The organism is Flavobacterium sp. DW-iso2, from assembly GCF_058725285.1.
This window is the reverse complement of the sequence record NZ_JBZXDY010000007.1, coordinates 1-115,343: the sequence shown is the minus strand read 5'-3', so window position 1 is coordinate 115,343 and position 115,343 is coordinate 1. Positions and strand designations below refer to the sequence as shown.

At 34.6% G+C, this 115,343-nt stretch carries 104 protein-coding genes and 2 pseudogenes (1 of these 106 running past the window's edge); 29 read left to right on the top strand and 77 right to left on the bottom strand.

The window, feature by feature from the left end; translation table 11 throughout:
• Both lgt and AC4PRO_RS06985 read right to left on the bottom strand, forming a co-directional pair.
• A protein-coding gene (gene lgt, locus AC4PRO_RS06990) for a prolipoprotein diacylglyceryl transferase (RefSeq protein WP_492116835.1) crosses the window boundary here: on the bottom strand, positions 1–629 show its 5' portion. 208 nt of this gene lie to the left of the window's left edge; 629 of the gene's 837 nt are visible here — the first part of the coding sequence; the start codon lies at positions 627–629; the stop codon falls past the left edge of the window.
• A 52-nt stretch (positions 630–681) separates the two neighbouring features.
• The gene (locus tag AC4PRO_RS06985; protein ID WP_492116834.1) at positions 682–2,343 is read right to left on the bottom strand and encodes an OstA-like protein; all 1,662 of its coding nucleotides are present in this window, start codon (positions 2,341–2,343) and stop codon (positions 682–684) included.
• Between the two features lie 289 nt (positions 2,344–2,632).
• On the opposite strand from AC4PRO_RS06985, the gene AC4PRO_RS06980 reads away from it, so the two are divergent.
• Positions 2,633–4,501 (top strand): alpha-amylase family protein, encoded by a 1,869-nt coding sequence (locus AC4PRO_RS06980; RefSeq protein ID WP_492116833.1) that lies wholly within the window; start codon positions 2,633–2,635, stop codon positions 4,499–4,501.
• A 106-nt stretch (positions 4,502–4,607) separates the two neighbouring features.
• Here AC4PRO_RS06980 and AC4PRO_RS06975 read toward each other — a convergent pair whose 3' ends face one another.
• From AC4PRO_RS06975 to rsfS, 7 genes are all read right to left on the bottom strand, one after another.
• The gene (locus AC4PRO_RS06975) at positions 4,608–5,384 is read right to left on the bottom strand and encodes a superoxide dismutase (RefSeq protein WP_074722874.1); all 777 of its coding nucleotides are present in this window, start codon (positions 5,382–5,384) and stop codon (positions 4,608–4,610) included.
• Positions 5,385–5,392: 8 nt separating this feature from the next.
• Entirely contained in the window at positions 5,393–5,662 is a 270-nt protein-coding gene (locus AC4PRO_RS06970; RefSeq protein WP_074722873.1) for an acyl-CoA-binding protein, read from the bottom strand.
• Entirely contained in the window at positions 5,662–6,315 is a 654-nt protein-coding gene (locus AC4PRO_RS06965; protein WP_492116832.1) for a phosphatidylserine decarboxylase family protein, read from the bottom strand. Before AC4PRO_RS06965 ends, AC4PRO_RS06970 begins: the two co-directional genes overlap by 1 nt.
• The gene (locus AC4PRO_RS06960; RefSeq protein WP_492116831.1) at positions 6,305–7,150 is read right to left on the bottom strand and encodes a phosphatidate cytidylyltransferase; all 846 of its coding nucleotides are present in this window, start codon (positions 7,148–7,150) and stop codon (positions 6,305–6,307) included. The genes AC4PRO_RS06965 and AC4PRO_RS06960 overlap by 11 nt, the downstream gene beginning before the upstream one ends.
• Before the next feature lies 1 nt (position 7,151).
• Positions 7,152–7,757 (bottom strand): lactate utilization protein B/C, encoded by a 606-nt coding sequence (locus AC4PRO_RS06955; protein WP_074722870.1) that lies wholly within the window; start codon positions 7,755–7,757, stop codon positions 7,152–7,154.
• Between the two features lie 113 nt (positions 7,758–7,870).
• Positions 7,871–9,796: an ATP-dependent zinc metalloprotease FtsH gene (ftsH, locus tag AC4PRO_RS06950; RefSeq protein ID WP_074722869.1), complete on the bottom strand. Its 1,926-nt coding sequence runs from the start codon at positions 9,794–9,796 to the stop codon at positions 7,871–7,873.
• A gap of 18 nt (positions 9,797–9,814) precedes the next feature.
• Complete coding sequence (gene rsfS / locus AC4PRO_RS06945; RefSeq protein WP_074722868.1) at positions 9,815–10,186, bottom strand: ribosome silencing factor; 372 nt, start codon at positions 10,184–10,186, stop codon at positions 9,815–9,817.
• A 96-nt stretch (positions 10,187–10,282) separates the two neighbouring features.
• On the opposite strand from rsfS, the gene AC4PRO_RS06940 reads away from it, so the two are divergent.
• The gene (locus AC4PRO_RS06940; protein ID WP_074722867.1) at positions 10,283–11,011 is read left to right on the top strand and encodes a biotin--[acetyl-CoA-carboxylase] ligase; all 729 of its coding nucleotides are present in this window, start codon (positions 10,283–10,285) and stop codon (positions 11,009–11,011) included.
• A 42-nt stretch (positions 11,012–11,053) separates the two neighbouring features.
• On the opposite strand, the gene AC4PRO_RS06935 is transcribed toward AC4PRO_RS06940, so the two are convergent.
• The 4 genes from AC4PRO_RS06935 to pyrE all read right to left on the bottom strand — a co-directional run bounded on the left by AC4PRO_RS06935 (position 11,054) and on the right by pyrE (position 12,959).
• Positions 11,054–11,227 carry a hypothetical protein gene (locus AC4PRO_RS06935; protein ID WP_492116830.1) on the bottom strand — a complete coding sequence of 58 codons (174 nt, stop codon included), beginning with the start codon at positions 11,225–11,227 and terminating at the stop codon, positions 11,054–11,056.
• A gap of 51 nt (positions 11,228–11,278) precedes the next feature.
• Complete coding sequence (locus AC4PRO_RS06930; protein ID WP_492116829.1) at positions 11,279–11,608, bottom strand: hypothetical protein; 330 nt, start codon at positions 11,606–11,608, stop codon at positions 11,279–11,281.
• A 295-nt stretch (positions 11,609–11,903) separates the two neighbouring features.
• The gene (locus AC4PRO_RS06925; protein WP_492116828.1) at positions 11,904–12,296 is read right to left on the bottom strand and encodes an SRPBCC family protein; all 393 of its coding nucleotides are present in this window, start codon (positions 12,294–12,296) and stop codon (positions 11,904–11,906) included.
• Between the two features lie 12 nt (positions 12,297–12,308).
• Positions 12,309–12,959, bottom strand: coding sequence for an orotate phosphoribosyltransferase (pyrE, locus tag AC4PRO_RS06920; RefSeq protein WP_074722865.1), 651 nt, complete (start codon positions 12,957–12,959; stop codon positions 12,309–12,311).
• A gap of 7 nt (positions 12,960–12,966) precedes the next feature.
• Between pyrE and AC4PRO_RS06915 the strand changes: the two genes are divergently transcribed.
• A complete protein-coding gene (locus tag AC4PRO_RS06915; RefSeq protein ID WP_492116827.1) occupies positions 12,967–13,569 on the top strand; it encodes an NUDIX hydrolase in 603 nt (200 codons plus the stop codon).
• Between the two features lie 8 nt (positions 13,570–13,577).
• Here the strand turns inward: AC4PRO_RS06915 and AC4PRO_RS06910 are convergent, their stop codons facing one another.
• On the bottom strand, positions 13,578–15,305 hold the full coding sequence (locus tag AC4PRO_RS06910; RefSeq protein WP_492116826.1) for a M14 family metallopeptidase: 1,728 nt from the start codon (positions 15,303–15,305) through the stop codon (positions 13,578–13,580).
• A 137-nt stretch (positions 15,306–15,442) separates the two neighbouring features.
• Here AC4PRO_RS06910 and AC4PRO_RS06905 point away from each other — a divergent pair, with 137 nt between their 5' ends.
• A complete protein-coding gene (locus tag AC4PRO_RS06905) occupies positions 15,443–16,792 on the top strand; it encodes a DEAD/DEAH box helicase (RefSeq protein ID WP_074722862.1) in 1,350 nt (449 codons plus the stop codon).
• A 253-nt stretch (positions 16,793–17,045) separates the two neighbouring features.
• On the opposite strand, the gene AC4PRO_RS06900 is transcribed toward AC4PRO_RS06905, so the two are convergent.
• The 3 genes from AC4PRO_RS06900 to AC4PRO_RS06890 all read right to left on the bottom strand — a co-directional run bounded on the left by AC4PRO_RS06900 (position 17,046) and on the right by AC4PRO_RS06890 (position 19,365).
• Complete coding sequence (locus tag AC4PRO_RS06900; RefSeq protein ID WP_492116825.1) at positions 17,046–17,624, bottom strand: PhnA domain-containing protein; 579 nt, start codon at positions 17,622–17,624, stop codon at positions 17,046–17,048.
• A 192-nt stretch (positions 17,625–17,816) separates the two neighbouring features.
• The gene (coaD, locus tag AC4PRO_RS06895; RefSeq protein ID WP_492116824.1) at positions 17,817–18,272 is read right to left on the bottom strand and encodes a pantetheine-phosphate adenylyltransferase; all 456 of its coding nucleotides are present in this window, start codon (positions 18,270–18,272) and stop codon (positions 17,817–17,819) included.
• A gap of 121 nt (positions 18,273–18,393) precedes the next feature.
• The gene (locus AC4PRO_RS06890; RefSeq protein WP_492116823.1) at positions 18,394–19,365 is read right to left on the bottom strand and encodes a D-alanine--D-alanine ligase; all 972 of its coding nucleotides are present in this window, start codon (positions 19,363–19,365) and stop codon (positions 18,394–18,396) included.
• 366 nt (positions 19,366–19,731) lie between these two features.
• Here AC4PRO_RS06890 and AC4PRO_RS06885 point away from each other — a divergent pair, with 366 nt between their 5' ends.
• Together AC4PRO_RS06885 and AC4PRO_RS06880 are read left to right on the top strand one after the other, a co-directional pair.
• Complete coding sequence (locus AC4PRO_RS06885; protein WP_492116822.1) at positions 19,732–20,346, top strand: PASTA domain-containing protein; 615 nt, start codon at positions 19,732–19,734, stop codon at positions 20,344–20,346.
• Positions 20,339–21,379: an RluA family pseudouridine synthase gene (locus AC4PRO_RS06880; protein WP_074722856.1), complete on the top strand. Its 1,041-nt coding sequence runs from the start codon at positions 20,339–20,341 to the stop codon at positions 21,377–21,379. Before AC4PRO_RS06885 ends, AC4PRO_RS06880 begins: the two co-directional genes overlap by 8 nt.
• Before the next feature lie 116 nt (positions 21,380–21,495).
• Here AC4PRO_RS06880 and AC4PRO_RS06875 read toward each other — a convergent pair whose 3' ends face one another.
• The 4 genes and pseudogenes from AC4PRO_RS06875 to AC4PRO_RS06860 form a co-directional block, all read right to left on the bottom strand.
• Complete coding sequence (locus tag AC4PRO_RS06875; RefSeq protein WP_492116821.1) at positions 21,496–22,374, bottom strand: CPBP family intramembrane glutamic endopeptidase; 879 nt, start codon at positions 22,372–22,374, stop codon at positions 21,496–21,498.
• Positions 22,375–22,463: 89 nt separating this feature from the next.
• On the bottom strand, positions 22,464–22,724 hold the full coding sequence (locus AC4PRO_RS06870; RefSeq protein WP_074722854.1) for a hypothetical protein: 261 nt from the start codon (positions 22,722–22,724) through the stop codon (positions 22,464–22,466).
• A 175-nt stretch (positions 22,725–22,899) separates the two neighbouring features.
• On the bottom strand, positions 22,900–23,511 hold the full coding sequence (locus AC4PRO_RS06865) for an alpha-ketoglutarate-dependent dioxygenase AlkB family protein (protein WP_492116820.1): 612 nt from the start codon (positions 23,509–23,511) through the stop codon (positions 22,900–22,902).
• A pseudogene (locus AC4PRO_RS06860) lies at positions 23,487–23,663 on the bottom strand (Ada metal-binding domain-containing protein); the annotation flags it as partial. The gene AC4PRO_RS06865 and the pseudogene AC4PRO_RS06860, both read right to left, overlap by 25 nt.
• Positions 23,664–23,938: 275 nt before the next feature.
• Here AC4PRO_RS06860 and AC4PRO_RS06855 point away from each other — a divergent pair.
• Positions 23,939–26,419 carry a zinc-dependent metalloprotease gene (locus tag AC4PRO_RS06855; RefSeq protein ID WP_492116819.1) on the top strand — a complete coding sequence of 827 codons (2,481 nt, stop codon included), beginning with the start codon at positions 23,939–23,941 and terminating at the stop codon, positions 26,417–26,419.
• 45 nt (positions 26,420–26,464) lie between these two features.
• On the opposite strand, the gene AC4PRO_RS06850 is transcribed toward AC4PRO_RS06855, so the two are convergent.
• The 4 genes from AC4PRO_RS06850 to AC4PRO_RS06835 all read right to left on the bottom strand — a co-directional run bounded on the left by AC4PRO_RS06850 (position 26,465) and on the right by AC4PRO_RS06835 (position 31,364).
• A complete protein-coding gene (locus AC4PRO_RS06850; RefSeq protein ID WP_492116818.1) occupies positions 26,465–27,130 on the bottom strand; it encodes a hypothetical protein in 666 nt (221 codons plus the stop codon).
• 565 nt (positions 27,131–27,695) lie between these two features.
• Positions 27,696–29,048 (bottom strand): TIGR00341 family protein, encoded by a 1,353-nt coding sequence (locus AC4PRO_RS06845; RefSeq protein ID WP_074722850.1) that lies wholly within the window; start codon positions 29,046–29,048, stop codon positions 27,696–27,698.
• Complete coding sequence (gene nhaA, locus AC4PRO_RS06840; RefSeq protein ID WP_074722849.1) at positions 29,029–30,219, bottom strand: Na+/H+ antiporter NhaA; 1,191 nt, start codon at positions 30,217–30,219, stop codon at positions 29,029–29,031. The genes AC4PRO_RS06845 and nhaA overlap by 20 nt, the downstream gene beginning before the upstream one ends.
• Before the next feature lie 620 nt (positions 30,220–30,839).
• On the bottom strand, positions 30,840–31,364 hold the full coding sequence (locus tag AC4PRO_RS06835) for a GNAT family N-acetyltransferase (RefSeq protein WP_492116817.1): 525 nt from the start codon (positions 31,362–31,364) through the stop codon (positions 30,840–30,842).
• Positions 31,365–31,544: 180 nt separating this feature from the next.
• Here AC4PRO_RS06835 and yaaA point away from each other — a divergent pair, with 180 nt between their 5' ends.
• Positions 31,545–32,303: a peroxide stress protein YaaA gene (gene yaaA / locus AC4PRO_RS06830; RefSeq protein ID WP_074722847.1), complete on the top strand. Its 759-nt coding sequence runs from the start codon at positions 31,545–31,547 to the stop codon at positions 32,301–32,303.
• Between the two features lie 59 nt (positions 32,304–32,362).
• Here yaaA and AC4PRO_RS06825 read toward each other — a convergent pair whose 3' ends face one another.
• Genes AC4PRO_RS06825 through AC4PRO_RS06810 form a run of 4 tightly spaced genes read right to left on the bottom strand, consistent with a single transcriptional unit; the run spans position 32,363 to position 36,990 of the window.
• Positions 32,363–33,949: an MDR family MFS transporter gene (locus AC4PRO_RS06825; RefSeq protein ID WP_074722846.1), complete on the bottom strand. Its 1,587-nt coding sequence runs from the start codon at positions 33,947–33,949 to the stop codon at positions 32,363–32,365.
• Between the two features lies 1 nt (position 33,950).
• On the bottom strand, positions 33,951–35,030 hold the full coding sequence (locus AC4PRO_RS06820; protein ID WP_074722845.1) for an HlyD family secretion protein: 1,080 nt from the start codon (positions 35,028–35,030) through the stop codon (positions 33,951–33,953).
• 12 nt (positions 35,031–35,042) lie between these two features.
• Positions 35,043–36,368 carry a TolC family protein gene (locus AC4PRO_RS06815; protein ID WP_492116816.1) on the bottom strand — a complete coding sequence of 442 codons (1,326 nt, stop codon included), beginning with the start codon at positions 36,366–36,368 and terminating at the stop codon, positions 35,043–35,045.
• Positions 36,358–36,990 carry a TetR/AcrR family transcriptional regulator gene (locus AC4PRO_RS06810; RefSeq protein ID WP_074722843.1) on the bottom strand — a complete coding sequence of 211 codons (633 nt, stop codon included), beginning with the start codon at positions 36,988–36,990 and terminating at the stop codon, positions 36,358–36,360. The genes AC4PRO_RS06815 and AC4PRO_RS06810 overlap by 11 nt, the downstream gene beginning before the upstream one ends.
• Positions 36,991–37,339: 349 nt before the next feature.
• Between AC4PRO_RS06810 and AC4PRO_RS06805 the strand changes: the two genes are divergently transcribed.
• Together AC4PRO_RS06805 and AC4PRO_RS06800 are read left to right on the top strand one after the other, a co-directional pair.
• Positions 37,340–37,909: a C40 family peptidase gene (locus AC4PRO_RS06805; protein WP_492116815.1), complete on the top strand. Its 570-nt coding sequence runs from the start codon at positions 37,340–37,342 to the stop codon at positions 37,907–37,909.
• A gap of 174 nt (positions 37,910–38,083) precedes the next feature.
• Positions 38,084–38,635: a DUF4494 domain-containing protein gene (locus tag AC4PRO_RS06800; protein WP_074722842.1), complete on the top strand. Its 552-nt coding sequence runs from the start codon at positions 38,084–38,086 to the stop codon at positions 38,633–38,635.
• Positions 38,636–38,789: 154 nt separating this feature from the next.
• Here AC4PRO_RS06800 and AC4PRO_RS06795 read toward each other — a convergent pair whose 3' ends face one another.
• The 23 genes from AC4PRO_RS06795 to AC4PRO_RS06685 form a co-directional block, all read right to left on the bottom strand.
• Positions 38,790–39,686 (bottom strand): metalloprotease, encoded by an 897-nt coding sequence (locus AC4PRO_RS06795; protein WP_074723026.1) that lies wholly within the window; start codon positions 39,684–39,686, stop codon positions 38,790–38,792.
• Positions 39,687–40,206: 520 nt separating this feature from the next.
• Positions 40,207–40,356 carry a hypothetical protein gene (locus AC4PRO_RS06790; RefSeq protein ID WP_492116814.1) on the bottom strand — a complete coding sequence of 50 codons (150 nt, stop codon included), beginning with the start codon at positions 40,354–40,356 and terminating at the stop codon, positions 40,207–40,209.
• A 420-nt stretch (positions 40,357–40,776) separates the two neighbouring features.
• Complete coding sequence (trpA, locus tag AC4PRO_RS06785; RefSeq protein ID WP_492116813.1) at positions 40,777–41,538, bottom strand: tryptophan synthase subunit alpha; 762 nt, start codon at positions 41,536–41,538, stop codon at positions 40,777–40,779.
• Between the two features lie 53 nt (positions 41,539–41,591).
• On the bottom strand, positions 41,592–41,912 hold the full coding sequence (locus AC4PRO_RS06780; RefSeq protein WP_492116812.1) for a gamma-glutamylcyclotransferase family protein: 321 nt from the start codon (positions 41,910–41,912) through the stop codon (positions 41,592–41,594).
• Positions 41,913–42,119: 207 nt separating this feature from the next.
• Complete coding sequence (trpB, locus tag AC4PRO_RS06775; protein ID WP_492116811.1) at positions 42,120–43,301, bottom strand: tryptophan synthase subunit beta; 1,182 nt, start codon at positions 43,299–43,301, stop codon at positions 42,120–42,122.
• A 12-nt stretch (positions 43,302–43,313) separates the two neighbouring features.
• Positions 43,314–43,937, bottom strand: a complete 624-nt coding sequence (locus tag AC4PRO_RS06770) for a phosphoribosylanthranilate isomerase (RefSeq protein WP_449403943.1) — start codon at positions 43,935–43,937, stop codon at positions 43,314–43,316.
• 159 nt (positions 43,938–44,096) lie between these two features.
• Positions 44,097–44,882, bottom strand: coding sequence for an indole-3-glycerol phosphate synthase TrpC (trpC, locus tag AC4PRO_RS06765; protein WP_492116810.1), 786 nt, complete (start codon positions 44,880–44,882; stop codon positions 44,097–44,099).
• A 133-nt stretch (positions 44,883–45,015) separates the two neighbouring features.
• A complete protein-coding gene (trpD, locus tag AC4PRO_RS06760) occupies positions 45,016–46,008 on the bottom strand; it encodes an anthranilate phosphoribosyltransferase (RefSeq protein ID WP_492116809.1) in 993 nt (330 codons plus the stop codon).
• 74 nt (positions 46,009–46,082) lie between these two features.
• Positions 46,083–46,679 carry an anthranilate synthase component II gene (locus AC4PRO_RS06755; RefSeq protein ID WP_492116808.1) on the bottom strand — a complete coding sequence of 199 codons (597 nt, stop codon included), beginning with the start codon at positions 46,677–46,679 and terminating at the stop codon, positions 46,083–46,085.
• An 86-nt stretch (positions 46,680–46,765) separates the two neighbouring features.
• Entirely contained in the window at positions 46,766–48,166 is a 1,401-nt protein-coding gene (locus AC4PRO_RS06750) for an anthranilate synthase component I family protein (protein WP_492116807.1), read from the bottom strand.
• Between the two features lie 409 nt (positions 48,167–48,575).
• Entirely contained in the window at positions 48,576–49,856 is a 1,281-nt protein-coding gene (locus AC4PRO_RS06745; protein WP_492116806.1) for a beta-helix domain-containing protein, read from the bottom strand.
• A 288-nt stretch (positions 49,857–50,144) separates the two neighbouring features.
• Positions 50,145–50,711, bottom strand: a complete 567-nt coding sequence (locus tag AC4PRO_RS06740; RefSeq protein ID WP_074722825.1) for a YceI family protein — start codon at positions 50,709–50,711, stop codon at positions 50,145–50,147.
• Between the two features lie 26 nt (positions 50,712–50,737).
• On the bottom strand, positions 50,738–51,370 hold the full coding sequence (locus tag AC4PRO_RS06735; protein ID WP_074722823.1) for an NAD(P)H-dependent oxidoreductase: 633 nt from the start codon (positions 51,368–51,370) through the stop codon (positions 50,738–50,740).
• Between the two features lie 10 nt (positions 51,371–51,380).
• A complete protein-coding gene (locus tag AC4PRO_RS06730; RefSeq protein ID WP_492116805.1) occupies positions 51,381–51,836 on the bottom strand; it encodes a MarR family winged helix-turn-helix transcriptional regulator in 456 nt (151 codons plus the stop codon).
• A 415-nt stretch (positions 51,837–52,251) separates the two neighbouring features.
• Complete coding sequence (locus AC4PRO_RS06725; protein WP_492116804.1) at positions 52,252–52,791, bottom strand: GNAT family N-acetyltransferase; 540 nt, start codon at positions 52,789–52,791, stop codon at positions 52,252–52,254.
• 251 nt (positions 52,792–53,042) lie between these two features.
• Positions 53,043–53,675 carry an NAD(P)H-dependent oxidoreductase gene (locus tag AC4PRO_RS06720; RefSeq protein ID WP_492116803.1) on the bottom strand — a complete coding sequence of 211 codons (633 nt, stop codon included), beginning with the start codon at positions 53,673–53,675 and terminating at the stop codon, positions 53,043–53,045.
• Positions 53,676–53,698: 23 nt separating this feature from the next.
• On the bottom strand, positions 53,699–54,157 hold the full coding sequence (locus AC4PRO_RS06715) for a MarR family winged helix-turn-helix transcriptional regulator (RefSeq protein ID WP_492116802.1): 459 nt from the start codon (positions 54,155–54,157) through the stop codon (positions 53,699–53,701).
• A gap of 1 nt (position 54,158) precedes the next feature.
• Positions 54,159–54,590, bottom strand: coding sequence for a DoxX family protein (locus tag AC4PRO_RS06710; protein ID WP_492116801.1), 432 nt, complete (start codon positions 54,588–54,590; stop codon positions 54,159–54,161).
• A 389-nt stretch (positions 54,591–54,979) separates the two neighbouring features.
• Positions 54,980–55,165: a YgaP family membrane protein gene (locus tag AC4PRO_RS06705; protein WP_074722811.1), complete on the bottom strand. Its 186-nt coding sequence runs from the start codon at positions 55,163–55,165 to the stop codon at positions 54,980–54,982.
• Positions 55,166–55,179: 14 nt separating this feature from the next.
• Positions 55,180–55,485, bottom strand: a complete 306-nt coding sequence (locus AC4PRO_RS06700) for a hypothetical protein (RefSeq protein WP_492116800.1) — start codon at positions 55,483–55,485, stop codon at positions 55,180–55,182.
• A gap of 60 nt (positions 55,486–55,545) precedes the next feature.
• Complete coding sequence (locus AC4PRO_RS06695; RefSeq protein WP_492116799.1) at positions 55,546–58,791, bottom strand: efflux RND transporter permease subunit; 3,246 nt, start codon at positions 58,789–58,791, stop codon at positions 55,546–55,548.
• 214 nt (positions 58,792–59,005) lie between these two features.
• Positions 59,006–60,094: an efflux RND transporter periplasmic adaptor subunit gene (locus AC4PRO_RS06690; protein ID WP_492116798.1), complete on the bottom strand. Its 1,089-nt coding sequence runs from the start codon at positions 60,092–60,094 to the stop codon at positions 59,006–59,008.
• Positions 60,095–60,148: 54 nt separating this feature from the next.
• The gene (locus AC4PRO_RS06685) at positions 60,149–61,462 is read right to left on the bottom strand and encodes a TolC family protein (RefSeq protein ID WP_492116797.1); all 1,314 of its coding nucleotides are present in this window, start codon (positions 61,460–61,462) and stop codon (positions 60,149–60,151) included.
• Positions 61,463–61,647: 185 nt separating this feature from the next.
• On the opposite strand from AC4PRO_RS06685, the gene AC4PRO_RS06680 reads away from it, so the two are divergent.
• From AC4PRO_RS06680 to AC4PRO_RS06665, 4 genes are all read left to right on the top strand, one after another.
• Positions 61,648–67,986, top strand: coding sequence for a PAS domain S-box protein (locus AC4PRO_RS06680; RefSeq protein ID WP_492116796.1), 6,339 nt, complete (start codon positions 61,648–61,650; stop codon positions 67,984–67,986).
• A 118-nt stretch (positions 67,987–68,104) separates the two neighbouring features.
• Positions 68,105–69,838, top strand: a complete 1,734-nt coding sequence (locus AC4PRO_RS06675; RefSeq protein WP_492116795.1) for a response regulator — start codon at positions 68,105–68,107, stop codon at positions 69,836–69,838.
• Positions 69,839–70,213: 375 nt separating this feature from the next.
• Positions 70,214–73,549 carry a chemotaxis protein CheB gene (locus AC4PRO_RS06670; RefSeq protein WP_492116794.1) on the top strand — a complete coding sequence of 1,112 codons (3,336 nt, stop codon included), beginning with the start codon at positions 70,214–70,216 and terminating at the stop codon, positions 73,547–73,549.
• A 142-nt stretch (positions 73,550–73,691) separates the two neighbouring features.
• Complete coding sequence (locus AC4PRO_RS06665) at positions 73,692–75,779, top strand: response regulator (protein WP_492116793.1); 2,088 nt, start codon at positions 73,692–73,694, stop codon at positions 75,777–75,779.
• A 28-nt stretch (positions 75,780–75,807) separates the two neighbouring features.
• Here the strand turns inward: AC4PRO_RS06665 and AC4PRO_RS06660 are convergent, their stop codons facing one another.
• From AC4PRO_RS06660 to AC4PRO_RS06585, 16 genes are all read right to left on the bottom strand, one after another.
• Positions 75,808–76,932, bottom strand: a complete 1,125-nt coding sequence (locus AC4PRO_RS06660; protein WP_492116792.1) for an ABC transporter permease — start codon at positions 76,930–76,932, stop codon at positions 75,808–75,810.
• Between the two features lie 121 nt (positions 76,933–77,053).
• On the bottom strand, positions 77,054–78,160 hold the full coding sequence (locus AC4PRO_RS06655; protein ID WP_492116791.1) for an ABC transporter permease: 1,107 nt from the start codon (positions 78,158–78,160) through the stop codon (positions 77,054–77,056).
• A gap of 91 nt (positions 78,161–78,251) precedes the next feature.
• Positions 78,252–78,986: an ABC transporter ATP-binding protein gene (locus AC4PRO_RS06650; protein ID WP_492116790.1), complete on the bottom strand. Its 735-nt coding sequence runs from the start codon at positions 78,984–78,986 to the stop codon at positions 78,252–78,254.
• 3 nt (positions 78,987–78,989) lie between these two features.
• Positions 78,990–79,901, bottom strand: coding sequence for an ABC transporter ATP-binding protein (locus AC4PRO_RS06645; RefSeq protein WP_492116789.1), 912 nt, complete (start codon positions 79,899–79,901; stop codon positions 78,990–78,992).
• Positions 79,901–80,188, bottom strand: a complete 288-nt coding sequence (locus AC4PRO_RS06640) for a cupin domain-containing protein (protein ID WP_492116788.1) — start codon at positions 80,186–80,188, stop codon at positions 79,901–79,903. Before AC4PRO_RS06640 ends, AC4PRO_RS06645 begins: the two co-directional genes overlap by 1 nt.
• On the bottom strand, positions 80,188–80,688 hold the full coding sequence (locus tag AC4PRO_RS06635; RefSeq protein ID WP_492116787.1) for a c-type cytochrome: 501 nt from the start codon (positions 80,686–80,688) through the stop codon (positions 80,188–80,190). Before AC4PRO_RS06635 ends, AC4PRO_RS06640 begins: the two co-directional genes overlap by 1 nt.
• A gap of 5 nt (positions 80,689–80,693) precedes the next feature.
• On the bottom strand, positions 80,694–81,299 hold the full coding sequence (locus tag AC4PRO_RS06630; protein ID WP_492116786.1) for a DUF2202 domain-containing protein: 606 nt from the start codon (positions 81,297–81,299) through the stop codon (positions 80,694–80,696).
• An 86-nt stretch (positions 81,300–81,385) separates the two neighbouring features.
• Positions 81,386–82,261: an HlyD family secretion protein gene (locus AC4PRO_RS06625; protein WP_492116785.1), complete on the bottom strand. Its 876-nt coding sequence runs from the start codon at positions 82,259–82,261 to the stop codon at positions 81,386–81,388.
• A gap of 43 nt (positions 82,262–82,304) precedes the next feature.
• A complete protein-coding gene (locus AC4PRO_RS06620; RefSeq protein WP_492116784.1) occupies positions 82,305–83,561 on the bottom strand; it encodes a TolC family protein in 1,257 nt (418 codons plus the stop codon).
• Positions 83,558–84,151 carry a TetR/AcrR family transcriptional regulator gene (locus AC4PRO_RS06615; RefSeq protein WP_492116783.1) on the bottom strand — a complete coding sequence of 198 codons (594 nt, stop codon included), beginning with the start codon at positions 84,149–84,151 and terminating at the stop codon, positions 83,558–83,560. The genes AC4PRO_RS06620 and AC4PRO_RS06615 overlap by 4 nt, the downstream gene beginning before the upstream one ends.
• 63 nt (positions 84,152–84,214) lie before the next feature.
• Positions 84,215–84,409 carry a DUF6132 family protein gene (locus tag AC4PRO_RS06610; RefSeq protein ID WP_492116782.1) on the bottom strand — a complete coding sequence of 65 codons (195 nt, stop codon included), beginning with the start codon at positions 84,407–84,409 and terminating at the stop codon, positions 84,215–84,217.
• A complete protein-coding gene (gene trxA / locus AC4PRO_RS06605; RefSeq protein ID WP_074722772.1) occupies positions 84,406–84,711 on the bottom strand; it encodes a thioredoxin in 306 nt (101 codons plus the stop codon). The genes AC4PRO_RS06610 and trxA overlap by 4 nt, the downstream gene beginning before the upstream one ends.
• A gap of 195 nt (positions 84,712–84,906) precedes the next feature.
• Positions 84,907–85,764, bottom strand: coding sequence for a methyltransferase domain-containing protein (locus tag AC4PRO_RS06600; protein ID WP_492116781.1), 858 nt, complete (start codon positions 85,762–85,764; stop codon positions 84,907–84,909).
• On the bottom strand, positions 85,721–86,020 hold the full coding sequence (locus AC4PRO_RS06595) for a DUF202 domain-containing protein (RefSeq protein ID WP_492116780.1): 300 nt from the start codon (positions 86,018–86,020) through the stop codon (positions 85,721–85,723). Before AC4PRO_RS06595 ends, AC4PRO_RS06600 begins: the two co-directional genes overlap by 44 nt.
• A gap of 8 nt (positions 86,021–86,028) precedes the next feature.
• Positions 86,029–86,244: a YgaP family membrane protein gene (locus tag AC4PRO_RS06590; RefSeq protein ID WP_074722764.1), complete on the bottom strand. Its 216-nt coding sequence runs from the start codon at positions 86,242–86,244 to the stop codon at positions 86,029–86,031.
• Positions 86,245–86,349: 105 nt separating this feature from the next.
• Positions 86,350–87,768, bottom strand: a complete 1,419-nt coding sequence (locus tag AC4PRO_RS06585) for an MBL fold metallo-hydrolase (RefSeq protein ID WP_492116779.1) — start codon at positions 87,766–87,768, stop codon at positions 86,350–86,352.
• 227 nt (positions 87,769–87,995) lie between these two features.
• Here AC4PRO_RS06585 and AC4PRO_RS06580 point away from each other — a divergent pair, with 227 nt between their 5' ends.
• Together AC4PRO_RS06580 and cydB are read left to right on the top strand one after the other, a co-directional pair.
• A complete protein-coding gene (locus AC4PRO_RS06580; protein WP_492116778.1) occupies positions 87,996–89,327 on the top strand; it encodes a cytochrome ubiquinol oxidase subunit I in 1,332 nt (443 codons plus the stop codon).
• Positions 89,328–89,333: 6 nt separating this feature from the next.
• Positions 89,334–90,410 (top strand): cytochrome d ubiquinol oxidase subunit II, encoded by a 1,077-nt coding sequence (gene cydB, locus AC4PRO_RS06575; RefSeq protein ID WP_492116777.1) that lies wholly within the window; start codon positions 89,334–89,336, stop codon positions 90,408–90,410.
• A gap of 77 nt (positions 90,411–90,487) precedes the next feature.
• Here the strand turns inward: cydB and AC4PRO_RS06570 are convergent, their stop codons facing one another.
• The 3 genes from AC4PRO_RS06570 to AC4PRO_RS06560 all read right to left on the bottom strand — a co-directional run bounded on the left by AC4PRO_RS06570 (position 90,488) and on the right by AC4PRO_RS06560 (position 93,327).
• Positions 90,488–91,762, bottom strand: coding sequence for an NAD(P)/FAD-dependent oxidoreductase (locus AC4PRO_RS06570; RefSeq protein ID WP_492116776.1), 1,275 nt, complete (start codon positions 91,760–91,762; stop codon positions 90,488–90,490).
• Between the two features lie 75 nt (positions 91,763–91,837).
• A complete protein-coding gene (locus AC4PRO_RS06565) occupies positions 91,838–92,626 on the bottom strand; it encodes a sulfite exporter TauE/SafE family protein (RefSeq protein ID WP_492116775.1) in 789 nt (262 codons plus the stop codon).
• A 74-nt stretch (positions 92,627–92,700) separates the two neighbouring features.
• Positions 92,701–93,327 (bottom strand): Crp/Fnr family transcriptional regulator, encoded by a 627-nt coding sequence (locus AC4PRO_RS06560; RefSeq protein WP_492116774.1) that lies wholly within the window; start codon positions 93,325–93,327, stop codon positions 92,701–92,703.
• Positions 93,328–93,625: 298 nt separating this feature from the next.
• Between AC4PRO_RS06560 and AC4PRO_RS06555 the strand changes: the two genes are divergently transcribed.
• The 4 genes from AC4PRO_RS06555 to AC4PRO_RS06540 all read left to right on the top strand — a co-directional run bounded on the left by AC4PRO_RS06555 (position 93,626) and on the right by AC4PRO_RS06540 (position 98,574).
• Positions 93,626–93,937 carry a rhodanese-like domain-containing protein gene (locus tag AC4PRO_RS06555; RefSeq protein WP_492116773.1) on the top strand — a complete coding sequence of 104 codons (312 nt, stop codon included), beginning with the start codon at positions 93,626–93,628 and terminating at the stop codon, positions 93,935–93,937.
• A 63-nt stretch (positions 93,938–94,000) separates the two neighbouring features.
• A complete protein-coding gene (locus AC4PRO_RS06550) occupies positions 94,001–95,581 on the top strand; it encodes an NADP-dependent glyceraldehyde-3-phosphate dehydrogenase (RefSeq protein WP_492116772.1) in 1,581 nt (526 codons plus the stop codon).
• A gap of 175 nt (positions 95,582–95,756) precedes the next feature.
• On the top strand, positions 95,757–97,640 hold the full coding sequence (locus AC4PRO_RS06545) for a M1 family metallopeptidase (RefSeq protein WP_492116771.1): 1,884 nt from the start codon (positions 95,757–95,759) through the stop codon (positions 97,638–97,640).
• Between the two features lie 217 nt (positions 97,641–97,857).
• Positions 97,858–98,574, top strand: a complete 717-nt coding sequence (locus AC4PRO_RS06540; RefSeq protein ID WP_492116770.1) for a hypothetical protein — start codon at positions 97,858–97,860, stop codon at positions 98,572–98,574.
• A gap of 104 nt (positions 98,575–98,678) precedes the next feature.
• Here the strand turns inward: AC4PRO_RS06540 and AC4PRO_RS06535 are convergent, their stop codons facing one another.
• The 3 genes from AC4PRO_RS06535 to AC4PRO_RS06525 form a co-directional block, all read right to left on the bottom strand.
• Positions 98,679–99,083, bottom strand: a complete 405-nt coding sequence (locus AC4PRO_RS06535) for a response regulator (protein ID WP_492116769.1) — start codon at positions 99,081–99,083, stop codon at positions 98,679–98,681.
• A gap of 9 nt (positions 99,084–99,092) precedes the next feature.
• On the bottom strand, positions 99,093–100,187 hold the full coding sequence (locus AC4PRO_RS06530) for a sensor histidine kinase (protein ID WP_492116768.1): 1,095 nt from the start codon (positions 100,185–100,187) through the stop codon (positions 99,093–99,095).
• A gap of 1,230 nt (positions 100,188–101,417) precedes the next feature.
• Positions 101,418–102,323: a DUF6268 family outer membrane beta-barrel protein gene (locus AC4PRO_RS06525; protein WP_492116767.1), complete on the bottom strand. Its 906-nt coding sequence runs from the start codon at positions 102,321–102,323 to the stop codon at positions 101,418–101,420.
• Positions 102,324–103,264: 941 nt separating this feature from the next.
• Between AC4PRO_RS06525 and AC4PRO_RS06520 the strand changes: the two genes are divergently transcribed.
• The 4 genes from AC4PRO_RS06520 to AC4PRO_RS06505 all read left to right on the top strand — a co-directional run bounded on the left by AC4PRO_RS06520 (position 103,265) and on the right by AC4PRO_RS06505 (position 106,919).
• Positions 103,265–104,983, top strand: coding sequence for a tetratricopeptide repeat-containing sensor histidine kinase (locus AC4PRO_RS06520; RefSeq protein WP_492116766.1), 1,719 nt, complete (start codon positions 103,265–103,267; stop codon positions 104,981–104,983).
• A 292-nt stretch (positions 104,984–105,275) separates the two neighbouring features.
• On the top strand, positions 105,276–106,166 hold the full coding sequence (locus AC4PRO_RS06515) for an NmrA family NAD(P)-binding protein (protein WP_492116765.1): 891 nt from the start codon (positions 105,276–105,278) through the stop codon (positions 106,164–106,166).
• Positions 106,167–106,377: 211 nt separating this feature from the next.
• Entirely contained in the window at positions 106,378–106,623 is a 246-nt protein-coding gene (locus tag AC4PRO_RS06510) for a hypothetical protein (RefSeq protein WP_074722732.1), read from the top strand.
• A complete protein-coding gene (locus AC4PRO_RS06505) occupies positions 106,623–106,919 on the top strand; it encodes a type II toxin-antitoxin system RelE/ParE family toxin (protein ID WP_083380385.1) in 297 nt (98 codons plus the stop codon). Before AC4PRO_RS06510 ends, AC4PRO_RS06505 begins: the two co-directional genes overlap by 1 nt.
• A 208-nt stretch (positions 106,920–107,127) precedes the next feature.
• Here AC4PRO_RS06505 and AC4PRO_RS06500 read toward each other — a convergent pair whose 3' ends face one another.
• Positions 107,128–110,175, bottom strand: a complete 3,048-nt coding sequence (locus AC4PRO_RS06500; protein ID WP_492116764.1) for a DNA polymerase III subunit alpha — start codon at positions 110,173–110,175, stop codon at positions 107,128–107,130.
• Positions 110,175–111,332 (bottom strand): DNA polymerase IV, encoded by a 1,158-nt coding sequence (dinB, locus tag AC4PRO_RS06495; protein ID WP_492116763.1) that lies wholly within the window; start codon positions 111,330–111,332, stop codon positions 110,175–110,177. Before dinB ends, AC4PRO_RS06500 begins: the two co-directional genes overlap by 1 nt.
• Before the next feature lie 134 nt (positions 111,333–111,466).
• On the opposite strand from dinB, the gene AC4PRO_RS06490 reads away from it, so the two are divergent.
• Positions 111,467–112,234: an XRE family transcriptional regulator gene (locus AC4PRO_RS06490; RefSeq protein WP_492116762.1), complete on the top strand. Its 768-nt coding sequence runs from the start codon at positions 111,467–111,469 to the stop codon at positions 112,232–112,234.
• Positions 112,235–112,287: 53 nt separating this feature from the next.
• On the opposite strand, the gene AC4PRO_RS06485 is transcribed toward AC4PRO_RS06490, so the two are convergent.
• The gene (locus AC4PRO_RS06485) at positions 112,288–113,139 is read right to left on the bottom strand and encodes an EamA family transporter (protein WP_074722722.1); all 852 of its coding nucleotides are present in this window, start codon (positions 113,137–113,139) and stop codon (positions 112,288–112,290) included.
• 120 nt (positions 113,140–113,259) lie between these two features.
• On the opposite strand from AC4PRO_RS06485, the gene AC4PRO_RS06480 reads away from it, so the two are divergent.
• From AC4PRO_RS06480 to AC4PRO_RS06465, 4 genes and pseudogenes are all read left to right on the top strand, one after another.
• Complete coding sequence (locus AC4PRO_RS06480) at positions 113,260–113,730, top strand: OsmC family protein (RefSeq protein WP_492116761.1); 471 nt, start codon at positions 113,260–113,262, stop codon at positions 113,728–113,730.
• A gap of 111 nt (positions 113,731–113,841) precedes the next feature.
• Entirely contained in the window at positions 113,842–113,979 is a 138-nt protein-coding gene (locus tag AC4PRO_RS06475; RefSeq protein WP_394333761.1) for a hypothetical protein, read from the top strand.
• 230 nt (positions 113,980–114,209) lie between these two features.
• Positions 114,210–114,483 (top strand): annotated as a pseudogene (locus AC4PRO_RS06470) (hypothetical protein); the annotation flags it as partial.
• Between the two features lie 115 nt (positions 114,484–114,598).
• Entirely contained in the window at positions 114,599–115,072 is a 474-nt protein-coding gene (locus AC4PRO_RS06465; RefSeq protein WP_492116760.1) for a hypothetical protein, read from the top strand.
• Positions 115,073–115,343 lie beyond the last annotated feature (271 nt).

Here is a 115,343-nt window from a genome sequence, read left to right as displayed (position 1 = left end):
TTTGTATAATTTGATTTATATAAAAATTGCAAGAGTATGAAAATTAAAAAATAAGCGAAAGCTTCATACAATTGTGTGGGGTGTCTGGGTATCAAATCATCTTTTTGAAAAACAATTCCCCAATTCCCGTTGGTTGGTTTTCCATAAATCTCCGAATTCATAAAATTACCTAACCTGATAAAAGTTGCGGCAACTGGAGCTGCGATTGCAATACGATCGAGAAGCCAAAATAGATTTATGTTGTTTTTTCTGTAAAACAATAAAATTGAGATCAACACTCCAATAATTCCACCGTGACTTGCTAAACCTTGGAAGCCAATAAATTTATATACCCCTGCAATTTTTTTTATGGGCAATATAATTTCCATTGGATGTTGAAAAAAATAAGTGGGTTCATAAAAGAAACAATGTCCTAATCTTGCTCCCAAAATTGTTCCGACAATAATATATACCAAAAGGCTAGCTAATATTTCTACTGAAACCTTTTCTTTAATAAATATTTTTTTAACGATACTATAGGCAAGTAAAATCCCGATGGCAAACAATATTCCATAATACTTTAGGGGAAAACTATCTGTTATCCAGAAAATTGTAGAGTCAGTATTCCAGTAAATAATTTTATCAGTCATATTTATAATCTATTTATCGTAGCGCTTTGATTATCAATTCTTATTCTGAAAACTACTTCTTGTCTTTCTTTTCTCCTTTGGGAGCTTGGGAACTTTTCTTTTTATCATAGTTCAAAGTTTCCTTTCGGATTTTCATCGGAACATTTTCTTTTGAATCCTCCTTTTCACCTTCTTTTATCATTTTATTGTTGAGTTCATTATCTTCATCCGAAAATATATCTTCCTTTGATTTAATCCTTTCATCACCCCGCCACACAAGCCCCTTCAGTTTTCTTGCGTTTTCTGGTAGCTCTTTTTCGGGATAGATTTCTCCGTCAATTTGCTTGAAAAAAGTAATCGTTTCGACAGCATTATCTTCTAAAATAAGATTGATTTTGCTACTCACATTTTTATTGATACCAATGAGTTCTTGTGCTTCATTACGCATATAGTAGATTACCTCTGCATTTTTTACGATATCGACATCATGTAGTTTGCCTTCTATAAACTTTCCGTAGAGATTTTGCCCTTTTACCTGATTGTATCCAGTTCCCAAGGTGTCTTTAGAGACTAGAAAGGTGTTATTGAGTACTTTGAGCGAATCGAGCTCTTGAGTAGCATTGTTTCCTATAAGATGCATCACATCGCCTGTAATCTGGTTGTCTCCATTCCATAGTACTGGGTTTCCTATCAGTTTTGTTAAAGCTGTTTTTGAACTTGAATGTATCGAGTCGCATTTTCCGCTCATGTCTGTTTTAAAAAAACGCACATTAGTATAGGCTCGAATAATTTGGTCGCCCTCTTTACCAGTCACCATTAATTTCTTACCGTGAATATAAACGGAGTCATTTTCGACAAAATTCACAGCTACCGCTCTTTTAGTGACAAACATAGAATCTTGTTTTTTATATATTTCGGCATAATGTCCCTTTACAATTCCGCGATTGATAGAATCTGTGATTTTTACATTACGGGTTGCCGAAGCGAATTCTTTATTTCGATCATAATACAAACTATCTCCTTCAATGAGTCGGTCTTCATATTTTATATAAGACTTTCTAAGGAAATGGCCCAGATTTCTTTTGGTATCATAAAACCCTTTTTCGGTATAAATATAATTTTTCTTACTAGTAATAGTGGATGGCCCAAAAAGATAGGAGTGCCCTGAATTTGTAAAATAATCCACATGATTGGATTTAATTACATAGGTAGGATTAGTGATGGTAACAGCCGTTAAGAACTGGAATTTTTTTTGATTCACATAATATTTCCCGGATTTACTTACTAATGTGTTGTCTTTATTGATAATTGTTCCTTTTGTATTGTAATATACTTCCTGGGAATTTCGATCAAAGTTTATCGTGTCCGTTGCTAAAGTAGCATCTGGAGAACTCATGAAAGCCTCGCCGGTTGCAAAAGCTTTTTTTGCATTTCCACTGTACTCCGCATATTTACTATTGAGAAATAAAGTATCTCCCTGTACTAATTGCACATTTCCAAAAGCTTTAATGTAATTTTCTTTTTGAAAATAATAGGCTTTATTGCACGTTAGGACAATACCATCGTGATTAACGCGCACGTTTCCAGTAAGTAAAAAGGCATCGGGCATTTCTGCTTGATTTACATCTGCAAAATCAGAATGTTCAACAATAATTTTTTTTGGTGCTTGTGCCAAAACTGATTTTGAACTTAGTATTGCTAAACAACAACAGATGAAAAATAGGTACTTCTTCAATGGATTTATTTTTTTTCAAATTTAAGAAAAAGGAAACAATCCTAATCTATATTAGCATTTATTTATAAATTCAAAATCATTAGGGACCAGAGGTGTTTTAATTCGTTTGTTAAGTTATGAACAAATAGATAAACTCTCTCGTTGTAGTACTTGTTTTATATGCTTTATTCGCCCGGATTAATAGAGATAAACTGGAAATTTTAAAAAAATAGATTAAATTTAAAAACTAAACGTCTAAGTCTTTATTTTTGTAAAAATGAAATCGCACAGGCAGTAAAACTAATCATAAATGATAAAAAAAACAATACTTATTGCGTCGATAATTTTAGTTCTTGTCACCGTAGCTTGTAAGACTGCAGCTTTACCAATGAATACAGAAAAAGAAAATACCACCAGAGAAAAAAAAATAGTTGTCTATCAGGTTTTTACTCGTTTGTTCGGAAATAAAAATAGAAATAACAAACCTTGGGGAACCATTGAAGAAAATGGAGTAGGGAAGTTTAATGATTTCACGGATGAAGCGCTCGATGAAATCAAGGATTTGGGAGTTAGTTATATTTGGTACACCGGAGTGCCACACCATGCTTTAGTTAGGGATTATACGGCAGTTGGCATCTCAAATGATGACCCAGATGTTGTAAAAGGGAGAGCAGGTTCTCCTTATGCCGTAAAAGATTATTACAATGTAAATCCTGATTTAGCCGTTAGTCCGGCACATCGTTTAGAAGAATTTGAAGCACTTATAGCGAGAACTCATAAGGCAGGGTTGAAGTTGATAATTGATATTGTACCCAATCATATTGCACGAAAATATGAAGGAAAAAACAATCCTGAAGGCGTTAGAGACTTTGGGGCAGATGACGATGTGTCTGTAGTCTATAAGAGGGATAATAACTTCTATTATATCCCAAACTCCCATTTTGAAGTGCCGGATACGGCTGCGCCATTAAATGGAGAAGTAAACCCAATGAGCGATGGTAAATTCACTGAAGTTCCTGCTAAGTGGACTGGGAATGGCTCTAGCATGGCAAAACCGGATAAGAACGACTGGTATGAAACGGTAAAGGTAAATTACGGTATCCGTCCAGACGGCACTAAAGATTTTCCGGAGCTTCCTGCAGGCTATGATGCAAAATCAGTGGCAGAACATTTTGACTTTTGGAACGGCAAAGAGGTACCTGATTCCTGGAAAAAATTCAAAGATATCGCATTGTTTTGGATGGCAAAGGGCGTAGATGGATTTCGATATGATATGGCCGAAATGGTTCCTTATGAGTTTTGGAGTTATATGAATTCAGCAATTAAGATGCAAAATGCAGATGCTTTTTTATTGGCAGAAGTATACAATCCTAGAGAATACCGAAATTACATTCGCTTAGGAAAAATGGATTATCTGTATGACAAGGTGGAGACCTACGATAAATTAAAAGAAGTGATTCAAGGAAAGGTGTTGCCTGACGAACTTTCAGACATTCAGCGCGGAATGAAAGATATTGAACATCATATGTTGCACTTTTTGGATAATCATGACGAGCAACGTTTGGCTAGTCCAGAATTTGCAGGTACTCCAGAAAAAGGAAAGCCTTTGATGGTTGTTTCTACAACAATTAGTTCAGCGCCTACCATGATTTATTTTGGGCAGGAAGTGGGCGAGGCTGGTAATGAAAATGGGGGTTTCGGGACACATTCCAGAACTTCAATTTTTGATTATGTCGGAGTGCCAAGTCATCAGCGTTGGATGAATAATGGCAAGTTTGACGGAGGACAACTTACAGATAAGGAAAAGTCGCTTAGAGATTTTTATAAACGATTACTTAATTTTTCTGTTAGAAGTTCTGCATTAATGGGCGAATTTCAAGAAATTCAAACCTTGAACAGGCAATTAACAATGGGTTTTGATCCAGGTATTTATGCATTCACGCGTTGGTCTGATACTCAAAAACTAATTGTGGTCACTAATTTTTCTTGGACTACCACCAGTAATTTCGAACTTAAAATTCCTTCAGATGTTATAGCAATATGGAATTTAATGGATGGTGATTACACTATTACAGACCAGATTTATAATAATAGCACAATCCTGCTGCATGTAGTCAATGGAGAAGGAAAAGCGAAGATTACAATTGCACCTTCAGAGTCCTTTATTTACCAACTATAAGGTCTTTTTAATAGATTAGTTCTACAGAATTAAAGGGTTAAACTAAAAATGCTGATGCCTACTACTTTGGTAGCTCATCAGCATTTTTTTTGCTTAGTATTGATTTTTAGTATTTTCGCCTTAGAGCGGCCTCGTAATTTTCTCCAACCTTAGCCCAGTTAATCACATTGAAAAAAGAGTCAATATAATTTCTTCTTCGGTATTGATATCCCAGGTAGTAAGCATGCTCCCATAAATCCAAAGCTAATATTGGAGTTCCAGGAACAAGAGCGTTTTTCATTAGGGGATTGTCTTGATTTTGAGTGCTTGTTATTTTTAGCTTTCCAGATTTGTCAATGACCAACCAAACCCAAGCAGAACCAAATTGATTAGTTGCCTCAGTTTTAAAAGCCGTAACAAAATTTTCATACGAGCCAAAATCTCGTGATATTATGCTTGCCAATGTATCTTTAGGTGCTCCTCCTGTATTTGGAGCCATTGATTTCCAATACAGGGTATGGTTGTAATATCCTCCAGCATTGTTTCTTAAATCAGCATTGTTTAGGTCTAACTTTGCTAAGATGTTTTCGATAGGTTGATTTTGATATTCAGTCCCAGCAATGGCATTATTAAGATTATTGGTATAGGTTAAATAATGTTTTGAATAATGCATCTCTAGCGTCAAAGGCGATATTGTGGGTGCCAGAGCATCATAACCATAAGGCAGTTTTTCCAATTGAAATGAACCGCTATTTGCTTTTACATCTTCAGGAAACCCAATAGTTACTTTTTCCTGCGCAGTAGGCAATGGTACTTCAACTACTTCCGTTAGTTTTTTGTTGTTACAAGAAACTAAAAAGCTAATTAGAAGAAAGGAATATATTAAAAGAGATATTTTTTTCATTGATAGTATTATTTTTCCGAAAGGGAATTGATTATTTCAATGTACTGCTCTTTTGCTTCATCAGCCGATAAATGGCTGATTTGCATCCAAGCATTAGTTTTAAAAGCATCCCTCAAATGATACGTTGATGTTTGCCTTGGTTCTAAAGTGCCAAAAGTGGCCTGTTTGTAGCAGGCATAGAGACGTAGCTGTACATCCTGTGGTAAAGATGCCTGAGTCATTCCAGAAGCGATAGTAACTGCTGCTTGAAATCTAGTATCTAATTCTTTTTTAATCATTATTCTTTTGTTGCAATAATAGTTTTTCCTCCAACTGCTTTTTGATTAAGCACAACATTGATTGGAGTTCCAATAGGTAAAAACAAATCGACTCTGGAACCAAATTTAATGAAGCCAGCATCAGTCCCTTGAACAACCTGCATACCTTCTTCAGCATAATTCACGATTCTACGCGCTAAGGCTCCAGCAATTTGACGGTATAAAACAGCACCAAATGTATTGTTTTCAACTACAATGGTAGTTCGTTCGTTTTCCTCACTCGCTTTTGGATGCCATGCAACAAGAAATTTCCCAGGATGGTATTTGCTAAATTTTACAATTCCACTCATTGGATAACGAGTTACATGTACGTTAATAGGTGACATGAATATAGAGACTTGCAAACGCTTGTCCTTAAAATATTCTCCTTCATAAACTTCTTCAATTACAACTACTTTTCCATCAACTGGAGCTAGTAATTGGTTTTCATTTATTATAACAGACCTTTTCGGGTTTCTGAAAAATTGTAAGATGATGACTAATATCAAGAAAGCGCCAATTTGAATTAGCTTTCTAAGCCAAATGGTGTCAATAAAATTGTCAGATAGTAATAATACAGTTGCTGTAAAAATTATACCCAGTAAAATAGTCTTGGTTCCTTCTTTATGAAACATAGTTTAAAATTTGATAAAATAAAAATACAATTGGTGCTACAAATATAACACTATCTAGTCGATCTAGCACGCCACCATGGCCCGGCATTATTTTTCCGCTGTCTTTTACCCCAGCAATCCGTTTAAATTTAGATTGAATTAAATCACCGATGGTTCCAAAGACGCCTACTATTAAGGCAATGATAATCCAAATGAATATTTTTCCTTCAGCGATCTGAATGTAATATTTTGATATTAAATAACTGGCGATAACGCAAAACACAACTCCTCCCATAAATCCTTCAATCGTTTTCTTAGGGGATATGCGTTCGAACAATTTTGTTTTTCCAATAGACTTTCCTACTATATAGGCAAAACTATCATTTGTCCATATTAATATAAAGATACTGATAAGGATTTTGGGGTTGTATCCGTTAATTCCAAATGGAATTTTTGTCATGATAACAAAGGGGAATATGATGTAACCTACTAAGTAAATGTATTTTGAAAAAGAATCAATTTGGAATATTTTAGTATCAAAAAGAAAATGAATGCATTTTAGAAAAACTAGCAATGTGAAAGAGAGCACAATCAAGTCAAATGTTTTGTTAAATTTTAACTGATAAAGTGTACCGCTTGTTGCAATTGTTATTTTATAAAAAAGGATATAAGTTGTAGCGGCAATTATAAAAGGAATAATTTTATTAATTTTAACTAAATTGCAAAATTCTACAGTAGCAATGAGGAGAAATACTCCAAACAGAATAAAGAAACTTTCTGGTGAATTTAGGATGGAGGCAATTAGTAAAATAACATAAACAGCTCCTGAAATAGATCTCTTGAGGGTTTCATTCATTTTAAAGATCTTCTAAAAGCAGCAAATAAAGATTTTTAGCGGCACTACCATATTGGGTAAAGTCTTCTTCTTTTGCTTTTTCAAAATATTTTATAGCGGTAATATTCGTTGGTATATCTCTATCGTACTTCTTTTTTATAGCAGTTAGTCCATCACTTTTTATTGCAACAATTTGTGATGTTTTTGCTACAATAACAATATTAATAGGCAATTCATTCGGTTTGTGCTGTTTTATTTGTTTTGAACAAAACAATATAGAGCCTTCTTCGGCTATTAGACTTTCGCAATTAGATAAAAGGAATTTATTTTCAACACCCTTTTCATAACTGAGTTTGTTTTCTTGGAGTAAAGTAAAAAGTTTCGGTTCAAAACATAGTACGTTACTTTCGTACCAATCATTTTCTTGAAGAATATTTTCGAATTGTTCTTTAACGTCCTCTAAATTTTCACAATATAGAAATTTACCTCCGTTTTTTTTGAAATTATAGATAAATTGTTCGTCTATCGGCATGTTGATTTTGTCCGGAAGAAAACTACTGTTTCCTTGCTCTTTTTCCTCATCTGAAGCTGAAATACTAGAACCAAAGATTTTTCTGAAAAGACTCATATTTTGTTAAGGTGCTTTATATATTAAGTTGAAACCGTCCAAAGATAAAAAAATCTTAATTCAAAAGGGGATTTTGAATTAAGATTTTAAAAATAATTAAATTAGTATCTTATTTAAGATACTTTTTCTTCAAGATTTTTATCAAAGGTTCTTTTTCCGAAAATAGCTTCTAAATCATCTTTAAAGATTACTTCTTTTTCAATTAGTATATCGGCTAGCTGATTCAGCTTGTCTTTATTCTCTTCTAAGATATCAATGGCTCTTTGGTACTGTCCTTCAATAAGTAATGAAATTTCAGTATCAATGATTTTTGCCGTTTCTTCAGAATAAGGCTTAGCAAAATTATATTCGCTTTGTCCTGTTGAATCATAATAGGTTACATTCCCTATTTTATCATTCAATCCGTAAACAGTTACCATAGCACGAGCTTGTTTGGTTACTTTTTCTAAATCGCTTAAAGCACCTGTTGAAATTCTACCAAAAGTAACTTTTTCAGCTGCTCTTCCTCCCATTGTAGCACACATTTCGTCAAGCATTTGGTCTGCACGAACAATTAAACGCTCCTCAGGTAAATACCACGCTGCTCCAAGACTTTGCCCTCTAGGAACAATAGTTACTTTGATCAGTGGTGCTGCATGTTCTAACATCCAACTTACGGTTGCGTGTCCTGCTTCATGGATAGCAATTGCTTTCTTTTCGCCAGGAGTTACAATTTTGTTTTTCTTTTCTAAACCACCAACAATCCTATCAACAGCATCTAAGAAATCTTGTTTATCAACAGCAGTTTTGTTGTATCTAGCAGCAATTAAAGCCGCTTCATTACAAACATTAGCGATATCAGCTCCTGAGAAACCAGGTGTTTGTTTAGCTAAAAATTCAGTATCAAGACCTTCCACTTTTTTTAGTGGTGCAAGATGTACTTTGAATATTTCAGCACGCTCCCGAATGTCTGGTAAGTCTACAAAGATTTGTCTGTCAAAACGACCGGCACGCATCAATGCTTTATCGAGAACATCTGCTCTGTTTGTTGCTGCTAATACAATTACATTTGAGTTGGTACCAAAACCGTCCATTTCAGTAAGTAATTGATTTAAAGTATTTTCTCTTTCGTCATTTCCACCTGACATATTGCTTTTTCCTCTTGCTCTACCTACAGCATCAATCTCATCAATAAAAATGATCGCTGGAGATTTTTCTTTCGCTTGTTTGAATAGGTCACGTACACGTGATGCTCCTACACCTACAAACATTTCAACAAAATCAGAACCTGAAAGAGAGAAAAACGGTACTTGTGCTTCTCCTGCAACTGCTTTTGCTAATAAAGTTTTTCCTGTTCCAGGAGGCCCCACAAGTAAAGCTCCTTTTGGAATTTTACCACCAAGATTAGTGTACTTCTCAGGATTTTTCAAGAATTCTACAATTTCTTGTATCTCTTCTTTTGCTCCTTCGAGTCCTGCAACATCTTTAAATGTGGTTTTTACATCTGTTTTTTCGTCAAAAAGTTTTGCTTTTGATTTTCCAATATTGAAAATTTGTCCACCGCCGCCACCGCCGCCGCCTGACATTTTTCTCATTATAAAAATCCAAACACCAATGATAATAATGATTGGAAGTAAACTGATGAAGATATCAGACCAATTGCTTTTTGATAAGAAATTAAAATCTTTTAATTTACCTTCGCTAACTGCCTTTTCTAACTTTGTTTGTAATATTTCATCATTACCAATTACAAAAGTATAGTGCGGTCCTTTGTTAGGACTGTCAAATATATCCTTTGCTACTTTTTTGTGTTCACTTAATTTTAGTGCGCTAGCAGTTAGGAAAACTTCGGCGTCCGCTTTATTATAAACGATTACTTTTTCAATTTCGCCTTTATCTAAAAGTGCATTAAATTTAGAGGATGTTAATTGTGCTGGTTCTTGCAAACTTGAGCTACCAGTTACGAAACTAATAAATAGGAAAATAAGTAGGATGGCTGTATAAACTAGCCAAGGGCTTACTTTAAATTTATTAGGAGTTGGATTATTATCTTTAGCCATTCTTCTGTTTTTCTATCTTTAGTATTTGTTTTCTATTGTAGTTATTTTTGCGTCTCCCCACAAACTTTCGATATTGTAATATTCACGTATTTGTTTTTGGAAAACATGAACTACTATATTAACATAATCCATAAGTACCCATTCTGCGTTGTCAGATCCTTCGACGTGCCATGGTTTATCTTTTAATTCTTTTGAAACAGTTTTTTGAATGGAGTTAACAATTGCGTTAACCTGTGTGTTTGAGTTTCCGTTGCATACAACAAAATAGTCGCAAACTGCGGTGTCAATATCTCTTAGGTCGAGAATATCTATGTCATTTCCTTTTACTTCTTCGATTCCCTTAATAATGTTTGCCAGAAGGTCATCATTATTTATAGTCTTTTTTGCCATGAATTATTTTTATATAAGTTTGTAAAGTTACCATTTTTTGTGATTATTTTTGGCTCTTAACATAATATTAAATTCTGTTGCATAAATAATTACAAAATGAAACTAATCAAACTCGATGCCATAGATTCAACAAATGAATTTCTTAAGGGATTATCAAATAAGCAGGAACTAGATAACTTCACCGTGGTAATTGCTGAAAAACAAACTAAAGGGAAAGGACAGATGGGGTCTGTATGGGACTCTGAGGAGGGTAAGAATCTAATATTGAGTGTTTTTATTAAGGATCCGCTGTTAAACGTAAACCAGATTTACAACCTCAATATCGCCATTGCATTAGCCGTTGTTACCGCTTTAGAAAGCTTTAATATTCCTGAATTAAGTATTAAATGGCCAAACGACATTATGTCATATAATTTTAAAATTGGTGGTATTCTGATTGAAAACAGCCTTAAAAGTGACGGAACCGTATCTTCTGTCGTGGGTTTAGGACTAAATATTAATCAAACAAATTTTGAAAATTTACCTAAAGCATCTTCATTAGCTGTAATTTGTAAAACGCAATTTGATAAAGAGCAGGTGCTTTTTAATATTATCGAAAAAATAAAACAAAATGTGGATTTAGTACAGCGCGAGCCGCAGTATTTATGGTTACAGTACACCGAGAGACTTTTTAAAAAAGGTGTTCCTATGCCTTTCAAAAATAAGTTTGATAAAAATTTTATGGGAATTATTCAGGGCGTTTCACCGATGGGAAAATTGCAGGTTTTACTAGAAGACGATTCGGTTTCACAATTTGGAATTAAAGAAATCCAAATGCTGTATTGAATAGCAAAGGGATCAATTGTTACTTTTTATTTAAGAATCAGATTAATTTTTTATCTGAATTTTGATTGTTTTTAGGAACTTTGGGTTCTGTTTTTTATTCCAATAAATGATATAGATTGTTCCTGAAATACTAGGTGTTATCCAAGCGATTAAATTTTCATATCCTAGTCCAGCTAAAATAAAAGCTGTTATTGAAGCGATCAAAGCTCCTATCATTTTTCCGATATGTTTTGATAGCCAGTTTTTATTGGTCGCTGAAATGCTTGCTTAAAAAGCAAAATCTTTGATGGTCATAAAAAGCCCAAATCCGCCAAAGAATGTAAATAGTATTCCATTTTCTAGACTGTTCAATTGGAAATATATTCTTAAAGTAACGATTACAACTGAAAAGAATAGCATAATTCCTGAAATTAATTGATCTATTAAATCGGCTTTCATTTTACGTTTAAATGTCAAAGCTCTATTTCCAGAAAGAACAAGATAGATGGTAAACAATCCAATCAAGAACAGAAATATATTTTGATGTTTTGGCATCCAGCAAATAGGTAGTGAGATAATCGAGCTTTTTATCATTCCAATCGAGAATAGTTTGCCCATTTTTTTATGTAATGACTTTCCTTTTGGAACAATAATAGTTCCAATTCCTGCAATTAAGCCAACTCAGCCAAAGAATGCATGGATGTAAATTAAAATCGTAATCGCTTGCTCCATTTTGATATTTTTTAGTTTAATGGCTCAAACTTCGGATAATGATTTACTTTTTTATAAAGTTTATTACTGAACTGTATTTTTTCAATTATGATTTGTTGTTTAACGTTTTAGTTTAGAGATAAAATAAAAAAAGCCCGATTAGAATTTCTAATCGGACTTTTAAATTGTATTAAATGTGAAACTATAGTTTAGTCATGTTTGCGGCTAAAGCTTCGATAAATTTACCAATAGGGCCTTTTATCATCATCGCCATCATCGGGTTAAAATCGCCTTCGAAATCAAGCTTAACAGCACTAGAACTATCTGAAACAGTATCAATATTTGCTATTAAAGTAAAAGGTAATTTATCGCTTGCAGCACCAAGTACCACTTTACTTGGGGCTACTTTTTCTTTCATCTTTAATTTGATTTCCGGCATCCCTTTTAATCCAAAAATAAAAGCATCTTCTCCGATTACCTCAAATTTAGCTATGTTATCTGGCATTAATTTTTCAAAGCTTTTTACATCAGTCAATAAATCAAATAATTCTTGAGCTGATTTTTGAACAGTAACTTTTGGACTTTCTAAGTTCATATTGTGTTAATTTTATTTATTTTCGACATCCCAAGTAGATGGAGTGACACTCCATTCTCTCAAGGTTTTTTCTTCTTTTTCAGTGATATAACTTTTGGCAACAGCCAGATTCAACAAATTTTGATAATTACTCAAAGTGTATAAATCAAGGTTAGCATCTTTGAAGTTTTGTTCAGCTACATCAAAACCGTAGGTAAAGATGGCTGCCATCCCTTTGATATTTGCACCAGCTGCACGCAAGGCTTCCACGGCATTCAAGCTGCTATTGCCTGTGCTAATCAAATCTTCTACAACAACTACATTCTGTCCTTTTTGTAAGAAACCTTCCACTTGGTTTTGACGCCCGTGTTTTTTAGCTTCTGGTCGAACATATACGAATGGAAGTCCCATGCTCTCGGCAACAAGTATTCCAATTCCTATTGCTCCAGTAGCAACACCGGCAATAACATCTGGTTTTCCAAATTGTTTTTCAATGTGTTTAGAAAATTCATCTCTAACATAATTTCTTATTGCTGGAAATGAGAGGATTAGGCGATTATCACAATAAATAGGTGATTTCCATCCAGAAGCCCATGTAAAAGGATTTCCTGGATTCAATTTAATTGCATTTATTTGTAAAAGCAATTCGGCTGTTTTTTCGGCAGTATCTTTATTAAAAATCATAATACAAATGTATAAAGTTTTTGTTAACGACAAACCACTTTTTTTGACAAATAAAATTTCAAAAGAAACAGATTTTCAATTGTTCTTACTGGAAAGTATAGACATTGAGCAACTTATCATAAAAATATTTCAAAATAAAATTCAAAAAGCCTATCTCTATCATCCCGATGAGAAGGAAATTATGAAGACTTTGAAAGCTAAAATTCCAGTTTGTAAAGCGGGAGGAGGCTTTGTCTATAATAGAAATGGGGAGGTTTTATTCATTTTTAGGAACGGAAAGTGGGATTTACCGAAGGGTGGAATCGAAAAAGGAGAGGAAATTGAAGATACCGCGATGCGTGAAGTCGAAGAAGAGACAGGAGTAAATCAATTGCGGGTTACAAAAAAACTCCAAAAAACGTATCATATTTTCAAACGCAACGGGAAATACAAGCTTAAAATTACCCATTGGTTTGAAATGCAATCTGATTTTGAGGGCGTACCACAAGGTCAATTAGATGAAGGTATTGAAAAAGTAGCCTGGTTGAAGCCAGAGGAAATTCCAATGGCTTTAAAAAATTCATACGAAAACATCAAATTATTATTTGAAGAAGAAGCGCTTGTTGAATAGCACTTTTTTTATAAGACAAGGTAGATTGGGTACTGTAAATGTGCTTTTTCATAATAGACGGAGTGTTTGTATACCCAGTCTAATTGGGCTTCGGAACTTTTAGCAAAAATGAGATCATCATTTTTTTTCTGTTCCAATTTCGCTTTCAGTTGCGGATTATCTTTTAAGATTTGGGCTGCAGTATCCTCAAAAACATAGTCGGAGTAGCCTTCCTTTGGCTGTAACATAGTATCGAAGAAATTCCAATTGAAAAAAGAATCAATTCCTTCGGGTTCTAATGTTTCTAATAAATATTTTACTCCTTTTTGTTGGGTCGAGACAACGAAATCACCTTTGGCGAAAGCTTTAGTTTCCTTTTTAGCGACTAATTTAGTGTCTCTATGGATGTAATGCCCTTCGTAAGCGGCACCCGAAGTTTTATAATCGGCAATTTTATAACTTTCTACTTCGATTAGACTGTCCTTTTTTAACTGGTGAAACGCAATGTTATTGCTTTTTAATAAATCAATGATATTCCAAAACGCTTTCGGGATTATATAGGCGCTAGGAATGGTTATTTCTTTTACAGATTTATATTCTTTTAGATAGCGGATGTCTTTCTTGAACGGTTTGCTTCTATCATAGAACAATCGATTTCCATTAGTAACTTCACTTTTTTTATGTCCGGCTTCGAAACCTAAAAATGAAAATTTGGAGACTTTTGTAGTGTCAATTTCCCATTTGATAGCGTAGGATTTTTTAGGCGTATACTGTTCTTCGTTTTTCAAGCGCATTTGTTTGATTTTATGGTAATTAGTATCCATAAAATCAATTGTGGAGCGCATATAATCGTAGGTTGCTTTTACTCTATCATCATATTTTTTTAGCATGTGAGTTTCTACCACAAATCCTATTGTATTAAATAACGAAGTGTAGCCTGTTGAATATCTGGGGCTGTCAAAAAACTGCATAAAACCATTGTCTGGTGTTTCGCTGAACGCATTGACATAAGGAGTAGTGGGAACATTTTTTTTCTGTAGATCAAGAACTATTGATGGCATCATTTCTTTATCCAAATAGTTGCCTAAAACAGTTCCTAACTGGTTCTGTTGTGTCATGATATATGTCAGTTTGTATTGATAGTCGGCGCCGTTGCTTACATGGTTGTCTATAAAAACATCGGGGTTTAGTTTGTGAAAGAGTTCTGCAAAACTTTTAGTATTTCTAGTGTCTGATTTAATGAAATCCCGATTCAAATCATAATTTCGACCATTGCCTCTAAAACCATAGATTTCTGGTCCGTCCTGATTCGCTCTTGTGGTCGAATTTCTATTTAAGGCGCCTCCGATATTATAAACTGGAATAGTGGATACAATCGTATTCTTTGGAATTTTAATTTTTCCTAAAGCCAAATCACGGAATAATTGCATCGTTGCATCAATTCCATCAGGTTCTCCAGCATGAATGCCGTTATTTATCAGTAGAATTGCTTTGTTCTTTTGGATTTCGTTAAGATTAAAAGACTTTTCAGGATTAAAAATTACGAGATGTAAGGGTTCACCACTGTCTGTTGTGCCCATTTCAATCATTTTTATGGTGGGGAAATCAGTTGCTAGTAGTGTATAATAATCGATAGTTTCTTTATAGGTTGCCGATTGATTTCCGTTTCCTTTTTCGAAAAAAGTACTGTATTTAGCATCTTTTTGAGCAAAATTTGACAAAGAAAACAGTAAGAATGCAACAGCGTAGAATCTCATATCTAGTTTTTTTATAGTGTAAGCCAAAAGTAATATTTTTTTAAGCGTAATTTAAAAGATAGAATTCATAAAAATGAAAATGATGTCTGAATACTAAAAACTGACGACTGACCACTTTTTTTAATTACTTTTGCAAAATGAATCAGAGACACCATTCCAACAATATACTTTTGAATTTAGGCATCGAAAGCCTAAATGAAATGCAGGAAGCAGCACAAGAAACAATCTTAAATGATAACAATGTTTTGTTGCTTTCACCTACAGGTTCAGGGAAAACCCTAGCTTTTTTATTACCTATATTAGAAATGTTACAACCCGAAATTATTTCGGTTCAATGTTTAATTCTAGTTCCTTCAAGAGAATTAGGATTGCAAATTGAGCAAGTTTGGAAAAAAATGGGGACTGAGTATAAAGTAAATGTTTGCTATGGTGGCCACTCTATCGACACAGAAATCAAGAATTTAAGTAATCCTCCAGCTGTTTTAATAGGAACTCCGGGACGTATTGCAGATCATATTGATAGAGGTACTTTTAGAACTGATAAAATACAAACCTTAATTTTAGATGAATTTGACAAATCATTGCAATTGGGTTTCCATGAGCAAATGTCATTTATCATTGGTAAATTAACCAAACTGAACAAACGCGTTTTAGTTTCGGCTACTTCAGATATCGAGATTCCAAAATATACACGAGTAGTTAATCCGACGATTTTAGACTTTATACCAGAAAACGAGCAAGAAACTAATCTTTCTACAAAATTGGTTGTTTCTAAGGAAAGAGATAAGATAGGAAGTCTGTTTAATTTGATTTGTTCATTAAAATCAGAATCGGCTATTGTTTTTTGTAATCATAGAGATGCTGCAGAGCGTATCAGCGACACTTTAAACGAAAAAGGCATCTATTCTACTTATTATCATGGCGGAATGGATCAAGATGAGAGAGAACGCGCTTTAATTCAATTTAGAAATGGAAGTGTGAGTTATTTAATCACTACTGATTTAGCAGCTCGTGGTCTGGATATTCCAGAAATGAATCATGTTATCCATTATCATTTACCTTCAAAAGAGGATGAGTTTACGCATAGAAACGGTAGAACGGCGCGTATGCTTGCTACGGGAACAGCCTATGTTATTGCTCATGAGAGTGAGAAAAAAGCAGATTATATCAACTACGGAATGGAAGTTTTTAACTTGGAAGAGACGGTTTCATTGCCAAAACCTCCTCATTATCAAACGATCTATATCAGTGGTGGAAAGAAAAACAAACTAAATAAAATCGATATTGTGGGTTTCTTTTCTCAGAAAGGAAAGCTGGAAAAAGGGGATTTAGGATTAATTGAAGTAAAAGATTTTATTTCTTTTGCGGCAGTAAAATTTAATAAAGTAAAAGACTTGCTTCATAACATTCAAGATGAAAAAATGAAAGGCAAGAAATTCAAAATTGAAGTAGCTAGGAAAGTGATTAAGAAAGAAGAGGAGTCTTAGCGCAGTGTTCATCTCAGTTAGCAGTATTCAGTTTTAAGAAAGTGTTCGGTGTTCAGTTTTTTAGTATTCAGATATTGAATGCGTTGAAGTGAAAACACTCACTTTAATTGATCGAAAAAGTATAAAAAAAACGTTAACAGAAAATGTACTGTTAACGTTTTTTTTTGTTTTAAATATGTGACTAATCACTATTTTTAGTGACCACTGATTACTATGAATTCTTCACTGACCACTAAAAACTGATTACTGAATACTATATTTTCTTCACGTATTGTGTAATAATTACGATCGTTTGTCCGTCTACTTTACCTTCAATGTATTCAGCATTTTCATGATCTAGTCTGATATTACGCACTGCAGTTCCCTGTTTTGCAACCATACTTGAACCTTTAACTTTTAAATCCTTAATCAAAACTACTGAATCACCAACTTCTAGAATAACTCCGTTGCTGTCTCTGTGAATGACTTTATTTTCATCTTCTTCGCCTTCGCCAGTCGATTGAGCCCAGGCTAAAGTATCTTCGTCTAAATACATTTGGTCGATTAATTCCTGAGGCCAACCTGCAGAACGCAAACGGCTCAACATTCTCCAAGATACCACTTGTACTGAAGTATGCTCGCTCCACATACTGTCGTTAAGACATCTCCAATGGTTTAGATCTTCATTACCCGGAGTTTCGATTTGTTCAATACAGGTAGCGCAAGCCATGATATTTTCGTCCAATCCCCCTTTTCTAGTAGGTAGTACTTCGTATACTTTTAGGTTTTCAGTTGCTGCACAAAGTTCACATTTCGATCCACTTCTTTTGCTTAATTCTCTTTCTATACTCATTATTGAAATTTGTTATGATTTGGCGAAAATACGGTTATTAAGTACTTTCTACAAGTTTATGATTATTAGTATTTGTTTTAATATTCAAAAAGTAGGAATTATTTTTTTAAAACACATATGTTCATAGATGTGAAAAAGGAATTCCATTTTGTCTAGAAAACATAGGTTTAGCTGCTTACTACAAGTTAAGCACTATTTAACTCTCACCGCCTGTGGTACCAGCATTTGGTATTCACCGCCATTACGAATTACGTCTCTTACAATACTTGAACTGATGTATGAAGTACGCGCTGCGGTCAGGAGAAATACCGTTTCTATTTTTGACAGATGTCTGTTTGTGTGTGCGATGGCTTTTTCGAATTCAAAATCGGCAGGGTTACGCAAACCACGCAGAATGAAATCCGCTTTGATTCTATGGCATAAATCAATTGTCAAACCTTCATAAGTAATCACCGTAACTTTTGGTTCGTCTTTGAATGTTTCCTCGATAAAACGCTTTCGCTCTTCTAGGGAAAACATGTACTTTTTTTCGGCATTGACCCCAATTGCAATCACTATTTCGTCAAAAAGTGAAACTCCTCTTTTTATAATGTCTTCGTGTCCTAATGTTATAGGATCAAAGGATCCGGGAAATATGGCTTTTCTCATTTTACTTTTTTCTATTTTGTCATTTCGACGAAGGAGAAATCTCTTTGTGTGGGTTTTCTCCTTCATCGAAATGACAAGTTTGTGTTAGAATTTTGTGAGGGCATTGCCCCTCATTTGTTGCTTATTGTAACGCCAATTCTATTGCATTTGCAAACAAATCTTCCAATGAAATTCCTGCAGCCAAGGCTTGTTGCGGTAGTAAACTTTCATTGGTCATTCCAGGAACAGTATTCATTTCTAGCATAAAGGGTTCGTCGTTTACAATGATAAACTCGCTTCTAGAGAATCCTTTCATTTTTAGTAATTCGTATGCACGTTTTGCAATAGTACCGACTTTTTCCGTCATTTCATCAGAAATTCTCGCTGGAGTAATTTCCTGTGATTTACCAAGATATTTAGCTTCATAGTCGAAGAAATCATTCTCAGAAACAATTTCTGTGATGGGCAAAACGGTTATAATTCCTTTATAGTTGATAACTCCCACCGAAACTTCAGTACCGTCAAGAAAGCTTTCTATGATGATTTCATTGTCTTCCTGATAGGCAACTTCTATTGCGATAGGCAACTCGGCTTCGGTTTTTACTTTTGAGATTCCAAAACTAGAACCTGCTTTATTGGGTTTTACGAAACAAGGTAATCCCACTTTTTTTACAATTTCGTCCGTATAGATTTTGTCTCCTTTATTTAAGTAATAAGAAACTGCGCTTTTTATACCGTAGGGTTTTAACACTGATAGCGTATCTCTTTTATTGAAGGTAAGTGCTGCTTGGTAATAATCACACGAGGTTTGAGGAATTTGTAACAATTCAAGATAGGCTTGCATGAGTCCGTCTTCACCTGGAGTTCCGTGTATTGCGTTGAAAACACAATCGAAATTAATTTTAGTACCGTTAACAGTGACCGAAAAATCATTTTTGTCGATGTGAAATTCGGTTTCAGTATCGTCTACATAAACCCATTTTTCTTTGAATATGTGGATGCAAAATCCGTTGTACTTTGTTTTATCTAGGTATTGACGTACGAGATTCCCGCTAATTAATGATATTTTATATTCGCTGGAATAGCCGCCCATGATAATGGCAATGTTTTTCATTCTTTTTTGTTTAAGGTTTTGAGTATAATATTTAAACTCAAATTTATGTTTTGAAAACGAATTGAACTAGCCCTGATAGTAGCGGCATCCTTTTCCTGTTTTCGTTTTTTAACGAGGACAGGAAAAGATATAGCGGATAGCAGGAAATAGCTCCTAATTAAGGTCTGACTTATCAAGGTACACTTTTCGTTGAACCAGTACCACATTTATAAAAATGAGGTTTGATACTCTCAATTTAGTAATGGTTCAAAAGTAGAAATGTTTTTTTGCTTTCTCTAAAGTCAGACGTTAAATAGTATTAAACAAAATTATCATTTTTTTTGAAACGAATAAGGTATATCTTTGCCGTATTATAAAAATAAATTTATGAGTTTACGTAAATATCTTACTAGCCGTGTGTTTCTTATCCAAGTATTTCTAGCCGTTTTGATAATTGCTGTATTGGGATATCTGTTTATGCACTGGTTGACTTTTACGACGGATCACGGAAATGAAATTACAGTTCCTAATTTGAGTAAATTAACGGAGGAGCAAGTCGAGGAGAAACTGGACGCGTTAGATCTTGATTATGTATTGCTGGATAGTGTCAATTATATGAGTGATTATCCTAAGTTTTCTGTGGTACAGCAAGATCCTTTGCCGGGTGAAAAAGTAAAAATAGGAAGAAAAGTCTATATTAAAATTAATAGTTCTGGATTTTCATCAGTAAAAATTCCGGATTTAATCAATAAAACATATCGCGAAGCAATTCCGACTTTAAAAGCATTGGGACTAGAGGAAGGAACAATTACCTATGTGCCAAACCTTGGAAAAGACATGGTGTTGGAAATGCGTTTCCAAGGACGAAACATAAAACCGGGGGACAAAGTCTTGAAGTCTTCTAAAATCGATTTGGTTTTAGGTGATGGGAAAGCGAGTTATGAAGAAGATATAAGAACGGATAGTATTGCTAATCCAACACAAGAAATGCCAAATGAATAATAATGTAGAGTCAGTTGACTTAGAAGAAGAATTATACGAACACTTTAAATTTGAAGTTCCTAAAGGGCAAGCACCTTTGCGAATAGACAAATACTTGATGAGTTTGATTCAAAATGCAACCCGTAACAAAATTCAAATTGCAGCTACGGAAGGGAATATTTTTGTAAACGATACTACAGTAAAGTCAAATTACAAAGTAAAAGCTTTTGATGTAGTGCGTGTGATGTTGACGCATCCACCTTATGAAAATCATATTGTGCCGGAGAATATCCCATTGGATATTGTTTATGAAGACGACACCTTGTTGTTGATTAACAAAAAGCCAGGAATGGTGGTTCATCCGGGACACGGAAATTATACTGGAACTTTAGTGCATGCGTTGGCCTATCATTTTGATAATTTACCAATGAATAGCAGCGAAAGACCGGGACTAGTGCACCGAATTGACAAAGACACATCGGGATTATTGGTGATTGCCAAAACAGAAGCTGCGATGTCACATTTGGCCAAACAATTTGAAGCTAAAACATCTGAAAGGGAGTATGTAGCTCTTGTATGGGGGAATGTAGTTGCTGATGAAGGGACTATTGAAGGAAATGTGGCACGTCACGTAAAAGACCGCATGCAAATGGCTGTTTTTGCCGATCCTGAAATAGGGAAACCAGCGGTTACGCATTACAAGGTTCTGGAACGTTTTGGTTATGTTACTTTGATTTCATGCCAGCTTGAAACGGGAAGAACGCATCAAATTCGTGTTCATTTAAAGCACATAGGTCATACTTTGTTTAATGACGAGCGTTATGGCGGTCATTTGATTTTGAAAGGAACGACGTTTACTAAATACAAACAGTTTATTGACAATTGTTTTAAAATATTACCAAGACAGGCTTTGCATGCAAAAACGCTAGGATTTGTTCATCCTACAACGGGTGAGATGATGCGTTTTGATACAGAACTACCTCAAGATTTCCAGGACTGTATTGAGAAATGGAGAGGATATTCTAAAACTAATTTATCCGAAGAAGGGGAGTAAGAATCTCACTAAACTATAAAATAGTCTGCGATATTGACATAAATGAAAATCCCTCTTGATTGTAATCGAGAGGGATTTTTTATGGTTTTATATCATAAGGTAGCTTTCTTTTATTTTTATGTTGAAATACTGACCTGGTTTGATTTGATATTTTTCTTTTTGTAATATTCTAAAATCAGGTAGATAGCTATTATTTGAAATAGTAGGGATAGAAGAGAACCTTCAAAACCAAAACCTCCGCCATTCCAAAGGGTAGGGCTTGGGTAGCTGATATTTATTAAAGAATAATCGTCATTGCCACTTACGTTAAAGCCAAAAATAGTTCCTTGAAAAAAATTCCAGCTAAAATGCAAGGCTATAGGAAACCATAATCTCTTGGTATTTATGTAGGTAATCCCCAAAAGAATTCCCGCAATAAAAAGATCAAATAGATTTAGTACTGATATAAAATGATTACCAAGGTGTAACAAACTAAAAAAGAGTGAGGAAACAATCAAGGCTACATATTTATTATAGGATTTCATGAGGTTGTTTAAAATGAATCCTCGGCACAGTACTTCTTCACCAATGGCAACGAAAATAAATATGCCAATATTTAGTAAAAGTTCCGTGAGGTCAAAATTAATGGATTGAATACTTATTTCATTTGTAAAAAGTAACGATAAAAATCCTGTTAACATAATGATAAAGCCTAATACTATTCCTAGGAGCAGGTTTTTCTTTACGGCTATATTTTGAAAACCGATGTTGATAAAAAACTTTTGGCCTAATTTTTTCTTAAAAAGCAATACTGTTACAAAAGTTGCCAGTAAGGTGGCTAGGGTTGTAATGAATGTTTGAAGTGAGGTTTTTGGAGTTCTAGCAGAGTTTAAATAGTCATAACCGGAAAGATAGTAAGATACTAACTGAAATACCCCTACAATAACAAGGTACGGCAAAATTATATTTAATGAATTGTATAAACCACGGTGATTGTCAAAAGAAGGAATCTTCATTTTTTATTATGATTTGAAAAAGAATAAGATTGAAAATCTAAAACAGAATTGCTTTTATATGTAGCAATTGTTTTATAGCGCTAATAAGTTTATTTGGTTTGTTGTAATTCTATTTTTTTGTTGTCAATAAATAGTCTGCAACTTGTGGTGGCAAATCCCGAGATATTGGCTTTAATATTGAGTTGTTTTCCATCTTTAGTGGTTAAGGTACCAGTCATTTGGCTTGGAGTAATGAAATTTAACTGCTCGTCCTGCAATTCATTGTTTACAAATAATTTTTCGCCAGTAAACCAGCCATTTGTTACTTTTATTTCAGAACCTTCATAGGTTGCAATCCATTCACTTTTCATAGTTAATTTGTTTTTAGGTTTAATTTTTTTTGGTCTAACTGAAGCTTTATTTTAATTTTAAAGCGGTATCAATTTTGGGTATTTATATCTCGTGGTAAAGACACAAATTAAAATAGAACTTTACAATACCCACTTATAGTGATATTTTGTGTTTTTTCTTGTAATAGAAAGCAGCTTACAGTATTTCAATCGTTCTAAAAGTAAGATTTACTCGTGGTGTAGAAACTCGTGTAGTGGGTGGTAAGCGATGCAACCAGTGCGTCTGGGTCTCATTTTTCATTAATAGTAAGCTTCCGTGTGCTAAGATTTGAGATACGGTTTCTTTGCTATCTTTGTGTTTGAAGGTGAATTTACGTTCTGCACCAAAGCTGATGGAGGCAATCGCACCGTTTTTCTTTAAGTCTTTCTCGGCATCACTGTGCCAGCCCATGCCCTCGTTGCCATTGTGGTATAAATTGAGTAGGCAGGAATTGTAGGTTTCGCCCGTTTTTTCTTCCACGAGTGTTTTTAATTTAAGTAACTCCGGAGTCCAGATTAAAGCTTGCTTGGTGTTATTGGAATAGGTATAGTTAAAATTTGTGTCGCCGTACCACGCCACTTTTCTTTTGGTAATTATAAGTTTGCCAAAGATAATGGCTTGGTCGTTTTTCCAGGCAATGGTTTCTAGTAAATTTTGCAGATAAAAGTTGGCTTCTTTCACCGGCATAATAGGGCCATAATAGAGTACGGTTCCGTCTTTGGGAAGCAAGTTTTGGTTTTCGTCTAATTCGGTGCTGAATAAATCCATTGTTTGTATGCTGTTTTCATGCAATGACCACAAGGTCGGAAATTGTTTTGAATTGCATCCGTCTCAGAGTTAAAAAATACCCGATTTTCTTTTTTCATTCGCTTCCCTGATTTGCAGTGCAGGGTTCCGTAAATTTTGAGTTTAGTATTTCCTGTTGCTTTGTTTTGGGTTTTAGTTCCCCCTCTTTTATTTGTGCGTCATCATTGCTTTTGTTTTGCGTGAGGGGTTGTAGTGGAAATCCTCTCTTGTCTTATCTCGTTTTTAAAACGAGATAAGACAAGAGAGATTGTAGCGGAAGACCCGACCCGTAGGGACACGCCCAAGTTCTTTTGTCATTGTTAATTATAAGTTAAATATACTTATAAAGTCGATTAAGGCGAGGCTTAAAATTATTTTTGATACAGATTAATCATTAAACAACCATTAAATGAAGAAATTATTCATTTTGAGCACTCTGGCAGCTTTTGTACTTGCGCCTAGTGTAGTATTAGCCCAAAAACAGTGGCATATAGATAAGAAAAAGAATAAAAAAACAGAAGTAGTTGCTACTCCAGAAAAAAAACCTGAAGTTACCATTAAAGACTATGATAAGGTAATTACCAAAGACGCTATCTCTGATGATGGTTTATTTTGGGTACATAAAGTAGATAAAAAATATTATTTTGAAATTCCTAATAAATTGTTAGACAAGGACATGCTTTTAGTGAGCAGACTCTCAAAACTGCCTTCTAATTTAGGTGGTGGTTATGTCAATGCGGGTTCAGAGACAAATGAGCAATTAGTCGTTTGGCAACGTTTTCAAGATAAAATTTTAATCAAACTAAAGTCTTATAGTGCGGTGGCCAATGATAGCTTGCCTATTAGTATTTCTGTAAAAAACAATAATTACGAGCCTACTTTGTATGCTTTTGATATTGCTGCTTTCAGTAAAGATTCAGCCAATACAGTAATTGATGTAACCAAGTTTTATGGAAGTGATGTCAAGGCCATAAGCGGATTATCATCTAGTATGAGAGAGACTTATAAGGTAAAGGGCATGGATGATTCTCGCAGTTTTATCACGACGATGAAAAGTTTTCCGATGAATATTGAGGTGATTCAGGACTTTACTTACAATGCGAGTAAACCTCCCGTCCTTGAAGATACGGAAACGATTAGTATTCAAATGAACCAATCGATGATTTTGCTTCCTGAAATAATGATGCAACCGCGACTGGCCGATCCAAGGGTGGGTTGGTTTACGATGAGTCAATATGATTATGGCAGCGAGGAGTTAAAATCAGATAGTAAAACATACATCCGCAGATGGAGATTAGAGCCTAAAGATCCTGTGGCTTACGCCAAAGGGGAGCTGGTAGAGCCCATTAAACCCATCGTGTATTATATTGATCCTGCCACACCGGAAAAACTGCGTAAATACATTAAGCAAGGGATTGAAGAATGGCAAAAACCATTTGAAACAGCAGGTTTTAAAAATGCTATTATTGCCAAAGATCCTCCAACAAAGGAAGAAGATCCTGATTTTAGCCCGGAGGATATGCGTTATTCTGTAATACGTTATGTAGCTAGTACGACCCGTAACGCAGTTGGTCCTAGTGTTTCTGATCCCCGAACTGGAGAAATTATCGAAAGCGATGTTATCTGGTACCACAATCACTTGCGTTCGTACCGTAATCGCTATTTATTAGAAACAGGTGCTGCAAATCCATCTGCACGAACACTAAATACAAGTGATGAGGAAATGGGGGAGATGATGCGTTTTGTTATTGCTCATGAAGTGGGACATGCTTTAGGTTTTCCACACAATATGGGAGCAAGTTGTGCCTACGATACGGAGAGTTATAGAAATGCCGATTTCACACAAAAAAATGGAATAGCAGCGAGTTTAATGGATTATGCTCGTTTTAATTATATAGCCCAACCCGGAGATAAAGGAGTGCGTTTTATTCGCCAGATGGGGCCGTACGATCATTATGCAGTGAATTGGGGATATAGAGTAATTCCAAACTCCGTTTCTCCCGAAGCAGAAGTACCTACTTTAGACAAATGGATTATGGAAAAAGCGGGAGATCCCATGTATAAGTTTGGTAAGCAAAGTAGTAGTTTTGACCCAAGTTCACAAACGGAAGACATAGGAAATAATTCTATGAAAGCGAGTAGCTATGGACTTAAAAACTTAGAATATGTTGCGGCACATTTATCAGAATGGACGAGTGATGTGACTAATAATTATGAAGATTTAGAGGAGTTGTATAAAGAAATGTTAGATGTTTGGAGTAGGTATGTCGGCCATGTTGTGACCAATGTGGGTGGTGTGCATGAGGATATTAAAAAGCCCAATCAACAAGGAGTTATTTACACAGTCGTTCCAAAACTGCAACAGCAAGAAGCCATGCAGTGGTTACAAACGAATGCTTTTGCCTCTCCTACCTGGCTGGTAAATGTGAAGACTTTAAAAAATACAGATTACTCTGGTTATACAGAACGTTTTAGAAATTTACAGGCAAGACATTTGAATAGTGTGCTGAGTTTTGACCGAATTGGTCGATTGATGGATGCAGAAATTTTAGGTAGTGCTAACTATACTGCTTTGGACTTATTACGCGATATGAGAAAAGGAATATGGAAAGAAGCCAATACTCCAGCTGCAGTTTCTATTTATCGCAGAAACTTGCAACGTGCCTACATTGAAAGAATGGAATATCTTATGAAAGAAGAAATCAAACCGAGTCGTTCTGGAGAGTATTACAATGTAGCACAATCTGATGTAAGAGCTTTGGTTAGAGGCGAGTTAACGACTTTGAAATCAATACTAGGAATAGCAAAAAGTAATGCCGTGAATACAGAGACTAAATACCATTATGCCGATTGTATTCAACGGATTGCTTTAATTTTAGACCCTAAATAAATAAAAGTACTAAGCATTAAAAAGTCCGCTACTGAGCGGACTTTTTTATATCGCTTCGACTGGATGTCTTTTATGAATCTTTGTAAGTACAGGTTTATCTATTGGATGTTTTATTTTACATTCCTTTTTTTTTGGAAATTCAAAAATATAACTTTTACCTGTGAGGTAAACGAGACCGTGAATTAATGTTTCTGGCAAAAAACTGAGTTTGTCTAAAAAATAATCATAGGTTTTAGTACAATAATTAGTGATCAGAAAAGGAAATGAGTTAGGTATAAGATAGAGGTCTTCTATGTACTGTTTGTCAACAATAGTTTTTTTATTGAATTTAAAATAATGGATTTCTTTGTTTTCTTTCTTTAATTTAATTAGTTCAAAAACAGATAAAGGTATTTTAGAGTTGGTATGGTAAAAAAATATTGATTTGGAAACATCAATTAGAACCCACTTCTGAAATTCTCTAGAGTATACTTCGTTAAAGGAATGACCACCGAGGATTGTTCGGTTAGCTGTCATAATTTTTAAGCCCCACTCTTTTACTTTTATATCGTTGATGACACAAAAATTATTATAAACCTGCGAAAGATCGCTGCAAATTCCCCCTTCACCTCTTATCATTTTTCGTAGTGCGCTGTTAGAGGATTTTCCAAGTCCAGGTCCCCCTTTGATATGATTTCTAAGCCACTTCGCTATTTTTTTTGCTTTTTCCATATCGCTCAGGTCTGCCTTTGGTTTCGTCAAAATCATTTTGTTCAATTGAAAATAAAGAGGAGGAATGTCACATTTTGGATTTATAGCGTTGTAGCAAAAATTTTCAATACGACTTACCGATGATTTCCTAGAAACCATTCTAAATTTTATTTTGTACAAAAGAGATTGTCTCCTAAAATACCAAAGTAAGGGTTTGCTCATAATTCATTTTATTCGACGATTACAGAATCTAAATATAAAGAATTAAAACGCTAAATAAATTAATTAATCGTTGAAAATCAGATATATACGATTAATCGAAAATATTTTAGAGCATTAGCATAATAGGGGATTAGGAAGAGTATATCCATCACCACATAAAAAACTCCCAATCTTACTGCTTTAAGATTGGGAGTTTTTTTTTAATTTAAACACGTGAATAGTAATTGAATAGTTTTATTCCTAAATAATTGGAGTTAATCAATGCTGCAAATACAAAAACTAAATACCATTATGGAGATTCCGTTCAACGAATCATTTTGATTTTAGAATCTAAATAAAGCTATATTATAGTCCTACAAAAACGCTATTTTTTTGTGGATTCTTTTTCCTCTGTTTTTTTAGCAGCGATAGTGGGTTGCTTGTACACTTCAATATCTTTCTTGATTAATCGTTGCTGCAGCCAGAGAACTAATTTTTGTACTGAGTTTTCTGTAAGGTCTTCTTTACTTTTATAGATCAAGACAGGTATTGTTTTGATACTATCGGTACCTTCATTAAAAGTATGATTGGATATCGAAATATTATCTACCTCAGGAAACAAAATTTTTATTTCAGCTAATAAGGCTTTATTATCATACTTATTTGCGACGATTTGTTTTTTTAGACTTAAAATTGAAACGTCTTTTTGGCTTAATTGTGATTTGTTAAAATTAATTTCGTTTAGAATATCGCTTTTAAGGTCTGTTGTATCCTGTATTACAGATAGGGTAGTGTTATTAATATCATACGCTTTAAGTCTTTGATTTAGTTTTTTAATTTCAGCAGCGCTATATCTTTTGGAAAGAAAACCGAGTTCTAGTTTTTTGGGGTTTTGATTGAATTTGGTTTTCTTATATAAAATGGCAATTCCTTTATTTGAAAACTCATTTTCTGTAAAAAGATCAATTTGGTGCTGGTATTTCTTTTCTTCAATTAATTGGTAGGCAAAATAGATACTAGGTAGGATTAATACTGTGATTAAGCCTGTAATAATATACTTCACTTGTTTTTGCGCCTTATCATCTAGTTGCTTTTTGGTAGGGTACTTTAAATATTTTACGATGAAAAAAGTAGAAATGCAAATGAAAACGCAGTTGATAGAATACAAATACATGGCGCCAAAAAAGAATTTAAAACTCCCTAATGCTAGGCCGTATCCTGCAGTACATAGAGGTGGCATAAGGGCCGTTGCGATGGCTACACCGGGTATTGGATTGCCTTTTTCTACTCTTGTTATGGCAATTGCACCAACTAATCCACCAAAAAAAGCAATAAGGATATCATAGATATTCGGGGAAGTTCTAGACAATAATTCGGGTTGCGCTTCTTTGAACGGGCTAATGTAAAAATAAAGTGTAGAAACAAATAAACCAACAAGCGTGGCAATTAGCAGATTTTTTAAGGATTTTTTCAGTAAATTGAAATCATAAACACCTAGCCCAAAACCGGCTCCTATAATGGGACCCATTAGCGGTGATATTAGCATCGCACCTATTATCACCGCCGTAGAATTCACATTTAACCCTATAGATGCCACAACAATAGCACATGCTAGAATCCATAAATTAGATCCTCTAAAGGAAATGTTGGACTTTACGAAATCCAATACTTTGTTCTTTTCTTCTTCCCCCTTGCTTAGGTTGATATAAGCAAAAAGACTATTTACTATTGTTTTCATCAATGCCTTCTTTTAAAGTGTTTTTCAAAAAGATAAACCCTATTAATCCTGCTATTAAAGAAGAAAGAAGAATGATAAATTTAGCATTGCTAATTATAGTTTGGTCATCGAATGCAAGTAACGTGATGAAAATGGACATTGTAAACCCAATACCTCCCAAAAATCCGACGCCAATAATTGTTTTCCAATTCAAATCAGAGGGAAGTTTACAAATTCCCAAAGAAACGGCAGTAAGTGAAAAGAGATAGATTCCCAATGGTTTTCCTACTATTAATCCTAAAGCGATTCCAATACTGTAATGCTGAGCGATAGTTTCTCCTATGTTTGAACTGATAACGATTGCTGTGTTGGCTAACGCAAAGAGCGGAAGTATTAAAAAACCAACCGGTTTATGTAGGAAACGCTGTAAAATGGATGAGGTAGATGCTTTATCTCCATTTCCAAACGGAATAACAAAAGCTAATAATACTCCTGTAACAGTAGCGTGAATTCCTGAATGAAGCATAAACCACCACATAATGACACCACCAATAAGGTAAGGAACTAAATTTCTAACTTTCATACGGTTAAGTACAAACAACACTAACATTGTAGCTAAAGCATATATTAAGTTAGCCCAAAGAATAGTTTTTGTGTAAAAAATTGCAATAACCAGAATAGCTCCTAAGTCGTCTATAACTGCTAATGCGGTTAAGAATATTTTTAAAGACAATGGTACCCGATTGCCTAATAAAGACAGAATTCCCAATGCAAAAGCGATGTCAGTTGCCATAGGAATACCTGCGCCAGAATGTGCAACAGTCCCGTAGTTGAGCAGTAAATATAGTCCTGCAGGAACAAGCATTCCTCCCAAGGCTGCAAATATGGGTAGTAGAGCATCTTTTATGTTTGACAATTCACCTTCATAGATTTCTCTTTCTAATTCTAAACCAATTAATAAAAAGAAGATGGTCATTAAACCATCATTAATCCAATATTCCAGACTTTCGCCTCCCAGTTTCATATGCCAGGTATGCAGGTATTGTGAACCAAAGATTGAATTTGCCATAAACAAAGAAAATATGGTGCACGCTATAAGTATAAGCCCAGTTGATTTTTCGCTTTCAAAAAACTCATTAAATAAATCTGAATTGTAAATGCGCTTTATTGTTTTTTTCATTTTTGTCTTCATGGATTCTTTTTACCCTAAAATCGGAAGGATTTCCGTTTTTGTTACTAATTTAAAGGACTAATTCTAAGAATTACAAAAATAGCTAAATAGTTACGAATCTCCTCCTAGAAATTGATAATATTATCAGACCTTACCGTATTAACTATCCTAAAACAGGAATTTAAGTTTTGTTTTTTTGATAATTTGACAACAATAAAAAACGGTTTTCATGCTATTTTGTTAGTAGATTTCTTCAAATTACACGACAGTTGTTGTTTAAACACTTTACAACTAAAAGAGGATTTGCTATAAATAGTAGCAATAATAGAGGTTAGTTTTTGGATACAGTACTATTTTTGATGTAATCTAAATATGCACGAAAGGTTTCTTTCAATTTCCAAAGTACTACGACAGTCATAATTGCTGCTACAGCACCCACGATCATTCCTACATTTAATATTCTACTTTATTCTAAATTGTGTTTCCTAATACTTTAAGACCGTCTCATCTGAGAGAACGATATTTAATAACAACAAATCTCAACTATGGACAAAATACCCAAGTGCGGCCACAATAACTGCAGCATTAAGAATTGAGGTCGATTTTTTTGGTTCGATGGAAGGAATAGTATTTGCGATGATTTATTTTTTTATTTGAAGCTTTAATAATAGGTCGGTTTGTATGTCGTCGCCTAAGGTAAAAACATGTTTGTCAAATTCGATAAATCCATTTTTAGCATAAAATCCAAGCGCTCTGTAATTTTCTTCCCAAACACCCAACCAAATATATTCAACTTGCCTTTGGTGTGCGATTTCCAGTACTTGATCAACAAATAACTGTCCCACTTTTTTACCGTGGTATTCCTGTAAAACATAAATGCGATGAATTTCCATCGCGTGCTCATTCATTAACTCAGTTTGTGCGCTACCAAAATTTATTTTTAAATAACCAATAATTTTAGCGTCAAAAATGGCTAGGTAAAAGGAAGATTCCGGATTAGTAAGTTCCTTGGTTACTTGTTGTGCATTAAAACTTTGCGCGATATAATTAGAAAGGTTTTTAGCGGTATTTACTGCGGCAAAAGTTTCGGTGAAGGTTTGCTTGCCGATTAATTGTAGCGATTCTAAATCGGATAGTGCTGCTATTCTAATTTCAATTTTGCTCATGATAAAAAAATAGTGGGTTTGTGTTATAAAATTCAGAATCAAAAATAACATATTTAAAATTTGCTGCAATTTTTATTTTCTATTTCATCATTAAACAAATCGATTTGTATATGTGTGTTTATTGTTTTTCAATTTGTACTTTTGAGTTTGTATTAAAAAGAACCTCCAACAGGATTAATTATGAAAATTGTCATATCACCAGCCAAATCTTTAAACTTCGAAAAGGAATTACCTACTTCACAATATACCGAACCTGCTTTCTTGAAAGAATCAAGGGAAATTCAAAAAGTATTGAAGCAGCAATCCCCAAAAGACCTTTCTGAATTAATGGATATTTCAGCTAAATTAGCGGACTTGAACTGGCAACGGAATAAAGATTGGAAAACGCCTTTTACGCCTGAAAATGCCCGCCCCGCTATCTATGCTTTTGATGGAGATGTTTATACTGGTTTAGATGGGTATTCGATTCCAATAGAAAAAATAGAAAATTTACAAGATAGTTTACGAATACTTTCGGGTTTGTATGGAGTGCTGAAACCATTAGATTTAATTCAGGCATACCGATTAGAAATGGGTACAAAACTGTCTATTGGAGACGATAAAAACTTATATGAATTTTGGAAAACTAAAGTAACAAAATCGCTAAACAAAGAATTAGAGAAAGGGGAGTTGTTTGTCAACCTAGCAAGTAATGAATATTTTTCGGCGGTAGATACTAAAGCCTTGAAAGTTCCGGTAATCACTCCTGACTTTAAGGATTATAAAGATGGGAAATTGAAGATAATCAGTTTTTTTGCAAAGAAAGCCAGAGGAATGATGGTACGTTATATTATAGATACTGAAGCAAAAACAATAGAAGATTTAAAAGGCTTCAATTATGATGGCTATCAATTTGATGCTACAATTTCAAAAGGCGATCATTTAGTCTTTACCCGATAGTCCTTTTCAAAATAATTCATAAAAAAACTCCGACTTAGATCGGAGTTTTTTTATGAATATTAATGCATGGCATCGGCCGGATTGATTTTGTTTTTTCCTCTTTTGATGAAGAATATAATTGGAATACAACAGAGGAACATAATACCCAGATACATAAAAATATCCATATACGATAATACAGTACTTTGCTTTAATACCGAATAATCAATTGCCTGATAGGCTTTTTTCATAGATTCATTGGCAGTGAATCCTTTTGACATAAATCCTTTTTGCAAAAGCTGTAATCGTTGTTGTACTTCAAATTTACTGCTATCTAAGTGTGCTATCAGATTGACGCGATGTTCCTGACTGAATCGTGTAATAAAAGTAGTTATGATGGCAATACCAAATGAACCTCCCAATTGTCTCATCATACCTGTAAACGCAGCTCCTTCACCAATGTTTTTACCTGATAAAGTAGATAGCGATAAAGTAGTAATAGGCACGAAAAGCAATCCTAAACCAACTCCTCTTAAAATTAAAGCCCAATACATATGTTCTTCGCCGGTATCGGGTGTCATGCTATTGTGCATCATTAAGGTAAATAAAAAGAAAACTAAGAACCCAACACCAATCATGTACCCTTGAGGAACTCCTTTTTGAATCAATTTACCAATAATTGGCATCATAAAAGCAGTAGTTATAGAACCGGGAATCAATAATAAACCAGCATCAGTGGCAGTCCATCCTAAAATGGATTGTGTGTATATTGGAATTATTAATGTGGAACCATACAATCCAAAACCAAGAATGAAAGCCATAAGCGTACCAATTCTCAAATTCCCGTCCTTCAGAACACTTAAATTTACGATTGGATATTTATAGGTTAATTCCCTCCAGATGAAGAGGATTAAGCCAAATAATGAAACTACACTTAATAAAATAATCAATTTGTTGTTAAACCAGTCATCTTGTTGCCCATGTTCCAGTACGAATTGTAATGAACCAATAAAGGATGCCAAAAGAATGATTCCTATCCAATCGACTTGATTCGACTTCAATTTTTCTCCGTATTTTGGGCTTTTAACAAAACTTAAAGTCAAAAGAGTCGCGATAATACCCAGTGGAATATTGATGTAAAAAATGTAAGGCCATGAAAAATGATCTACAAGATACCCACCTAAAGGAGGGCCCAACGTAGGACCTACAATTACACCCATTCCATAGATAGCTTGCGCCATTCCTCTTTTTGCAATAGGATAGCTCTCTGTAATAATCGTTTGTGCCGTTACCAATAAGGCACCACCTCCAAGACCTTGAATAAATCGGAAGGCCACTAATTCCCATATATTAGTAGCGTTACCACATAAAAAAGAAGCAACGGTAAAAATAATTATCGAAACAGCAAAGTAATTTCTTCGTCCAAATTGTTGTGAAAGCCAACTGGTCATTGGGATTACAATCACATTTGCAATTGCATAGGCAGTAATAACCCAAGCAACGTCTGTTAAGGTCGCACCCAAACTTCCTCTCATGTTCGTTAGCGCTACATTTACAATAGTGGTATCTACAATTTCCAGCAAAGCACATAGTACTGCCGTTATTGTGATGATAACCCGTCTAAAGCCGTATTCGACTAAATCGTCGTCTCCTTGTCCTATTACCATTTTATTTTATATGTACGTCTACATCCACATTCATTCCCGGACGTAATAATTTTATTTTTTCAATATCGTTGTTTGCATCAATGCTAATTTTTACGGGTAAACGTTGAATCGTTTTTACAAAATTACCAGTTGCATTATCTGGAGGTAAAATAGAAAAACGCGCTCCAGTTGCAGGAGAAAAAGAAGTAACCGTTCCATTAAAAGCATAATCAGGATAGGCATCTACTTTGATAGTCACTTTTTGCCCAATCACCATTTTATTCAATTGCGTTTCTTTAAAATTAGCTACAACCCATGCTTCATTGTTGTTGATAATATAAAAAAGAGATTGTCCTGGTTGAACTAACTGTCCTGGTTGAATATCTATTTTAGAAACCTGTCCGTCAATTGCTGCAGTGATAGCGGTATAACTTAAATTCAAAACTGCAGAGGCAAGTAATGCTTTAGCTCTTTTGATATTGGCATCAGCCACATCCGTTTGTTTGTCAGTTGCTTTTGATTTTGCCACAACAACTGATTTTTGAAAAGCACTTGCTTTTTCTTGCTGTTGCAAAATACGTACTTGATTCTCAGCCTCTAATTTAGCCGCTAAAGCCTGTTCGTATTGTTGTTTTGTGATCGTATGGCTTTTATATAAATTGTTATATCGGTTGTAATCACTACTTACGCGATCTAATTTTATTTTAGCACTTTCAATGTTTCCGCCGGCTGACTTCACATTAGCTTCCGACACAGAAATACTAGCCAGAATACTACCGATGTCTGCTTTTGTAATTTCTAAATTTCCTTCGGCTGCAGCCAGATTTGCTGTTGCTTCGTCTATTTTTAATTGGTAATCTTTCTTGTCAATTGTAAATAAAGTATCTCCTTTTTTTACGAAATCGTTGTCTTTTATAAACACCTTGCTTACGTATCCTGATACTCTTGGGATAATTGGGTTCATGTTTTTCTCAATTTGTGCATCATCAGTTCCTTCGTGAGAAAGGGAATGAATATACTTATAGGTTCCATAAATAACACCTAATAATACTAATGAAGTAATTATAATGATAAACTTGGTATTGGTCTTTTTCTTAGTCATTTTAAGTGTCGATTATATTTTTGAAAGATTGAAAGTTTGGTTTAATTGCCCGCTTACAGAAAGCAATTCATAGTATTTTTGGATAACATTAGCCCTTGTTAGTGTTTTATTGATATTAGAACCCAGTTGCTCTACATCAGCCTCAAGAAGATCGTTGGTGTCAGATAAACCGTTATCATATTTATCTCTGATTATTCTGTAATTTTCTGATGCTTGTTCCACCGCCTGATTGTAAACTAGATCTTGTTTTAAAGCTAAATCATAATCTTCAATGGCTTTTTGTACTTGTATTTTGATATAGTCAGTAAGCATCATTTCTGAATTTTGTACTTCAAGTGCTTTGCTTTCTGCTATTTTAACATTGGTACCATTTTTTAGAATACCGCTTAAATCATAGGATACGCCAACACCAATGTTCATGGCGTTTTGCACTGTGAGAACATTTTTTAAATCTAATGCAGTATAACCACTAATGATTGAAATAGAAGGGTAATAACCGCTTTTAGCCATTTGAATAGTAGCTAAACTAGCTTTTTCTTGTAATCGAATGGATTCTAAATCTTTACGGTTTCCCAATGCTAGCTCGTCATTAGTTGGAATGTTAGTCATTTGGAAGTCGGCAAAATCACTTTCTTTGATTTCTAATTTTGTTTTTGAATCCATTTTTAACAGACTGACAAGCTCAAAATTCACTGTATTTAATTCACTGATAGCTTGGTCTAAAGACAGCTGTACTTTTGAAACTTGAAGTTGTGATTTTAACAGATCATTTCTTGGAATAATACCGTTTTTTTCCAATTCAAGAAAATCAGTAGCCCGTTGTTGAGCACTTTTTTGATTTTCTTTTAAAAGTTGAACCGTTTTTTGTGCTTTATACAAACTGGCATAGTAGTTAACGACCATCATCGCCACTTCTTCTTTCGTTTGCATTGCAGCGGCCGTTTCAGCCTGATACATGTTATCGTAGGCTTTAATGGTGTTTTGAATTTTAAAACCAGAAAATATGGGAAGACTAGCGCTTACTTGTCCTATCATTAATTGATCTACAACAGGAAGCGGCCCAGAATCACTACTTTTATTTATTTTGAAATCAATGGATGCTTTCGTTAATCGTTGGTATTGTCCTGAAATTTTCAAATCAGGATAGCGGCTGTTTTTAACTGACTGTAGTTCTAATTTTTTAGTTGTGACTTTTGTGTTTGCCAATGAAACTTCATTGCTTTTGGCCCAAGCCAAATGAATGGCTTCATCGAGTGTTAAACTCGTTTTTTCTTGCGCTTCTATTGATGAAATTCCGATGAAGAATATCCCAAAGAGCATGAGTTGACTAACTTTCATATATCAGAAGTGCTTTTATGGTTTGTTGAATGTGTTTTGTCAGGTTGACATTTATATAATTATTGTACAAATCTTCAGTGTTTAGCTGTAATAAATTCATGAAATACTCTTTATTCATATGAAAGTGAAAAAAAGTACCTAGAATCGTGGGAGTGATTAGCGGAATCGAAATGTCTTTTCTAAAAACACCTTTATCCTGGCCTTCATTAATGATAGCTTCTAGAGATTTTAAATTGCTTTTTCGCAACTCATAAAAGGATTTTATATTTAATTCCTTTTTTTTGGTCGCTACTTCAAAGTGAAGGATTCTAAAAATTCCCTTATTGCAATTGATCTTATTGATGTAAATTTCAATCAGTTTATTAATTTTTGCAATAGGATCTAGATTTTCAACCAACAAATTTTCAATCTGTATCTTTAAATCTTTAGTTCTATAAAATATTAGGGATTCCAGTAAACGTTCCTTTGAACCAAAATAATAAGAAACCATAGCGATATTAATCTTGGCTTCTTTTGCTATATTTCGAATGGAAGTTCCGTCAAAACCTTTCTCAGCAAATAAGATTTCTGCTACTTGTAGGATTTGAATTTGTTTGTCGTTAAAATCTGTTTTGAATGCCATTGATTTTAAATATGTTTCAAAATTAAACAAGTGTTTAAATTAAACACTTGTTTAATTTAATTTTAACATTTATTTAACAAGTAAGTGCTATAGAAGTTAAACGGAGAATAGAATTAAAAAAGAATATTCCTATTGAGATCGTTTTAGACTTTATAACTTACTGTTTTTCGTAGGGACTGAAAATGGGCGTTAGTTGCTTTTTTTGAGAATTTCTGTTCATTTTTTCTAAATTTAGTTAGATTTGTAAAGTAGGTTAGAGTGTCTTAGGTAACATTTACTTATTGAATTATGCAAGGCGCGCTACATCTACAGCCATTTATAAATTTATACTTTTTCTAATTTTGTTTTTATGACATCTAATAATATAAATCGCCTAAAGTCATTGACAACCATTAGTTTAGTACTGATTGTTTTGATCAGTTTCGCCTACAGATCATTGAGGGCAGATAAGGGGATAGTAGGTAAGAGGTTGCCAGAAAAGAAGGAAATGCTCGTCAAGGACGCACCAATAAATGGAAGTCAAATTAATGTTCCCTTGCGGGACAGTATCGTTAGTTTTGGGATGGATTTAGTGGGTACACCTTATGTTGAAGCTGGGTGCAGCAGGGATGGGTTTGACTGTTCAGGATTTGTATACTTTGTTTTTCAGCATTTTAAAATTCAGGTTCCAAGAAGCTCTTCACAATTTGATAATTTTGGGAAAGAAATCGCCATTGAAAGCGTGAAAAAGGGAGATGTTTTGTTGTTTTTAAGTCCGACCAGAAATGTTATTGGGCATTTGGGTATCGTTTCTAATCCAAAAGGAATGGAAAGTGATTTTATTCACGCAACTTCAGGTCGGGATATGAAAGTGATTATTTCAAGTCTAAAACAGCGAGGATATACAAGAAGATTTGTCAAAGCAATACGAGTCTTATAGATTCGGAGACAGTAATTGTGCAATGGGTATTATGAATTTTGTTGAGGTAAAGTAAAAAATGCAATTAGAAAAAAACGAACAGTAACATATATTCAAAATTGTGAATATCTATTTCAATAATAACCGATTTTTTTTCCTTTAAAATCTATCTTTGACATCCTAAAAAATAAATAGATGAGCACAACTTGGTACGAATGCAAAGTTAAATATAGAAAAACAGATGAAACTGGAGGTCAAAAGATTACGACAGAACCTTATTTGGTAGATGCTTTATCGTATACCGAAGCCGAAAGTAGAATTAATGAAGAAATGTCAGCTTATATCAGTGAAGAGTTTAAAATCACGAATATAAAAGTGGCTAATTATGCTGAGATTCATCCTTTTGAAAATTGTGATCGCTGGTTTAAATCAAAAATTTCTTTATTAGCTTATGATGAAGAAAGTGGTAAAGAACGCAAAACTAATATGTATTTTTTAGTACAGGCTAATGATGTAAAAGAAGCTTTTGATAATACAATGGGAATCATGCAAAGCACCATGGGTGAATATAATATTCCAGCTGTTTCAGAATCTCCTATTATGGATGTTTTCCCGTATTTCTCAGGAGAAGAAGAAGATTTGGAAAAAATAGAAAAGTTTAACGCACTAAAGGCTGCTAGACCTGAAGTTGTAGTAGAAGCAGAAGATACTATGGAATTTGCTGTCGAAGAAGAAACGGCTTCCTAGTTATTATAATTAAAATAATTACCCCAAATTATGGAGTGCATTATACCTTTAGTCTCGAGTCACAAATTATAAATCTGATTCAGGATGGGACAATTTAGTATATAAAAAAGAGGACGCCAAAGTCCTCTTTTTTAAAATTACTGGTGGTGTTATTTTAGTCTTTAAGTTTTGTAAATTCTTCAGCAGAAATTTCACCAGATCTAATTTTTTGTAACTCACTCATTTTAGATTTGATGAAAGCATCAATTTTCGGATCGATTCGTTCAGGAGTAGTTGTACGATATGTTCCTGATAATACACCATCATAATAATAGAAAAAATTATAATCAAAATCACTAGCGGATAAAGCATAATCTCCTAAATACCATCCTAAACGTGCTGCAGAACGTCTTTGTGGAGGCGTGCCATGATGACCAGCGCTCGTTGTGTTGTAATCACCAATAGCATAAGCAAATTCAAAACCAGGCCCAGCAGCTGTCCAACTTGCATTGTATCCTGTAGGTCTTTTCATGTAATACCCTGCAAAACCATCCGCTTCTAATTCATTAGGTCTTGCTGTATTTTCTGGTTTCGATGGCAAATTGTAGGTGTATTGCAATTGATGACCAAATTCATGAGCCAAAATCATTGCTGGAACAATTTGGCCTTTGTTAAGTGCAGCGATGTATATTGCCTCCCCAAAATAAATTTTCTTAGGATTAGAATACGAAATCGCATTGTAAGTAGAGTTGGGGTTACTGTTATCGTGTACCATTTTAAGGGTTACTGCACTTTGGCCAAAAACATTGGCGATTTTTGTGTTTTGTGCATAAATAAAATTAGTTTGCGTAGTGTTGATCATTGTAGTGTTCAAGTAGGCTGTTGAGCTCCAGTTACCATCAACATAACTACATTGTGCATTTAATAGGTCGGGTTGTAGATCAACTTTTTCTAAAGCTGTCGCAGATAGTGGGGCTTCAACTTCTTCATTATTTGAACATGCTACTAAAAGCGATAAAGATACCGCTGTGCAGAAAATGGTGTTAATTCTGCTAAATTTATTTTTTTTCATTATGAATAATTTGGGGTTAATTAATGTTGTAAACATAGTGAAAATTATCATTTTGTTATGAAAATCTTAAAATTTTAGAGAATTGTTTTGTGTATTGCCTATAACATAGATGTATTTTATTTTTTTAATAATTACTGAAAGTCTAGGGACAATACGGGTTAAGCAGAATTTATTTACAAAATAAAAGAGTTAATAAATAAATAAATAAAAAGTACTTCTTACCCTTATTTTTAAATAAAAAACTCCCTTTTTTTAATTAAAAAGAAATATTTTACTTGTTAAAATAAATTTATCATTCCTTTAATCGGGTTTTTTTGTAGTTTGTTGATAAATTAATTTCAAAAAGATGGTTTTGAAATCAAAAAAAGAATTAATTGAGAATTTTTATTATTGCAGTAATTTTTCTAAGTTTTAGAGTAACAAAAACTTGTATCGATAGTCCAAAAATGAGTTTCTAGAAAGTTAAAGTTGATATTGAAAAATCCTATAGTAATTGTGTGATACCATTGCATTATTAAGATTATTTATTCAAATTTCGTTTTCTAAAAGGAATCCATTTGAAGATAAAACCGATACCAAGAGCACACAAAATAAATAAAGGGTCACCTATTATAGGATTTTCAACTACAAATGAAGTGACTATTCCAAAAACGCCAAGTACTACTACCATTGTCTGCGTTCCATTCCGTTTTGTCGTGTTTTTAGCGATTGAGTGATTTTGTTTAATATTTAATTCTTTTTTTTTGAAGAGTTAGAAACATTGCTAAAAATCACAAAGAACTTGATATGATTCTTAATCAAAATCCAGTGTCAAATTTTTCGACCGTAATAATATTTGTTACTATTAAAACGAAACTCATAAAAATAGATATTAGTGCTATGTTTTTTTTTATTATTAATTCAGTTTTGCGGAGTGGATGGTAACTCATGGCTTTCTGTGATAATAGCATTTTTTATATAATTGCTAATATAGAAATAGATACTTACAAATAGTCGTATTTTTTTATACACTGCACAATAAAAAAAGCGTCGTTTAATCTCGTTTTAAAACGAGATTAAACGACGTCTAGCCTTTATCTAAAAAAGAAGTTTATCGAATTGCTTTTACAAAATCTTCAATTTTCCCTGTTCCGTTTTCCGTTAGGTACTGGATAAATGCGCTTCCAATGATGGCACCTTTGGTAAATTGTGTAGCCTGATTAAAGGTTTCTTTGTTGTTTATTCCAAAACCGATGACTTGAGGGTTGCGTAAGTTCATGTCAGCGATGCGTTTGAAATACGCTTCTTGTGTACTTCCAAAACCAGATTGTGATCCCGTTACACTTGCGGAGCTTACCATATAGATAAATCCATTTGAGACACTATCGATAAATCCAATGCGTTCGTCAGAAGTTTGCGGTGTAATTAAGAGTACATTAATTAGGTCGTATTTCTCAAAAGTAGCTTTGTACTCATCGGCATAGACATCAACTGGAAGGTCAGGAATGATTAGGCCATCAATACCGATTTCAGCACATTTCTTACAGAAATTTTCCACGCCATATTGTAACATTGGGTTGAAATATCCCATGATTATTAAAGGAATAGAAACTGATTTCCGAATGTCTTTTAGTTGGTCAAACAAAACTTGGGTGGTCATTCCGTTATGTAAGGCCTGAGTGGAGCTGGCTTGTATGGTTGGACCATCAGCCAATGGATCAGAAAACGGTAATCCGATTTCGATCATGTCTACGCCACTTTTTTCCAAATCCTGAATGATTTGTACGGTATCGTTTAAGTTAGGATATCCAGCAGAGAAGTAGATGGAGAGTATCTTTTTGTCTGCTTGTAATTTTTGATTTATTCTGTTCATTTTTACTATTTTATCAGATTGTGAATCTGTTTTGCAGTCTGTTTTTGATTGGTTTATACTTTGGCGCTATAAGCCCAGACTAATTGTTTTGATTCTAAAGGGACTTGGATGCGGGTATAAGAGTTTCCTTCGTAGGTATCAGAAAGTTGAAGTTCGTCTAAGGTTAGTTCATACACTATTCCATGAATTGCATCTTTATTATCTTCGGTGGGAGTGATAATCGGATAGGTTTCTATTCCAAATTCTTCTTCAATTTCAATTTGTTTTACCGCATATCCCGATAATTTTTCTGGAATCCCTTTTAGGATTCGTCCAAAGACAGTTTTTTGTACATCTTCTTCTCTTAAAGAACCGTAGGCAAATAAATTTTCCATTTTTTTCTATTTATAATTTATTTTTAAATCTGATCTTCTTGTGTGGATTGCGTTAGTGATGGAAGCGGCATCTCCCGATTTAGAAAAACAAGGCGATTGCCGTAGTTTTTGTTAATCGGGAATATAGCAAACAGCCCGCCCGCTTGCCCTGAAACTTTTTTCAGGGTACGCGGGAACGCCCTGAAAATGATTCAGGATCAACCCTTTTTACAATTTAAAGTAGTCAATATACGTATTTAAATCTTTGTCGCCACGTCCGGACAGATTAATCACCACAATATCCTCTGGTTTGAATTTCATTTCGTCGAGAACAGCAAAAGCATGAGCACTTTCAATCGCCGGAATAAGTCCTTCCATTTTAGAAAGTTTTAATCCCCATTGCATCGCTTGTTCATCAGTAATCGAGATAAACTGCGCTCTTCCCGTTGCATAAAGATTAGCGTGCATAGGACCAACGCCCGGGTAATCCAATCCTGCCGAAATGGAATACGGTTCGGTAATTTGGCCATCTGTAGATTGCATCAATAAGGTCTTGCTACCATGAATCACACCTACTTTTCCTAATACGGAGGTAGCTGCACTTTCTCCAGAATCTACTCCTAGACCTGCCGCTTCGACAGCGATGATCTTTACGTCTTCATCATCGATAAAATGGTAATATGTACCGGCAGCATTGCTTCCGCCACCAACGCAGGCAATAACATAATCAGGTTTTTCTGTTCCTTCTTTTTCCAGTAATTGTGTTTTTATCTCTTGAGAGATGACACTTTGAAAACGAGCCACCATATCAGGATATGGATGTGGTCCTACCACAGAACCGATGATGTAATAGGTGTCTACTGGATTGTTGATCCAGTCGCGGATAGCTTCGTTTGTCGCGTCTTTTAAGGTTTTGGATCCTGAAAGTGCCGGACGCACTTCGGCACCTAGCATCTTCATACGCGCTACATTGGGCGCCTGGCGCTTGATGTCAACTTCGCCCATATAGACGATGCACTGCAATCCCATTAAAGCACAGACAGTTGCTGTCGCAACACCATGTTGGCCTGCACCAGTTTCGGCAATAATACGGGTTTTACCCAAACGTTTGGCAAGTAAAATTTGGCCAATGGTATTGTTGATTTTATGTGCTCCAGTGTGACATAAATCTTCTCTTTTAAGGTATACTTTTGTATTGTATTCTTCAGATAAGCGTTCTGCAAAATATAGAGGAGTAGGACGTCCTACATAATCTTTTAAAAGTGCATCAAACTCTGCTTGAAAGCTTGGTTCTGCAGTGATTTTTAAATATTGTTGGCGTAATTCTTCAACATTTGGATATAACATTTCAGGAATGTAGGCTCCTCCAAATTCACCGTAATAGCCTTTTTCGTTTACGTGGTAGCTCATTTTTTTTTCTTTTTATTGTAGGTGCAATTCGCAAATTGTCCGTACAAGGTTTATGTTTTTTAATCCCGGCGCTGTTTCAAATTTACTGTTTACATCAATAGCATAAACGGGTAGATTCATTTTTAATATTTGTTTAACTGCTTCTAATTCTTCGAGTCCTATTCCGCCACTAAGGAAAAAGGGTTTGGTCGAAGGATAATTTTCTAATACTTTCCAATTGAAAGTCGTTCCGTTTCCTCCAGGTAATTTCCCTTTAGTATCAAAAAGGAAATAATCGCAGACCGCTTCGAACGGTTCCAAAACGTTAAAGTCAAATTCATCTTGGATAGAAAACACCTTGATGATTTCGATGTTGTTTGGCAATTGGTTGCGTAATGTTTCGCAAAAATCGACTGATTCTTTTCCATGCAACTGAACAGCCTGTAAATCATGTTTTTTGACTTTTTCAGAAATATTGTCCATTATCTCATTGACAAAAACGCCAACTTTTTTTATGGATTTTGGCAGAGTAGGAATGATGCCGTCAAAATAGCGAGCCGATTTTTCCCAAAAGATAAAACCCATATAATCGGGTAGGAGTGATCCCACTTCGAGTATGTTATCGGGGTATTTCATGCCGCAGATTTTTATTCCCACCCCAGCCCTCCCCGAAAGGAAGGGAGACGTTATGTTATGTTTGTCTAAATTTTTCATGATCATTTATTTAGCTTTAATAACTTCTCGCGAAGTTTTTAAAGCTTTGCTTGACTTTCTCTTGACTTTTTTTTCCACAAAAATGGAGTTCCTCTTCGGGGGTTAAGGGGCTAGTTGCTTTATGAATTCCTTCGCCGATTTTCCAGCATTTTCTGTTTTCATGAAGTTTTCACCTATTAGAAAACCTTTGTAGCCAAAGGGTTTTAATTCGTTTATCGCTTCAACAGATGAAATACCACTTTCGGAAATTTTTACAAATTCGTCTGGTATTTGTGCCGCTAATTGTTTGCTGAAATCTAGACTTACTTCAAAAGTTTTCAAGTTTCTATTGTTGACACCAATCATATCCAATGTTGGCATAATTGATTTCTCCAACTCTTCTTGATTGTGTACTTCCAATAATACTTCCAGTCCTAAACTCTTTGCAAATTGAGATAAGGATTTGATTTCTTCTCTGGTTAATACCGCCGCTATGAGCAAAATTAAATCGGCTCCATAGGCTTTCGCTTCCAGGATTTGGTATTCATCTACAATAAATTCTTTTCGCAGTAAAGGGATGTTTACTGAGGCTCTCGCCAAAAGTAAATCATCTAAAGAACCACCAAAATATTTCCCATCCGTCAATACCGAAATTCCACAGGCACCGGCACTCTCGTATCCTTTTACGACTTCTTCCACCGTGAAACTATAATTTATCTCCGCTTTTGATGGAGAACGTCGTTTGTGTTCTGCGATAATTCCAGAAGTGCTATTTCTTAAATTTTTACTTAATGAAATGGTCTTTTTTGAAAAAAAAACGGAAGCTTCCAATTGAGAAACCGGAATGATTGATTTTTTGAGAATAACTTCTCTTCTTTTATCAACTATTATTTTATCTAGGATATTCATCGTTTAATTTGTTTAAAGTTTTAGTCAATATTAAATCACTTATGATTAACTAAAATCAAATACGAATTTCGTTAATTTACACAAATTAATTAGTGGGAATTTGTGAAATTCGTGTATGGTTTTGTATTTTTTTTTACCTACTCAATTCCTGTAAAGTAGTCAATGCTTTTAATCCTTTTCCAGACAGCAAACTTTCTTTAGCTAATTCAAATCCTTCGAGCGGGGTACATTTTGTTACCGTTGCAATTGCCATTCCAGCATTGGCACAAACCACATTGTTTTGGGCTTCTGTTCCTTTTCCGGAAATGATGTCGGTAAACATTTGGGCTGATGCTTCGATTGTTTTTCCTCCTTCGATTTCGCTTTGTGCTAAGAGGCTAACGCCAAAATCTTCTGGGTTTAGGACTCCTTCCATCGAACTCGTGATAATCTTTGTAGGACCAGTCAATGAAACTTCGTCATAGCCATCTAATGAATGTAGAATGGTAACATTCACATCGGTATTTTGATATAAATAAGAGTAGATTCTAGCCAGTTCTAAATTAAAAACCCCTACCAATTGATTCTTTGGGAATGATGGGTTTACCATCGGCCCTAGCATATTAAAAAAGGTTTTTACCGCCAGTTCTTTTCGGATGGGGCCTACGTTTTTCATCGCAGGGTGAAATAAAGGAGCATGCAAAACGCAAATCCCCGCTTTGTCAATACTTCGCTCTAAGAAAGCGGCATCATTACTGAATTTGATTCCCAGTTTTTCCATCACATTACTAGAACCAGAAATAGACGAAACTCCGTAGTTACCGTGTTTGGCAACTTTTATTCCTGCTCCCGAAGCTATAAAAGAGGCTAGCGTAGAAATGTTAAAAGTGTCTTTTCCGTCACCGCCCGTTCCGCATAAATCAATCGTATTGTAATCTGATAAGTCAACGCGGATACATAAGTCTAATAAGGCTTCTCTAAAACCAGAAAGTTCTTCGATGCTAATGCTACGCATCATAAAGACCGTAAGAAATGCGGAGATTTGACTTGCATTATAACTTCCTAGGGATATATTGACCAAGACCTCTTTTGCTTCTGCTGCGGTGAGCATTTCGTGATTGATTAATCTGTTTAATATATTTTTCATTAGCCTACCCCAACCCCTCCGAAGGAGGGGAGTACCTATTGGGGTAAATAGGGTTTTTATAATTTAAATTCGTTTTAATTATTTGTTCCTCCTTTGGGGGATAGGGGGCTTATTACCCAATTCTCCAATATTTTTTTCCCGTTTGGAGTCAACACACTTTCTGGGTGAAATTGTACCCCACGAACATCAAATGTTCTGTGACGCAAGGACATTACTTGACCATTTTCATCAAAAGAAGTCGCTTCTAGCATTTCAGGCAATGTCGCATCGACAACCCAAGAATGATAGCGTCCCACTTCAAAATCTTTTTCTAAACCATCAAATAAATGTTCGTCATTTACAGATTGTGTTACCATTGTTGCAACACCATGATATACCTTGTCTAGATTTGATAACGTTCCTCCAAAGACTTCTCCAATTGCTTGCTGCCCAAGGCAAACGCCCAGAATGCTTTTGCTAGCGCCGTATTTCCGAATCACAGCTTTCAACAATCCGGCTTCTTCAGGAACTCCAGGGCCAGGGGAAAGCAGTATTTTATCAAATCCTGCAATCTCATCGATCTCAAATTCATCGTTTCTGTATACCGTCACTTCGCACTCTAAATCTTCCAGATAATGGACAAGATTGTAAGTGAAACTATCGTAATTATCTATAACTAATATTTTTTTCATTTTGTCTTTTTTGTTTAAAGTTTAAAGTTTAAAGTTTCAGGTTCTGCCAACTGATACTAAATCACTAAAAACTGACCACTTATTTTCTATATTGTCTCTGCTAAATCCAGCGCTTTATTCAACGCAAGGAGTTTATTGTACACTTCTTGCATTTCACTTTCTTCATCTGAACTGGCAACAATTCCGGCTCCCGCTTGAGAATGTAACTGATGATTTTTGCTCAGGAATGTTCGAATCATAATGGCATGATTGAAGTTTCCTTCAAAATCCATAAATCCTATAGCACCGCCATAAAAATTACGATTTGTTTTTTCATATTCTTCGATGAGTTGCATTGCTCTGTGTTTTGGCGCTCCGCTTAATGTACCAGCTGGAAAAGTGTCGGCGACTACTTGCATAGTCGTTGCTTTTTCATGTAAATGACCAGTTACTTTGGAAACCAAATGAATCACATGCGAGAAAAACTGTACTTCTCTGTATTTTTCCACGTTGACCTTGTGACCATTTCTACTTAAATCGTTACGGGCTAAATCGACCAACATCACATGTTCGCTATTTTCTTTTTTATCTTCGGATAATTGCTTCGCCAGTATTGCGTCTTTTTCGTCATCACCTGTTCGCTTGAAAGTTCCGGCAATAGGGTGTATTTCAGCCTTACGGTCTTTGACAATAATTTGTGCTTCGGGCGAAGACCCAAAAATTTTGAAATCTCCGTAATCAAAAAAGAACAAATAAGGAGAAGGATTGATGCTTCGCAACGCTCTGTACACATTGAATTCATCACCTTTGAAACCTTGGGTAAACCTACGAGATAACACCAATTGGAAAACATCTCCTCGGAAACAGTGCTTTTTGGCCAAAGCCACATTATGTTTGAACGCTTCGTCTGTTAAATTTGAAAAGCCTTCGCCTTCTTTCGAAAATTTATAAGAAGCAATATTTCGGGATTGCAATAATTGTTCAATTTCAGAAATGTTGTTTTTTCCGTCCAAACTATGGCAGAAGATATACGCTTCATTTTTAAAATGATTGATTGCAATGATATTTTGGTACACTGCATAATATACATCTGGGATTGAAATGCTATTGTCTTTTTTGGCGATTTTTACTTTCTCAAAATAGCGTACGGCATCATAGGAAATATACCCAAACAAACCATTATTGATAAATTTAAAGTCGTTTTTCTCCGATTTGAACTGCCCTGAAAACTCTTGGATTACTTCGGGAATATTTGTGTTGGCATCGATTGCTATTTTTTCCGAAGTACCGTCTGGGAAGGTTTTGTAAATCGTTTCGTTTTCTATTTTTATAGAAGCAATTGGATTGCAACAGATGTAAGAGAAACTATTATCGCTCCCATGATAATCGCTACTTTCTAATAAAAGACTGTTTGGAAATTTATCGCGTATCTTGAAATACACACTAACAGGAGTTATGGTGTCTGCAAGTATTTGTTTGTATTTTGTATTAAATATAAAAGGTTTCAATTTGTTTAAAGTTTAAGGTTTAAAGTCTTAAGTGATGTTGAAAATAAAGGAACATAAAAAAAAGGCTTGTCGTGATGACAAGCCTTTTATATTTATAGTGGATAATACCATAGGAGCTTAGTTCACGACTTTTGACGTAAATTGTTCCACCACCAAGTATTGTTTGTATTTGTGTTCATGTTACAAATATATAAATGTAATTTGGTTATTCAATTCGATTAGAATAAAAAAAACTAAATTCTTAGTCTTTTTTTGTTATATTTTCTTGTGACATACCATTTTTGAATTATTCCTTTTTCTTAAGAAGTAAATCTTAAGGAAAATTTTGAAGTTTGTCGAACCTTTTTTCGAAATATTGAGAATGGGTTTGTACTATAAGAATTAAATTCCCGCTTTTTTGTAATACTTCTTAGTTATTTATGACCAATACACTTTTTACTTTAATTCTGAAATCAGGATTGTTGTTTTTGATACTTGTTTCGGTAAATAAATCTGGAATAGTGAGGTTAGTGTATTCTAAAGAAAAGGAGTCGTTGCTGTACCATTTTTGTATTTCGGGGTCCAATGAAGAGATCTCGCTTACAACGGAACCTGTACAATTATTAATCTTGACTTCATGAATGTTTACTTTGACTAAATTGGCTGCGCCAGATCCTATTTTTCCTTCTAATAAAATAAAGGGACTGAAGCCAGAAACAATACTGTTATTTAAGTTAAGCGAACTGTTTTCTTTGATATATACAGATTCACGGATTAGACCTTGGTTGTTTTTTTCTAAATTGACTAAGGTGATATTATTGGCATTTATTTTGGTAAATTTTTTAGTCATATCAGCATTTTCAATTTTATCATAGGAATCTATTTCAAAACATCTGGAGCCAGATATATCAGAAGAAAAAGGATGGCGAATGGCGATACTGTTGTTAATATTACATTGCGCGCCCTGCGTAAAATCAAAATCATCGTCAGTAGCGCGGTATGAGATTAGATTATTGAGATTTACGTCACCACCATAACATTCAAAAGAATCATCATTAGAATAACTAATCTGAATGAAATCAAATTTTGTTTTTCGCCCCACACCGGCCATCGATAGACCATTCAGTTCTTTCAGTGCATTTATCTTTCTACCTGAATATTCAATTCGAACATATTTTAAAATACCAGAGTTATCGTCTTGGTTCTTTCCTCCATAATGGCTCATCATTGGGTCTAAATTGAAATCTAAGTAACTGATGCCTCCTATTTTATTGATTGGAGCCTCTCCTAAAATTATTATACCTCCCCAATTTCCCGGTCTTCTGGCGGCAACATTTTTCGAAGATGTAAAGACAATTGGATCCGTTTCTGTGCCTTCGGCTATGATTTTGGCACCAATTGTTATGACAAGCGTACCGCATGTTTCCTCATCGCCTCTAATGACAGTTCCAGGCTCTATAGTTAAAACTGCATTATTAGTTACATAAACCACACCAGTTAACTGGTAGGTATTTCTTTTGTATAGTTTAGTGTCTTTGTCGATTATACCCGCTAGTATATTTGTAGCCTCGCTGTAATCCGTTGTTGCCGGCTTAAAGTTAGTCCAGTTTGTCATCCAATTGGAGTCACCAGTAATTCCCTTAGGTTGTTGTGCAAAAGTTATAAGACCACAGATAAAACCGACAATTGTAAAACATAATTTTCTTTTCATAACGATACTTTTTAAAGTTTTCTATTTCCTCAATTGAGAAGGAAAATGGTATTGGTGATTGTTTTTATTTGGCTCACGCAGCGTTTTTTTATTTAAAAAATGCTTTATTAATGTTAGTGTTTTAACAATTCCAAAATTAGAAGTAGTATGTTATCCTAAGAATTTGTGGGTATTATGAATGTGTTATTATAAATTTCGAATGTTAATTTATGTAAGGAATTACTCTTTAAAAAAAAATACCCCAACAAAATAATTGTTGGGGTAAATTAAATACTTAAATGCTTTGTTTTACATTTTCAATGAAATCGCCAATTCAAATTCATTAGAAATTGCTTTGTCTCCTAAGTTGTCAAAGAAACTTCCTGAACCATATTTAATATCATATTTAGTTCTGTCAACGTTGAAAGCTGTTGTAGCAGTATTTCCGTTTACAGTAATATCGAATGTTACTGGACTTGTTTTATCCTTGATAGTCAAGTCTGCAGTTACAGTATATACAGTTTTAGATTTTGCTGCAATAGTTTTGAATACTAAAGTAGAAGTTGGGAATTTTTCAGTTCCAAAGAAATCTTCTGATTTCAAGTGACCGTTTAATTTTCCTTGGTACTCACCAGAAAGATCAGTAGAAGTTAATGAAGTCATATCAACAGTGAAACTTCCGCCAGCTAATTTATCTCCTTTAAAGATTAAAGTTCCCGCTTTTAGATTTACAGTACCACTATGTTGTCCTGTTACTTTTTTTCCAACCCAGTTAATGGTGCTTGCTGCCGCATCTACTTTTTTTGTTTGTGCTGCTACTGATAAAGTAGAGAATACTACCGTTAGTGCTAATGCAATCGCTTTTAAATTTTTCATGTGTTTAGTTTGATTAGTGTTAATAATTATAGTGTAATAAATAATTCCTCTTGTGATTTTCTAACTTTTTTGTAATGTTGAGTAGCATCTTCATCATGTCTGTAACCTAAAGTCGCTATTAAAGAAGCGTTAAGACCTAGTTTTTCTAATCCTAATATTTCGTTTACCTGCTCAGGAACAAAGCCTTCCATAGGAGTAACGTCAATTTTTAGTTCGGCAGCTGCATTTAATAAGTTACCCATTGCTAAATAGGTTTGTTTTGACGCCCAAATGTTTTTTGAATCTTTATCAAGCGTTACTATTTTTGACTTCATGAAGTCTGAGTATCCATTTAATGAATCAATAGGGACGTTTCTTGTAGTGCTTATATTTTTGACATAACTATCAATAGATTGTTCTGCAATTTGAGTTTCATTTGCAAAAACGATAAGATGTGAAGCTTCCACTATTTGAGATTGGCCCCAGGCAGCAGGTCGGATTTTAGCTCTTAATTCGGGGTTTTCAACAATGATAATTTTGTAAGGTTGTAATCCATAAGAAGAAGAACTTAAACGGATTGCTTCTTTTAAAGTATCTAAATCTTCGGTGTTTATTATTTTGCTGGCATCAAATTTCTTTGTTGCGTATCTCCAATTCTGGTGTTCTAAGAAAGTACTCATAATTTATATTTTATTGATTTCTGTATTTTTCTAATAATGTATTCAATTGCTCTAATTCCTCGTCATTTAAATTTTTTGAAAAATAATTACCATGCTCCGTTACTTTAGGGTCTAGTTCATGTAGAACGTTTAATCCTTTTTGAGTAATCAAAACCTCTATTTTTCTTCTGTTTTCTGGACAGACTTTGCGTGTAACCAATTCTTTTAATAATAATTTATCTACCAGACGGGTAGTGTTACTCGTTTTGGCAATCATCCGTTCCTGAATGACGCTCATATTAGCAGGATTTCCTTTTTGCCCTCTTAGTATACGTAACACATTGTATTGTTCACCAGATAACTCATAGGGTTTCAAAACTTCATTGAATTTCTCATTGATTATGTTTTCGGTATACATTACATTTAAAATAATTCGATTTGAATTATTTAAAATGGCTGTAGTTTTTATGATGTCTTCAATTTTCATACCAATACGGTTTTCATTTGTTGGTACAAATGTAACACTTATTTTATTTGTATATACAAATGTATTCTAGTTTTTTTGTTAAAGTTTTAATTGAGTATTACAAAGTAGTTTGTTTCGGGAGGTGAAATTAGGTGTTTTATTTGTTTTTGTGAAGAGAGAGTCTAGTTGGTCTTATAGAGATACTGATAGGAGTTATGAAAAACGACCCTCTTTTAAATTGCTTTTTATGAGGTTTGTTTACATTATCTTATAAAAAAAACAAGTAGTATTTAGCTTCCAATGAGAGTAACTACTGACGTTATCATCTAGCTTTTTTTTATGGTACTCAATTTGCCATTAAAAATTAATACAGACGAAATTCAAAACCTTAGCTTTATATACCGTGATTTAAAATTGCATAAGGAATCGCAATTAGTTAACTCTGACTATTTAGAATTTCATAAATACTGTTAGCATCATTGTCTTGATCTTTTCGGTTTTCCATAAACGTAAATCCATTTTTTTCTAATATTTTTTTAGAGCTCTCATTTTTATGATGTGTGAAGGCTTCGATCTTGTCTAGTTTCAATTCATTGAAGCCAAAATTAATAACGCAATTTAGCGCTTCGCTCATAATTCCCTTATTTTGGAACGCAGGATTAAGGGCATAACCCACTTCGGCAAGGGTATTGTTCTCGGAAATGTTCCACAAGCAAATTGTTCCTATAAGTTGAGGTTCGTTTTTATAAATGATGCCCCAAGTTACCGATTTATTATTGTGGTAATCATCGGTTATTTCATTTATAAATTGGAGTGCTTGCTCGATAGTCTTTGTTTTTCTGTTTTCTGGTCTTTCGATATATTGATTAATCGTTTCGTCAGAGCGTAAGTATAAGATAACTGCATCATCAGATTCTTTCAATTTTCTTAATAAAAGACGTTCTGATTTTATTTCTGGAAAAGATTTGAAGTTCATTTTGGCATCGTTTTGTACAGAACGAATATATGAAATAAACGGAGATAGTTAAAATTGGCTTATTGAGAACATAAGTATTTGAGTGTAAAATTTCCTTTATGACAAAGTAGGAAGCTGTGCTAGCTTTAGGTCTACGTTTTCCATGTTGAAGGATTTGTGCGGTAGTGGAGTTATGAGGTCCAAGATATAGAACAAAAAAAAAGCGGTTGGAGTGTATACTCAAACCGCTTTAGCTTATCTAATTTTAGGTACTAATCAATTAAAGTAACTAAGTCTTCTTTGCTTTTTCTCACTTTAGTAAGATTAACTAACCAGTCATTTTCGCTGTCTCTATAACCTACAGGAAGCATAACGCAACTTCTAAGTCCTTTAGCTCTTAATCCTAAAATTTCATCCAATGCATCAGCATCAAAACCTTCTAAAGGTGTACTGTCAACTCCTTCAAAAGCGGCAGCAGTAATAGCTTGCGAAAATGCGATGTAAGCTTGTTTAGCAGCGTGGGTAAAGTTTTCCTCAGCATCCTTTTGCGGATAAAGATTTAAAAGCATCTGACGGTAATTTTCCCAACCTTCGTTTTTAAAACCACGAATGGTGTTTGTTAAATCAAACATTTTGTTAATGCGTTCAGCGGTGTAAGTATCCCAGGCAGCGAATACAAACAAATGAGAACAATCAGTAACAACGGATTGGTTCCAAGAAATAGGTCTGATTTTTTCTTTTAATTCTTGATTTGTAATTACAATTACTTCAAACGGTTGTAAACCACTTGATGTAGGAGCAAGTGATATTGCTTCAATTATGTTGTCAATTTTTTCTTGTGATACTTTTGTACCATTCATCGCTTTAGCAGCGTATCTCCAATTTAATTTGTCTAATAATTCCATATTCTTTGTTTTTATTTTTTGTTTTATTCTAATTTTTTGTTGCCTTCTCCTAGTATTTTAATCCATTCATTCAGCATCTCTTTTAGCTGCAGTACATCGGATATCTTGATATTTTCGGTAAGCAATATTTTGATGAGTTTTTCAGGAATGGGCTTTGCTTGGTCTTTTAAGTTTTTTCCTTTTTTTGTAAGCTGTACAATAACACTTCTTTCATCTGTAGTAGAACGATTGCGTTGCAGGAGTTCCATTTTTTCCATGCGTTTTAGCAATGGTGAAAGTGTATTGGTATTTAGCAGCAGCTTCTCGGTAATCTGATTTACAGAAAGATCATCGTTTTCCCACAATACTAGTAGCACTAAATACTGTGGATACGTTATCCCCATTTCGTCTAAATAAGGTTTGTAGGCCTTAGTGAGGAGACGGGAAGCGGAGTAGAGCGGGAAGCAAACTTGGCTGCTTAATTTTAATTGTGCATCGTCCATATTAGTCTTCTGTTTTTCTGGTTCTCCAGTCTTTAAACGCGCCAGTTGACCATAATGCCCAGGCAATAAGTACCGGTTGGAAAAACAGACGTATTAAACGTGCCTTATCTGAATTTAGTGCTCCAAAAGCATCTTTTTGATCTAAGTATTGCGCAATATTTCCTGGAAACACTAAAATAAAAAACAACGCGAGTGCCCAACCAAATACAACTCGTTCCTTTTTCCAAAAAGCCAAACCGAGACCCAATGCCATTTCTACTATACCAGATAGTACTACGACCAAATCTTTGCTTAGCGGCAACCAGTCTGGTACTTGCGCCTGAAAATCTACTCTATTAAAAGTAAGGTGACTGAATCCGGCATAGACCATAAAAAAGGCTAATAGTATTCTGAAAATATTTTGTATCAATGTTGTTTCTATGGTTTTACTCATTTTTTTAATTTTAAGCGTACGCGTTTATATCGTGTACGATGCAAATGTAGTCAATTGTTTTGTAATCACGATTTATTTACGCGTAAACTTGTCATTGCGAGCGAAGCGAAGCAATCCCATCCTGCTGCTCAACTTGTGTGCCTTTGTTAGTGTTATTGCTTCGCTTCGCTCGCAATAACAATTCTGCCCGCAATGACAAACGCTGTTGTGTTTTGCGTGAGGGATAGAAGCGGCATCCTTTATGGCGTTTCTTCAAGCCATAAAGATACAGCGTATAGCCCGACCGCACCGCAACGGAGTGTAGGTGGGGACACGCCCAAAAAAATAAGCGCATAAAAAACCCCGAGCTGCTTGTGGCAAATCGGGGTTTAGATTTATATAAATGGGAATTAGTCTTTCAGTCCGATTTTGGATAAAATAGTTTCCAGTAAACACCATTTGGTAAAACCGGATTGAATTAAATTGACTCCTATAAAAGCCGTGAACCACAACCAGTTTTGATTAACGTAAACGGATAATAATAGACTGATTAAGATAAATGATCCTACTAGTATTCTAAAAACTTTGTTTTTCATATTTTATAATTTTATTAATTGTGTTTTTCAATATTTAATACGGCCACATGAATGTTTGACAAACTTTCTTGTTTCGCATTGAATTCATTCACTTTTTCAATCAATGTATCTACATTTCCGTTGTCTACAAAGGCGTAATACAATATGGATTCGTTTTCGCTCATTTCGCTTCCAAACCAATTTCCTTCCATTGACACTTCAGAAATATCTTTAAATCCTGTTACATCCTTGTAGCTAAAAGTTTGTACTTGTGCTTGTTTTAGCATTTTTTTGACTGCTGCGTCAAATGCTTTTATTGCGGTTATAATTAGTAGTTTCATTGATTTTTAGTATTATCTCCAGCTAAGCTCCCGAAAAAGGGAGGGAACTGGAGTAGTTAATTATATAACATTTTCTTTTTTAGGTTCTGTCTCCCCCCCTTCGGAGTGGCTGGGGGAGGATTCCCATTTCTTTCTCTCCGTCACATAATAAATTATGGGCACTACGATCAATGTTAGAATAGTAGAAACAATGGCTCCAAATACTAGCGAAATTGCCAATCCTTGAAACAACGGATCAAATAAGATAATGGAAGCTCCAATAACTACTGCACCTGTTGTCAATAGAATAGGAGAGGTTCTTACTGCTCCAGCCTCAATAATCGCTTGTTTTAACGGTACGCCATCATTCAATCTTATTTCGATAAAGTCAATCAGTAAAACTGAATTTCTCACCATAACACCTGCCAAGGCAATCATACCAATAAAAGAAGTTGCTGTAAAATAAGCACCTAATAACCAGTGACCAAACACAATTCCGATTAAGGAAAGCGGAATCGCTAGCATCATCACCATTGGTGTTTTGAAGTTCTGGAACCAGCCCACAATCAACATATAAATAATCACGATAGCTACTAGAAAGGCTACTCCTAAATCACGGAATACTTCTAATGTAATCTGCCATTCCCCATCCCATTTTACCGTAAAATCACTTTCATCTGTTGGTTGGTCCATATATAATTCATTGACTTTGTATCCTTTTGGGATTTTCATTTTATCCAGTTTCTCCGTCATTCCCAGAATTGCATACACCGGACTTTCTAATGCTCCAGCCATATCAGCGGTAACATAAACCACGCGTTTTTGATCTTTTCTATAAATGGTTTTTTGTAATGTATCTGTTTTTACTTTTACCAAATCACTCACCGGAATCATATTCCCCTGGCTTCCTTTTATTTTTAGGTTCTGAATGTCTTGCAAGCTTGTTTTGTCTTTATCGTCAAGCGAAAGAACAATCCCTACATTGTCATTAGAATTTTCAGCATACAAATTAGAAATAGGATATTCTTTCAATAGATAAGTCAAATTCCCCACTATTTGTTGAGGTGCAATCCCGTTCAGCATTGCTTTTTCCTTGTCAACTTCTAGTTTGTATTCTGTTTGATTGTCTTCCACAGTCCAGTCGATATCTACGATACCTTCTGTTTTATGCAGAATATCTTTTACTTGTTGCGCCACTTTAATTTGGTCTTTGTAATTGGGGCCGTAAATCTCAGCTACTAATGTTGATAATACAGGAGGTCCTGGCGGAACTTCGATAATTTTTACATTCGCACCATATTTCTTGGCAATTTTTTGAATTTGCGGACGCACATTTTTGGCAATGTCGTGACTTTGTAATTTTCGATCTTCTTTGTGCAATAAATTCACTTGAATATCAGCCATATTACTTCCACCACGTAAATCATAATGACGTACTAATCCGTTAAAAGTGATTGGTGCCGAGGTTCCAATGTAGTTTTGATAATCAACAACCTCTGGGATTGTGGTTAAATATTGTGCAATTTCTTTAGTAACGGCTGCTGTTCTTTCCAGAGTCGCTCCTTCGGGCATATCAATTACGACTTGAAATTCGTTTTTATTATCAAAAGGCAACATTTTCACCAAAACTGATTTGGTAAAAAACATACCAACAGAACCAAACAGTAATAAAACAGTCACTCCCACAAGCACTCTTCGTTTCATGCTGCTTTCTAGTAAAGGACGCTCCAACTTGTTGTACATTTTATAAATGAAACTAGTTTCTAAACCTTCGGCTTCTTTATGTCCTTGCTCGTCTTTTTCTTGCAGTAAATGATAGCCTAAATAAGGCGTAACCGTCAAGGCAACAAACAGTGATAATATCATCGCAATCGAAGCTCCAATAGGCATCGGACTCATATATGGCCCCATCATTCCAGATACAAACGCCATGGGTAAAATAGCTGCAATAACCGTAAATGTCGCTAAAATCGTTGGATTTCCTACTTCATTTATCGCGTAAATAGCGGCTTGTTTAAATGGCAATCGCTTCATCTTGAAATGCCTGTGCATATTCTCTGCGATAATGATACTGTCATCGACGACAATTCCCACCACAAAAACCAAGGCAAAAAGCGTGATTCGGTTCAACGTATAATCCAGCATATAGTAACTGAATAATGTCAAAGCAAATGTTAATGGAACCGAGAAGAATACCACTAATCCACCTCGCCAGCCCATGGCAAACATTACTAAAATAGTAACGGCCAAAATAGCGATACCTAAGTGCAGCAACAATTCACCTACTTTATCTGATGCTGTTTCACCATAATTACGGGTTACTTCAACATGAACATCATTAGGTATTATAGTTGTTTTTAAATGTTCTACTTTGTCAATGATTTTCTCCGAAATTTTCATCGCATCAGCGCCTTTTACCTTACCAACAGATAGGGTTACGGCAGGATATTCTGATTTTGCGTCTTTGTATTTTTCGTTTGATTTACTGTAGCCAAAGGATACATAGCTTTTTGCCGTAGAAGGGCCGTCTTGAACCGTTGCGACTTGTTTTAAGTAAACAGGCATATTTTTATTAACACCTACAACCAGATTTTCTACATCGTCAGCTGACGTTAAGAACTTCCCTGTCGTAATCAAATATTCTTCATCGGTATTGACAAAACTCCCGGATTGAGAGCTGCTATTATTAGCTTGAATCATTCCCATGATACCTAAGGCATCAATGCCGTTCTCTGCCATTTTATCTTTGTCTAAAATCACTTTTAGGACGCGGCTTCTTCCGCCAATTTCTTTGGTGATGGCAACATCTTTTACTTTTTCTACTTCCGAGGTTACTTCTTCGGCAATTTGGCGCAATTGAAAATCGTCCATTTTATCGCTCCAAAGCGTGATCCCAAGCATGGGAACATCATCAATAGAACGCGTTTTTACGATTGGTTTGTACACTCCTTTTGGGAACATATCTTCGTGTTTTGCTAATTCGTCGTATAATTTTACATACGAACGCTCCACATCCTGACCTACATAAAATTGAACGATAAGCATCGCCTGACCGTTCATGGCCATCGTATGCACGTGCTCAACCCCTTTGATATTTGAGATGATTTTCTCCAGCGGTTTTGCCACACGGCTTTCTACCTCGGTAGGGCTCGCTCCTGGATATCCCACCATGACATCAGCCATCGGGACATTAATTTGTGGCTCTTCTTCTCTTGGAATAAGAAAAGAACTGTAAACCCCAATGATCATCAAACCAATCATCATCAAAATAGTTAGTTTTGAGTTGATGAAAAAGTTGGCAATTTTACCTGAAATTCCTTCTTGCATAATATTTTATTTATTTGGGCGTGACCACAAGGGTCGGGCTATTCGTTACAATCTTTTTCTTGTTCTCGATACTTCCGCTAAAAAGCGGAAACTCGAACTGACGAAAAAGGATTTTCACTGCTATCCCTCACGCGGTATTAACAACTATTTTTGACTGACCACTGACCACTGACCACTATCTACTGATCACTGATCACTGAATACTGACCACTGCTTACTGAATACTAACCTTCGCTCCGTTGAATAATTTTCCTTCGGCAGAGATGATATAGTTTTCATCAGCTGATAAGCCGGATAATACTTCCACTTTATCTCCAAATGTTTTTCCTGTTCTCAACCATCTTAGAAGCGCTACGTTTTCATTTCCTACAGTATAGATTCCAGTAAGTTGTCCTTGTCTTACTAAAGCACTTTCAGGAACTAAAACCATTGTATTTAGAGTAGTAGTACTTTTGTTTTCCACTGGGAATTGTACATTGACAAACATTCCAGATAAAACAGGGCTGTCTGTTTTGTCTAAATTTATTTTGACTAAATATTGTCCTCCAGTATTCTTAGCAGAAACGCTTACTTCACTTACTTTACCAGTCAGTTTTTCGTTAGACGATTTTACTAAAACGGTTACTGGCATTCCTTTCTTGATAGAAGTGATATCACCTTCAGAAACCATTGCAGTCACTTGTAGTTTTGAAGCACCTTCAACACTTATTAAAGGCATTCCAGGATTTGCCATATCACCTTCTTTTACAAAAGTGTTAGTCACCACTCCAGAAAACGGCGCTGTGATATTAGAGTAATTGAATTGTGCCATTACCTCATTTCGCATTTGTCTGGCCCCTTCTAATCCTGCTTTTGCCATCTCATATCGAGCCGTCATATCGTCTAGTTCTTTTTGGGAAGCACTTTGTTGTTTGAACAAAGCGACAAAACGATCGTAGTCTTTTTTAGCATTGTTATATCCGGCGGTAGCTTGAAGAATACTAGCATCAACCTGTGCTTTTTTTGCCAGTAAATCAGAATTATTGATGCTTACCAATAATTGTCCTGCTTTTACTTGTTGTCCTATTTGTACATAAACTTTAGTTACATAACCCATCATTCGTGTACTTAAATCAGCGCTGTTTTCTGCTTCAATTTTTCCACTTGCACTTACAAATGGACTGTTGTCATTTTCAGCAACGCCACTTACTTTAACTGCAATTGCAGGAGATTCCGCCACAGCTTCTTTTTTCTCTCCGTTACAAGAAATAAGTAGGACAAAAAGGGAAGCGATTATTGTCGTTTTAAATAAAAAGTTCTTCATTATATTACTTTTAAAATTGAAATTGATTTTTGAAATTGTCATTGAAATTGACTTTTATTTTGTTAAAAACTGTAAATATTCCTGAGTGTAATTGTATTCAAAAACAGCTTGTAAATAGTCCAGTTCTTTTTTGAACATCTGCGTTTCAGATTGTAATAAGTCTGTCGTTTTTTCTAATCCTTGAGTAAAACGATTGCTTCTTATTCTATACGCTTCCTGTGATTGTTCCAGATCTAACTTAGATAGATTCACCTTGTTCTCAGCATCATTAAGCTGGCGGTTCGCTTTGTTCAATTCCAGTTGGCTTTTCGCTTTGTATTGTTGTGTTTCAATCTCCGCTTTTTGGAAATCAGCTTTCGCTTTTTCCATTTTTCCAATTGATTTATAACCGTCAAATACATTCCATGATAATTGAGCTCCTACCACATATCCTTTTGCATTAGTCCCAAAAAGGGTGTCATCGTACAATTCATAACTTCCAAAAGCATTTAAACGAGGTAAGAAAGTCATTTTGCTCGATAATAACATTTTTTGATAGGCTTCAGTAGATTGATCCATCGCTTGAATATCTTTTCTGTTTGCCGAAAGGGAAGTGTTAATCGTTTGTATGGTAATGGTGTTTTCTAGAGCTTCAGCAGGTTTGTATACTTTGTCTCCAAGATCTTCATTCAATAAAAAAGCCAAGTAATCAGAGGCGTTTTGCACATTACTTTTTGCATATTGCAATTGGTTTTTTATTTCACTTACGCGAACTTGTACGGATAGCAAATCTGTTTTTTGAAGAATCCCTTGTTTGAAATAGTTTCCTATTAACTTCAAGTTTTCTGCCGCAGTTGCATTTGCTTTTTCTAAAACGACAACAGCTTTATAGGCCAATTGCAATTCCATAAACGATTTGTTTACTTCCAGTTCCAGGTATTCTTTGGTACGTTCCGTTTGTAGTGAATATGCATTCATCTTAGCTCTTGCCGCCTGTCTTCCATACAATCCATCTATGTTGATGATGGGTTGTAGAATTTCAATTTTAGTGGCAAAGTTTGTAGTACGATCTGGATTATTTAATAAATTAGGATCAAAATCGGAAGCCGTTAGAATTTCTTGATTCAGCTTAGACCCAAAAGCCATTAAAGGATTTGTTGTCGAAATCGCTGTATGTGAGGCAGAAATATTCGGTAAGAAAAGAGAATTGGATTGTCTGTAATCTGCTTGTGCCGATTTAAACTCCTGATCTGCAATCTTAATTTGTAAATTTTTATCGGCTACCTTCTGCCAAAGATCAGTTTTAGAAATAGCCAATGTATCTTGACCATAACTAATTGATGACATTAAAATTATCCCAAATAGTACTATTAAATTTATTTTCTTCATAATTTTTATTTCTAATTATTAGGCAAAGATAATTTCGCAACAAGGGCTACACAGTAACAAATGTCACACTCGAGGAAAATATGGGTAATTTATTTTTTAAATACATGATGCATAATTATTTCTAAGTATAAATTGTTATATTTAGCAATTGCAACCGAAAGAGATATTTATAATTATTTGCATTTATGAGTATGAATGGAGCCAAACCTACCTATGAGGATTTACTTAAAGTTATATTAGATCAAAAAGAGGAAATAAAGGAACTAAGTAAAGGACGAGATACGTTAGCCAATTTTGAATTCTATATTAAAGAATCCATGGATTTGCTAGGCATAGCGGAAATGGATGGATACTACAAAGAGGTAAATCCAGCATTCGTAAAAAAATTAGGATATTCAAAAGAGGAGTTGCTTAGCAAAAGGTTAACTTCATTCCTCCATCCAGAAGATTTAGAAAAAACCAATCTTGAAATAGAAAATTTATCCAAAGGTCAGACTTCATTAAGCTTCGAAAATAGATATATTAAAAAAAATGGAGCCATAGTTACTATTCAATGGACTACTAGTTTCGACCAGTGTGGAAAACTTATTTATGGAATAGGAAGAGATGTGACCCAAATAAGAGAAGCACAACAGGATTTAATTATCAGTGAGCGATTGTTAAATGCCGCTCAAAAAATGGCTAAAATTGGAAGTTGGGAATTTGATATAATCACTAAAAAGATGATTTGGTCGGAAGAATTATATTCTATCTTCGAAATTAAAAAGAAGCCGAAAGAGGATTTGTTTCAATCCTATTTAAAGTGTTTCTCAAAAGAAGAGGGTATCCAATTTCAAAATAAAATAAATCAATGCATCCAGGATAATAAGTCTTTTGAAATTGAAAAGACAGCCCATTTTTCTGCTAATAGAATAAAATGGCTTCATGTAATTGTTATTCCTGTAACTGATAAAGATGGAAAAGTGATTGCTCTTAGAGGGAATACGCAAGATGTATCAGAAAAGAAAATACTTACCTTAAAACTAAAAGAAAAGAAGCAAGCGGAGGTTAAAATCAAACTTGAGTTAATTGAAGAAGAGAGCAATGCTAAATTTAAAAATTATATTGAAAATGCTCCAGATGGAATTTTTATAGCTGATGAAACTGGTAGTTTTATTGAGGTAAATAAAGCTGTATCTTCAATTCTTGGTTATTCAGAAGAAGAGCTTTTAACATTATCAATGATGGATATAACATTTCACGAATCTCTTGAAGATTTGGGGATGTGTTTTAATAAAGTAAAAAAAGTAGGAGGGTCAAAAGGAGAGTTTAAAATAATTCATAAGTCAGGAGAAATTATATGGTCTCGCGTTGATTCAGTAAAACTTTCTGAAAATCGGTTTATGGGTTTTGTTAAAGATATTACTGAAATTAAACGAGCAAATGAATTACTCACCAATACATTTGAGCGTATAACAGATGCTTTTGTGGCACTAGATAACAACTGGTGTTATACCTATATGAATAAAAAAGCGGGTGAAATTATGGGCTGTAATCCTGCGAAAATGATTGGGAAGAATATCTGGACAGAATTTCCAGAAGCGATGAACTCAAGTTTAGGAGATGCATTTAATAAAGCTAAAGCGACTAATGAATATTATTGTTTTGAATATTTTTATAATAACAGCCAGTGGTTAGAAAATCATTTTTACCCATCAGCTGACGGTATGTCAAACTTTTTTAGAGATATTACCGAAAAGAAATATTCTGAGGCTATTATTGAAAAAAATGAAAAACGTTTTAGAGCTTTAGTAGAGAATAATCAAGGAATAATCACTGTTGTAAATAAAGAACTTAAAGTTATTTTTAGAAGTCCTTCATCTGCCCTTGTCACGGGTTATACAAATGAAGAATTTGATGCAATTGCAGATGAAAATTATTTTCATCCGGATTTTTTAGAGTATGTCTACAAGATGTTGGAAAAAGCGATAACTAATCCAGGAAAACCAATTCCTTTATTGTTTCAGGTAAAGCATAAAAACGGAAATTATATATGGTTAGAAGGAGTTGTTACTAATATGATAGATGACAGTGGAGTTAATGGTATTATCGCTAACTTAAAGGATATAACAGTAACAAAAGAAGCAATCGAGTCCTTAATAAAAGAAAGGGATAAATTTGCTAAAATCGCTGCTACATCTCCGGGTTTAATTTACTCCATGCGTCAAAACAGCGATGGATCGTTAAGTTATCCTTATGCTAGTAAGGCAATAAAGGATATTTATGGATTCAATCATGCAGAAATAGAGAATCATCCAGAAAAGATTTTTGCATTGATTCATCCCGAGGATTTAGAAATGGTGACTAAAAAAATTAAAGTAACTAAGTCTAAGTTGGTTCCTCTTAAAGGCAGGTATCGCTATTTTCATCCATCAAAAGGATTAGTGTGGCATGAGGTAAATTCTTTGCCAGTAGTTGAAGCGGAAGGAACGGTAATTTGTCACGGTATCGTTACGGATATAACGGAGCGATTACAAGAAGAACAAAAACTAGTAAAAGTCAATCGACTTTATTCATTTATCAGTAGAATTAATCAGGTTATTGTTCGCGCCACTAATGAAGAAATGCTTTTTAAGGAAGCATGTACTATTGCGGTTGAGGTGGGTAAGTTTAGAATGGCATGGATTGGTTTGCATGAAGAGAATACAGCTAAAGTGATACCTGTAATGATTGCGGGCGAGGATAACGGATATCACTCTGTCATCAAAACGATTTCGACTAAGGATATTCCTGAAGGAAGGGGTCCGGCTGGAACAGCAATAAGAGAGGGGAAATATGTTGTTTGTAATGATATTGAAGATTGCAGTTTAATGAAGCCATGGAGCGAAGACGCGCTTAGCCGAGGCTACAATTCAGTACTGTCCTCACCTATTAAAAGGAGCGGTAAAGTAATAGGTGTTTTTAGTTTCTATGCAAGCGATAAAAACTTTTTTGATGACGAAGAAATTGAATTGTTAAATAAAGCCACTGACGATGTGTCTTTTGCTTTGGAAGTTTTTGAAAAAGAAATTCAAAATAAAAAAGCGGAAGAGGCTATTTTTCAAAGTGAAAAAAGATACCACACACTTACGGAGGTATCTCCGGTGGGAATATTTCGTACGGATGCGGCTGGGTATACCAATTATGTTAATCCAAGTTGGACTCAAATTTCAGGGCTTTCATTTGATGAAGCTTTGGGGAATGGATGGCTTAACGCCGTTCATGAAGAAGATAGGAGCTCTATTCTTAATGGTTGGGAAAATGCTACCATAAATAATGAAAAATCATTATCTGAATATCGGTTTATAAAACCTGATGGTACTATTGCTTGGGTGATGGGACAGGCAACGCCAGAGCGAAATAAAGAAAATCAGATTGTGGGTTATATAGGAACCATTACCGATATTACAAAACGTAAAATAGCTGAAGATTTAATTTTTAAAGAAAAACTACTTTCAGAAACGATAATAAATAATTTACCTGGAATATTTTATCTCTATGATGAAGCTGGAAAATTTGTGAAATGGAATACAAATTTTGAGATTATTACGGGGTACAACGGCCATGAAATTAGTCAAATGACGCCAGTGGATTTCTATGATGAGAATGAGAAGGATAGGATTAGAAAAAGAATTAAGAATGTATTTAAAAAAGAATCTCCTGGTATTGAGGTTGAATTCTATACGAAAACAAAAAAGAAGGTACACTATTATATCAATTCTTTAGCAATAGAATATGAAGGAAAAAGATGCCTTTTGGGTATGGGCTTTGACTTAACAGACCGGAAAAAGGCAGAAGAAGAAATTAAAAAAGCAAACCAACGATTTGAAATGATTTCACGTGCCACTAATGATGCAGTGTTTGAATATGATATATTGACGGAAGAAAGTTGGAACAATCAAGCTTTTTCGGATCTCTTAGGCTTTGGAAGTAGTTTGCCTAATGGTAAAAACAACAGTTTTATATGGCGATCAAAGGTTCATCCGGATGATAGAGAAAGGGTTATAAAAAATCTTGAGGAGTCTTATGCAGGAACTTCAAATTTTTGGTCAGATGAATTCCGTTTTCAAAAATTTGATGGGAGTTATGGAATATTTTACGATAGAGGGGTAATATCCAGAGATGAATATGGAAAAGCAATTCGTTTAAATGGATCAATGACGGAGATTACCGAATTAAAAAATATAAAAGAACAATTAATTAATAGTGAAGAAAAATACGGTAGTCTTGTTGAGCAAGCTTCAGATGCTATTTTTATTAATGACGTATCAGGAAATCTTCTCGAAGTGAATAAAAGCGCGTGCGCTATGCTTGGTTATACTAAAGAAGAATTGTGTAAAAAAAATATTACAGACCTTTATACAAATGTTACGCTTATACGTAGACCATTGATGCAAAAAGAATTGTTAAATGGAGAACGAACTTCAATTGAGCGTGATATGTTGCGAAAGGATCAAACATCGGTACCAGTAGAAATTTCTGCCAAAATGCTCACTGACGGGCGAATTGTAGCAATAGTTAGAGACATAAGTGAACGCAAAAAAGCCGAAGAAGATTTCAAAAAGTCTAATAAAAAGTTAGAGGCAATTATTGAAGCGATTCCAGATCTAATGTTAGAAGTTGGTTTAGACGGTACCATATACAACTATCATTCGCATCTTAAAGATTCCATTGTGGAACCAACAAATCGATTTATCGGTAAGAAAATTTCTGATATATTACCTCCTGATGCTACTAATTTAGCTTTCTCAGCCATCCAAGAAGCAGCTGAAAAAGGATTTTCAACTGGGCGTCAATATTCTTTGGAGAAAAAAAATGAATTGCGTTGGTATGAACTATCAATAGCTCCTATGAAGGAAACGGTTGATAATGAAATCCATTTTATCTGCCTTTCTCGTGATATTACAAAGGTTAAACTTATCGATGAATCACTGGCGAAAAGTGAGGAACGATATCGTGGATTATTGCAAAATCTCGATGCTGGGATTATTGTTCATAGACCAGATACATCGATTATCATGAGTAATGAAAAAGCAATTGAATTGCTAGGAATAACGGTTGATCAAATGCAGGGAAAAATAGCTACTGACTCAGCGTGGAAATTTATTAATGAAGAAGGTGTTGAAATGCCAGTTGAAGATTACCCGATAAATCAAATTTTAAAATCTAAAAGTTCAATAAAAAATGTGACTGTTGGAGTAAATCGACCGTTAACAAATGATATTGTATGGTTATTAGTTAATGGGTTTGCTTTTCAAGAAAGCAAAGGTGCAATCACTGAAATTGTAATTAGCTTTATTGATATTACGGAACGAAAATTAATGGAAATTGAATTAGTGAAGTCAAAAGAACAATCTGAAGCAGCAAACAAGGCCAAAACTGATTTTCTAGCTAATATGAGCCATGAAATTAGAACGCCATTGAATGGTATCATAGGATTTACCCATTTATTGATGAAATCAGAAATGGAAAAAAATCAGTTAGAATATATGTCGACGATTAATGAGTCTGCCACTTCTTTAATGCAGATTGTAAATGATGTTTTGGATTTTTCTAAAATAGAATCCGGTAAACTAGAATTGAATATTGAAAAAATTAGTCTGTATAAATTGACGCGTCAGGTCATTGATTTATTCAGCTATCAAGCGAACCAGAAAAACATTGGTGTAGTATTAAATCTAAGTGAGAATGTTCCAGAAAATATAATGGCAGATTCTGTTAGGCTCAAACAAATTTTGGTAAATTTATTGAGTAATGCATTAAAATTCACAAGTTTTGGAGAAATACGTTTAGACATCACTGAGATAGCGGCATTGGATAAGAAAAACACAATTTTAAAATTTTCAGTAAAAGACACAGGCGTTGGAATCAAAGTAGCTAATAAGGATAAAATATTTAATTCATTTGTACAAGAAGATAACTCAACCAGTCGAAAGTTTGGAGGAACAGGATTAGGGTTGTCGATTTCAAATCAGTTGTTAGCATTAATGGGGAGTAAATTACAATTGATCAGTAAGTATGGTGACGGAAGTGATTTTTTCTTCGAAATTGAATTTAAAAAATTAAAAAGTAACAATAAAAGAACTTCTGAATACATTAACACAACTGAAGATATCGCAATGGGAAGCATTAGTGATAAAAGGGTTCTAATTGTTGAGGATAATAGAATCAATATGCTTTTAGCAAAAACGCTTGTTAAAAGAATAATTACTAATTGCACTATCTATGAAGCTAGGGACGGAAACGAAGCTGTAGCACAATATGAGAAGGAAAAACCGGATATTATTTTGATGGATATTCAAATGCCGAATAAAAATGGATACGAAGCCACTTACGAAATTAGACGGGTACAAGGCGGTCCAAGTACTCCAATTATTGCAATTACAGCAGGTATAATGAGTGGTGATAAAGAAAAATGTCTGGAGGCAGGGTTGGACGATTATTTATCAAAACCTATAATTGAAGTTGATTTAAAACAACTATTAATTAAGTGGTTGAATAAATAAGCTATTTCTTTCAAAAATTTAAGTTTATTATTTATCCTAGTTATTGATAAGGATTAAGTGTTTTTTATAAAATAATGATAATTTTTATTTAAATTTATTGAAAATAAAGTATTTATTTATGGAAAATGACAAAGATAATATACAGGAAGTCCTAACTCTTCGTCAAAAGGCAGAAGCAATACAGAGGAATGAGAAGTCAGCTTTTAATTTAGTTGACAGCGACGTGATTAGACTTGTCCATGAATTAGAAGTACATCAGATTGAACTAGAAATGCAAAATGCAGAACTTGCATTAGCCAACGGTCAAGCCGATAAGGCCACTCAGAAATATACTGAACTATACGATTTTTTGCCTTCGGGTTATTTTACCATCAATAAGGAAGGAGATATAGTCGAACTAAATCGGGCTGGCGCCGAGCTATTAGGAAAAGACCGATTTAAATTGGTAAATAGTCGGTTTGGTTTTTTTGTTTCAGATGATACCAAACCAACTTTCAATCTTTTTTTGGAAAAAGTGTTTGAATACTCGAAAAAAGAATCTTGTGAAGTCGCCATTATAAATAACGAAGATGAAACTTTATATGTTTACATTACAGGTATTGTAGATCAAAATACGGAGCATTGTCATATCTCCGTAATTGATATTACTGAGCGAAAGTTGATGGAGATTGAATTAATTAAAGCAAAAGAAGAGGCTGAGGTAGCTAACAGTGCCAAAACGGATTTCTTGGCTAATATGAGTCACGAAATTAGAACACCCTTAAATGGAATAATTGGTTTCACCGATTTGTTAATGAAATCAAATCTAGAGAAGAATCATCTGGAATATGTGTCGACAGTTAACGAATCATCCACACTGCTAATGCATATTGTGAATGATGTATTAGACTTTTCTAAAATTGAAGCTGGGAAATTAGAACTGGAAATTATAAAGACAGATATCTATGAACTAACTAAACAAGTTATTGATTTGTTTAAATGTCAGGCAATAATCAAGAAGATAGATTTAGTCCTTAATATCGATTACAAAGTATCACATTATATTCAAGCAGATGCGCCCCGGCTAAAACAAATATTAGTAAACTTGATAGGCAATGCGTTAAAATTTACCGATACAGGAAAAATTACTTTGGATATCTCTGAAACTCCCTCTGGAAGTAAAGATTCCTGTATACTTAATTTCTCTTTAAAAGATACGGGCATTGGTATAAAGGAGAGTAATAATAAAAAAATCTTTAAGTCTTTTATTCAAGAAGACAATTCTACAAGTCGCCGATATGGTGGGACTGGTTTAGGACTATCTATATCAAACAAACTTTTAGCCTTAATGGATAGTAAATTGCAATTAAAGAGTAAAGTAGGAGAAGGAAGCAATTTCTTTTTTACTATTCAATTCAAGAAGGTGAACGCTAAACAAAGTGTTAATTCTTCAATTAATTCAATCATTAGTAACCGTGTTATTCCTTTTAAAATGCTTTCTAAAAAGAAGGTTTTAATAGTAGAGGATAATAAAATAAATATGTTATTAGCAAGGACATTGGTAAAGAAAATAATGCCAAACGCAATTGTTTTTGTGGCAGGAGATGGAAATGAGGCCGTACTGCAATTTAAAAAGGAAAAACCAGATATCATATTAATGGATATTCAGATGCCCAACAAAAATGGATATGAAGCAACCAAAGAGATTCGGTTATTGTCTAATGGGGCACAAACTCCAATTGTTGCCATAACAGCCGGAATAATGACTGAAGACAAAGAGAAATGTTTTGAATCAGGAATGAGTGACTATCTGCCAAAGCCTATTATTATATCAGATTTAGAAAAAGTATTACTCAAATGGTTAACTAAATAACATTTGTTTTCAGACTTTTGAATCTGAAGAATCATAGTGTAAGATCAGTTTTTAAAAGTTTAAAAAACATTCTTACATTGTAAATATTTCGCATTATTTATGTAGAGGCGGGTGTGTTGATAAGCAGTTTGCAACTAAGATAGTACGCACTTTTAAATCACTATATTATTGACTGGATTTTGAATTATGTTATGAACTCGAAATCATTGTTTGATTTTTATTCGAATACCATTTAAATGATTTAATGCTATTTTGTCTTTACATTAAGTGTATAAGCAACTGTTTTTCGATATTAATATTCTACGTTTAAAAAATAATAAATTACATTTATGCTTAATTAGCGTGATGCTTGATTTATAATAGCGCAATATCATAATGAAAAAGATAGAGAATAAACAAATTCTGCAGGAAGAAGAAGCCATTTCTAAAACAGCCAAAACTAAAACCATGGACAAAGACGGGCGTAGTGACTTCCCCATCATTGGTATAGGAGCTTCCGCAGGAGGACTAGAGGCAATGGAAGTTTTTTTTAAAAACATGCCGCAAAATCCTGGTATGGCATTCGTCGTTATTCAACATCTCGATCCTACTCATGTTGGAATTTTGCCAGAGTTATTGCAACGGGTCACTTCCATGAAAGTACTACAGGCAGCTGATCAACTTACGGTAAAACTCAATCATATCTATGTAATTCCTCCAAATAAAAGTTTGACAATATTAAACGGTGCCTTGCATCTATTTGCCCCTATTCAAACCCGATGGTTGCGTTTACCAATCGATATCTTCTTTCGTTCATTGGCGCTTGATAGACTAGGTAAAAGTGTTGGAATTATTCTCTCAGGAATGGGTTCGGATGGAAGTTTAGGAATTAAATCAATTAAAGAACAGCAGGGATTTGTTTTAGTTCAGGATCCTGCAACCGCAAAGTTTAACTCAATGCCTCTAAATGCTACAGAGGCAGTATTAGTTGATATTGTGGCACCGGTAGAAGAGTTACCTGCTAAACTAATTACGCTTCTCCAGCACACACTAGAAATTCAAAAAGATTCAGATATAAACGTCAAAAATAGAAGTAGTCTCCAAAAAATTATCATCTTACTGCGAGAACACACTGGTCATGATTTTTTATTGTATGAAAAAACAACTTTAATGCGCCGCATCGAAAGGCGTAAAGGAGTCCATCAGTTGGGTAGCACAGAAGATTATGTTCATTTCTTACAGGAAAACCCTAAAGAAATTGAGTTGCTTTTTAAAGAATTATTAATAGGGGTAACCAGCTTCTTTCGTGACACAGCTGTTTGGGACGAGCTCACAAGCACTATTCTGCCTGAACTTATTAAAGACTTACCGGAAGGATATGTACTACGGGCATGGATTACTGCCTGTTCCACAGGCGAAGAGGCATATTCGCTAGCCATAGCTTTCAAGGAAGTTATGGAAAGTATCGGTAAACATAGAAATTTGACGCTACAAATTTTTGCTACAGATTTAGATACGGATGCAATAGAAAAAGCACGTCGAGGTTTTTTTACCACTAATATTATTGTAGATGTTTCACCTGAACGAATTAGTAAGTTCTTCAATGTCGAAGTAGACGGATACCGCGTGATTTCAGCGATACGAGAAATGCTTGTTTTTGCACCTCATAACGTAATCAAAGATCCTCCTTTTACAAAACTTAATATATTGATGTGTCGTAATATGTTGATATACATGGAGCCGCCTCTACAAAAAAAGCTAATCGAATTGTTTAACTATAGTCTTCTCCCAGGAGGTATCATGGTATTGGGCTCCGCCGAAGCCATAGCCCGAAATAATGAAGGGTTTGAAGTTCTGGATGGTAAATTAAAACTTTATAAACGTACTAAGATAGCTCTAACATCAGAATTAGCGGGTTTTCCCAGCTCTTTTTCAAGTAATAAAACAATAACCAAAGAAATGACTAATACTCCTAAAGTGGTCGAAAATATTCAAAGTCTTGCAGATCAGATCCTACTTCAACAATTTGCGCCAGCCAGCGTGCTAGTAAATGATAGAGGAGATATTCTCTATATTACTGGTAGAACAGGAAAATATCTTGAACCTGTTGCTGGTAAAGCCAACTGGAATATTAATGTAATGGCACGAGAAGGCTTAAGAAATGAACTGCCTAACGCTTTCCAAAAAGCACTAGAAAGCACTGAAGCTATTAACCTTCGAAATATTAAAATTAGAAATAGTAGTGGAGATTTCAATTATGTGACGATCACTATTAAGCGAATTGAAAACCCTGATCAGCTAAAGGGGATGGTGATGATCGTCTTCAAGGATGAGCATGAGATAGTCGATCCGCTTTTATCGAAACAAAAAATCACTAAGTCAAATTTATCAAGCAGACATAAAGAGCTTGAGGCTGAATTGAAGCAGTCAAATGAAGACTTGTTAACTTCAAGGGAACAAATGCAAGCTTCGCAGGAAGAACTGAAATCAATTAATGAAGAGTTGCAATCAACAAACGAAGAATTGCAATCAACAAATGAAGAATTAACGACTTCAAAGGAAGAAATGCAAAGTCTTAACGAAGAGTTACAGACTGTAAATGCAGAACTTCAAAATAAGTTAAGTGATTTTGAACTGGCAAATAATGACATGAAGAATTTGCTTAACAGTACTGAAATAGCAACACTTTTTCTAGACAAAGAATTAAACATACGCCGGTTTACTGATGCTGTAAGCAAAATATTTAAAATTCGATCTAACGATTCAGGAAGGCCTTTTACAGACTTGGTTAATGATTTGAATTATCCCAGTATGGATAACGATGCAAGGAGTGTAATTAAAAACCTGACACCAATTCAGAACACAATCGGTACAAAGGACGGAAGGTGGTATAACGTGCGAATTATGCCCTATCGAACATTAGATGATCGCATTGATGGTATTGTAATCACATTTACGGATATCACTGCTTCAAAAAAGGCGGAAGAAGCATTACTTATGGAAAATAGATACCGACGCTTATTTGAATCGGCTAAAGACGGAATTCTAATCCTCAATGAAGAAACAGGTAATATTATGGATGTTAATCCGTATTTAATTGAAATGCTAGGTTATTCATATGAACAATTTGTTGAAAAGGCGATATGGGAAATAGGCCCTTTTAAAGATATCGTGGCTAATAAAGAAAAGTTCTCTGAGTTAAAGAAAAAGAAATTCGTACGGTATGAGAATTTACCGCTTCAAACCGCTAAAGGTAAGGAGATTAAAGTAGAATTTGTCAGTACATCGTACTTGGTGAATAATAAAAAAGTAATTCAATGTATCATTCGGGATATTACAGAACGCAAACAAATTGAAGAAGCATTGGCTTTAGCGGAGACGCGTTACCATCATCTTTTTGAATCAGCAAAAGAAGGAATATTTTATATCGATGCCTTGACAGGAAAAATAACTGATGTAAATCCATTTTTGACGCAGTTATTAGGGCATTCAAAAGAAGAATTTGTTAATAAACCAATTTGGGAAATTAATTTTTTAAAAAATATAATATCGAATAAGGATATGTTTAAAGAATTAAAGCAGGAGAAGCCGGTTAATTATGAAAAAGTCCAGATTGAAACGGCTACAGGAAAAAAAATTAATGTTGATTTTACATTGAACATGTATATAGTTGATAATCATGAAGTAATGCAATGTTTTATTCGTAACTTTACTTTCTTAAATTCGAAATAATTGTTTCGAAGGAGTAATTATAAAATTGCCATAATAAAGCTTTAAATCATTTATGCGATAATATTTAAAATAGTTAGTAGGGATGGGGAATGCTGAAAACAATTCGAAAGTTACTGCGCTTCTTAGGTTAAAGGCCCAAGAATTGCAAAAAAATAAAAATCAATTGAAATCTGAAGGAAAGCTTTCTGATGCCATGACATTGAAACTTATTCATGAATTAGAAGTGCATCAGATTGAGCTTCAAATGCAGAATGAAGAACTGCTTTTAGCAAAAGAGCAAGCAGAGCAGGCTATTGAAAAATATTCCCAATTGTACGATCATTCACCGTCTGGGTATTTTACGTTGTCTACTGATGGTAATGTTCTTGAAGCTAATCTCACTGGGCTCGATATGCTTGGGATACTTCGTTCAAATGTAATAAATAGTCAATTTGGTTTTTTTATTTCTGATGATACAAAAAATATATTCAATGCTTTTTTAAAAAAAATATTTAAAAGTAAGGGTACGGAGTCTTGTGAAGTCAATCTTATTACCAAAGATAAGAAATCCTTTTTTGGCCATTTATTGGGTGTTATTGCAACAGATCCTGGGCAGTGCAACATAACATTAATTGATATTACAGAACTGAAGGAGTCAGAGTTTGCCTTAGGTACTAGTAAGGAAAAATACAGAGATCTTTTGAATAATTTGGCTGAAGGTATTATTGTTCATGCACCAGATTCCTCTATAGTAATAAGTAATCCTAAAGCCTCTGAATTACTTGGTTTGAGTAAAGGTCAGTTGAAAGGAAAACAAGCAATAGATTCTGATTGGAAATTTTTGGATGAAAATTATTTGCCTTTACCGCTTGATAAATACCCCGTAAACCAAATTTTAGCTAGTAAAAAATCACTTAAAAACTTTATTGCTGGAGTTAAAAAGCCTAATTCGAAAGAGGTCATCTTACTTTTAGTAAATGGATTTCCTGTATTTGACTCAACGGGAAATTTAACAGAAATTGTAATCAGTTTTACTGATATAACAGAGATAAAGCTAATGCAAAAAGAGCTCACAAAGGCGAAAAATTTAGCTGAAAAAGCGAACAAAGCAAAATCTAATTTTCTAACTAACATGAGTCATGAAATCCGTACTCCCCTAAATGGAATAATAGGATTTAGTGATTTATTAACAAAAACAGTTCTTGATGTTAATCAATCTGAATACATTAATATAGTAAATGAGTCTGCTATTATATTGATGGAAATTATCAATGACGTATTGGATTTTTCTAAGATTGAATCAGGGAAATTAGAATTGAATATTGAAGAAATAGATATTTTGGCATTTACAAACCAAGTGATTAAGCTTTTTAAGCATCAGGCAAATTTAAAGAACATTGATCTGACATTAAATATTGGTGAGGCCGTGCCTCAATTTATCTTTGCTGACTCGGTACGACTAAAACAGATTATCGTAAACTTAATAGGGAATGCCTTAAAATTTACAAATGAAGGTTCTATAGCGCTAAATGTTAATAAGATTGCCTCTGATAACGACGCTATTTCTACTATACATTTTTCAGTAAAGGATACTGGTATTGGGATAAAGCAGCAAAATCAGGAAAAGATATTTCATTCGTTTGTACAAGAAGACCTTTCCACGACAAAAAAATTTGGTGGGACAGGGTTAGGTTTAGCAATCTCAAATCAGTTGTTAGGGTTAATGCACAGTAATTTACTCCTTGAGAGTGAATATGCAAAAGGAAGTGATTTTAATTTTACGGTAGATTTTAAGAAATCAAATAAGGAAAAAGAAACTCAAATTCCATTCCTTCATCAGATAGACGAGAACAAAGAACCCATTAAAGAATATCTGGCGAACACAAAAATATTGATTGTGGAGGACAATAGAATTAATATGCTCTTAGCAAAAAAACTCATAAAAAAAATAATACCAAATTGTATCATTTTTGAAGCGACAGATGGAAAAGAAGCCATAAAGCTGTATAAGAAAGAACAGTTGGATATTATTTTAATGGACATCCAAATGCCTAAAAAAAATGGTTTTGAAACCACGGCGGAAATCAGGAAATTAAGTCATTCTGAATCGCCACCCATAATAGCATTGACAGCAGGAATTTTTATTGAGGAAAAAGAAAAGTGTCTAGAATGTGGTATGAATGATTATATTTCTAAACCCATTAGTATAACTGATTTGGAAACCGTACTTCACAAGTGGGTGAAGGAGTAAATTTAGTTTTAGGATTTTGTACATAAAACTAATTCGTTTTTTTATAACTCCAAACGGCAAATCCATTTATAATGAAAGCATAAATGGCAATTATAAAAAACGGTCTTGAAATATCAGAAAAGGTAGCCCCTTTGAGCATTACCATTCGAATAATTTCCACAAAATAGCGAATGGGGTTGAAAAGAGTCAGCTGCTGTGCCCAAGTTGGCATGCTTTGAATAGGGGTAAACAATCCACTCATCAGAATAAAAATTACAGTAAAAAACCAGGCAATGAACATGGCTTGTTGTTGGGTTTCGGTGTAGTTAGAAATGAATAGTCCTATGCCTAGTATCACCAATAAATATACTGAAGTAAACAGATAGATCAATCCTATATTCCCTAATATGGGAATGTTGAACACGATCCTGGCAATAAGCAATCCCACCGTTAAGATCATTAATCCTAATACCCAAAACGGGAATAATTTCCCTATGATGAATTGATGTTTTTTTATGGGGGTAACATTGATTTGTTCTAGTGTCCCAATTTCTTTCTCACGCACAATATTCATGGCTGATAAAAATAAGGTGAGCATCGTTACCAATAATACCAAAATACCTGGAACCATCAGGGTTTTATAATTTAAGGTATTGTTGTACCAAAAGGAAGGGATGGTAACAATGTTTTGAGGCTTTACAAAGGAATTGTCATTGTATTGATATAGTTGGCTTTGTATTTTTTGATTGAAACTAGCTATAATTTGGGTAATATATACATTTTCGACACCAGCAGCCGCGCCGTCAATGGCATTGATGCTTACGGATAGCGTTGTTTTTTTCTCCGTCAGAAGATTGCGTTCAAAATGATTGGGTATTTCAAGAATAACATCCACTTTGCCATTTTCCATTTGTAGGTTGGCTTCTTTCTTTGATTCGAAATGGTCAATTATTTTAAAATAGTCTGAGGATTGAAATTTACTAATTAATTCTCTCGATGATGCGGAATGGTCATTATCGATATAAGAGAATTTGATATTTTTCACTTCAAAGCTAGCTGCATTGGATAAAATTAGCAGCTGGATAAATGGCAAGACAAATATAATGGGCAGCATCGCTTTATTTCTAAAGATTTGTCTGAACTCCTTTTGTATGATGAATAGTATTGTTCTCATATTTTGTTTTTTAGCCCTGATTGAAGTGGAAATCCTTTTATCTCGTTTTTTAACGAGTTAAAAGATTGAAGCGTAAAGCAGGAAATAGCTCCTAAAACTGAAACGGATTCAGTTTAACAATTTACTCTAATCTTATTTTATATTTTTTGATGCTTAGAATTATAAAAAACAGTGTCATTCCTATAAGGATTAGTGTTTCTTTCCAGATAATTTCGATTGAAGCTCCTTTCAGCATAATGGCCTTAATGATTATAATAAACCATTTTGCGGGGATTATATTGCTGATTACTTGCAATGGTAGTGGCATACTGGAAAGCGGAAATATGAAGCCTGAAAGGATGATTACGGGCAGCATTAATCCCATTAGGGAAATCATCATGGCGGTTTGTTGCGAATTAGAAAGGGTTGAAATCAATATCCCTAATGAAAGTGCCGTGATAATGAAAAGAATACTTTCGAAAGCGAGTAAAAGTATACTTCCTTCAATGGGCATTCCAAAAACAAAAACGCCTAAAACGACGATTACGGTGGCATTGATTATCGAAAGGAAGATATAGGGAAATACTTTCCCCAGAATAACCTGCAACGGGTTTAAGGGAGAGACGAGCAGCACTTCCATGGTACCGAGTTCTTTTTCACGGGTAATGGATATGGATGTCATCATCGCCGAAACCAGCATTAAAATCACCGTCATCACGCCAGGGACAAAGGTAAAAACACTCTTGAGTTCTGGATTGTAGTACAATTGGGTTTGTGTCTGTATTTGATAAGCGGGTTGGTTTGTGTTGTTTATTTCTTGTGTGTGATTTTGCAAAATGGCATTGACATAATTGGTAATGGTATTCGCAATATTGGGATCTGTCGCATCTGTAATTACTTGTAATTTGGCTTGTTTTTGGGTTTGCAGGTTTTTTACAAAATGATTTTCAAAAACCAAAACCGCTTTGACTTTCCCTTTTTTGAATATGGATTCTATTTGCGACTCTGAACTGATTTCCTGTTCGATATGAAAATACTTGGAAGCACTGATTTTGTTGATTATTTTTTGCGTTTCGGTATCTTTTGACTTGTCTAGAATGGCAATGTTAACATTGTTGATCTCATTAGTAATGGCAAAACCGAACAACATGATTTGAGCGATAGGCATCCCAAAAAGGATAAACATCGAGCGCTTATCGCGAAAAATGTGATAAAATTCTTTTGTTACAAAACCGATAAATCTTTTCATTCTATTTTGTGTTTAAGCGCAAAGTTCGCAAGGTTCGCAAAGGTGTTTTCTTTAGTCTTTTCTCTTTGTTCTATTTTCTTATTTATAACTTCTATTCAACATTTCGAGCCAGTTTTAAAAAGACGTCGTTCATTGATTCTACATTAAATTGTTGTTTTAAGTTTTTGGGTGTATCCAAAGCTTCAATATTTCCTTCCACCATGATGGAAACCCGGTCACAATACTCGGCTTCATCCATGTAATGCGTGGTTACAAAAATGGTAGTTCCTTTATGGGCCTCGGCATAAATCATTTCCCAGAATTGCCTTCTTGTAATAGGATCCACTCCACCAGTAGGTTCATCGAGAAAAACAATTTTAGGTTCGTGCAATAAAGCCACTGAAAAAGATAGTTTCTGTTTCCAACCCAAAGGCAAATCGCCAACCAGTTTGTTAAGAGCCTTCTCAAGTCCAAGTTCCAAAGCTAACTGAGCTGTTTTTTCTTTTATTTTATTTCGGCTTAAACCATAAATTCCGCCAAAAAAAGTAATGTTTTCCTTGATGGTGAGATCATCATACATGGAGAATCTTTGGCTCATGTAGCCAATGCTTTTCTTAACCATTTCTGCTGCAGTCTTTACGTCATAACCGGCTACAGTAACTTCTCCAGATGTAGGCCTTGATATTCCAATAAGCATTTTCATAGCCGTTGTTTTTCCAGCGCCATTTGCCCCGAGAAAACCAAATATTTCCCCTTTATAGACCTCAAAAGAAATGTTGTCAACAGCGGTGAAGCTGCCAAATTTCTTGCTGAGGTTTTTTACTTCTATGATTTTTTCCTGACTCAAAATTTATTGATTTAGGGTGGTTAAATCCATGAATATATCTTCGATTGAAGTTTTTGAAACACGAATTTCTATTTCAGTATGGCTTCTTTCTTTTAGGTAATTTTCTAGTTCAATTGGATTAAAATCATCTGTTTTATCACAGTAATGAATGTACTCCCCAAAAGCATAGACACTGTATTGACTGGGATATTCTTTTAAATCCTGAATCAATTTATGGGTATTCCTAGTACGGACATCATAAATCGTTTTGTCGTACTTTGAGATGATATTTGCGGGTGTGTCAATCTTTAAAATAGCGCCTTTTTGAATCAATGCAATCCGGTCACATAAAGCGGCTTCATCCATATAGGGTGTAGAAACCAATATTGTAATCCCTCTTTGTTGCAATCGCTTCAACATGTCCCAAAATTCTTTTCTCGAAACGGGATCAACTCCGGTTGTGGGTTCATCCAGAAATAGAACTTTCGGTTTGTGAATCAAGGCGCAGCATAAGGCGAGTTTTTGCTTCATTCCGCCAGAAAGTGCGCCAGCTCGTCTGTCTTTAAAGGGTTCAATTTGGACGTATATCTCTTTGATAACATCATAGTTTTCTTCTAGTGTAGTTCCAAAAATAGTGGCAAAAAAGCTTAGATTTTCGGCGACAGTTAAATCTTGATACAAGGAGAATTTTCCTGGCATATAGCCAATGCTCCTTCGGATGGATTTATAGTCGGCAACGACATCAAAACCAGCTACCGTAGCCGTTCCTTCATTGGGTAGTAAAAGAGTAGTCAATATTCTAAAAAGAGTTGTTTTTCCCGCACCATCAGGACCAATCAATCCAAATATCTCGCCTTCTTTTACATCAAAAGAAACAGACGCAACGGCTAAGTTGTCTTTGTAGGATTTAGAAATATTTTGGACTTGAATACTCATTATTTAATCAATAAAAGATTGCTTTCGGCTATTGCATCGAGGCTATGTTTTACATTGGCTTTTATATTGACAAAGTCACCTGATTTTAATTCAATAGTCTTGTCATTCCCTTCTTTATAAATTGCGTTTCCTGAAACACAAACTAATAGCGCCGGAACTTTACTCAGGTGTTCCTTTAATTGTTCTCCCGTTGCGATTTGCAGTGAGATCACTTTGCCTTCTGTCGTAGAGAATAGCATATTGGTTTGAACGGCTTTATTGTCTGTGTGAAGATTTGTTAGGTTCATTATGATTTTTTTTCAGCGTTATTTAAATTTCCCATTCCTTTACCATTTTTATGATTTTGCTTAAAATGAGTGTCAAACCATTTTGGGGTTTCTATTTCATTGTCATAAATATAGGTCGCAATTTTCGTTAAATCTTCTTTTTTGAAATTCTGTTTTGGCATTGCATTAAATTTATTGATTGCCCCCATCATTAATGCATTTTCTTCTTTAGGATCACTTGCATATGCAACTAAAGCATTTATAAAATCTTCTCTGTTACTATATTGCATGGAATATCGTTTCTTAATTGCAATCATAGGAGGGGCAATAATATCATCATGCGATTTTGAGGTAACGCTATGGCAAGCATAACATTTTTGTGTCATTAATTGCAATCCTTCGTTATCTTGAATAATAAATTCAGAAGCGCTATCGTTTTTTGCTATGTTTGATGTTGTCTTATTGTTACAGCTGCCAAAAGCAATTGCTAAAACTAGTATTGTTAAGAGTCTTGATTTCATGTTTTTTATTTTTTACCGCATCCACTATTAGATTCACTCAAAATCGTATTGTAATATGCTATTGTAATGTATTGTGGAATATAAGTTACGCCACTTAAAGCAAGTTGATTGGTGTACCCGCGGATATGATTTTTTGAACCACAGCTTAAATTATCATACACAGCTAATAAATCTGATTTTGTTGTGTTATTTATAAAACCATCAATATCATTGATGTCTAAATCTTCAATTGTCGCTCCCACTTTTAATGCTTCAATAGAAGAAATATCGGATTGAGCGGTTAAGCTATTATATAATGCTTGCAATTCAGTACTCTTAAAAACACCTCTTTGTGTTGATGCTGGGTCAGTAATGCCGTACTTGTTCAATAAATTCAAAACACTATCCATGTGTTGTTGTTCGCTTTGAGCGATAGAGTTAAAAATACTAATTTGGTATTTGTCAAAAGAGTACATATATACATCTCTAGCTAATTTCTCTTCTTCTCGCAAAAATTTTAGATCGCTAATCTCATTTGGTGTTAGCGAAGCCAAAGGCGCAGTATTATTGTCATTAGAACAACTACTGAACATTATAAATGCTACTGCAGTAGTAAAAAAAATTTTTTTCATACTATTTGTTTTTTAAGTTTGTTCTGTAAATTTAACCATTTGGTTAACAGGCAGAAGTGACTTAAGTTACATAACCAACATTTAATTTATTTAATCCACATTTCGGCTGGCATCCCTATTTTTAAACGTCCGTCGTTTTTTACGCTTACTTTCACGGCATATACCAGGTTTACCCGTTCTTCTTTGGTCTGAATGATTTTCGGAGTAAATTCTGCAGCCGATGCAATCCAGGAAATCGTTCCTGGATACGATTTCATTTCGGCATCACTGTCAATTTTAACGTTGACTTTTTGTCCCACTTTTATTGCAGATAATTGGGTTTCGCTTACATATACGCGCAACGTCATCTCAGAAATATTGGCAATTTTATATAGTGGTTTTCCAAAAGCCGTGATTTCATTTGGCTCTGCATATTTGGCTAAAACCGTTCCTTTTATCGGGTTGATGATTTTACTTTTCTGGATTTGATCGTTAATTTTTTCTATTTGAACATCAATCGTTTTTGCTTCGTTTAGGATTGGCGCATCTTGAGTTCCTACACTTTTTATTTGTTCTTTTAAAACGTTCACTTTGCCTTCCACTTCATCAACTTGGCGTTTCGTAGCTGCGTTTTCAGTATACATATTCTGAACTCTCTTTTGCTCAATCAATGTTGTTTTGAGTTGCTCTTGCAAAACATTAGTTTGGGACAGTACATTTTTTGATTTCGAAAATACGGTAGTTTTCGAAGCTAGTAATTGCTGTTTATTCAAGTACAATTGGGTGGTATCTATTAATCCTATTGTAGTATTAGGCTCAAGAACCACTCCTTCTTCTAAATTTAAGAATTCAATTTTCCCATTGGCTTCCGCCGAAATAGTAACTTCAGTAGCTTCAAAGTTACCGTAACCATCTGCCTTGTCGTTATTTTTGTTGCAAGCCGCTAGACTTAGTATCGTTAGAGCGATAATTATTTTTTTCATAATAGTTCATTTATTGATCGCTTTAGAAGCCGAAATGTTTTTTTTAATTTCCTTTTATAACTTGGTAATTGGCTTTCGCCAAAAGCAATTGAATTTCATGTAATTTCTGATTCGTTTTGGCTTCGTATAGATTTGTCAATTCGACCAAATAGTCAGAGGAAGTGATTACACCATTTCTTAGTTGCGCATCAGATGATTTTACGACATATTCTCTTAAGGAAATAATATCTGTATCAGTGACGATTACTTCCTGCAATTTATTTACTTCATTTTCCATCTCCTGCAATTGAAGATCGGTATTGAGTAAAAAGGTTTCTTTTTCGGTAGTCACGATTGCCTCAGAAATGACTAGAGCGTCTTTCTCTTTTTTTGATTTATTCCAGTCAAATACATTCCAATTTGCTTTTACGCCTACCATGTAAAAAGTTTGAAAGGAATTATCTAGCATATTTAATCCTGGATTTCCGTAACCCGCTTGGCCAAATGCATTTACCCGCGGTAAATTATTTTTTGAAATCGTGTTTTTTGAGATTTCAATTTGTTCGTTTTGTAAATCAAACAATTGCAGTTCGGGGCGATTGTTTTCCGTACTTATTTTCCAATCAATTACAGGCTTTATTAAAGTTACCTCGTTATTTATGGTCGAAGATGTCAATGAAGAAAGACTTTCCAATGCTCTTTTCTTGTCAAACTTAATTTCGGTAAGCTGTTGTCTTATTTTTAGTTTTTCTGCCTCTAGCACTTTCTCAGATGCGGGAAGGATAGCGCCAAACTTTATTCCAGATTTCACTTCTTTAATCTTGGCGTCTAATTGTTCTTGTTTTGAAATCAAAATAGTCTGGCGCTCTTGTAGAAGAAAGGTCGAGAAGTACAGTTGATTAATTCTTGATTTGAGTTGGTACAGATTGACTGTAGTTTGTTGCTGTTGCGTTTTGGTTTGTGCTTCTTTAATTTTAGCATTAGCATCAATTAGACCGCCGTTATAGATTAGTTGGTTGACATCTAGGGTAGCACGGTATTGATCTTTGTTGGGTGGGTTTACTGTGACATTTGGTAAACTAATTGGCAGAGACGTTACATCTGACTGATAAGTTGCTTGTGCATTTAAGTCAATCTTCGGTAGTTTCGCTTTATTGAGCGCTTCTATTTCTAAGGCTGATTTTTGTTGAAGCAGATTGGTTTGTCTGGCAATAGGATAGTTTTTATTGGAAAAATCATAGCATTCTTCCAGAGACAATGTTTGCTGGCCTATTGATAATAGTGGTAACAGCAGTAGTAATAGGAGGTTTGTTCGTCTCATTTTTTTATCGAATTTATAATTTGTGTAGCAATACTAGTTTTTCGTTCTTCCATCATTTCGTTAAATTCTGAATTAGAAATTTGTATTAGGCCTTTGACCAACATTTGCGCTGCAAAGGGAAAAACAGTCAAAGAAAAAATATCCATCAGAAGTTGTTTAGGCTTCAGAGGTTTTATTATCCCTGCTTCAATTTCGTTTTCAATTTGGCCAATTAGTACGCTAGGATCAGGTCTGTTTTCATGATTTAAAAATTTCATGACAAACTCAGGATTGTTGTTCATTTCCTGAATCACAAAGGGCGGTAAATATGGATTGTCGATTACGAATGAAATATAATTATGGGTGAACTTTGTTATTTTTTCAAAAACAGTATCGCTTGAATTAAAGATGGCATTGATTTGAGGAGCCAATTGGTTGAAGGCATTCATGAATACTGCCTCAAAAAGAAGTTGTTTGTTTTTAAAACAATAATGCAACATGGCTTTGTTAATTCCCGCTTCATCTGCAATTTCCTGCATACGTGCTCCCGCGAATCCCTTTTTTTGGAACACAGTTCTTGCCGCATTAAATATTTTTTCTTCCGTATTCATTTAGTATTAACTTTATGGTTTAACCGTTTGGTTAGCAAAGCTAGAAAAAAAAAGCAACCAGAGTTACTTTTTTTCTTTTTTTACAAACATATTAAATAGTAAACCACCCATTAGGCTTCCATATAAAGTGGAGTTGAGCGGTTTAGATGTGATAGAGCAGCTTCCTGAGGCACAGCCTACAAAATGGTAATATGCATATCCTGCAATGGCACCAACTAGTATACCTGTTCCAGTAAGAATTATGGCTTTTCTTGTCATTTATTACTTTTTTCCAATATGATTTTGATGATAGCATTTTTATCCAAGACACCTGATTCTCTCCACAATTGTTTTCCTTCTTGAAACAGAATCATCGTGGGAACACCTCGCACCTGATACTGAGATGCTATTTGTTGGTTTTTATCCACATCAATTTTTATAATTGAAATTCGGTCTCCTAAATTATCTTTTACTTCTTTTAAAATGGGTCCGAGTACTTTGCAGGGTCCGCACCAAGTAGCGTGGAAATCGATTAGTACCGGTTTCTCTGATTTTATGAGATTATCAAAACTATTGTTCATTTTTATTTTTTTTTAAAGGTCGCACTGAGCATCCATTAAGGCTGCATCCAGTATTAAAAATCGATTGGAATAGAAAAAATACAGCCATGAAACCGAATAACAGCTGTTGATATTGTATCGCTTGCTGTATTAAAAACAGTCCAATTGCAAGCCGAATCCAGCGCATGGGATGCCAGTTTGTTAATAGTAATTGTTTCATTGTGTTATTTTTTTTATTTTGTAATGGTCATCATAAGACACTATTTTCTGTAGTTCTTCTAATGGAATTTCTATAGTGCTAACAAGTAGAACTTCCGTAAAATTGCCGTTCATGCTTACATTAAGTACGTCCTTAACCGCTGCAAACTTTTTAGTAACGGTATTCATGCAGCTGCTGGAAGTAATTCCTTCAAATTCATAAAGATTCACTGCAACAGCACTATTTTTTTTAAATTCGAAAAACAATTCCGAATTGCTTCTAGGCGCAATAGAATTATCGCTTTTTTCTAATTTGATAAAGTCAAATGGATTTACAAAAAGCAATTCATATTCTTCTTGGCTTCCGCCAAAAGGAGGGCTTACCTCAAATGTTCTATTAAATAACAATCCAGCAAGTATTCCGTTTTTTGCTAAAAGCTCGTGCATTTTCCAAACATATTTTTGACGCATTAGCGGCGGTAAAGCACAAAAAAAGGTTTGCTCAATAATCAAATCATATTCGCCCTTGTGGTCGAAAAAATCACCCAATAGGACTTGTATGCGGGTATCGCTTATAAATTTTTCGTCAATAATTTTTACTAATGTAGGAGCAATATCTATTACCGTAACATTAGTAAATCCTTGTTCGAGAAGGTAGGCAGCCTCGTAGGTGTTCCCACAGCCTGGAATTAAAATAGCAATGTCTTTATCTTTTAAAGTGTCGACATAGCTTTTAATTGGCGGAGATACTAAGCCCAAATCCCAACCAGTAATATTTGCTTTATACTGTGCATCCCAATAGTCTTGATCTAAGGGTTTGTTACAGGATTCATTACTCATAATAATCAAATTTATAATCTCCAATGTGTTTTTCATTTTCAGTAATCATCTTTCTGTGCTTAAAAAAATTCAATAGTCCCAAGGATAAAATTACAAAGGCAATCGTATAAAGAGAAATTTCTATTACGATACTGTTCTCAATCATCAATAGATTTCTAGTACTTAAACCTGCAACAAAAAAATACATGGCGGTGCGAATAAAAGCTAAGACAGTGGTCTGATTTGCTAAAGTAGTTCGCTGTAATGCGAGACGCTCTCTTAAGATTAAGTCTTTATTGACTGTCTCTTTCATATATTTAATTACGTTTTACTTTTATTGTCGCGACTGCTACTATGGCTAAATATTGAATACATTGGGCAAAAGCTGATGAGACTTGTAATGAATAAAATAACAGCAATACCGCCAAAAATAATTGCTACAGTACCGCTTATAATATTTGTTAAATATAGTAATGCAATAATTGCCGCTATTGTTCCTCTAATGATTTTGTCTGTCATCCCTAAATTCCTTTTCATAATATTTTTTTTAAAATTAAAACTCTTGAATTAAAATAGTTATTATGAATTTACGTTATAAATAACTGAAAAACAAGTACTTTAACAAGTGGTTGTACTAAATTTTTATTTTGATAAAATTTTACTTTGACATACAAAATCAGTTTTAGGCAATTCCGTTTTAGCAATAGCATTAAATCCGCCCTCAATTTCTTTAAAATTTCTGAAGCCGCGAGCCTGTAATATCGAGGCGGCAATCATGCTGCGGTATCCGCCGGCACAATGCAAGAAAAACGGTTCTTTAGGATCGATATCTTTGATCCAGTCATTTATACTTGATAGCGGCTTGCTAAAGGCATCTTCAACATGTTCTGCGCTATATTCACTGTCTTTACGGATATCAACAACTTTGCTTTCTCCTATTTTTATTTCTTTAGCAAACTCTTCTGCTGTGATTCTATTAATGGTATCAATTTCTTTTTCTGCTTTTTTCCAAGCCTCAAAACCACCGTTGAGATGACCTATTAAGTTGTCAAATCCCACACGACTTAAACGTGTTACCGATTCTTCTTCCTGACCAATTTCTGTAACAAGGATGATGGGTTGTTTTACATCACCAATTAAAGCGCCTACCCATGGAGCAAAATCACCTTCAATACCTATGTTTATCGATTGTGGAATAAATCCTTTGGCGAAAGCCTCATTCTTACGAGTGTCCAAAATTAGAGCTCCAGTCTCTTCGACTACCGCTTCAAAATCATTAACTTCAATAGCTCTCATGCCGTTGTTTAAAACAGTCTCAAAGCTTTCATATCCTTGCTTGTTCATGGCGACGTTCATTCCAAAATAGGCTGGGGGAGGTAGTAAACCATCCGTGACTTCCTTGATGAATTCGTCCTCAGTCATGTTTGCTCTCAAAGCATAATTAGTTTCTTTCTGGTTACCAATGGTCGAAACCGTTTCTTTACTCATGTTTTTACCACAAGCGCTACCAGCACCGTGAGCAGGATATACAATGACATCATCTGGCAAAGTCATGATTTTATCTCTCAAGGAATGAAACAATATTCCAGCTAGTTGTTCCTGCGTCATAGAAGCTGCTTTTTGAGCTAAATCAGGTCTTCCTACATCACCAATAAACAGCGTGTCGCCAGAGAAAATAGCATGTTCTTTACCATTTTTATCAATCAATAAATAGGTAGTACTTTCCATAGTATGCCCAGGAGTGTGTAGTGCTTTTATTTTGATGTCTCCAAGAATAAATTCTTGACCGTCAGTAGCAATGATTGCTTCAAATGTTGGCTTAGCAGTTGGTCCATATACAATTGGTGCTGCAGTCGCTTTACTTAAATCCAGATGTCCCGAAACAAAATCAGCGTGAAAATGCGTTTCAAAAATGTATTTAAGTTTTACATTATCGCGTTCTAATCTGTCCAGATAGGGTTGTACTTCGCGAAGAGGATCAATAATAGCCGCTTCACCATTTGAAGTTATATAATAAGCACCTTGTGCTAAACATCCTGTATATATTTGTTCTATTTGCATGATAGTATTTTTTTAAAATTCTTATACAAAGATAATTTTTGTATTTCTATTTCACAGTGACTAATGTTACATAATTACTTTTTTTTTCTATAAATATCTCATAACAAAGTTATTAACGCTATTTATAAAAAATAATGATAAATATCAGGAGATAAAAAGAACAATTATGTAAATTAGATTACGTAAGCAGTTTAGATTTAGGGTATCTTTATAAAAAATACTTCAGTATGGAAGAAATGCTTTTTTATGATAGAATGCAGTTCGCATTCACGATTACTTTTCATTACCTTTTTCCACAATTAACGATGGGCTTGTCCTTAATCATTGTTTATTTTAAGTGGAAATTCCTAAAAACAGACGATATAAAATACAATAAAGCGACTCATTTTTGGATGAAGATTTTTGCTTTAAATTTTGCTATGGGTGTGGTCACGGGAATTCCAATGGAGTTTCAGTTTGGAACCAATTGGGCTAAATTTTCAGAGTTAACAGGGGGGATTATTGGACAGACATTAGCAATGGAGGGTATGTTTTCTTTCTTTTTGGAGTCTTCTTTTTTAGGTATGTTTCTCTTTGGAGAAAAAATTATAGGACATAAATGGCATTTTGTAACTGGACTCCTCATTTTCTTGGGATCGTGGGCAAGTGGTTTTTTAATTATAGCGACCCATTCTTGGATGCAAAACCCTGTAGGGTATGAGATTCTGGCTAACGGAAAATTTGTGCTTACTAATTTTGTCGCTTTGTTTGCAAATCCTTGGTTATGGCCTTCTTATTTGCACAATCAGGCGGCTTCACTGGTAACTAGCTCTTTTGTAGTAGCTGGAATTGGAGCGCTGTATATTTTGAGTAAGCGCAATGAAGATTATGGTAAGCTATTTCTAAAAACGGGGGTTGTTTTTGGGTTAATATCAAGTCTAATTGTAGCAGTGCCTACGGGAGATTTGTTAGCGAAAAACGTGGTAAAATACCAACCCGTTACTTTTGCGGCTATGGAAGGAATTTTTCATACCGAAGAAAAAGGAGCCGAAATTGTTTTGATAGGGCAACCTGACGTAAAAGATAAAAAATTAGATAATAAGATTGCGGTGCCCAATGTTTTAAGTTTTTTGACCTATGGGAATTGGGATACCGCCGTTAAAGGATTAGATCAATTTGATGAAAATACGTATCCTACTAATATTTCAGGACTGTATTATGCGTATCATATTATGGTAGGTTTAGGAACACTTTTTATTGGTTTAATGTCTTTGGCAGCTTTGCAATTATATAGAAAAAAGCTATTTGGAACTAAATGGATCTTATGGGCTTTGTTTTTTATGATGCCATTTCCTTATATCGCAAATACTACTGGATGGTACACCTCAGAGCTAGGAAGACAACCTTGGTTGGTGTACAACTTGCTGCGAACATCAGAAGGCATATCGCCCACGGTTTCTTCAGGGAATACCTTGTTTACCTTATTGGGGTTTGTAGGTTTGTACCTGCTGTTAGGTTTGTTGTTTCTACTTTTGGTTGGAAAAATAATTAAAAATGGTCCCGAAACTGTAAAAAAATAGATGATTATGGAATTCTTTTGGTATGTTGTTTTAATGGGAATTTTAGCGGTTTATGTCGTTTTGGATGGCTATGATTTTGGGGCAGGAATTATTCATTTATTTTTTGCCGAAACGGAAAAAGATAAAAAAGCGATAACCAATGCCATTGGCCCTTTTTGGGATGCTAATGAAGTGTGGTTAATTGCCGCAGGAGGCGTTTTGTTCTTTGCTTTTCCTACATTATATGCCTCGTCTTTTAGTGGTTTTTACTTGCCTTTAATGATGATTTTATGGTTGCTCATCTTTCGAGCCATTGGATTGGAATTGCGCGGACAAATACACCATCCTATGTGGGAGGCTGTTTGGGACAAAGCTTTTGGAATAGCGAGTTTATTATTGGCATTATTTTTTGGTGTTGCCTTAGGAAATGTGGTTCGCGGAGTAAATCTTGGTATGGTAACCAATGGGGTTTCTACTCAGGAAGCTCATTTTTTCTTTTTGCCTTTGTGGAATGCTACATTTAGCCCTAAAGCCGATCAGTTAGGGATTATCGATTGGTTTACCTTGTTTTTAGGTGTTGTGAGTGTGGTGGCTTTAATGATTCATGGAGCCAATTGGATCATCTATAAAACCAATTCAGACTTGAATCCAAAGTTAAAACAAGTGGTCTTTAAACTCAATTTTGTATTACTCGCTTTGGTAATTTTTTCATTGTTAATTTGGCATAATATTGAGCCTGAGCCTTTTCATAATTATATAGATAATCCGCTGCTTTGGGTTTTTCCTTTATTGTGCTTTATCGGTATTTTTGGATTATTTAAAGTGAAATCATTTACCCATGATGGCGCCGGGTTTTTATTTTCAAGTTTATTCTTGGTAGGAGGATTTACATCAACTGCAGCTTCTATTTTTCCTAATGTTTTACCGTCTACGAATAGTGTCAATCCTTCCTTGACTATTTACAATGTGGCTGCCGATGACTATGGATTGTCAGTAGGCGTTTACTGGTTTGTGATCGCTTTGATTTTGGTAATCACTTATTTTATTATCCAATATAAAGTCTTTAGTGGAAAAATGGATAACATAGGCTATGGTGAACACTAATTTATCTAAAAGGCTAAATACAAAAACTCCCTTGTCAATGGTATGGCAAGGGAGTTTTTTATTGGAGAACTATGGTACTACGCTGTTCCTTTCAATATTTTATTCCAATACAACCAAGGTAATATCTTGGTTTTTAGTATCCACATCGACCAACGCGGTTTTGCTTGGTCAAATGGAAAAGTCATTTTTGGTTTATTATCATAATCAAACTCAGCCAGCATTAATTTTCCGTATTCTGTAGGAATAGGGCAAGCGCTGTAGCCATCATATTTTTCTGTAGGCGCTTTGCCTTCTATTATCGATAAAAGATTATCAACCACTACAGGAGCTTGTTTTCGTATTGCCGCTCCAGTTTTACTGGCAGGTGCGTTGATGCAATCCCCTAATGCAAACACATTAGGAAAGCGAGAGTGCTGCAAAGTGAATTTATCAACTTCCACGAACCCTAAAGGACTGTTGGGATCAGCCAACGGACTTTTTTTAATAAAATCGGGTGCTGATTGCGGGGGTACTACATGGCAAAGATCAAATTGCATTGAAACTTTTTTTGTTTCCTCTTTATCATCAGTGGCAGCAATGGCGTAACAAGAAGCATCAATTGTGGATAAGCTTTGTTTTATTGTTTCATCAGTATCTTTAGTCTCGTATTCCACTGTTTTTGCCGCCCCGTCAATTGCTGTTACATTAGCGCCAAAATGAGTATTAATTTTATATTTTTTTAATACTTCTTTAAGTGTTTCGGCATATTCGGGTACGCCAAAGATGCCGGCTCCTCCAGATATATAATGAACGTCACATTTGTCAAGGATTCCTTTTTTTCTCCAATAATCACAGGCTAAATACATTATTTTATGAGGAGCGCCACCACATTTTATGGGTGTTGAAGGATTTGTAAAAATAGCAGTTCCGCCTTTAAAGTTCTCGATAAATTCCCAAGTTTTTGGCGCAAATTCAAAGGAGTAATTACTACTAACATTGTTTTTACCAAGAGTTTCTTTAAGGCCTTTAATTTTGTCCCAGTCTAATTGGATACCTGGGCTTACAACTAGATATTGATACCTGATTTCTTTTCCGCTTTGGCAGATCACTTTGTTTTCAGTGGGAACAAATTCAGTAACGGAATCAATAATCCAGGTACTATTTTTTGGAATATAATCCTTTTCTTTTCTTCTTGTTTTATTGATGTCATAGATACCGGCACCCACTAATGTCCATGCGGGTTGGTAATAATGTTTTTCTGAGGGTTCTATGATTCCTATTTTTAGGTCGCTTTTTTTACGAAGTAGTTGAGAAGTAACAGATAGTCCTGCATTACCGCCGCCAATAATTAATATTTGAAAATGTTCTTGCATGATTGATAAGTATTAGATTTACTACAATAGTACAATATTAGTTACTGTATTTCAGTGACTTATGTTACATAACATTTATTTAAAAAAAAGTTCTTTGACGATAATATAGATTCCCATCACTAATACAAACCATCCAAAAGCGGGTTTCAATTTTGCTCCATCAATTTTTTTAGACAATTGGGTTCCAATAAACATTCCAACAATAGCCATGGCCGAAATAATGAACAGTAATTTGTAATTCAGATCGACACCTCCTAGTAAGTCACCTCCAAAACCAATTAAAGAGTTGATAAATATGATAAATAGTGAAGTTCCTACAGCTTGCTTCATTGGTAAATTAGCAAAAAACAATAATGCGGGAATAATTAAAAATCCGCCACCAGCACCTAAAAATCCAATTATTAACCCAACAAATAGTCCAATGATAGAAAGTATCAGAAAATTAATTTCTTTTGTTTCTTTGACTTTTTTTGTTTTTCGAATCATAGAAACGGAGGTGGCAATCATAAGAAAAGCAAACACAATCATGATCAACAAGTTCTTAGTGATATCAAAATCGTCAATAGAAAAGAGAATATCGGGAAGTAGTGGGAGAATAATTTTTCGTACAAAAAGTAAAGATAAAATAGAAGGAACTGCAAAAATCAGTGCCGATTTAATTTTTAAATTACCCAATTTATAGTGACTAAATGAACCTATCATTGAAGTGAATCCTACTATGAATAAGGAATAACTAGTTGCTTGCTCAGGATGTATTTTAAAAAGGTATACTAAAATGGGTACAGCCAGTATTGATCCACCACCACCTATTAGACCCAAAGAAAGACCGATGATAATTGAAGCTAAATAACCAATATATTCCATCTGTTAATTTTTCTTACAAAGGTCGTCCCTATTTATTTTGCATACAGTAACAATTGTCACATAGGTCATTTTTTTTAGGCCAAAAGTTCTATATGATTGCGATGTAATTTTACTAATTCGCGTTGTTCCATTTTTTTGAGCAATCGTGAAATCACTTCTCTGGACGTATTTAATTCTGTCGCAATTTCTTGGTGTGACAATTTTAAATCTTTGCAACCGCAGGCATCTGAATTGCGTTTCAAATAAAACTCTAAACGCTCGTCCATTGCCCTAAATGCAATACTGTCTACTACTTCAAGTAATTCCTCAAATCGGATGCGATATGTAAAAATTACAAATTCATACCAAGTACGGTGTTCCATCATCCATTTTTCCATTAAAGAAAGCGGCACCATTATCAATTCTACATCATCAACAGCCTTAGCCATTATTTGGCTGGTTTGACTTTTAGTAGCACATATCATCGAAACCGCACAAGCTTGTCCCGGTTGCAAATAATACATTAGAAACTCGCCACCATTTTCCCCTTCTCTAAAAACCTTCAGCTGACCTTTAGTAATCAACATAGTATAGTTGATATACTGACCAGTTCGCATGATGACATCTCCAGCTTTAAAGGCTTGAATTGATGCATTGTTTTGAATATCCTGAATCAACTCATTGGAAAAAGTAGGGAACGTTTTTTTTAAAGAATCTTGCATTTTGAGTTTTGGTTTGAATTAGCTTTGATGTGCAATAATGTAAAAGTACGTTAATTATTGAATAAGTTAAAGGAACGGATGTAGTAGTTCGTCATCTTATTTCTAACGGTATCGTCTCTGAAGAATTGACAATTCCCCTATCGATTTAGTGGACTATTTTTGATAATTAATAGTGAAGTATATAATTGACTGATTATTAAATAGTCGCGAAAACGTTTTCACTGATTTATTATTTAATTCTAAAATCGTAGGTTTATTGTTATCAAAAAACATCGTAAATTTACAAAAAAACAGTTTTATGAATTTATCACAAGAAGATTGGGCTTCTCAACTTGAAGGAGATGCAAACGCGGTAATCCTAGATGTACGTACAGAGGATGAATACAATGACGGAATAATCTCCAATGCCATAAATATCGATATCCATCAGGGGCCGGTTTTTGTTTCTGAAATTGAAGCTTTAGACAAGAGTAAAAACTATTATGTCTATTGTCGTTCAGGTGCTAGAAGTGCCAAAGCCTGCGAAGTAATGAATGAATTAGGAATAGAAAACGCCTTTAATTTATCGGGAGGGATTTTAGGCTGGGACGGAGAAATCGTGTCGCCATGATGCTTTAAAGAGACTAAAGTCTATTGCTATAACTAATAAAACATAATATCAAAAAGAACCAAAATGAATGCAATACCGGAAGAATTTCAGATTAAAACTTTATTAAATCAAGATACTTATTTAGTAAATGGGGAGTTGAAAAAATGGGAAGGTCAAACATCAGCCGTGTTTTCCACAATTTCATCTTCAGAAAAATATGAACCAACAATATTAGGCTCTGTTCCATTTATGGGAGAAAAAGAAGGCCTCGAGGCAGTGCATGCTGCAGATGTGGCGTTTAATAATGGTCAGGGATTATGGCCTACTATGAGAGTTAAAGATCGTATCAAATGTATGAGCCGTTTTGTTACTCACATGGAATCAACTCGTGAGGAGGTGGTAAAGTATTTAATGTGGGAAATAGGAAAATCACTTACTGATTCAAGAAAAGAATTTGATCGAACCGTCGAATACATCTATGATACCATTGAAGATTACAAAAAATTAGACCGCAATAGTGCTCGTTTCACTAAAAGTCAAGGGATAAATGCTATGGTACGTCGTGGCCCGCTTGGTGTTGTGCTGTGTCTTGGACCCTACAATTATCCTTTAAATGAAACATTTGCGCTGCTAATTCCCGCTTTAATTATGGGAAACACAGTAGTATTCAAACCGGCAAAACATGGTGTTTTATTAATTTCGCCCTTATTGGAAGCTTTTAAAAACAGTTTTCCAGCGGGTGTTATCAATATTGTTTATGGTCGTGGTAGAGAAGTGGCTGCTCCTATTATGAAATCAGGAAAAGTAGCGGTTTTGGCTTTGATTGGAAACAGTACATCAGCTATTGCATTGCAAGATCAACATCCTAACAAAAACAGATTGCGTTTGATTTTAGGCTTGGAAGCCAAAAACCCTGCGATAATTTTGCCGGATGCCGATTTGGATTTAGCCATTCAAGAATGTATTGCTGGAAGTTTGTCCTTCAACGGGCAGCGCTGCACCGCTTTAAAGATATTATACGTTCATGAAAGTATTGCTGAAGAATTCAACAAACGATTTGCTGCCAAAGTGGATGCACTGATTTTTGGAAACCCATGGGATAAGGAAGTTGTCTTGACTCCATTACCGGAGAAAGAAAAACCGGCCTATATTCAAGAATTAATTGATGACGCTATCGATAAAGGAGCCAAAGTAATTAATGAAAAAGGAGGGGAGCATACACCTAATTATATCTTCCCTGCGGTTTTATACCCAGTCAACAAAGAGATGCGTGTGTATCATGAAGAACAGTTTGGACCAGTAGTGCCTATTATTACTTTTAAAGACATACAAGAGCCTTTAAATGACATGGCGGAGTCAAATTACGGTCAACAAGTAAGTTTGTTTGGAAAAGATATTAAAACCATCGCGCCGCTTATCGATACCTTAGTAAATCTGGTATGTCGCGTAAATCTGAACAGTTCTTGCCAGAGAGGTCCGGATATTTACCCTTTTACAGGACGAAAAGATTCGGCTGTAGGAACCTTGAGTATCCACGATGCATTACGTTCATTCTCTATTAGAACTTTTGTGGCTTCAAAAGACAATGACTATAACAATGAAATTTTACAAGCCTTATTGGACAGTGATCAATCTAATTTCATTACAACCGATTATATTTTATAAACAAAAGTATTAAAATTGAAACCGCCTAATCTTAAAAAATTAGGCGGTTTTTTTATGGAGTTAATTTCTAAAGCTTTTTATTCTTTTTTCTTATTTCTAGATAATTATTGTTACAATAAGTGGCTTATTGATACTAATGGTACATTAGTATTCATTTTATTTCAAAAAATTAATCATGAGAAAAAAAATAATTTTATTAGTACTGTTAGCGGTGGCATTTTTTGCACAAAATAGTTTTGCTCAAGAACTCTATACTCCGCGAAATATAAAAGAAGCCTATTCAAACGGCAGTCGTTCCAAAGACGGAAAGCCGGGAGATAAGTATTGGCGAAACCACGGAAAATACACCATGGAAATTAGTGTAGATCCAGATACAAAAATGGTGAGCGGAACGGAAAGTATCGTTTATGAAAACAATAGTAAGGATACTTTAAAAACAATAGTAATTCGTTTTGTAAACAATCTTCATAAACCCACCTCACCGAGAGGAGGAGAAGTAAGCCCTGATTTTTTATCAGCAGGATTAACAATTACTTCTTTTAAAATTGATGGCGAAGTTTACAATGAAAATGCTAAAAATTGGGGAACCGTTGGTACTGTTAAACTAAAAAAAGCATTGGTACCTAATAGCAAAACTACTTTAGATATTGACTGGAATTACCCTTTGTCTAAAGAAAGTGGCCGCGAAGGACAAATTGATGAAACTACATTTTTTGTAGCATACAGTTACCCTAGAGTTTCCGTTTATGATGATTATAATGGCTGGGATAAATTGCCGCACACAGATCGTCAGGAATTCTATAATGACTTCAATGATTATAGTTTTTCGATAAAAGTACCTAAAAATTATGTAGTTTATGCTACAGGAGATTTACTAAATCCTGATGCCGTTTTGCAAGCTGAGTTTTCAAATAGATTAAAAAAATCCTATACCTCTGATGCCGTTATTCATATTGCAAATGAGCAAGAAATGAAGGAAGGTAAAGTTACTTTGCAAAACGATTGGAATACTTGGAAATTTGAAGCGAATGACATTTCAGATGTATGTTTTGGTTTGAGTAGTCATTATTTATGGGATGCAGGAAGTGTCATTGTAGACAACAAGACCAATCGTCGTGTGAGTACTCAAGCAGCTTATGATGTAAAAGGAACTGATTTTATTAACTCGGTAAAAAACAATAATTACGCTTTGGCTTGGTTTTCTAATAATTGGCCTGGAATTCCTTATCCTTATTCTAAAATGACTGCCTTTCAAGGTTTTGCTGATATGGAATATCCAATGATGGTAAACGATTCTCAAATGGGAGATGCTGTTTTTGCTCAGTTGGTACAAGATCACGAAATCGCTCATACCTATTTCCCTTTTTATATGGGAATTAATGAAAGCCGCTATGCATTTATGGATGAGGGTTGGGCAACAACATTAGAATATCTTATCGGAATTGCAGAGCATGGTAAAGATGCGGCAGATAAATTTTACAAGCAATTTAGAGTAAATCGCTATATAAATGATAAATCTGCCGAAGAAGATCAGCCTATAATTTCGATGTCAACTCAACTCTCAGGTGCGGGGTATGGTAATAATTCATACGGTAAAGCATCACTTTCTTATTTGGCTTTAAAAGATTTATTGGGCGATGATTTATTTAAAAAAGTGTTACACAATTATATGGAAGACTGGAATGGTAAACATCCTATTCCTTGGGATTATTTCAATTCGGTAAATACGAGTTCAGGTAAAAATTTAAATTGGTTCTTTAATAACTGGTTTTTTACTAATAATTATATTGATGTCGCTGTTGCAAATGTGAATTCGAATAGTAAAACACAAACAATTTTAATCAAAAACGAAGGTGGATTTGCGATTCCGTTTGATGTAAATATTGTCTATGCAGATGGGACTAAAGAAACAGTTCATGAAACACCAGCTATTTGGGAAGCCAACCAAAAAACAGCAACGATTAGTTTTAAAGGAACTAAAAAGATGAAGTCAGTAACACTAGATGGCGGACTTTTTATGGATGCTACACCACAGGATAATACTTGGACATCTAATTAATAATTCTAAATTAATAGCTTTTAAAAGGTTAGAAAAGTATCGTTATCAGTAACGAGACTTTTTTTTATGGAAATATGTGCCGTTCTGAAATCGCTACGGGAGAGAAAGTAATATAAATTCTACTCTTATTTTTTTGAATCAAAAAAAAATTTAAGTATCTGATTTTCAGCATTTATCGTTATATTTACTTAGCGTAATTAACTTTAAAAATAATAAGATGAAAAATAGTAAACAATTGATGATGTCAATTTTAGTAATAGTTTCTACTGTTGCATTCTTTTCATGTAAAAATAATAAAACTGAAAAAGTAGCGGAAATGAGTACAATGGAAGAGGTTGATATTACCAGTATAGCATTCATGCCTTTTAAGGTTATTGTAATGAAACACGATGTTGCTGATTACAATAAATGGAGGGCAGCGTATGATGCGCACGATTCAATCCGAATGACCTATGGAATTTCGCATTTTGTTATTGGTAGAGGGATGGATAATCCTAATACCATCATGGTAATTGATAAAATGAACGATGTCAATAAAGCAAAAGATTTTAGCATGCTGCCCAGCCTGAAGGATGCTATGAAGAAAGCGGGTGTAATGAGTACTCCTAAATTCGGCTTTTATGAAGTAATTCGAAATGATGACTCAAAAATAAATCTGAAAGACAGACTAATGGTAACCCATCGTGTAAAAGATTTTGACGCTTGGCTCAAAGTGTATGATGAAGAAGGAACAATCAAAAGAATGGAAGGAGGCTTAATTGACAGAGGGATGGCAAGAAGTTTGGATGATCCTAATGTGGTGACTTTAGTATTTGCAATCTCAGATATGGATAAGGCTAAAGCAATGATCAATTCAGAAGCACAAAAAAAATTGATGATCGAAGCCGGAGTAGAAGGCATCCCTGAAATGTTCTATTATAAGTTGGTAGAATAAATTCACGATATTTATAGAACCGTAAAAACATACCTTCTTGCGGTTTTTTAATATCTATTATATTTTTTTTTAACTTTTAATGAGATAAAACAATAATGGAGGTTTTATTTGCAAAAGGAATTTAGGATGTTTGTATATTTTTCGCGGTTGATAGGTTTGACTATATATTCTGTCGCTTGATGTATGTTTTCTGCTTTAATAAAGTCATCCGGATTTTTTGAAGAACTAACGATATAAATCGTTATTTCTTTTTCAATTTTCGACTTGAGTTCAATATATTTATTTAAGAATTGCCAACCATTCATAACTGGCATATTAATGTCAAGAAATATAATATCAGGAAGAGTGTCGATTTCATCGAGGTTATGATGGATAAAATCGATGGCATCTTTTCCATCTGAGAATATAATAGTTTTGTGTTCAGAATTAATTGATTCGATCAGTCTTTTAGCGATAAATTGGAAAATAGAATCGTCATCAATAACTGCAATAATTAATTTTTTGTCCATAAGATAGTTTTAAAATATAATTTCAAATTTTGTTCCAATATCAACTTTGCTCTCTACGCTTATACTACCGCCCATTCCTTCAACTTGGGCTTTAATGAGAAAAAGTCCAACTCCTTTGGCATCAGGATGTTTATGGAAAATTTTGTTAAACCCAAAGATATCCTTTCCATGTTCCTCTAAGTCGATTCCTATTCCATTATCAGAAACCGTAAGTACTACTCCATCGTTAATGATGTGGGTTTGAAAATGAATTGTGATAGTTCGTAGAGGAGAACTATATTTCAAGGCATTGCTCAGAAGATTTTGAATTATGCTTTCTAAGTATATAGCTGAATATTCCATAGCTGCCACCTTCGAAAAATCACTTGTAATTAGAGCTCCGTATTTAATAATATCTCCTTGTAAAGAGTCAACTACATTTAAAAAGCAGTTATGGAATAATAAGTTTTCTTTTTTCTTTTTCAAATCATTTTTAACGGAAATGCCGTTTAACAAATCATTTAATGTCACATCAAGATTATTGACTATTATTTCAAATTTTTCTAACAGCAAATATTTGTTTTCATTAGTTTCCTCTTCTTTATAAATATCTAGGAGAGAATGTAAATTACTCACCGGTGCTCTAAAATTGTGAGACACGACATATGCAAATTCCTCTAACTGTTTATTTTGTTTAGTGAGCTTAGTTGTTCGCTCCGTGATTTTTTTTTCAAGATTATTGTTTGCTAAAATAATTTTACGTTCAGCTTCTTTTCTCTGGTCGTCAATTTTATTTAAATTCTCTTTAGTATAGTAGATTATAAGTAATGTAATTAAGATATACAAACTTTCCAATAGCGCATTTGCAGATGCTGCGTTCATTAAGCTCGATTTTGCAAGCACTGTTCTTAAATATCCTAAGGCTAAGAAAGAGATTAATATTTTTGGAAAGATAGAACGACTAATTTCATGTCCTATTTTAGAACCAGTAAATGTTGCTGCAAATCCCAGACGGGGTTGAACCCCACAGATCATTATAGACAATAACATAATCACAAAAGCACCATAAATCGAAAAATTCCTAAAGAAGTAGAGTTGATCTAAACTTGGGAGGTCATCTGACAAACCTAATATTGCAACAAATGAAATAAGGGTAACGAAATGTAAAGCAGCTTGTGCCGTTTGATTAAAAAATTTATATTTTGAAATTATACCCAGAAATGAAAAACCTATTAATGTAAAGCAAAGTACACTCGCTATGCTAGGTTTTACATTGGTATACCGATCAATTATTAGAGTATCAAAAAAATTATTAAAAGAAAATGAATTGAGAACGTCTAGATCTAGGTGTAGGATGTAAAGTAAGTTTAAAACCCCATTTGTAACGATTAGTATTGAGCAATATTTAACAAAAGCTCTGTTTTTTTTATTAGTTGTAAAATATAATAAAATACATAATAGTATTAGATTTATTGAAGAATTTATATGAATCGGTATGGACAAGGGGTAGGGTAAATTCATATAAAAATTTAATTGGAATAGATAGCCTATAATGCTAAGTACCCCCACAACCCCAATTACGACACTTAGAATTTCTACTCTTTTTTTATGTAGCAAGGTCATTTATAAGTGTGTATTAATAAAAATATTTGTTATTATAATTGAAGATAAAGTAAAACACTTGTTAATTAGTGAAGGTACTGAAAAATCATTCCTCAGAGCGGTTTTAAATGTTATGATATCAAAATTTATGAGTTGTTTAGCGCTATTAAAGTTATATCGTGGGTTGTTGTTAACAAAAAGGATTTGTGACATCAAACAAAATCTAAAAATTCGTTTATTAAATATAGAAGCAAGTAATACAGTTATTAAATTTTAAATGTACGGAGAAATAATTGTACACTATAGGATAAAATTTTAGAATACAGGTTTTTGTTTATGGAATTAAGTTGTTAAAGTCTGAATGTAGATCGTAACTAATAAAATGAATTTGTTGCGCCTAAAAAACTTTGAAATACAGATTAAAAGATACTCGTTATGTAGAAGGCATTGATCCATTACATAAGATGTATGATGATAGAGGTATAGCAGTAAGATGGTTCTATTAATGACTCAATAGTCTGAGGGTTTGATAATACTAATATTTTAAATCTCAGATATTGATAAGGTTAAAGCAATAATCAATTCAGAAGCACAGAGAAAATTGATGATCGAAGTCGGAGTAGAAGGCATTCCTGAAATGTTCTATTATAAGTTATTAGATTAGGAGTCACGCTAAAAAATAGATTCAAAGTCGTTTTGTTTAAAAGGAACAGGGCGGTTTTTTTATCGAATAGAATTTATGTAATAACAATTCTATTTCGAAGAAATAGGGAATCGATATATAGCTTCGACCTTTAAAAATGCACTATAGTCTAATTCAGAATTTAATTTAGTTCTGTTGTTTCCAAACTTAAAAGGAGTAATTGATAAATTAATTTTATCGTCAACAGCGTATACATCATAACTGTTTGTTGAATACCCAATTTTTAAACGTAAAAGAAGATTTTTGTCCAACGAATTATTTTGGAGGTAGGATGAAAACTCTAAAGAATTATTTTCTAAATAAGTTGTTAGCGCTTTGTCGTTTTGAATTTTGAATGTTTCAGAGTTTCCTTTGTAGTCGATTCCGAGTCTCGTTTTATTGGAAACACCAAAATTCACATCAAAGAGCCCCGGTATTAGTGCACTAATTTCAAAACCAGAATTAGGGCTGATATAGTAAATACCTACTAAGGGAGTAATATAAAAACCAAAGGCTTCATTTCCAGTATATAGTCCAAATTTATAATTGAAGTTCTTGCGCTTTTTATAAGTCCATACCGCAATACCGCCGAGATAAATATCGTCTGAACTTATATTTTTATAATCCGAAGATAATATTGGTAATAAGACATAAGTACCGATCCATTTATCCGAGTGGTCTGTGGCAAAACCTAATTTAAGACGAGTATAGTATAGATTACTGAAATTAGAATCAGGAAATAATTGTAGTTTTTTAATATTGAAATCAAACCCAGTGATAAGGGCAGTTTTTTCATTTAAAACAATTGGCAAAGTTATTTTAGAGTCAAAAATAGAAATAGAAGTACTTTTAGAACTGTTTGTAAAATTAGTATCTCCCGATTTAGAATAGCTTATATTTAAGAGATCCACATATTGTTGTGAATTACTTAGTAACGGAGAAATCAGAAACAGGAAAAGAAGTAATTTATTTACCATTTTATAAATCTACCTTTTTTTAATACACGAAAAGTTTATTTTTATAGTCTGCTAGTGTTTTTGCTTTATTTTAGGATATTTAATATTAAGTAGTTATGTTTAAATAACCAGTACAATACAGGTTGGGAATTCCCCACTAAATCCTGTTGATATTGTTACATAAGGACAAAACAAAAAAGAATTAAAAAATAGTATAATTAAGAATAATAGGGAGTGATCGATTACTGTAATTGCCGAAAGAGTGGTGGCTCAAGTTCCATTTTCCAGTAAAACAATAGCTTGAAAGGACAGAGAATGCGATTAAATGATGGAATGAAGATGTAAATGTGATCTTCTTTCTATTTCGTGTTTACGGTATATTAAATTAATTGTTTAATTTAGTAGGGTCAAAATGGATTTTGTAAATAGTAATCCAGCTACAGCGATAGGGTGTTCTTTCAAATAATTGCGGTACGCGTAGCTTGTAAAAAAATAGTATTATCAAGAAAAAAATAAAAATAGTAAAAGAAAATATCCACGAGAGACTCCATCGTGAACCTTACTTTACGCATCCTAGATTGAAGTTTATCCCTAATATTGTGGTAAACCTGATTAGCTTCCTGCTTTCTTTAGCAGTGGTTGTAAGTGTGCTTTATTTTGTTCTGAAATATTTGATTAATAAATTTTATCATTTAAATTAATTACAAATTCCACTTTAAAAATTTCATCGTAAAACATCTCTTGGTCACTTTATGCCGTGGTGGATTTCCCTTCTGTGGATAAGGGGTTTGACGCGTCATGCTCACTTTTTTTTAATTTACTGATGTGCGTTGTACCGTCGGTCTGTGGAAATAGAATAAGGCGGATAGGAGATGATATAATTTTTACCACACCGTCAAAAAATCAATAATTATAAGTATTAATCTACAATTAAATACTACTTTCGGGTAAAGTTACTTTATATGCTGCGTCCCTCGATTTATATTTTATTGCTTTTGTTTTCGATCGTATCTTGCCAAAAAGACACTAAAGCAGTTTCTGCTAGTGCTAAAAACAATAAAAGTAAACGTAGCATCCAAGCCCAAAAATACTCTGAACTAGGCGATTCGTTTAATAGCAATAATAAAGTCGATAGTGCTTTCTATTATTATAATAAGTCCAAAGAATTATTTGAAATTGAGGGGAGCAGTCCTTATATTACCTATAATGTTATTGTAATGGCTCAAATCCAGCAGACCTATGGAGATTATTATAGTAGTGAAGAAACCTTGACGGAGGCTTTACCTTATATAAATAATGATTTGCAATATCAAATGGCCGTAAATAATTTATTTGGCATTGCAGCAGAAGAATTGATGAATTACGATGACGCTATTGTCTACTTTACCACAATTTTAAAAACAGCAATCGATTCCGTATCTAAAGCAACAGCGTTAAATAATATCGCCACGGTTTATATGGAACAAAAAAAGTACGGAAAGGCTGTTGCTCTTTTACAGCCCATTTTAAAATCTGATATTTTAGATACGTTACCGAATAGAAAAGCCAGGATTATTGATAATCTGGGATTTGCTTATTATAAAAACAATCATATTCCAGAGGGACTAAGCTTAATGAATCAGGCTTTAACGATCAGGACTAAAATTAATGATTCCTATGGGAGTATTGAAAGCTATTTGCATTTGGCCGATTTTTATAAAAATAGAGATCATCAAAAATCGAAGGAGAATGCATTACAGGCTTATAAAGTAGCTACAAAACATCAAAGTATTGATGAACGACTAGAGGCATTAGAATTCTTAATGTCTTACAATCTGGAAAAAGGAGTAAATGATTATGCTACTATGTTCATCAATCTTAACGATAGTATTAAAACAGTACGCAACAATGCCAAAAATCAGTTTGCTAAAATTAAGTATGATTCGAGAAAAACGACTTTAGAAAATATCAAATACAAGGGACTAAGAGCAGAAACTTTACTCCAACTGGAAACACAAAAAAGTCAGAAGTATCTCTTAGTATTTGGATTCTTGCTTTTACTTGGAACTATAGCGTATTTGATTAATTATTATAGAAATAGAAACAGACAAGTACGCTTAGAAGCGAGTTATAATACCGAAACCCGAATTTCTAAAGAACTCCATGATGAACTCGCCAATGATGTTTTTTATGCGATGACTTTTGCCGAAACTCAAGATTTACAAAATCCGGTAAAAAAGGAAACACTTATATATAGTCTTGATAAAATATATATTAGAACACGAAATTTCTCTAGGGAGAATAGTACTATAGAGACAGGAGAAAGTTTTGAACAGAATTTAAAACAAATGCTAAGTAGCTATAAAAGCGACAGTGCCGAAGTCATTATTAAAAACGGAAATCCAATAGATTGGTCAAAAGTTCAAACTGAAAAAAAGATAGCGTTGCAAAGAGTATTACAAGAACTCATGGTCAATATGAAGAAGTACAGCCAAGCTAGTTTTGTGGTAATTGGGTTTGATTGCGATCAAAAAAATCTAAAAATTGACTATTCAGATAACGGAATAGGATTCTCGGAAAAACTAGTGTTGAAAAATGGGCTCCAAAATGCAGAAAACCGTATTCAGGCAGTCAACGGAATAATTACTTTTGACTCTCAAATTAATAAAGGTTTCAAAGCAAAAATTGTAGTTCCAAAATAGCATAAAGTATTTTTGCGATAGTTTTGATTCCAGTTCTATTGATGATAGAGTGAAGGTAAATCAGCAACCGTTCTTTGAAAAGGTTTTTATTGCTCTTTTTAGTATGTAGCTTTCTAACTTTACTTTTCGAATGTTTGTTTGAGCTTGCCACTACCGATAGAGCCTTTTCGACTTAATTTTCGGACTATTTAGCCTATATCTTATAACGATGAGTATCAAAGCTGCAGCACATAGTCATGGTTAATTTGTAACTTTGGCTATAATTTATAAAAGACAAACAAACATATAGATAATGAAGAATACAAAACTCCCAAAAATACTTATCACTGGAGCAACAGGACAGGTTGGTGGTAAAACTATTGAATTTCTTTTATCTAATAATGAAATAGAAATAGTTGCAGCAGTACGATCTAAAGAAAAAGCAGTTCCATTTACAAATAGAGGAATAGCCACGGTCATTCTTGATTTTGATGACGACAGTACACACTTGCCTGCTTTTGAAGGTATAGATCGTCTGTTTATGGTAACAGCTTATACTGTTGACATGTTACGCCAAAGTAAGGTATTATTAGACAATGCTAAGAAAGCAGGGATTAAACATGTTGTACATTTAGGAGCTTGTGGACCTGATGATGCAACTGTAGGGCATTGGGTGTGGCATCAGTTGGTAGAAAGATATGTTGAGTGGGGTGGTTTTTCCTTTACGCATCTACGCCCTCAGGATTTTATGCAAAATTTATTAAGCTATGGAAGCGAAAAAGCAACAAACAAAGGAGTCCTTAATGCCTATGTTGACTGTGCCTGTTTGAGTTGGGTCGACGTTGATGATGTGGCACAAGTTGCGGCATTAGCTCTAGCTCATCCGGAATTGCATAGTGGCAAAACGTACAGACTTAGTTATGACGCAAAAACCTTTGATGAAATTGCAGAATTAATGACATCAATTCTAGGGAAGCCTTTTCGATACGAGCCACTTTCGCCTGAGATTTTTTTACAAAAAATGAAAGATGCTGGAGCAGATATGGCTTATATGAACTGTGTATATGATCATTGGAAACAACATGCAAACGGAACTATTCCTGGAGCCAGTGATACTTTCGATAACTTTTTTGAAATCACAGGAAAAGAGCCAACAAGATGGGCTGATTTTATTAAAAAACATAAAGAGGAATTAGTATATTAAATTGCCTTATTTCATGTATTTTTTTTGGCCACAGATTCACAGATGATAAAAATAATTTTTTAATCTGTGAATCTGTGGCAATTATTTTAGAGTTACTGTTAGGATCCCGTTGTTTCGTTTATTCGAACTCCGATTAAATAAAATAACAAAAGACTAAAAAGGAATACAAAATAAAACAGCTATCTTTGGAATATATAAAAAAGGAGTAATCATGGGAGCTTTAGAATTAAGAGACAGTCTGTTACAATACATCAATCAAGCCGATGAACGTCTTTTGAAAGTAGTAAAAGCGGTAATGGAAAGTTACTGGGAAGAGGAAGTTGTGGCTTATTCAGTCGATGGAAAACCACTAACAAAAATTGCTTACAAAGAGGAATTGAAAGAAGCAATAGCCGAAATAAAAAGAGGTGAGTTTACTACTCAAGAAGATTTAGAAAAAGAATCAGAAAACTGGTAATGGGTAGATTAAAAGTAATTTGGACGAATAAGTCGAAAGAGCAATTAAAAATAATTCACAACCACTACAAAGTAGTCTCGCCACAAGGAGCAAAAAATATTAAAGATGCTATTTTAAAGGCAGGAAGAGAATTGGTTTTTACCGAACAATACCAACAAGATGAAATAGAACTAGAATGTAGGAGGATTATTGTCAGTCATTACAAGTTGATTTACACTGTAGAAGAAGATACAATTTGGATTTTACGGATTTTTGACTGTAGAAAAGATCCTAAAAGTCAAGTAACTGAGAAATAGAATTTACCGCTCAAAATTAGCGGTTTTTTTATGTTTAAAAATTAAGTTTCTAAAATTTCGCTATCACTTGGCAGCTTCCTGAAGAGTTCCTAAATTCACTTAAGTGGGCAAATATCTCCTGACTTTGTATCCGTTCCAATTCACAACAATTTCCTTAACATGATTGTATTTGATTAGCGTTGGCCTTAAATGGTATGCTGTTAAATCACTAAGACATCTTATACCGTGGCAGATTGACTTCCTGCGGATAAGGCGCTCGGTGGGTCATGCTCACATCTTCTTTAATTTGCTGATGCGCTTTGTATTGTCTGTCGGTGGAATTAGAATATCGAGGGTCTGGGATGAACGGCATTTTGGCCATTTTGCTTATGGTAATAGTAGGGAAGTGGTAATCGACTTCCACAGTTCCCAATAACAAATAACAACCTCCGCCCTGAAAAGGATATTTCTGTAAACTATCAGAAAAATGAGCTGTGTCAAAGAATTCTCCTTTGGCATCAATCCAGGTTCCAAAATACATTGTCCCTCTTTTAGTAGGGACGTGTTTCCTCGAAATAAGATACGCCAGCATTTTTACCGTTCTTTTATGATACTGCAATAAATCTTTGGCTAATACAGTACCGCGGTATTTTGTTTGCAACAAATCGAAAGGGGAACAGGAAACCGGAAAACTGAGTAATTCTATTTCGTCGAAGGCGTCTTCAAAAGGAGAACGTTCCAGTACCGGAAGCATGTATTCCTTAACCGGTTCTTGAAGCAACATTAAATTCCGATTTTCCGGTTTGAAATTCACAAGAATCAATCTGGCAATGACAAGCAATTGATTTTTTGTTTTGGATGTAAAACGGAAGGCACCAATGAAAATCAAGATCTGGATTCCCTCTATACCAATCGGAATGCGATTGATGAAATCTTCGAGCGATTGATATTCACCGTTCGTATTGCGCTCTGCAATGATACGATGCGCTGTTTTAGATTCGAGTCCTTCGAGTTGCATCAAACCGAGATAAACGTCAACGCCATAAACGGTCGCTTCATACTCGCTTTTATTTACACAAGGAGTATTAATGATGCCGCCGGACATTTTTGCCTCATGTACATACACTTCCGTTCTGTAAAAACCGCCTTGGTTGTTGATAACCGCCACCATAAATTCTACGGGGTAATACACTTTCAAGTACAAACTTTGATAACTTTCGACTGCATAAGAGGCCGAGTGTGCCTTGCAAAAGGAGTAACCCGCAAAAGACTCTATCTGTCGGTATATTTCCTGACTGAGCGCTAAAGGATGTCCTTTTAGGGCACAGCACGCAAAGAAGTTGTCTTTTACTTTTTGCAATGCTGCAGTGGAGCGTCCTTTGCCACTCATCGCCCGACGTAGAATATCTCCATCTGAGGCGGGAACTCCTGCAAAGTGTAGTGCAATTTTGATCACATCTTCCTGATACACCATTACGCCATAAGTTTCTCCCAGATGTTCTTTGAATGTTTCGTGGAAATATTCGAATTGATCGGGGTGGTTGTGTCTAAAGATGTACTCCTTCATCATACCGCTTTGTGCTACTCCCGGACGAATAATCGAGGATGCAGCAACTAATATTTTATAATCTTCACATTTGAGTCTTCGTAATAAGCCACGCATGGCGGGACTTTCGATATAAAAACAGCCAATAGTTTTTCCAGTGCTTAAAAACGCATTGCATTTTGCTTCATTTTTGGACAATGCCGTATCTCGAATATTGACTTCTATCCCGCGGTTTTTTCGAACTAGTTTTACGGTATCATCAATATGACCAATACCACGCTGGCTTAGAATATCAAATTTTTCAAAACCAATATCTTCGGCAATGTGCATGTCAAACAACACAATGGGAAAGCCTTTCGGCGGCATTTCTAAAACCGTATAATTTGTAATAGGTTCTTCTGAAATTAATACTCCGCAAGAATGCATGCTCCGTTGATTGGGGTATTTTTCGAGCAGCATACCGTATTTCTGTACCAATGCAACTACCGAATTGTTATCGTGTAACTGCATTGGATTTTTAGCCAGTGCGTCCAACTCTTCTTTGGGTAAACCAAAAACTTTACCCACTTCGCGGAATATCGAGCGGTATTTGAATTCTACATTCGTACCACAAAAAGCCACATGATCTCGACCGTACCGATTAAAAATGTATTCGAGAATAATATCCCGTTCTTTCCAACTCCAGTCAATATCAAAATCGGGCGGACTTTTGCGATTCAGGTTTAAAAAACGTTCAAAGTACAAGTCCAGTTCGAGCGGGCAAATAGCTGTAATACCCAGACAATAACTCACGATGCTGTTGGCACCGCTTCCTCGACCAATATGCATAAATCCCATGCTGTTGCTGTAGCGAATAATATCCCAGGTGATTAAAAAATAACCGCTAAATTTTAACTCATGGATGACTTTCAATTCTTTCTCTACTCTAGCGCGTGCCGGAAGATTATTGTTGCCATATTTCTTTATTAATCCTTGGTTGGCAAGGCTTGTCAGGAGTTGGATATCGTTTTCTCCGCTTTCTGTATAATTGGTTTTGTTTTTGGGTGTTTTGAATTCGAATTCAAAATTACATTCGGCAATGATGCTTTCTGTATTTTCAATAATTTGGGGGTAATCGCTAAATTTTTCCAATAGGTTTTCCAATGGAATCATCGTTTCTGATGTTTGGCAATAATCAGCTTCGGTAAGTTTTGATAAAATGACATTGGTATCAATTGCCCGAAGGATTTTATGTAGGTTAAATTCTCTCTTAGTCCGGAAAGTCACCGGCTGTAAAACCACCATTTTATCCAGCTTGCTTTTCCATTGATTATGAAATAGCATAGGAAGCTGCTCTGGACGCATACCCAAAAATTCAAAATCTCTAAAAACATCAGGGGCATTCTCGATTGGATATATAATACTTACATTATGAAATTCCGGTGCTTGAGCGGGTAGAGGCGTTTTATCAAAATTATGCTGGGTCAGAAAACGGTTCATTTCGGCAAGGCCTGCTGCGTTTTTGGCTAAGCCAATGTAAAGCAGTTTGTTGTTGTATCTAAATTCGATTCCAACGATGGGTTTTATAGCAACAGCCTGACATTCTTTGATAAAATCATAGATACCAGTAACCGTGTTGATATCAGTTAATGCCATGGCTTTTACACCGCATGCGGCGGCCAGTTGCACTAATTCAGTTAAGGGAATAGTACCATAACGCAGGCTGTGATAAGAGTGACAGTTGAGGTACATTATTTGTTTTTTACTTTGAGAGTGGCACCGGCACAACGGGCTACAGCATCAAAACCGTAGCGTTTTTTCATTCGATCCATCGCCTGATACAACGACAACATTTCCTCCGTATCTTCAAACATATTGATTTGGTAAGTTCCGCGAACTAATCCGCTAAAGCGAATACCAATTAGCCGCAACCGCATGCGACGCTGATACAACTTATCGAATAATTCGGTGACACTTCTTGTCAAAGTATGATCAGCCGAAGTGTATGGGATTCGGCATTGCTTTGTTTCGGTATCAAAATTAGAATAGCGTATTTTTATCACGACCGTGGAGGTAAGCCATTCCTCTGAACGCAACTGAAAAGCGAGTTTTTCGACCATACCTACCAGAATTGATTTTAATTTTTGAATGTCGATAGTGTCCTGTCCAAAGGTGTGTTCCGTCGAAATTGATTTTCTCTCTGTATAAGGCTCCACCGGATTGTTGTCAATACCGTTTGCTTTTTTCCAAATATCGATTCCGTTTTTACCTATCATTTGCTGCAGCACTTCTGCGGGCATTTCTGAAAGTGTTTGTATGGTTCGAATGCCAATGCGCGACAGCAATTGAAAAGTAACGTCGCCAACCATGGGAATTTTTTGGATGGACAACGGATTCAAAAACGTTTTCACCATAGTTTCTGGGATTTCTAGTTTTCCAGTTGGTTTTGATTCTCCGGTTCCAATTTTTGAAACCGTCTTGTTAACAGATAGTGCAAAACTTAAAGGCAATCCTGTTTCTTTTGTAATGGATTGTGAGAGTTCGTTAGTCCATTGGTAACAACCATGAAACCGATCCATTCCTGTAATGTCCAAGTAAAATTCATCGATGCTTGCTTTTTCTACAATAGGTGCTTTCTCTTCAATAACTTGAGTAATATCATGGGATAATTTAGAATACAATTCCATGTCTCCTTTCATAACTTTTGCTTGCGGACAAAGGCGCAGCGCCATTTTAATGGGCATCGCAGAGCGAACACCAAACGTTCGGGCTTCATAAGAACAAGAAGCGACCACACCTCTGTCACCACCACCAATGATAAGTGGTAAACCATTTAGTTTTGAGTTGGTTAACCTTTCGCAGGACACAAAAAAAGTGTCCATATCCATGTGTACTATTGACCTTGCCATATTGATTTTGTTTTTCAAATTGTACATCTATCCATTTCATCTAAAATTTTTTCCGGCAAATTTGAACTACAAAATTAGTACAGATTATAACAAAATACAGTATATTTGCTGTTACAAATTATAACAAAATCACTATGTCTTTATTTTCCGACAACATCAGACAGCTAAGAATTAAAAAGGGTATTTCTCAGGAAAAACTAGCTCAAAATCTTTTGATTACAAGAGGAAGGTATGTCAAATATGAAGACGGTAGCTCTGAACCTCCGTATGATATTTTGAAGAGAATATCGTATTATTTTCATGTCAGTATTGATATTTTACTCTCGGTTGACGTACAGAAAATACCCATTGAAGACTTGCTAAAACTGGGAGACAACAGGATATTGTTACCCATAACCGTTGACCAGCAAGGGGAAAATATTATAGAAATTGTTCCTCATAAAGCGCAGGCAGGGTATCTTAGCGGGTATGCCGATCCGGAATTTATAGAAAGTTTACAACATATTTCGCTTCCGTTTTTACGAAACGGAAAATTCCGAGCCTTTCCTGTAGATGGAGATTCGATGCCGCCACATAAGAAAGGTTCGTTTATCGTAGGGCAATATGTAGAACGATTGGGTGATGTAATGGACGGAAAAACGTATATCGTGATCACTAAAAGTCAGGGAATAGTGTACAAACGACTGAACAAAAACGGAAAAAACGCATTGATGCTACATTCTGACAATACGATTTATTTGCCGTATGAAATTAAAGCTTCGGAGATTCTGGAAATTTGGCAGTATGCCTGCAGTATCGCTACTAATGAGTTTACACCAGATGATTTGAGTTCAGAGAGTTTAAAGGATATGTTTAGGGAATTGCGAAGAGAAATTCGAGAAGTAGGGAATAAAATTAATTAAAGAACAGAACCGCTGTAATATCGCTTTGGCTTATGGCAATTTTAAAATTAACATTAGGTTTGCGATTTGGCAGTAAGTGTTGATCCAACGGAAGCGACTACTACAAAAACAACAGCTACCACCTCGTTAAGAGCAAGGTATTCCTGCAAGAAAATCAGCGCGCAAATAGAAGCTGCCGCCGGCTCTAAACTCATTAAAATACTAAATGTACGAGCTGGAAGTTGGCCAAGTGCTTTCATTTCTAATGTAAAAGGAATGGCACTAGACAAAAGAGCAAGCGCTACTCCTAAAGAAAGAAATGTAGGGGTGAGATTACTGAATCCGTTTCCCATAATTCCAAAAGGCACAATCAATAGTGAAGCAAAGAGCATTCCGGTCGCAACTGCTTCTCCATCTTTCATTACTTTTGAAACTTTCCCGCCCAAAACAATATAAAAAGCCCAAAAGGCTCCTGCCAATAAAGCAAATAAAACACCTAAAACGTTTATTCCGTTATTTGTCCACGGAGCAATCAAAACAATTCCTGCTGCTGCCAGAAGTACCCACAAATAATCAATGAAACGTTTTGATCCAAAAACAGCAACCAGTAACGGGCCAATAAATTCTAGTGTTACCGCTAGTCCAATGGGAATACGCTCTATTGCCATGTAAAAAATTAAATTCATCGCTCCAAGGCACAAACCATAAGGAATTACAACTTTCCATTGTTTAGGGGTAATCTTGAAAAGGTTTGGTCTATAAACTGCGAAGAGTATGATAGCCGAAATACCTATTCTCAGGGAGGCAGTTCCAGCTGCTCCGATGGCAGGGAAAAGAGTTTTTGCAATTGCTGCACCAGACTGAACACTTATTATTGCGAAAAGTACGGCTGGTATTGGAGGTATGTTGGATAGTTTGTTTTTCACTTTATTATAGAGATGTAGAAAGACAAAACTACAAAATTTATAATTTGAAAAGGGGGGCATTTTTTAATTAAAGTAATCGTTGTTACGGTTTTTGATTACTTTTGGAATAAAAAGAAAACAATGGGTTTCAAACATTTATTTAAAGCAAAATTGAATTGGTTTTCCACCAAAGACGACGAGGTTTCAACTTCTAAAATTTACAGTAAAAGCCATACCGTTACCATTGAAGGGAAGCCGATTTTGAATGTTTCAGCCGCCAAAGCGTTCAAAGGAGATCCAAATTTGTATAATCCAGAAGATTTGCTCCTAAGTAGTGTGGTTTCCTGCCATATGATGTCGTACTTATATGTATGTGCTCAAAACGGAATCGAAGTGCTTTCATACACTGATAATGCTGAGGCTACACTTGAAGTTTTAGATAACGGAAGCGGACGCTTTATTGAAGTTCGCTTGTATCCAAAAGTGACCATAACACAAAAAGATAAAGTAGCAGAAGCGATCACTTTACATAAAAAAGCAAATGAACTTTGTTTTATTGCTAATTCCTGTAATTTCCCGATTATTCATGAAGCAAGTTGTGAAATAGGATAATTTCGTAGAAGTTAAATAAAGAGTTTGTAAGGTTTCGGATAATTTATTTACCTATAATTGCTCTTCGGGTTCTATTTTTTAGATGAAGAAAGAAAAAGAGTCCAACTAAAAGTGAAAGAGGTAATTATGAATACAGCTAGGGAAGAAACAGCATACGAGGAAGTAGCAATAAACAAAATGGCTAAGAAAAGAAATATTGAAACAATTTTTCTTCGTGCTAATAAAAACAATTTAAGAGATTCTACATAAGCCATAAATCTTGAAAAACCGAAGTTTTTATTTAGATGCTGGCTTGCTAAAAGAGTAAAGTCTAAAAATTGATGAATTACGCGAAAATAAGAGCTACCACTTAGTTCAAAATGCGGTAATTTATTGGTTGGTTTTTTCATTAGTTTTTTTGATTTACTCAAAGTTACGAATTCAAATTTGAGTCTCCTACTTTTCAACCAAGAACTAACAATACAATTGCGCTATCGGGGGTGCTTTGGATGATGGAACGAGCAGGTAAAAAAAATAGCAATGTAAAGCATAGACAATTTTGCTTCGCCAGTTCGCACTTTCAGGCTCGGGTGGCAACAAGATAATCATCCAATAGAGATTTGGTCGCTAAAGGTTTTTGAGCAAAAGCTTAACTATATTCATCAAAATCCTGTTGAATCAGGTTTTGTAACTGATCCAATAGGTTGGAAATACAGCAGTGCTAGAAATTATGGAAATAATGACCAAACACTTTTAGAGATAGACGTGAATTGATTTATAATGTGGGCACGAGCGGGACGCTCGCGCTAGCGGGGGACTATATTGATTTAGCAAGTAGCCCAAAGTATAATATCGAAATACGTTTTAAACCAGAATAAATTTAATAATTATGGAAATAAATAGTAATGAATATAATCTATATAAAAACATTGATTTCGTAAATAGATATGAGGTTTTAAGTGCTGATTTTCAATTTGAGGATAGATTGAACTATTCCAATAATGAAGTTTTAATTTTAATAGCTGGTCTTGGCTATAAATCTAAATATGTAAAAAATAATGATTTTTTTAAGATTGAAGAAACAAATAATGGGATAAAATTTTATTTGAACATATGCTTAAAATACAGCAATGTTGAATTGATTATAGGTGCAACTGAGATTGCAAAAGACTATTTAATTACTGGAAGTGTTTTTGGTAGATTATATAAACTGATAAAATTTGCAGAAGGTTTTAATGTAGAAGAGAATATTAAAAAACCTAAATTCCGTAATTATGAGGATTTAGAAATAATATTAAAAGAAGCATTTAGTATCTATGAAGATTTTAAATTAGAATTTTATAAGCAGGAATTTCTTGAATAAAACCCCGATAGCGCGATATAGAATTATTATTTTTATCAGAATAGAAAATGAGTATAGATAAATTATTAATTCCAGTTTTAAAAAATATAAATTTTGTTGAAATTATAAATTTAAAAGATGGTATAGTTTTTTGAAATTTTAGATTCAAAAAAATCAGGTTTCAAAAGCCCCCTGCTGGCTTGAGCGTATGCTAGGCGTATGCTAGCGCGAGCGTCTCGCTCGTGCCCACAAAGTAAACACAATATTAATTAAATGAGTACAAAATATAAAT

What these genes read in the sequence shown, in the direction of transcription:
- AC4PRO_RS06690 (WP_492116798.1), bottom strand. Translation starts at nt 60,094, where the DNA reads ATGAAGAACTTTTTATTTAAAACGACAATAATCGCTTCCCTTTTTGTC.
- AC4PRO_RS06580 (WP_492116778.1), top strand. Translation starts at nt 87,996, where the DNA reads ATGGAAGAAATGCTTTTTTATGATAGAATGCAGTTCGCATTCACGATT.
- AC4PRO_RS06825 (WP_074722846.1), bottom strand. Translation starts at nt 33,949, where the DNA reads ATGGTAATAGGACAAGGAGACGACGATTTAGTCGAATACGGCTTTAGA.
- ftsH (WP_074722869.1), bottom strand. Translation starts at nt 9,796, where the DNA reads ATGGCTAAAGATAATAATCCAACTCCTAATAAATTTAAAGTAAGCCCT.
- AC4PRO_RS06610 (WP_492116782.1), bottom strand. Translation starts at nt 84,409, where the DNA reads ATGACAAGAAAAGCCATAATTCTTACTGGAACAGGTATACTAGTTGGT.
- cydB (WP_492116777.1), top strand. Translation starts at nt 89,334, where the DNA reads ATGGAATTCTTTTGGTATGTTGTTTTAATGGGAATTTTAGCGGTTTAT.
- coaD (WP_492116824.1), bottom strand. Translation starts at nt 18,272, where the DNA reads ATGAGAAAAGCCATATTTCCCGGATCCTTTGATCCTATAACATTAGGA.
- AC4PRO_RS06680 (WP_492116796.1), top strand. Translation starts at nt 61,648, where the DNA reads ATGAGTATGAATGGAGCCAAACCTACCTATGAGGATTTACTTAAAGTT.
- AC4PRO_RS06510 (WP_074722732.1), top strand. Translation starts at nt 106,378, where the DNA reads ATGGGAGCTTTAGAATTAAGAGACAGTCTGTTACAATACATCAATCAA.
- AC4PRO_RS06795 (WP_074723026.1), bottom strand. Translation starts at nt 39,686, where the DNA reads ATGAAAAAAAATAAATTTAGCAGAATTAACACCATTTTCTGCACAGCG.
- AC4PRO_RS06955 (WP_074722870.1), bottom strand. Translation starts at nt 7,757, where the DNA reads ATGAGTCTTTTCAGAAAAATCTTTGGTTCTAGTATTTCAGCTTCAGAT.
- AC4PRO_RS06515 (WP_492116765.1), top strand. Translation starts at nt 105,276, where the DNA reads ATGAAGAATACAAAACTCCCAAAAATACTTATCACTGGAGCAACAGGA.
- AC4PRO_RS06645 (WP_492116789.1), bottom strand. Translation starts at nt 79,901, where the DNA reads ATGAGTATTCAAGTCCAAAATATTTCTAAATCCTACAAAGACAACTTA.
- rsfS (WP_074722868.1), bottom strand. Translation starts at nt 10,186, where the DNA reads ATGGCAAAAAAGACTATAAATAATGATGACCTTCTGGCAAACATTATT.
- AC4PRO_RS06500 (WP_492116764.1), bottom strand. Translation starts at nt 110,175, where the DNA reads ATGTACCTCAACTGTCACTCTTATCACAGCCTGCGTTATGGTACTATT.
- AC4PRO_RS06910 (WP_492116826.1), bottom strand. Translation starts at nt 15,305, where the DNA reads ATGAGATTCTACGCTGTTGCATTCTTACTGTTTTCTTTGTCAAATTTT.
- AC4PRO_RS06845 (WP_074722850.1), bottom strand. Translation starts at nt 29,048, where the DNA reads ATGAAAACAATAGTAAATAGTCTTTTTGCTTATATCAACCTAAGCAAG.
- trpA (WP_492116813.1), bottom strand. Translation starts at nt 41,538, where the DNA reads ATGAACAGAATAAATCAAAAATTACAAGCAGACAAAAAGATACTCTCC.
- AC4PRO_RS06960 (WP_492116831.1), bottom strand. Translation starts at nt 7,150, where the DNA reads ATGAATGAAACCCTCAAGAGATCTATTTCAGGAGCTGTTTATGTTATT.
- AC4PRO_RS06755 (WP_492116808.1), bottom strand. Translation starts at nt 46,679, where the DNA reads ATGAAAAAAATATTAGTTATAGATAATTACGATAGTTTCACTTACAAT.
- dinB (WP_492116763.1), bottom strand. Translation starts at nt 111,332, where the DNA reads ATGGCAAGGTCAATAGTACACATGGATATGGACACTTTTTTTGTGTCC.
- AC4PRO_RS06880 (WP_074722856.1), top strand. Translation starts at nt 20,339, where the DNA reads ATGAATAATAATGTAGAGTCAGTTGACTTAGAAGAAGAATTATACGAA.
- AC4PRO_RS06815 (WP_492116816.1), bottom strand. Translation starts at nt 36,368, where the DNA reads ATGAAAGTTAGTCAACTCATGCTCTTTGGGATATTCTTCATCGGAATT.
- AC4PRO_RS06660 (WP_492116792.1), bottom strand. Translation starts at nt 76,932, where the DNA reads ATGAGAACAATACTATTCATCATACAAAAGGAGTTCAGACAAATCTTT.
- AC4PRO_RS06865 (WP_492116820.1), bottom strand. Translation starts at nt 23,511, where the DNA reads ATGGATTTATTCAGCACCGAATTAGACGAAAACCAAAACTTGCTTCCC.
- nhaA (WP_074722849.1), bottom strand. Translation starts at nt 30,219, where the DNA reads ATGAAGACAAAAATGAAAAAAACAATAAAGCGCATTTACAATTCAGAT.
- AC4PRO_RS06725 (WP_492116804.1), bottom strand. Translation starts at nt 52,791, where the DNA reads ATGAACTTCAAATCTTTTCCAGAAATAAAATCAGAACGTCTTTTATTA.
- AC4PRO_RS06730 (WP_492116805.1), bottom strand. Translation starts at nt 51,836, where the DNA reads ATGAAAATTGAAGACATCATAAAAACTACAGCCATTTTAAATAATTCA.
- AC4PRO_RS06595 (WP_492116780.1), bottom strand. Translation starts at nt 86,020, where the DNA reads ATGAAAGAGACAGTCAATAAAGACTTAATCTTAAGAGAGCGTCTCGCA.
- AC4PRO_RS06520 (WP_492116766.1), top strand. Translation starts at nt 103,265, where the DNA reads ATGCTGCGTCCCTCGATTTATATTTTATTGCTTTTGTTTTCGATCGTA.
- AC4PRO_RS06925 (WP_492116828.1), bottom strand. Translation starts at nt 12,296, where the DNA reads ATGAACTTAGAAAGTCCAAAAGTTACTGTTCAAAAATCAGCTCAAGAA.
- AC4PRO_RS06540 (WP_492116770.1), top strand. Translation starts at nt 97,858, where the DNA reads ATGAAAAATAGTAAACAATTGATGATGTCAATTTTAGTAATAGTTTCT.
- AC4PRO_RS06905 (WP_074722862.1), top strand. Translation starts at nt 15,443, where the DNA reads ATGAATCAGAGACACCATTCCAACAATATACTTTTGAATTTAGGCATC.
- AC4PRO_RS06685 (WP_492116797.1), bottom strand. Translation starts at nt 61,462, where the DNA reads ATGAAGAAAATAAATTTAATAGTACTATTTGGGATAATTTTAATGTCA.
- AC4PRO_RS06590 (WP_074722764.1), bottom strand. Translation starts at nt 86,244, where the DNA reads ATGAAAAGGAATTTAGGGATGACAGACAAAATCATTAGAGGAACAATA.
- AC4PRO_RS06805 (WP_492116815.1), top strand. Translation starts at nt 37,340, where the DNA reads ATGACATCTAATAATATAAATCGCCTAAAGTCATTGACAACCATTAGT.
- AC4PRO_RS06855 (WP_492116819.1), top strand. Translation starts at nt 23,939, where the DNA reads ATGAAGAAATTATTCATTTTGAGCACTCTGGCAGCTTTTGTACTTGCG.
- trpB (WP_492116811.1), bottom strand. Translation starts at nt 43,301, where the DNA reads ATGAGCTACCACGTAAACGAAAAAGGCTATTACGGTGAATTTGGAGGA.
- AC4PRO_RS06615 (WP_492116783.1), bottom strand. Translation starts at nt 84,151, where the DNA reads ATGAATACGGAAGAAAAAATATTTAATGCGGCAAGAACTGTGTTCCAA.
- AC4PRO_RS06550 (WP_492116772.1), top strand. Translation starts at nt 94,001, where the DNA reads ATGAATGCAATACCGGAAGAATTTCAGATTAAAACTTTATTAAATCAA.
- AC4PRO_RS06705 (WP_074722811.1), bottom strand. Translation starts at nt 55,165, where the DNA reads ATGAAAAACAAAGTTTTTAGAATACTAGTAGGATCATTTATCTTAATC.
- AC4PRO_RS06875 (WP_492116821.1), bottom strand. Translation starts at nt 22,374, where the DNA reads ATGAAGATTCCTTCTTTTGACAATCACCGTGGTTTATACAATTCATTA.
- AC4PRO_RS06560 (WP_492116774.1), bottom strand. Translation starts at nt 93,327, where the DNA reads ATGCAAGATTCTTTAAAAAAAACGTTCCCTACTTTTTCCAATGAGTTG.
- AC4PRO_RS06940 (WP_074722867.1), top strand. Translation starts at nt 10,283, where the DNA reads ATGAAACTAATCAAACTCGATGCCATAGATTCAACAAATGAATTTCTT.
- AC4PRO_RS06735 (WP_074722823.1), bottom strand. Translation starts at nt 51,370, where the DNA reads ATGAGTACTTTCTTAGAACACCAGAATTGGAGATACGCAACAAAGAAA.
- AC4PRO_RS06585 (WP_492116779.1), bottom strand. Translation starts at nt 87,768, where the DNA reads ATGCAAATAGAACAAATATATACAGGATGTTTAGCACAAGGTGCTTAT.
- AC4PRO_RS06720 (WP_492116803.1), bottom strand. Translation starts at nt 53,675, where the DNA reads ATGGAATTATTAGACAAATTAAATTGGAGATACGCTGCTAAAGCGATG.
- AC4PRO_RS06545 (WP_492116771.1), top strand. Translation starts at nt 95,757, where the DNA reads ATGAGAAAAAAAATAATTTTATTAGTACTGTTAGCGGTGGCATTTTTT.
- AC4PRO_RS06965 (WP_492116832.1), bottom strand. Translation starts at nt 6,315, where the DNA reads ATGTTTCATAAAGAAGGAACCAAGACTATTTTACTGGGTATAATTTTT.
- AC4PRO_RS06810 (WP_074722843.1), bottom strand. Translation starts at nt 36,990, where the DNA reads ATGGCATTCAAAACAGATTTTAACGACAAACAAATTCAAATCCTACAA.
- pyrE (WP_074722865.1), bottom strand. Translation starts at nt 12,959, where the DNA reads ATGATTTTTAATAAAGATACTGCCGAAAAAACAGCCGAATTGCTTTTA.
- AC4PRO_RS06800 (WP_074722842.1), top strand. Translation starts at nt 38,084, where the DNA reads ATGAGCACAACTTGGTACGAATGCAAAGTTAAATATAGAAAAACAGAT.
- AC4PRO_RS06635 (WP_492116787.1), bottom strand. Translation starts at nt 80,688, where the DNA reads ATGAAATCAAGACTCTTAACAATACTAGTTTTAGCAATTGCTTTTGGC.
- AC4PRO_RS06745 (WP_492116806.1), bottom strand. Translation starts at nt 49,856, where the DNA reads ATGAAAAGAAAATTATGTTTTACAATTGTCGGTTTTATCTGTGGTCTT.
- AC4PRO_RS06600 (WP_492116781.1), bottom strand. Translation starts at nt 85,764, where the DNA reads ATGAAAAACACATTGGAGATTATAAATTTGATTATTATGAGTAATGAA.
- AC4PRO_RS06555 (WP_492116773.1), top strand. Translation starts at nt 93,626, where the DNA reads ATGAATTTATCACAAGAAGATTGGGCTTCTCAACTTGAAGGAGATGCA.
- AC4PRO_RS06465 (WP_492116760.1), top strand. Translation starts at nt 114,599, where the DNA reads ATGGAAATAAATAGTAATGAATATAATCTATATAAAAACATTGATTTC.
- trxA (WP_074722772.1), bottom strand. Translation starts at nt 84,711, where the DNA reads ATGAACAATAGTTTTGATAATCTCATAAAATCAGAGAAACCGGTACTA.
- AC4PRO_RS06630 (WP_492116786.1), bottom strand. Translation starts at nt 81,299, where the DNA reads ATGAAAAAAATTTTTTTTACTACTGCAGTAGCATTTATAATGTTCAGT.
- AC4PRO_RS06915 (WP_492116827.1), top strand. Translation starts at nt 12,967, where the DNA reads ATGTATAAAGTTTTTGTTAACGACAAACCACTTTTTTTGACAAATAAA.
- AC4PRO_RS06980 (WP_492116833.1), top strand. Translation starts at nt 2,633, where the DNA reads ATGATAAAAAAAACAATACTTATTGCGTCGATAATTTTAGTTCTTGTC.
- AC4PRO_RS06890 (WP_492116823.1), bottom strand. Translation starts at nt 19,365, where the DNA reads ATGAAAAACATTGCCATTATCATGGGCGGCTATTCCAGCGAATATAAA.
- AC4PRO_RS06525 (WP_492116767.1), bottom strand. Translation starts at nt 102,323, where the DNA reads ATGGTAAATAAATTACTTCTTTTCCTGTTTCTGATTTCTCCGTTACTA.
- AC4PRO_RS06695 (WP_492116799.1), bottom strand. Translation starts at nt 58,791, where the DNA reads ATGCAAGAAGGAATTTCAGGTAAAATTGCCAACTTTTTCATCAACTCA.
- AC4PRO_RS06655 (WP_492116791.1), bottom strand. Translation starts at nt 78,160, where the DNA reads ATGAAAAGATTTATCGGTTTTGTAACAAAAGAATTTTATCACATTTTT.
- AC4PRO_RS06700 (WP_492116800.1), bottom strand. Translation starts at nt 55,485, where the DNA reads ATGAAACTACTAATTATAACCGCAATAAAAGCATTTGACGCAGCAGTC.
- AC4PRO_RS06570 (WP_492116776.1), bottom strand. Translation starts at nt 91,762, where the DNA reads ATGCAAGAACATTTTCAAATATTAATTATTGGCGGCGGTAATGCAGGA.
- AC4PRO_RS06970 (WP_074722873.1), bottom strand. Translation starts at nt 5,662, where the DNA reads ATGATTAAAAAAGAATTAGATACTAGATTTCAAGCAGCAGTTACTATC.
- AC4PRO_RS06710 (WP_492116801.1), bottom strand. Translation starts at nt 54,590, where the DNA reads ATGAGTAAAACCATAGAAACAACATTGATACAAAATATTTTCAGAATA.
- AC4PRO_RS06740 (WP_074722825.1), bottom strand. Translation starts at nt 50,711, where the DNA reads ATGAAAAATTTAAAAGCGATTGCATTAGCACTAACGGTAGTATTCTCT.
- AC4PRO_RS06505 (WP_083380385.1), top strand. Translation starts at nt 106,623, where the DNA reads ATGGGTAGATTAAAAGTAATTTGGACGAATAAGTCGAAAGAGCAATTA.
- AC4PRO_RS06835 (WP_492116817.1), bottom strand. Translation starts at nt 31,364, where the DNA reads ATGAGCAAAATTGAAATTAGAATAGCAGCACTATCCGATTTAGAATCG.
- trpC (WP_492116810.1), bottom strand. Translation starts at nt 44,882, where the DNA reads ATGAATATCCTAGATAAAATAATAGTTGATAAAAGAAGAGAAGTTATT.
- AC4PRO_RS06820 (WP_074722845.1), bottom strand. Translation starts at nt 35,030, where the DNA reads ATGACTAAGAAAAAGACCAATACCAAGTTTATCATTATAATTACTTCA.
- AC4PRO_RS06900 (WP_492116825.1), bottom strand. Translation starts at nt 17,624, where the DNA reads ATGAGTATAGAAAGAGAATTAAGCAAAAGAAGTGGATCGAAATGTGAA.
- AC4PRO_RS06535 (WP_492116769.1), bottom strand. Translation starts at nt 99,083, where the DNA reads ATGGACAAAAAATTAATTATTGCAGTTATTGATGACGATTCTATTTTC.
- AC4PRO_RS06715 (WP_492116802.1), bottom strand. Translation starts at nt 54,157, where the DNA reads ATGGACGATGCACAATTAAAATTAAGCAGCCAAGTTTGCTTCCCGCTC.
- AC4PRO_RS06565 (WP_492116775.1), bottom strand. Translation starts at nt 92,626, where the DNA reads ATGGAATATATTGGTTATTTAGCTTCAATTATCATCGGTCTTTCTTTG.
- AC4PRO_RS06790 (WP_492116814.1), bottom strand. Translation starts at nt 40,356, where the DNA reads ATGGTAGTAGTACTTGGCGTTTTTGGAATAGTCACTTCATTTGTAGTT.
- AC4PRO_RS06780 (WP_492116812.1), bottom strand. Translation starts at nt 41,912, where the DNA reads ATGGAAAATTTATTTGCCTACGGTTCTTTAAGAGAAGAAGATGTACAA.
- trpD (WP_492116809.1), bottom strand. Translation starts at nt 46,008, where the DNA reads ATGAAAAATATATTAAACAGATTAATCAATCACGAAATGCTCACCGCA.
- AC4PRO_RS06480 (WP_492116761.1), top strand. Translation starts at nt 113,260, where the DNA reads ATGGGTTTCAAACATTTATTTAAAGCAAAATTGAATTGGTTTTCCACC.
- AC4PRO_RS06975 (WP_074722874.1), bottom strand. Translation starts at nt 5,384, where the DNA reads ATGAAAAAAATATCTCTTTTAATATATTCCTTTCTTCTAATTAGCTTT.
- AC4PRO_RS06490 (WP_492116762.1), top strand. Translation starts at nt 111,467, where the DNA reads ATGTCTTTATTTTCCGACAACATCAGACAGCTAAGAATTAAAAAGGGT.
- AC4PRO_RS06935 (WP_492116830.1), bottom strand. Translation starts at nt 11,227, where the DNA reads ATGATAGGAGCTTTGATCGCTTCAATAACAGCTTTTATTTTAGCTGGA.
- AC4PRO_RS06930 (WP_492116829.1), bottom strand. Translation starts at nt 11,608, where the DNA reads ATGGGCAAACTATTCTCGATTGGAATGATAAAAAGCTCGATTATCTCA.
- AC4PRO_RS06885 (WP_492116822.1), top strand. Translation starts at nt 19,732, where the DNA reads ATGAGTTTACGTAAATATCTTACTAGCCGTGTGTTTCTTATCCAAGTA.
- AC4PRO_RS06675 (WP_492116795.1), top strand. Translation starts at nt 68,105, where the DNA reads ATGGAAAATGACAAAGATAATATACAGGAAGTCCTAACTCTTCGTCAA.
- AC4PRO_RS06620 (WP_492116784.1), bottom strand. Translation starts at nt 83,561, where the DNA reads ATGAGACGAACAAACCTCCTATTACTACTGCTGTTACCACTATTATCA.
- AC4PRO_RS06625 (WP_492116785.1), bottom strand. Translation starts at nt 82,261, where the DNA reads ATGAAAAAAATAATTATCGCTCTAACGATACTAAGTCTAGCGGCTTGC.
- AC4PRO_RS06670 (WP_492116794.1), top strand. Translation starts at nt 70,214, where the DNA reads ATGAAAAAGATAGAGAATAAACAAATTCTGCAGGAAGAAGAAGCCATT.
- AC4PRO_RS06640 (WP_492116788.1), bottom strand. Translation starts at nt 80,188, where the DNA reads ATGAACCTAACAAATCTTCACACAGACAATAAAGCCGTTCAAACCAAT.
- yaaA (WP_074722847.1), top strand. Translation starts at nt 31,545, where the DNA reads ATGAAAATTGTCATATCACCAGCCAAATCTTTAAACTTCGAAAAGGAA.
- AC4PRO_RS06850 (WP_492116818.1), bottom strand. Translation starts at nt 27,130, where the DNA reads ATGGAAAAAGCAAAAAAAATAGCGAAGTGGCTTAGAAATCATATCAAA.
- AC4PRO_RS06870 (WP_074722854.1), bottom strand. Translation starts at nt 22,724, where the DNA reads ATGAAAAGTGAATGGATTGCAACCTATGAAGGTTCTGAAATAAAAGTA.